This window comes from Palleniella intestinalis, assembly GCF_013166595.1.
GTDB classification, from domain to species: domain Bacteria; phylum Bacteroidota; class Bacteroidia; order Bacteroidales; family Bacteroidaceae; genus Prevotella; species Prevotella intestinalis.
The window spans coordinates 1-115,343 of record NZ_JABKKG010000011.1 but is presented as its reverse complement, the minus strand read 5'-3'; the positions used below and the strand labels follow the sequence as shown (position 1 = coordinate 115,343).

The window sequence follows — 115,343 nt, the reverse complement described above, 5'->3', positions numbered from 1 at the left end:
CGGGCATAAGCAAGCATGCTTGCGGCACGCTTAACGCTTTTGCAGGTGACAACGGGTCTCGTGACCTTATCCTCGCCCGTCTTGGTGAGACTTACCTCGTCCGCGCTGAGATAAAAGTGCGTCTCGGTGACTACACCGGTGCGAAAAATGACATTGACGCTCTCCGTAAGCGTGGCGCATGGCATGCAGGTGAAAACCGCAGCTACTATGTCGACGGATGCTATGAGGCTGCAAAGAACACTTCTTTTGTTGCAAAAAAAGCTGAGTATGTGGAGGCCAACGACGGCTGGAACCTTGGCATGAACACTTACTATCTGTCCAATCCGGGACTTGAGGTGTCTGATGCGGCAACAGAGGCAGAGATGACCAACTGGACTTGGGACAACCTCCCTGCAGAGGATGAGGCTATACTTGCAAAGATTGGTGCAACAAGCAAGTTTGAGCGTGCGCTCAACTTCATTCTCAACGAGCACACTCGTGAGCTTGTAGGCGAAATGGTGCGCTGGGAGCACATGGCACGCACAAAGACTATCCACACGCGTTGCAAGGCGTTGAACCCTGACATCATCTTCTTTGACGAAGCAAAGCACTACTATCGTCCTATCCCACAGTCATTCATTGACAATCTGCAGCATGAGGATGGCACAAACCTCTCTGATGCAGAGAAGAAGGCTTGGCAGAACCCCGGCTATTAAAATTGTTGTTGTCGTTTTGTGGACTAGCTTATTAAAATAATGTGAGTTCGGCGAATCTTGCTTGATTTGTAGTCTGATGTATAGCGAGATTTCGTCGGACTCATGTCAATCGGTATGTTACCGAATAAGAAAATTATTACTGTCCGGTAAAACTCCACAAGTTGTTGTGAAATCACATTTTCATAGGAAATGTTTCTCATAAAATGTGGCGGAGCCACACTTTACAGCGAAATCCTGTTGCTGTATGCGAGGATAGGGGCTTGTCACAACTGAAACAGATGAATGATAATGTGTTGTATATGTTTACCGGACAGCAATATAAGAAAATCTTCTGAATCCGCATAAATCCACATGCTCTTTGTCTCTGTGCTAAGAGGTTCTCATGTGGATTTATGCGGATTCAGAAGATTTTCTTGCTAATAGCCCGGAATGAGGATTGCGAATGTTGTGCAGGTTTTCTTGCGCCGCACTCCTCATTCCGGATGCTAAAAAAACGGTTTTCGTAAGGTAACCCTTTACCGTGCGAAAGGTTACATTTCACATGGTAAAGGGTTACGGTTTGGACAGTCAAAGGTTATCTTTCGTAAATCTTTGATTTTATGTCTGTTATGACAAGTCCGGCGAGGGTGAAGCCGAAGATTCCGGTGATGTGGTGGAGAGAGCCGTTTATGACCGCCTTATAGTCGCAGGTCTCGTCCGTAAAGCCGAGGTTCTCCATCGGCAGTTCCTCGCTGTAGACGCATTGGAATTTGCGTTTTGGCAGCATCTTCTTTTGGCGCATGCGCTTGCGGAGGAGGGCACCGAGTGTGTCGTTCCTCACTTTCCAGAATTCTGTGACCCTGACTTTCAGCGGGTCGATGCGCAAGGCAGCACCCATGGAAGAGAAGAAGACAGGATTGTTGTCATCCTTTTTGTCGCTGCATCCGGCAGGCGCATCCGTGCTGTCGGGCATGGTGGAGGCGGTGCGTTCGATGCTTGTGGCGTGGAGGATAAGCTGAATCTTGTCCTTCAGGGAGTCAATGCAGTCGATGATGTAGTCGTAATCCTCAAGGTGGAAGTCATGCATTGTCTCTTTGCTGTACACGGTCTGCAATGGCAGAATCTCGGCATTGGGGCTTATTTCGAGAAGCCTTTCTTTGAGCACCTCCACCTTCGCTTTGCCAACGGTCTTTGTGGTTGCCATGAGCTGTCGGTTAATGTTTGTGGTGGCGACACAGTCAGGGTCGACAATGGTCATGTGCTTTATGCCCGAGCGCACAAGGCTTTCGGCACACCATGAGCCAACGCCGCCCACACCGAAGATTATTACCTTCGCGCTTTGTATGCGTCCCATTGCCGTAGAGCCAAGCAGACGCTCCGCTCTGTGGAAAATCTCTTTTTCGGAATATTCCATTTCGCTGTTTTTTTCGTGGTGTTTTGACAAACAAATGCCTGTCCTTGGAGTAGGGCAGGCATATTGTTTATGAGGTTATTTTACAAGACACGCATCAAGCATGTCTGTTATCTCCTTGCGGTTCATGTGTTGTCCGATGAACACAAGTTTCTGCATGCGGTCGCCATACCTGTCGTCCCAGTCGCGCTTCACTCCCGGGTTGTCGGCGAGGAAAGTGCGCAGCTCGTCTGCCGGCATTGTGGCATACCACTGTCCGGCGTTGCGCAGCGATACCTGTTTTCCTGCCTGCTCAAACACATAGCATGTGTCCTGCTCGTCATTGAAATAGCAGATGCCCTTTGCGCGGATGACGGATTTTGGCCATTTGCGTGCCACGAACTGGTCGAATTCCGTGATAGAGAAAGGTTCGCGTGCATAGTAGACGAATGTGCCGATGCCGTATTCTTCAGCCTCGCCGGTCTCTTCATTGTGGTGGCAGTGGCCGCATGTGCATCCTTCACCGTGGTGATGATGGTGCTCATGGTCGTGGTCATGGTGGTGGCATTCGTGCTCTTCATCGTGGTGATGGTGGTGATGATGCTCCTCATTATGATGATGATGCTCGTGTTCTTCTTCGTGCTCCTCCATTTCGTCGAGATGCTTTTCAACCTCCTGCACCCATGTCGGGGATGCGGCGAGTGTGTTGAAGTCAAAGGAGTTTGTGTTGAGCAGCATGTCAAGGTCAACATCGCAGTAGTCGCAGTTGATGATTTGCGCCTTTGGCTGCAGTGTGTGGAGTATTTCGCTTATGCGTCCAAGCTCCTGAGGTGTCACCTCACTTGCCTTGTTAAGCAGGATGATGTTGCAGAACTCAATCTGCTGTATGACGAGGTTCTCGATGTCCTCTTCGGCGATGTTCTGCTTTGTTAGGTCAAGTCCTCCTCCGAACTCGTCGCGCAGGCGCAGTGCGTCAACCACACTTACTATGCTGTCAAGGCGCGCTTCGCCGTCGGTGGTGTATTCCTCGCCCATCATCGGGATTGAGCATATTGTCTGTGCGATAGGCTGCGGTTCGCAGATGCCTGAGGCTTCGATGACGATGTAGTCGAATTTCTTTGACTTCATGAGGTCGCGGAGCTGTTCGACAAGGTCCATTTTCAGTGTGCAGCAGATGCATCCGTTCTGCAGTGGCACGAGTGAGTCGTCCTGTTGTCCCACGACACCGCCTTTCTGTATGAGGTCGGCATCGATGTTCACTTCTCCTATGTCGTTGACGATTACTGCAAACTTTATGCCTTTCTTGTTTGAGAGAATCCTGTTGAGCAGGGTTGTCTTGCCGCTTCCGAGGTAGCCTGTAAGCAGCAGTACGGGAGTTATGTTCATGATTATAATGTTTTTTTGTTGGTGCTTTGTGGTTTATATCTGTATGTTTGCCTTATATCCTTATCAAGTTTCTTCCGGCATCTATCCTCAGGAAGATGAACAGGAGTATTGTGAATCCCCAAAGGGAAGAGCCTCCGTAGGAGAAGAATGGCAGCGGAATGCCGATGACAGGTGTCAGTCCCAAGACCATTCCCACGTTGATGAACAGGTGGAAAAGGAAGACGCTCATGACGCAATAGCCATAGATGCGCCCGAACTTGAACGGTTGCCGCTCAGCAACGTGGATAAGGCGGAGTATGAGGCATAGGAACAGCACCAGCACTCCTGCCGACCCGAGAAAGCCTTCCTCTTCGCCGACGGTGCAGAAGATGAAGTCCGTGTCCTGTTCAGGGACGTATTTCAGTTTTGTCTGTGTACCGTTGAGGAATCCTTTGCCTTGCAATCCTCCTGAGCCTATGGCGATTTCCGCCTGGTGGACGTTATATCCTGCGCCTGCGAGGTCTTCCTCGAGTCCGAGCAGGACATTGATGCGCACACGTTGGTGAGGCTCCATGACTTTGTTGAGAACAAAGCTCGACGAATAGAAGAATGTCACCGAACCGAGAGCGAACAGCAGTATGAGGAAGTAGCTCTTTATCCTGCTTTTCAGTCCTTCGTAGAGCAGTGCTCCGAAGACATAGGCGGTCAGTGCCAGTTGTACCCACACGATGTCAAACGGTATGACGAATTTCGAGAAAAGTGTGGCTATTATTGTCACTGTGCCGACGACTATTGAGAGGTTGGCTACAAGTGCCTTGTTCTTGCAATAGACGTGTACCATTATGATGGTGAACACGTGTACAAGCAGCAGGACAAAATATTTGCCTGCCGATGTCGGCATACCGAGGAGTTCTGTCTCTTCGTACCTTATGCCGATTACGAAGTACATGACCATCGCAACACCAGTAAACAGTATCGAGCCCGGCATGCCTTCGCGGTAGAGCATAAGGAAGAATGCCGAATAGACAAGGGCGGAGCCTGTCTCGCGCTGTCCGATGATGAGCAGCATCGGGGTGACTATTATGGCGCATGCGAGGAAGAAGTCCTTGCTGCGCTTTATGTTAAAGCCATATGTTGACATGAGTTTCGAGATCGCAAGTGCTGTGGCAAATTTCGCGAATTCGGCAGGTTGCAGTCGAAGAGGCCCGAGCACAAGCCACGAGTGTGAGCCTTTTATGTTGCGAGGGTTAAAGATTGTAGCGAAGAGCAGCAGTAACATCGCGCCGTAGACGATGAAGGCGAAGGTGTCAAAGCCGCGGTCGTCCATCATCAGGATTACGAAGCCGAGGCAGATAGATGTTGCAATCCATACTATCTGCATTCCTGAGCGTGAGCTGATGTCGAAGATGTCGGCATCGTCAAAGGAGTAGCTTGCTCCGCAGACGCTGAGCCATCCGAATGCCAGCAGTGCGAGGTAGATGCCTATTGTCCACCAGTCGAGTGATGCGATTATGCCTTTTCCGTTTCCTTCTTTCATGTTGAGAGTTTGCTGATATGTCTGTTGTCTTACTGTTTCTTTGGTTTTGTGGTGGTGTTGCTATCTGTTGCCCGAACCGTAGGCAATTCTTCTGCTTTGGAAGTCTCTTGCGCGTGCTTCGCTTGCTTCGGAAAGTTTGCCGTTCATGTATTGCTCTATCATGAGTGAGCCGATAGGCACGCCGTAGTCGGCGCCGAAGCCACCGTTCTCGACATAGACGCTGATGGCTATTTTCGGATTGTCCATGGGGGCGAAGCCCATGAAGATAGAGTGGTCGTGTCCGTGGTTCTGGGCAGTACCGGTCTTGCCGCATACAAGGTAGTCTGCTCTGTTTGCTGCGCGGCACGTGCCCCTCTCGACAGCCGAGCGCATTCCTGCAACGACATAGTCGTAGGCGGCACGGGATGCTTTCGTATAGTGGCGCGTGGTGTAGGCAGTGTCAAGAGGTTCTCCTTTGACACGCTTAACGACGTGCGGCGTGATGTAGTATCCTCGGTTGGCTATCGTAGCCCCAAGGTTTGCTATTTGGAGCGGTGTTAGGTTCACCTCGCCCTGTCCGATAGAGATAGAGATAATGGTGAGTCCGTTCCACGAGCCTTTGTAGGCGTTGTCATAATAGTCTGCGTTTGGGATAAGGCCTCTTTTCTCGCCCGGAAGGTCTATGCCGAGCTTGTAGCCGAAGCCCATGGAGACCATGTAGTCGCGCCAAGTGTTCATGGCGTTCTGTACAGACTTGTATTTCTTCTTGTTTCCTATCATGTAGTACAGTCCCCAGCAGAAGAATGCGTTGCATGAAGTGGAGATTGCCGGCACGAGAGGCAGAGGACTGCCATGGCCGTGACAGCCGACATGAAGACCTCTGAAAGAGAAGCCATGGTAGCATGGGAAACTTGTGCCAGGAGTTATGATGCCCTCCGTCAGGAAGGTAAGTGCCTGTGATGTCTTGAATGTCGAGCCAGGAGGGTATTGTCCCATTATGGAGCGGTTGAGCAATGGCTTCCATACGTTCCTTGACAGTGCAAGGTGGTTCTTGCCACGGTTGCGTCCAACCATCTGCCTTGGGTCGTAAGTCGGAGAAGACACCATGCAGAGGACTTCTCCTGTCGAAGGCTCTATGGCTACGATGCTTCCGATTTTTCCTTCCAGGAGCCTTTCGCCGAGTGCCTGCAGATTGATGTCAAGACTCAGTGTCAGGTCTTTGCCCGGTATCGGCCGTCGGTCGTATTCACCATTGTTGTATTTGCCTTTTATCCTTCCGTGGGCATCACGCAGGAGGATCTGGACTCCCTTCTCTCCGCGGAGTTGCTTTTCGTAATAACGCTCAATGCCGAGTTTGCCGATATAGTCGCCTGCCTGATAGTACTCATCACCCTCAATGTCTGCCGGTGACACTTCTGCCACATCCCCAAGGACATGGGCTGCATAAGGATAGTGGTATTGCCTTACAGAACGTTTCTGTACATAGAAGCCAGGGAAGCGGAACATCTTTTCTTGGAAGATGGCAAATTCCTGCTCCGAGATTTGGGACATGAACAATTGCTGTGTGAACCGTGAATATCCGGGATTCTTGTTGCGGTCCTTTATCTCCGCCATTCTGCGTTTGTAGAATTCCGGCGTTATGCCCAGTACATTGCAGAACTCCAGTGTGTCGATGTGCCCTTTCTGTTCGTTCATGACAACCATGAGGTCGTATGACGGTTCGTTGTAGACAAGCAGTTTGCCGTTACGGTCGGTGATTACGCCGCGTGACGGGTATTCTATTTTCTTGAAGAAGGCGTTTGAGTCCGCACTTTTGCGGTAGTCATCGCTCATGATTTGCAGGAAGAACAAGCGTATGATATATATGGTGACAATAGCTGTCGCTATGCCACCAATAACATATTTCCTGTTGTCAAGACTGTGGTCTGCCATTCTTGGTATATAGTGTAATCTCTACTATGTATGGTTCTTTTTCTATTCCCTTACCTTCTCTACGGCGATAAGCATGAGCAGTGTTATGGCCGTGCTTCCTCCGATAGCCTCTGCCCAAATGGTGATGTTGAAGAAAGAGAAGGCTTCCAGAGTGCAGAACAGAAGGCTGTAGATGAATGTCAGGATAAAGGTGTAGGAGACAAATTTCAGCCAGCCGAGTTCTTTCAATGAAGGGGAACACTCTTCTTCAATCTTTTCTTTTGACAGGAACATGCGGAGCACACTTGGCTGTATGAATCCTATGAAGGTCATTGAAGCCGCAGCAACACCGGGAGTGTTTGAGAAAATATCCATCAACAGTCCTGTGGTGAAGCTCCAAAGGAGTATGCTCCACCGTGGCTGTGCTGTGCTGAACTGCAGTACAATCAGGATGTATAATAGCGGTGTGGCGCAGCTGAATACATGTATATGGTTAAGCACCAACGCTTGCAGGAGCACCAGCAGTGACAGTAGTGCCAGTCTTTTGAAAAAATCAATACTCATCGCTATTCTTTTTTGTTCTTTATTGAATCCTCGGCAGCACGCTGCACCTCCAGTCTTTCCCGCATGATTTTGTCGTCTACGACACAGACATTGCGCAGATTGCCGAAATCTGTTGACAGCTCAACCATGCAACGGTATGACAGACCGTCAGGTGAGTTGTAGACATGTATGATTTTTCCTATAAGGATTCCCGGTGGGAATACTGAGCTGTAGCCTGAAGTGACAATCTTGTCATAGAGCCTGAAATGTGCATGGCGTGGTATATCGTCAACGTATGCGTGGCGTGGCGACTTGCCGTCCCAATGCAGATAGCCGAAATAGCCTCGTCCCTGAATCGTGCAGCTTATGCGTGAGTGGCTGGACAAGACAGGGATGACAATGCTGTAGTTCCTTGAGGTCTGATAGACAATGCCGACGATTCCCGTGCCACCGACAACGCCCATGTCAGGCTTTATGCCGTCGGCAGCACCTTTGTCGAGTGTTATGAAATTGTCCTGCTTGTCGATGGAATTGCTGATGACCCGTGCCGGAATAATCCGGTTGCCGGCAATGGCTGTCATTATGGGCTTTGATGCGATTGTGGTGTCACCTGTCGCTTTTTCCAGTTGTTCTGACAGTTGCTGTATTCGTTGTTCAAGGAATACATTGCGTTGTGTCAGCTGCTCGTTGACTTTTGCCAATGAGAAGAATTGGTTCACCGCAGCGTTTGCTTCGTACACTTTTCCGGATACGGCATTCGCTGAGGTGAACCATACACTGCCTTGATAACCATTGAATTGGAACAGCAGAACCATTGACACCACTTCCAGCAGCAGAAATATGAACCAATGGTGATATTTCTGCAGGAACTCTGATAAGTTGTGCATATATTAAAAACTTTTAGGCAATGTGCAAATGCCATTGGGCGCGCCATTAATGATTGTGGCTGTTCCCCATGGCATCTGCACGTATTGTCTTTGCCTGTTTGGCATGAGTTGTCTGTATGACTGTCTCGTTATGTATGACTATCGCATAAGGAATGAGAAGCGGTCAACATTCTTCAATGCTATGCCGGCGCCCTTTGCGACAGAGTGCAATGGGTCGTCAGCGATATGGAACGGAATCTTGAACTTGTCTTCCAGACGCTTGCTGAGACCAAGGAGCATGGCACCGCCACCGGTAAGCCAGATGCCGTTGGTCACGATGTCCGCATACAGTTCCGGTGGTGTGTTCTCCAGAGCGGTGAGGACTGCATTCTCGATTTTTGCGATGGTCTTGTCGATACATTCCGCAATCTCCTTGTAGCTTACCTTGACTTCAAGTGGCAGCGCTGTTATGCGGTCCGGTCCGTGGATAGTATAGTCCTCCGGAGCCTCGTCGCCAAGTTCGGTGAGGGCAGAGCCGACATGTATCTTGATGCGTTCAGCCATACGCTCGGAAACCTTGACATTATGCTTGCGCGCCATGTGCTCCTGAATGTCGGATGTCAGTTCGTCGCCGGCTGTTCGTATGGAACTGTTGGAAACGATGCCGCCAAGCGAGATTACGGCAATCTCCGTGGAGCCACCGCCGATGTCGACAATCATGTTTCCCTGTGGTGCCTCGACATCTATGCCGATACCGATTGCTGCCGCCATTGGCTCGAATATGAGGTAGACATCACGGCCGTCAGCATGTTCGGCAGAGTCGCGTACGGCACGCAGCTCTACTTCCGTGCTTCCCGACGGCACGCCGATAACCATGCGCAGTGAAGGCGAGAACAGCTTGCTTCCTGAATGAACCATCTTGATAAGACCACGCATCATCTGCTCGCAGGCAGAGAAGTCGGCAATGACACCGTCACGAAGCGGGCGGATAGTCTTGATGTTGTCGTGAGTCTTTTCGTACATCATCTTGGCTTGTTTGCCGACAGCTATCATCTTGTCTGTATGGCGGTCAAGCGCAACGACAGAAGGCTCATCAACAACAATCTTGTCATCGCTGATTATGATGGTGTTGGCTGTGCCAAGGTCCATTGCTATTTCTTGTACAAAAGAGAAAAATCCCATTGTGTTTCTGATAATTTTTTACATACAGCATGGCAAAACTTTTATTTGCCTGCTGTATTTTGTTTGTTTATTTTGTTGCTTCAAACCAACCGTTGATAGCTGTGTCGTAGTGTGAAGAAACACCGAAAGCGCGTGTGGCAAACATACGGCGCTGCTCAATGGTTGTCTCCGCTCCCTGCTCGTTGATGATGTCAAGAAGCACCTGATATTCAGCCTTTGAAGGTATGATGACAACATCCTTGAAGTTCTTCGCTCCAGCACGGATGAGTGATATGCCGCCGATGTCGATTTTCTCGATGATGTCTGCCTGTGATGCTCCGCTTGCCACAGTCTGCTCGAAAGGATAGAGGTCGACGATTACGAGGTCGATCTCAGGAATCTCATACTGCTCCATCTGCTTCAGGTCGCCCTCATTGTCACGGCGTCCGAGGATGCCTCCGAAAATTTTCGGGTGCAGTGTCTTCACACGGCCGCCAAGGATTGAAGGATAGGTTGTGACATCCTCCACTTTCTGGCACTCATATCCGAGTGATTCGATGAAAGTCTGTGTGCCACCTGTAGAGAGGAACTTCACTCCCTCTGCGTTAAGTTTTGCGAGCAACTGGTCAAGTCCATCCTTGTGGAATACGGATACCAGCGCGGTCTTGATTTTCTTTGTCTCTGCCATTTTTTGTTATAACGTTATGTTTTTTATTCTGAAAATTATTATATCGTGTATAAGATTAATGTGTATGCTTGTTTCATTGTCCGCGTTCGACGCATTGCAGCATGCTATTCCTTGTCCATTTTTATTCCTATGTCCACAATGCCCGGAAGGATTTCACGCTTCATGTTGTGGCGCACAGTGATATGCAGACTGTCGCCGCGCATGTGGAATTTCTTCCTTATCGGTATGGAATACTGGTAGAGTGTAATGCCATTGCCCAGCATTCTGCCGTTGTGGTTAGCGATGTCGCAGTTCACCACATCCACTGCCGTCTTTTTTGAAGGAAAGGATGTCTGCTCCACGACAAGACTGAGGTTCTGGAACGGATAGGCATCGTTTGTCCTTATGCCGAGCGATAAGGTGTACCTTCCGCTTTCCGCCAATGCCGGAATGTCGAACGCCAGCGCGTCATTCTTCTCCCAACCGCCCACAGTGGCATGCTCATAGTGGTCGTACACGCGGTTGTCTCCGCATGCCGAGAGAGTCATGAGGATGACAATCACGGCAATAAGGGCTGACAGTCGGCTATTCCTTTTTGTTGTCTTGGTGTTCATTCTTCTCGCCTCCATTGTCTTTTCTCTTTGGGCGGGCGGTTTTCTTTTTCTTTTTCTTCTTTGACTTGTCAAAGCGTGTTATGTCCTCACTCTCAACGAGGTCGGTGTGGACAGAGCGCCTTCTCTCTGTCGTAGTGTCCTTACTGTCGTCAAGGTCTATAGGCTTTTCGCCGCGTCTGTTCATGTCCATGACAGCCTTTGCGCGTTCAACAGTGATTGTCTGCAGGTTGGCTGCGAGACGCTTGTCGGTGGAGTAGGTGACAATGCCTGCGAGGATGTCCTGCTTGAAATGATAGTAGTCATTGTCCTGCGTCTGCAGCACGGCATCGCGCGGCGGCATTTTCCTGCCTGCTTCCATGTATGTGTCCACCTCATAGTTGAGGCAGCATTTGAGCTTTGCGCACATTCCCGCCAGTTTCTGAGGGTTCAGGGAGATGTCCTGGAAGCGTGCTGCGTTGGTGGAGACGCTTGAGAACGACTTCATCCATGTCGCGCAGCACAGCTCTCTGCCGCAAGGGCCTGTGCCACCGATGCGTCCAGCTTCCTGACGTGCGCCGATTTGCTTCATTTCGATGCGCACATGGAACACGTCGGCGAGGACTTTTATGAGCTGTCGGAAGTCCACACGCTCGTCGGCAATGTAGTAGAAGATGGCCTTGTTGCCGTCGCCTTGATATTCGACATCGCCGATTTTCATCTTCAGCCCGAGGTCTTTCGCTATCTGGCGGCTCTGAATCATGGTGCCATGCTCGCGCGCCTTGGCATCGTTCCATGTGGCGATGTCCTGGTCACGGGCAATGCGGTAGATGCGCTTGATGTCGTCCATGGACTTCAGGTTGGCTTTCTTCACCTGCAGATTGACAAGCTGTCCGGTGAGAGTCACCACGCCTATGTCATGTCCCGGATTCGACTCAACAGCCACAAGGTCGCCCTTATGCAGGTCAAGTCCGTTGACATTGTGGTAGTAGCCTTTCCTTGTGTTCTTGAACTGCACTTCCACAAGGTCCGTGCTCTCCGCGTTTCCCGGCACGTCCGCCAGCCAGTCGTAGGTGTTCAGCTGATGGTCCTGCCGTCCGACGCCTTTTGCCGAGAGTCCGCGGTCGCATTGTCCTGAGATATATTTCAAGTTGTCAAAATTCATTCTGTCTTATTTTCTTAGTAACAAGACCGTCAGTCTCAACGCTGTGTCGAAAAAGACAATCTTCTGGTTTGTGTTTTGCGAGATGTCGCGGATGGCAAGTTCCAGCAGGCTGTTGATGTCAATGACGTTCGCTTCGTTGATGAAACGCCCGAATTTGCTGACGAACATCTCCTCTTCGGCTGTCATGTAGGACAGTTCCGGGTTCCTGAAATTGGAGACGAACGCCTCCCTGACCATTCGCAGGAAATACGTCAGCAGCCTTTTCTGCTTCTCCCTGCCGAATCCGGCAACAGTCTCCGACCATTTCTTCATGCCACGGACATCCTTCGCATAGACTTGCCTCATGAGCATCTTGAACAAGTCGAGGAAAAGCATCTGCTCAGAGTCCGGTGACAGTTGCTCTATGGCTGCCAGCCAATTGCCGTCCGCTGCGCGTGAGAGTTTGTGCGCTACGCCCGCTTCCAGTCCGCGCTTTTCCATGAGAGCCTTCTCGAGTGACGCGCTGTCAATCTTTGGCACGTCAATCCTCTGCACACGGCTACGTATAGTCTCAAGCAGGCGCTCAGGACGTTCGACACAGAGAATGAACACCGTCTGTTCGGAAGGCTCTTCCAAAGTCTTCAGAATCTTGTTGGCACTCTCGTCGTTCATTCGTTCCGCCAGCCAGATTATGGCGACCTTGTAGCCGCCCTGACTGGATTTCAGCGACAGTTTCTTTGCCAGCTCATCGCTTTCCGCAGCAGTGATTATGGCCTGCTGTGTGGTGGCTTTCATGGCCTCCATCCATTGGTCGAGAGTTATGTAAGGCCCCTCGCGCTTTATGAGCTCATGCCAATCCCTGATGAAATCGTCGCTGACAGGCTTGTGCTCGCCACCCATCGACGGAGTCTTCACTGTCGGGAATGAGAAATGCAGGTCTGGATGGTAGTCTGTTGTCTTGTGCAGAAGTTCCGTAGCAAGTGCAGTGGCGAGTGCCAATGTACCGTAGCCGGTATCACCGCAGAGCATCAGAGCGTGAGGCATACGCCCGCCATGGACCAGCCCCATGAGCCGGTCTTTCACTTCTTGCTGCCCTATGACTTCGTTCCACTGCATGGTGATTATCCTCAAATGTCCATAAAACGCCCTACATATTTATATATACGCGTATGCAGACAGGTACATTTCGGTTACAAAGTTACATATTATTAATGAGTATCGGTGTACGCATGACAAATAATTATGTTTTGTTAACCCAAGTGTTGCGCAGAGGCTGCTAAAAGAAGGGGTTGCGAAGTGTTACCTTTCATGTGGTGAAAGGTAACACTTGACCATGTCAAAGGTAACCTTTTGCAGTGCGAAGTGTTACCTTTTGTTATGGTATCTTTTTGCTTGTGTTTTTGTGTTGTTTGTGTCCGGCAAAATTAAACACTACCTCATGATATGAAGCATTGATGCAAAGAAACGGTAGAAGGTGTGGCAGAGCCACAGCCTTTACGGTAACCACCGGCTTCAGCCGTGTGGATTGTGATGATGCTCTTTAAGCTGTGTGTGGTGGAACCACACTCCTTTATGCAACCTTCCCATATCAGATGTGCTATATATCAGGCATAAAGGAGTGTGGCGCTGCCACACATTTATGTATGGACTATTGACCGCCACACGGCTGAAGCCGGTGGTTACCGTAAAGGCTGTGGCTCTGCCACACCTTCTGCGCTTGACTTGTGTATGGGCTATCGTATGGCATTTTACCACTGATGTGTTTCACAAGACAAGCCATTTTGAAGGACAACCTCATAAAAATACTAATGTACAGGAGCATTATTGCTTGTTGTTGTTTTACTACATCAATATTTATTGGACGTTGCAATCAGGATGACGAACAGAATCAGCCTCAAAGCTATATTTTCCACATACGACCGCCACTTTTCGCGGCTTTTATTTTGTGGATTCACGGAAAAGTGTTACTTTTGCAGTGTGTTTGACGGGCATTGATGTCCCGAGGGCATAAGTCTCCGACTTGGCAGGAACTGCGGAAGGACAGCCTTAACAGTCGCCCAACCAAAGGAGGAGTACTTCATCTTATTGGTAAAAAATTAGCGTATAGCTATTTGTTCAAAACAAATTGAAACCTAGGAAATTTCAATAAAGGAATGATGAGCAGGTAATTATACGTTCACGATTACGTGGACGTGACTTGTCATTCCTTCTCGGCTTCCTAGGGCCGCAATTTGGGCAAAGTTACTGTCCACGTATTGCGTTCCGTAAACAGAAGCCGTTTTTTTGTAGAAGGACTTTTGGCATACGTTACAGTTTTAAACGTTTGCTGAAAGTCTATGGAAGACAACCTTTTGCAGGACTGTCATTCCGTTGATTTGTCAGAGGACATTCTTAATGCTGTGGATGGCGAGGTGCTTGCCATCCTGTTGCGCGACCATACCACGGGAAGGAATATCACGTGGGCTACGCGTGATTATGAGTATCTGGGTAAGGGCTATATGTACGGTGACGAGATTCTTCCCGAACGAATCACGGGGAAGAACAATCGAATCATCGTGCCGAGAGTACTTAAGCCGAGAAGTTCGCAGGCGCAACGCGCAAAGGAGATGGCGGAAGTGTTCACGCCGTCTTGGGTGTGCAATGCGCAGAACAACCTCATCGATGAGGCTTGGTTTGGCAGAAAGAATGTTTTCAATACGGAAATGACTACAGAAGCCGGAGTCCGCACATGGATTCCGACAGATTCCCCTGTCTCTGTTTTTCCCGAAGGCAAGACATGGAAAGCTTATGTGCGCGACACCCGTATGGAGATAACCTGCGGTGAAGCGCCGTATCTTGTGAGCCGTTACGATGCCACCACCGGCGAACCTATACCTATTAATAAAAGAATAGGCTTGCTTGACCGCAAGCTGCGCCTTGTCTCAGAGAACACCGAGACATCCGGTGAGTGGCTTTCTTTCGCCCAAGAGGCGTTCCAAAACATCTACGGCTACGAGTGGCAGGGCGACAATCTGCTGCTTGCCCGTGAAAACCTTCTTGTTAGTTTCATCGAATACTACGCAGCGAAATTCGGCAAACTCCCAATGACAAAATCAACAGCCTACATCGCCTACATCGTTTCATGGAATCTATGGCAGATGGACGGGCTGAAAGGTGTCGTGCCCGACTCCTGCCACGAACAAGTGACAACCGACCTCTTCGGTGGGGAGACAAGGACACCTTGCCTTGGATGTAAGGACGGAAACCTCCGCCGGCATAACGGCACATACTGCCTCATCAGGGACTGGCGGGCGAAGAAAGAGAAGCAGAAAATAAGATTTGTTGACCTGATAAAGTAGTTGCCTATGAAAACCAAGTATTTTGAAGAACTGAAACCTAAACTGATTTATGTGTTCCGCATAAATGACGCTGTGCATAGAGATTGCTTGAAGATTGGCGAAGCCACCATGGATGTTGACCCAGACGAGATGGACATCACCGCCATTGCGCCAAACAGCAAGGTGCTTAACAAGGCAGCCCGCAACCGCATTAACCAATATACCACCACTGCGGTAATAGCCTACGACTTGTTGTACACAGAAAGTGCTGCTTACCGCAAAGGCTCACGCATCATCGGATTCAATGACAAGGAGGTGCATGAGGTGCTGAAGCGCAGCGGTGTCCGGCGCAAGGAGTTCAAGAACATTGACAAAGGCGGCAGGGAATGGTTCGTCACCGACCTTGAAACGGTAAAGAAAGCCGTTGCCGCCGTAAAGGAAGGGCGTGAGTCGCTCAATCCTGGTGATGTCACCGTAGGGCGTTCTCCGATAGAGTTCCGCCCTGAACAGGCTGAGGCTATAAGCAAAACAGTGAAGCTGTTCAAGAAGTCGCAGGCAAAGTCGCGCCGTATGTTGTGGAACGCAAAGATGCGTTTCGGTAAGACATTGTCCGCTTTGCAAGTGGCTAAGGTTCTGCAATTCAGTCGCACTCTGATTCTGACCCACCGCCCTGTGGTTGATGACGGATGGTTTAAGGATTTCGACAAGATTTTCTATGACAGCCCGAATTATGCCTATGGCTCTAAGAATTATGGCTCGTCACATAAGAACCTTGAACACCGCCACACAAAAGAAGGCATCAGCTATGTCTATTTCGCATCAATGCAGGATTTGCGTGGCTCGGAAACTGTAGGCGGAAAGTTTAACAAGAATGATGAGATATTTTCCACACCGTGGGACTATATCATCATCGATGAGGCTCATGAGGGAACTCAGACAGCACTCGGAAAGGCTGTAATCAGCGAACTTACAAAGGAAACGACAAAGGTGCTGCAGCTCTCCGGCACACCGTTCAATCTTATGGACGATGTCAGTGAGGAGGAAATGTTCACATGGGACTACACCATGGAGCAGCGTGCCAAGCAGGAGTGGGACAGAAACCATTTCGGCGACCCTAACCCATACGCTGCATTGCCACGGATGAACATCTACACTTACGACCTTGGCAGGCTGATAGGCTCTGAGGATTTTGACGATAGTGAGGTGGCGTTTAATTTCCGTGAGTTCTTCCGCACAAACAATGGCGGTGAGTTCCTGCATCGTGCTGATGTGCTGCGCTTCCTTAACCTTCTTACCAAAGAAGACGCTGAAAGCATGTATCCATTTGCCAACCGGCGTTATCGCAGCATCTTCCGTCACACACTTTGGATGGTGCCGGGCGTAAAGGCGGCAAAGGCATTGTCGGCAATGCTGAGAGAACATCCTGTGTTCGGGCATTTTGACATTGTCAATGTTGCGGGCGAGGGTGACGAGGAAGAAGCTCATGAGGAGGCTCTGCGCAAGGTCAATAAGGCAATCGAATCAGCCCAATATGGCACAATCACCTTGTCATGCGGACGCCTTACGACAGGCGTGTCCGTGCCGCAATGGATGGGTGTGCTTATGCTCTCCGGCTCGTTCAACACAGCAGCCTCGGCATACATGCAGACAATATTCCGTGTGCAGACACCTTACTCTGTCAACGGCCTTGTGAAGGAGGACTGCTATGTATTTGACTTTGCGCCCGACCGCACATTGCAGGTGCTGGCTACCGTGCCGCGTGTGTCTCGTAAAGCGGGAAAGACAACCGACGCTCAGCGTCAGGCTCTTGGTGATTTCCTGAACTTCTGTCCCGTGATAGGAATGGAAGGAAGCGCAATGAAACCTTATGATGCCGGTCGGATGATGGAACAGTTGAAGAAGGCTTATGTTGAGCGTGTTGTGCGCAACGGTTTTGAGGATGGCTATCTTTATACTGACGAACTGCTGAAACTTGATGAGGTGGCTGTCAAGGAGTTCAAGGAACTTGACGGCATTATTGGCAAGACAAAAGCCATTGGCAAGACCAACGGCATCAATGTCAACGAACAGGGGCTTACCGCAGAGGAGTACGAGGAGAAGGAAAGAATAGAGAAGAAGAAAAAGAAAGACCTCACCGAGGAAGAGAAAGCCCGCTTGGAGAAACTGAAAGAGAAACAGAAACTGAAGCAGGATGCTGTCTCCATTCTCCGTGGCATATCCATCCGTATGCCATTGCTCATCTATGGTGCAAAGGTGGAGAATGAGGATGAGCAGCTGACCATTGACAACTTCACTTCTCTCGTTGACCCTCAATCGTGGGAAGAGTTCATGCCTCGCGGTGTGGATAAAGCAACGTTCAACAGGTTTAAGAAATACTACGACCCTGACATCTTTGCTGCTGCGGGCAAGCGCATACGTGCCATGGCTCGCGCTGCCGACCGACTGACAATAGAGGAGCGTATCGAACGTATCACGGATATTTTCAATACATTCCGCAATCCCGACAAAGAGACTGTGCTCACTCCATGGCGTGTGGTCAATATGCACATGAGTGACACGCTTGGTGGCTATACTTTTTATAACGAGGATTTCACGGAAACACTCAATGAGCCACGCTATGTGGAGCATCACAAAGTGACTGACGATGTGTTCGCTCCCGGTAGTCACCTGCTTGAAATAAACTCAAAGTCCGGACTTTATCCGCTGTACCTCGCCTATAACCTTTACCGCCGTGCATGCAAGGAAGAGATGTTCTCTCCCCAAACCCTTGAAGAGCATCTTCGCATTTGGGACAGAGTGGTAAGCGAAAGTATCTTCGTCATCTGCAAGACACCGATGGCAAAAGCCATTACTCGCCGCACCCTCCTTGGCTTCCGCCACGGCAAGGTGAACATGTGGGCACCGGATGACTTAATCAACAAAATCAAGAACCAACCCGAACTTTTCATCAAGAAAGTTCATGACTTAGTAGGAAAGAACGTGAAAATTAATGCGATAGTAGGAAACCCGCCGTATCAGGAAATTATCTCTCAAAAAGAATCAGCTAATGGACAGAAAGTTAGTATTAGTATATTCCAATATTTTCAAATGATAAGTGATAAACTGAGCAGATATACTTCCTTGATTTATCCTGGAGCACGATGGATTCACCGTTCTGGAAAAGGATTTGAGCAGTTTGGGTTATCTCAGATGAATGATTCTCACTTATGTTTGTTGAAGTTCTTCCCGAACTCAACAGATGTATTTAAGGATGTTGGTATAGCTGATGGTCTCTCTATTGTGATGAAAGACATGCAAAAGAAAAATAATGGCTTCAAATACATATACTCTAAAGGCGGCAAGGAAATTTCTGTTTATGCAGAAAATCCCAATGAAGAATTATTTTCCCTTAATCCCGTTGATAATGAAATATCCAATTCATTGAAATGTGCTATTGAAAAATATTCATGCTTACATGAGTCTATCTTACCACGTAGTTTGTTTTCGATAGAAAGCAACTTTGTAGAACGAAATCCTACACTTGTAAGAGAATATAACGATGGTGATAGTTTTAATCCTGAATCAGAAATCAAACTTTTCACCAATGACAAAGCTGGCAAGAGTGGAAGAGCGCGTTGGTATGTAGCGAATAAGGACGTTATTACAACCGGACTTGAACATTTGAACAGATGGAAAGTAATTGTATCAAGTGCCAACGCTGGTGGACAAAAACGTAGCAATCAAATTGCCATTGTGGATAATCACAGTGCATTTGGCCGTTCTCGTGTGGCACTAAAAACATTCGCAACAGAGCAAGAAGCCAAGAACTTCTTAAAATATGCCACAAGTGAGGTTATCCGCTTTGCATTTCTTCTCACAGACGAATCCCTAACATCATTGGCAAAGAAAGTTCCTGACTTGTTGGATTACTCCGATGCCAATGGCATAATTGATTATAGTGGTGATATGAATGCCCAACTGTACACGCTCTTCTGTATAAATGATAAACAACAACAGCACATAAAGGAAATCCTGATTTGAAGAAATATTGACAATTGACAGAATGTTGGATAGAAAAAATAAAGCCTAGACGATGTGAATCGTCTAGGCACATCCTAAATAACAAATTACTTCCTGTGTTTTATTGGGCCAACTTTGACCTTTTCTACTACAGTTGTGCTTGGGTGCTTTTGGGTATATTCGATAGATACAAATTGCCCAGTTATAGCACTTCTGCCTTTTTCTACAGTTCTTGCCATATTTTTGAGTTTGGAGATTAGTACTATGCGGTGACTTACCGTTTCCGCTACGGTACACTTAGGCGTTGTATACCATTCGTCTCATCCGGTGCTTACCTTGTATGTGATTCTGGACAACAGAAGAAACATCCGTCAACATTGCTATAGAGCTTCTTTGCCTCTCTTACCGCCTCTCTGCCATTTGCAAAGAAACCCAACAAAATCCTATTTTCTGCTGATGGCAAATACTTACAACTTGATGCATGGACTTCATGTTCACCCGTAGGTTGGGCAATTTTGTTCACATAGTAAATATTACTCATAATAAAGATTGTCAACTCTCTGGTCCATTAGCCAGGGTCTTAATTTCGAATTGACGATGCAAAGATACAAACTTTTTCTGAGATTTAATGGCTAAAATGTGAAAAAATCACATTTTGTGTATGATATTTTTGTACAAATGCCTAAAAATGGTTGCGCAAATGAGAAAATATCACTATCTTTGCACTGTTTAATAATTTACATAGTCAATACTTATGCTACAACAGTTCACAATAGAAAATTTTCTATCTTTTAAAGACAAAGAAATTTTACTCCTTCGGCCAAATAAAGGTTCTTTGAAAAAAGACCATAGAACGGAACCAACTAAAGGGCAGTGGGTGTTGAAATCTGCAGCAGTGTTTGGGGCAAATGCTGGCGGAAAGAGTAATTTTGTCAAGGCGATAGAGTTAGGTAAAAAACTTATTTTAAGGGGTACTCGTACAGATGATTTGATTGAATTCTACCCCTTTCGTTTGAGTTCGGAAAATAATAAAAAAGATACAACCATTATTTATCATATACTTTGTGGAAACAAAAAATATGAATATGGTTTTAGCTACAATGCAGAACAAATAAGTTTAGAATGGCTTAAACAAATAAACAAAAATAATGAATGTGTTATTTTTCAACGAAATACAGGAAAATCCGATTTCGACATTTCGTATCTTCTTAAGCTCAATCCAAAAGAAGAAGAGTCACAATTCTTGTCCTTTCTTGCAAAAGCGACACCGCCAAGACAGTTGTTTCTTCATGAGGTCATGAGCCGTAATATTCATGAGAACGTATCAAATATTAAAGATTTGGATTCTGTTATAGACTGGTTCGTAAATTCTCTTAAGATTATATTCCCTGATACCCCATATAAGCAAGGTGTATTACTTAAAGCTGCTGATGATAATGAATTAAAACGTGGTTTTGGGGCACTTTTAAGATATTTCAATACTGGCGTTGATGGTGTGAAATTAATAGAAGTGCAATTTGATAAACTAGGTATTCCGCAAAAATTACAACGTGCAATAAAAGCAGATTTGTCAAAATCCAATACAGATGAAGCATTTGGTGCATTAAGATTTGACGATAATTTGTATTTAATAAACTTGATTGATGGTGAAATTAAAGCTAAGAAACTGATGACAGTACATAAAAAGATGGATGAAGCTGGTATTGAACTTTTTTCGCTTGGCGATGAGAGTGATGGTACAAAACGTTTATTTGATTATATTCCACTTATATTGGACTTGATTCAAGGGGGGAAAGTCTTTGTTGTTGATGAAATGGAACGTAGCTTGCATCCATCACTTATTAAGCAAATAATTTTATTGTTTTATAAGTATTCAAAAGATGTCTCTAGCCAACTGATTTTCACCACTCACGAAAGTTCATTAATGGATCAAAAGATATTCAGGAGAGATGAAATATGGTTTATGAAAAAAGACAATAACGGTATCAGTTCATTTGGAAGAATGGATAATTTATATAATGTGCGTTTTGATAAAACGCTTCAAAACAGCTACCTCAATGGCGAGTACGGCGCAACTCCCATATTTGAGGCAGAAGAGGAGGTAAACAAATTATTTTCATCTTTAAAATAATGTTCTGATGGTAAGTTTTATTTCTAAATTTTTGTTCACCGCCACGGTAACAGCACCAACATTCTTGTCGCTAGGATTAATAGGTGTCATTAAGGACAGCACAAATTATTTTCATTTTTGGGATGAGGTGCTAGGAAATTTGGATAAAAAGCTAGAAAATATGATATTCCCTACTAGTTTTGAATGGTGGGGCATTAATATCAGTTTTGGATTTACGTTAATATGTCTTATCGGTATCAAAATTTTTCTTTGTAAAAAATCTAGCAAATACAAGGAAGGAAAAACTATTCAAGTGAAATCTTATTCAAATTTATCCCTGAACAATGCGGAGCAGGTAATTTCATCTATAATCCCTTGGTTGACAATATTTGCCGACAAACTTGATTTTATGGTATTATTTGTTTGCATAATACTTCAATGCTGCTTTATTGCGATTGCAAGTTATAATAACAACAACTATAATTTACTTTGTTCAATATGGGGATATCGCTATTATGAAGTACATACAGAAGAAAACACCTATATTCTAATTTCTGGGAAATGTATCCGAAATAAGAATGAGATTAAAAAGTTTGTTGAAGTGACAGATTATATGGGTTTAATCATTAATGAAAAATAATATGAGCCAATTTTATGCATTGATGTCTGATAATACAGTAAAACATATCTCTCTAAAAGAAGAGATAGTAACGGAGATTAAAAACCTATTTGTAAATGGTGGGACTGTATTCAAACCGGAAGGTATAGAAGAAGATATTTTCGATGGAAATATCGTTAGTCGGAATGGGGAAAATATAACGTACGTGCATTATGACTTACCTGAAGATTTTGCTCGTATACCATATAATCAGGCTGATATGTCCGAATACAATATAAATGTAGATATGCCTAAAAGTATCTTTTATTACGATAACGGAAAGTTCTATTTTCAGATCTTTAATAAGAAAAATATATTACAACGCAAAATGGTCTTGCAGTTTGAATATGGAAATGTATTTGCAAAAATGAATAATTCTGCTTTTATTGTTGAAGATAAGATTCATGCGTTATACGAAGAGGGAAAACTGTATTTCCAAAGTTATACAGTCGCAAATCAAATATTTTCACTAATAAATTTTGTTACCGAAGCAACAAATGCTGAAATTGAATCTTTTGGAGAAATAGATGGAATTAGTGTAAATACTGAAAGTATAAAGCATATTGCAAACATAAAGACGCGTCGGCTTATAAAGTTGTTATCGAATACGGATAATATTTCAACTTTTATGAGAAAAGCATCTCGAACGAAAACAAGCCTATTAACCAAATGCGGAGTTAATGCACAAATAAATGAAAATAAAGAATTGGTTTTACCAACAAATAATGTTGCGGATTTGAACCGTGTTTTAGAGTTTCTTAATGAGGATATATTTAGGGGTGTAATTACCGACAGTCTTTATCGTTCAAATTCAAAGAAAAAAGATAATCACTAATTATGAGCGAAGGATACAAAATAATATTATATCATGACGATAACTATAACTCGTGTGGCTGTACGTTTTGCAGATGAGGATTTGTGACAGATACAAAATCAGTTGAAGGAAATATATTGTACCACATAACAGAATATCAGCCAAGATGTGGACAACATTGTATTCCTTGGCGTGTGCAAATTTTGCACATACCAAGGATTCTTCAAGTTCGCCCTCCTTGAATATGTTGGATATATGACGTCCTATTACAGTCCTATCTTTTTGAAACAGTTCTGCCATCTGGGCCTGTGAAGGCCATACAGTCTCATCTTGAAATTTGACGTCTATGCATGTTTCGCCATCATTGGTCTGATAAATGACGATGCTATTTGAAAGTCCTTGGTTATTTTCCATATGCACATTAAGTGCTTTGTTTGTTACCGTCCGCCCCATATCATTAGTCGTTTAAGTTGATATACTGACTACCAAGGAACGGCAGCTTCACTAACTTGCCTTGCTTGTAAGCGTTGTATGGAGATAGGTTCTTATGCAGTCCCAAGTTGGAAAGTCGTACTACTTGGGTTTCGCCAAGCTCGTCCTTGTCAGTGAACCATATCGTGTCACGACGGACAAAATCCTCATTAAGAAGATTTATGTCGTGGGTTGTCAGCAACATTTGGGATGTTCCTTCACTGTTTGCCAGGAACACTTTCAGGAAATAAGCCAGCAGCTCATAATGTATACTTGTCTCTACCTCATCAATAGGTACAAAACGGTTGGACTTTAACAGGAAATTCAGAATCACAGCTAATCCCATAAACCGAATAGTGCCGTTGGATTCGTATTCTTCTGACAACTCATATAGATTATCGCCAGCCTTGTGCTTGAATGCCAATTCGGTGTTTGTGATTATGCCTTTTTTAAGCATTTCGGCTTTTGCCTCTTCGCCAATAGGGGCACTCTGAATCAGTTGTTCCAACTCCGGGGTAATCAGTTCTTCCTCCTTTTGTAAGGCAACATCTTCTATGTTGAAATCGGAGGCTTTCAGAAAGTCTAAGACAAATTTCTTCAAATCTCCTGTTTCGTCTTTGTCCAATTGAGCCTTTACATATCCGGACAGCAACATGCCGGGAGCTAACACATCCTTTATTTGCTTGGCAAAATAGTCGTACACATCATTCAGTCTTGTCCGCTCCACATTGCTTTTTCCAAAGGCGGCAAGCACGCTGCAGTTGTTGATGGTGTTGCCTGAAATCACATCCTGACTCCTCTTTGTCATTTTCAGGTTTGCTCCAAATTCTATGATTGAGGAGTCTGTCGCAGCGTCATAACTGCGGTTGTACAGTTTGGTGGGACGCTTGGAGTCATAGACAATCAGGGTTTCGGAATAAATGCATTTTGCGTCCAATTCAAAACTAAGAATATACTTTGACTGATCGATATAGAACACCATAGACATTTTCGTCTTTTCATTTCTTGATGTGTCGTCCAGCATGAAAGGGACAACCCTCGTTGTCTCGTTTCGGTCTTTGGGCATCCGTAGCACAAGCATCCTGAAAAACTCAACAGCATCCAATATGTTTGTTTTTCCAGAGGCATTAGCGCCATAAATGATTCCCACTTTCAGCAATCTTACACCATCTTTTACTTCATACGAATATTCATTAAACATAAAAGTGTCCGTTGAAGGCTCAAAACTGATTTTCTGAGCCGACTTGATGGAGAAGAAATTCTCTATATAGAACTCTGCTATCATAATCTCTGCTATTGTCTTATTGATATTGCAAAGATATGAATAAAATTCCATATTGCAAGGTTATGATTGTGGATATTGTAATAAAATTACGAAATATTAATATAAAATGTTATTGTTGGCGCCTGCTCAGCGTGGACACGCCAAGTTTCTCGCATTTAGAATAAGGCGAGTGTCGCTTGATATGGTGAGTGCGCTTGCTTCTTTGTCGTTCCAATAATGAAATGCTAATCCATAAAGGAATATGCACCAAAATCCGGCCTGAAGCACATGGCGTTTTTTTTAGCTTGCTTTCCAAGTCCCTGGCTTTGTCGTTTGGGGCATCAGGCATTTCGAGTGCAGGCTATATGCACTCTATATAATCTGCGTGAATCTGCGGTATCTGCGTGCCCTTTTATTCGTATGAGACTTTTTCACGCTGATTTCGCAGATTCGCGCAGATTGAAACATTGGGTTCTGGTTTACAAAAAAAAGCCGACGCTTGGAGGTGCTTTGTTTGCGTAGGTACGAGCAGCATCGTTACCGTCGTTGCTATTTATGGCATGATGTTTGTTGTATGCCTTATATGGCAGAATGAGTCGATGGTTGCTTGCGTGAGCCATTCAGGCTTGGGGTGAAGGTACTAAAAAACATGTGACGGTGGGGAAGAAATGCCAATGAGACTTTATCCTGCCGTACTCAGAAGAGTGGGTGATGATAGATAAGAAATAGCTGTTGTTTAGTTAATAATTCTAAATATGGAGCAATAAAAGGTGGAAATGTGAGTTATTTTGTATAATTTTGCAAGGTTTTAGTGCGAATATGTCCGCATACGCGTGTTTAATAATGTAAAAATTACAGGATGAGACAATTAAAGATTCAGAAAAGTATTACCAATCGTTCCAGTGAGGCACTTGACAAGTATCTTGTGGAAATTGGCAGAGCCCCACTTATCTCTATCGACGAGGAAATTGAACTGGCACAGAAAATCAGGAAGGGCGGTCCGGCAGGTGAGCGCGCAAAGGAGAAGCTGGTGACAGCGAACCTCCGCTTCGTGGTTTCTGTTGCAAAACAGTACCAGCATCAGGGACTTACTCTTACAGACCTTATCGATGAAGGCAACATAGGTCTGATAAAGGCAGCGCAGAAGTTTGACGAGACACGTGGATTCAAGTTCATCTCTTATGCAGTGTGGTGGATTCGCCAGTCTATCCTGCAGGCTATCGCAGAGCAGAGCCGTATCGTCCGTCTGCCATTGAATCAGGTGGGTTCGCTGAACAAGATAAACCACGAAATCAACAAGTTCGAGCAGGAGAACCAGCGTCATCCGTCTGTCTCCGAGCTTGCAGCTGCAACGAACATCGATGAGGAGAAGATTGGTCAGAGCCTTATGGCTGACGGTCATCATGTCAGCATCGACGCTCCTTTCCAGGACGGTGAGGACAACTGTATGCTTGATGTCATGGCGTCAGGCGATGATTCTCGTACCGACCGCAATGTCGACCATGAGTCCATGGCAATGGAGCTTAACAATGTGCTTTCAAAGGTTTTGAAGGACCGCGAGATAACTATCATCCGCGAGTGCTATGGTATCGGCTGCCATGAGAAGGGACTTGAGGAGATCGGTGACCAGCTTGGTCTCACTCGTGAGCGTGTCCGCCAGATTCGTGAGAAGTCTATTGCCAAGCTCCGTGAGAGTGGTAATGCAAAGATATTGATGAAATATTTAGGATAAAAGTTATGAAAAAGATTCTTTTTACAATGCTGATGATGCTTGCGTTCGTTGCGACAGCGTCAGCGCAGGCAAAGATAAAGTTTGACAAGACTGTGCACAACTTCGGCCAGTTCTCGGAGACTGACAGCAAGCAGAGCTGCGTTTTTATCTTTACGAATGTCGGTGACAAGCCATTGGTGGTCAACCAAGCGGTGGCAAGTTGCGGCTGTACGGCTCCGACTTACACAAAAACTCCGGTCATGCCGGGTGAGAAAGGCGAGCTGAAGGTTGCGTACAATGGCGCCGGAAGATTTCCCGGCCATTTCAAGAAGACAGTCACCGTCCGTACCAATGGTGTGCCGGAAGTTGTGCGCCTGTACATCGAAGGTGATATGACAGAGGCTAAAAAGTAAGCCGTCCGACGGGAAACATGACACAGAAGGTTTCCCGAAGAGATACAGACAAGAACAGAGTTCCGGCTTGTCGCTGGCGGCAACAGCCGCGAGAGGAAAGTCCGGGCAGCGCAGAGCGTCCCACTTGCGAAAGTACAAGCAGTCAGTGATGGCTGAGTAACGCAGAAGAAAACAACCGCCGGCTTGCCGGTAAGGGTGAGAAGGTGAGGTAAGAGCTCACCGGCACGATGGTGACACCGTGGCCGTGCGTCTTGGGAGCTGCAAGTTTATGTAAACTGCCGTCTGAGGGTTGCTCGTCCGAGGCAGAGGGTAAAACGCTATACCGCAATGGAAGACGTGTCGGGTGACCGGCATGATAGATAAATGACAAGCACTTGCCGGCGTGACTTCGGTTGCTGCCGGCAGGTACAGAACCCGGCTTACAGGAACTCTGTTCTTTTTTTTCTTTGTGTGCTTTATGTGCCTTGCATGCACATATCCATACCTTAAACTACACCTATGATAAACAAGGAAAGCATACTGCGAATATCCAAAGCCCTTTGGGAAGACTTTACCACCAAGCGTGTCATGAATTCCGCATCACTGCTGACATACTCCACATTGCTTGCCGTGGTGCCTGTTGTCGCTGTGATTTTTGCCGTTGCAAGAGGTTTCGGCTACAATAAGTATATTGAGTCGTGGTTCATCTCCACACTGGACAGCCAGCCACAAGTGGCGGAAGTGATAGTCGGCTTTGTCAATTCTTATCTTGTGAACACGAAGAGCGGTGTCGTTTTCGGTATCGGTCTGGTGTTCATGCTCTATACTCTCATCATGCTGACGATGAATATAGAGATTGTTTTCAACGACATTTGGGGCGTGAAGTCGCAGCGCTCTTTGGCGCGCACGGTCACAGACTATCTTGCGATGTTCTTCATCCTGCCGATAATGATAATAGTCATGTCGGGCGTGACGCTGTGGATAGGCTCTCTCTCCGAGATAGTCGATAAGATGTTTGTCATAGGAAGCCTTATGAAATTCGGCATGGACCTCCTGCCGCTTTTGCTGCTTTCCTGCATCATTTCCATTCTCTACATCTTTATGCCGAACACCCATGTGCGTTGGCGTTGTGCTATCCTGCCGGCGTTCATTGCGGCTTTGGCTATGGAACTGTTGCAGTATTTCTATGTCCACTCCCAGTTGTGGGTGACAAGCTATAACGCCATTTACGGCTCTTTTGCCGCCCTTCCGCTGTTCATGCTGTGGCTGCAGCTCACATGGACGATAATACTTGTCGGTGCGGAGTTGGCATACACAAACCAGAATCTTGAGGATTTCCGCACGCGTAATGACCGTGGTGAGTTGTCTCATAAGCACCACACAATGCTTTCCATTATGGTTATGGCAATCATCTGCCGCCGGTTCAAGGAAGGCAGGCGTCCGTATACCTTGCCGGAGATAAAGCAAGAGGTCAAGGTGCCTATGCGTGTGCTTGCCGAACTCACTTATGATTTGCAGCAGGCACGTGTGCTTCAGCAGATTGGGGATGGCAACGATGGCACTGATGTGGCATTTCTCCCTGCCGAATCAGTGGAGAATCTTACTGTCGGTCTGCTTATTTCGCGCCTTGAGAGCATGCATCCATACACTCTGGAAGCTATGCCTGATTTCTCTTCCCATGAATGGCGACACGTGCTTTCCGCACATCGTGACTATCTGCATGCGCAGGATTATGTGAAACTGTATGAACTTTAGCAGCCTTGGGCAGAGGTCATTTCCCGAACTTGTATATTGTTGTGCTACGGAAAGTCTCTCCGGGACGCAGCATTGTTGACGGCCATTGCGGCTTGTTTGGTGAGTCCGGGAAATGCATTGTCTCAAAGCTGATTGCGTTGCGACGCACATAAGGCTTGCCCTCTTTTCCTATGATGTTCCCTCGATGACCGTTGGCTGTGTAGATTTGCATGGCAGGCTCTGTCGTGTAAACCTCCATGTACATCCCTGTTTTCTTGTCATGGAGCTTTGCGACAGGCTTTGAAAGGTCGCCATTGTTGCGCAGTTGGTAGCAATGGTCGTATCCTCCTGTCACTTTGAGCTGCATGTCCTCTGTGTCTATACGTTTGCCTATGACGGTAGGTGTGCGGAAGTCAAACGGTGTTCCACTGACGCTTCCCATGCATCCCGTGACCCTTTTGTCTGCATTGTACAGTGCTATGCTGTCCGAATCTATCCATAAAGATTCGTCAAGAATGTCTTTCCCGAGGTCACCGGTGAGGTTAAAGAAGCTGTGGTTTGACGGATTGAGCACTGTCGGTGCTGTTGTTGTCGCCTGATAGTCAATCTTCAATGCGTCTCGGAGCAGGGTGTAGGTTACATCCAGTGTCAGTTCGCCCGGAAAACCGTTTTCACCGTCAGGAGAAATGTATCTCAATGTTATGGATTTCCAGTCCTTTTTTACTATATTCCACTGCCTTTGGGAGAAACTTGGCGTGCCTCCGTGCGAACAGTCGCCGTTTGTGCCGGTCTGCAATTTGTACTCTTTGCCGTCGATTTCAAGGTGTCCTCCGAGAATACGACCTATGTATCGTCCTACCACAGCACCGAAATTCTGCTTGATAGTCTTATAGTTGGCGAGTGTGTCAAACCCGAGTACAACGTCCGTTCCACAGAATTTCAGCGATTGTATGCGTGCTCCGTAGTCGATGACAGTCATCTCCATATCACCGTTACGCAGTGTGACGGACTTTATTCCTTTAGCATTCGCAATGGCAGTGATAGTCAGGAGCAGTGAAAGAGTAAACAATAGTCTTTTCATAGTAGGTTGTTTTTATAGCGGTGGTTTATATGTTAATTGCTCCACAGTGAGGACATTTGCCTTTACGGTGTATGGCTTTGCCACACTTCCCACAATAGTAGACGAGGCGCCTGTGGCCGTTGAATGTCCTTATAGCAAAGAAAAAGTAGGCAGCAAGTATGGGATACCCTATATAATATAATGTGGAAAGAGTGAATACGATGTAGTCAACCATGCAGACCGCTGCAAGTCCGCAGAGATAGAGCACCGCTTCCTCAAACGGGAGATGACGGCGCACATCATCGACTGTTGCGACACCGATTATCGGGAGCATCCATACCAATGCAAGGAACATGCCGAGGAGCGGCGGAACGGCAAAAGGATTGAGGGTGGGGTGATAATAAAAGTGCCGCCACATCTCCGGTTCAAACATTTGGATGGATGCATACATCGCCGCCGCCGAGGAAACAATAAGCACCAAGGCGGTAGGGTAGAACGACGGGATGTCATTGAAATGCACGATCTTTGCTCGCTTTCTGTTGACCACGCGGAGTGTGTAGACAACAGCCATTGTGCCGACAATGATAAGCATCCATAGAAGGTGAGTGTCAGAAAAGACGCTTATGAATTGTGAAATAGGGTCATCCGGTACAACCGCCGGCAGCAGTTTCGTTTCGCGAATCCACCCGAATGTCTGTTGGTCGCGTGCCAGCTGCACCCATACAGAGTCAACAGTGTCCTGTGGAAGAATACGGATGTTTGCCACGACAAGCCTTTCACCATGATAGACTATTATCGAGTCGGAAGGCTGTTGTACGACTGTCCATTCCGTAAAAGCAGACTCCTCACGTGACACAATCTCTTCCGGCTGTTGCGTGAAGAGCACGAGAGAGTCCTCGCTGACAATGAAATTATAGTTGTTTGTGTAGTGGTGCTGGCTTGTAAATGTCAGAGAATCCTGTCGTCGCGCCCATGCGGCAGAGTCTGTTTCAATGACAGTCGCGTCAGAGGCAAAAGCATCATGCACCTTGCTCTTGTCGTTGTAACAAGAGGAAAGTATGGAAATCAGTGCGCAAAGCACAAGAGTCAATATGGTTTCTGTTGCTTTTCTCATTGATGTTGCTGCCGGACAGGCTTTCCGGGTGTTTATTTCACAAGCACATTCATTTGGCAATTCTTGCAGTCAAACTCCAGTGTGAAGCTCCTGCCGTCGTCAAGACGGAGCGACAGAGGCTCTTTCCATTTGGGCGTTTTCCCGCCGTTCTTCACGCAATAGCCCAATGTGAAGCGTATGCAATGGCGGCATTGCATGAGTATTCCGCCTTCGTTGCCAAGTTCAAAGGCTTTACCGTGTATCTCCGTTCCCAGCCCGGCATAGAATTGCCGGGCTTTTTCGTTTGCCACATTATGCAGATATTCGAATCTTCTGTGATAAGAATCGGAAGGTGCAGGACTTTCCTCATTCCTTTCGGATGTCCTCTTTATGTGTTCAGGGATGACGATGTTTTTGACAGCCTCCCTCCTCAAACCGGCAAGAAGGCTTGAAGGGATGAAAATGTTCTCCAGTTCCGGTGCGACGGAAACATTCTCGCAACGGTATATGGTGTTGCCAAGTTTTTTCAGTTGGCGGTTGATGTTCTCCAGCTGCGGCTTTTGTGCCTGCTGCAGTTCGTCAAGAGTCACCGACGCAAAGCCATGTACAGGTGCGTCCGTGCCCTTTATGTCAAGGCACAGAGTGTTGCCGTCAAGTGACAGCTTCATGTCCGTTGCGATAGTCCGCTCTGCCGTTTTTCCTGCCAAAAGCTTGTCAAAAGCCTGATCCTGACTTCTGTATAGCGGTGTGCCCGGCTTCAGGTCATGCGGCATGGACTGAGGGAAAAGCCTGTTGCCCTCGGCACGGTTGACACGGAACCCCTTCATAACGCCCTCGCTGTCAAGGTAGCACAGCCCATCGCCATTGGCAAAAGAGCTCAGACTTGCCACATTGAACGACGGCTGTCTGCCATTCCTTATTTCCTTGACCTTGCCGACATACTCACCGATAGCCTTCGGTGTGCGCAACGATGCTATGTCCGCGTGCCTGCCGTTGAGGAAATAATCAGTGTACCCTCGGCAGAATGTCTTGTCCAAGTTAGGAGCGAAAGCCAACTCCGTCCTGCCCCATGAAGCGCGCCAGAGCGTCCCCTTACTCTTTTTTATGATACTGTCAAGCCGTTGGCTGTATGCCGCCACTACATTCTTCACATACGAAATGTCCTTCAGTCTGCCCTCTATCTTCAGTGAGCATGCACCGGCTTCGATGATTTTCTCCAAATTATCAATCTGGCACTGGTCTTTCAACGAAAGATAGTAAGCAGGCGGAGCCACCTCATTGCCGTCAGCATCCATGACAGAGTATCTCATGCGGCACATCTGTGCGCATTCGCCACGGTTGGCAGAGCGGTTGAAACAGTATTGCGAAGCATAGCATTGACCTGAAAAACTGACACATAGCGCACCATGGGCGAACACCTCCAGCTCAACATCCGGCACTTGCCGATGAATCCCTTCGATTTCCTTCGCCGTCAGTTCCCTTGCCAAAACGACACGTGAGAACCCTAATTTCCTGAGCCATTCCACCTTTTCAGCCGTGCGGTTGTCGGTCTGTGTCGATGCGTGCCACTCCATTCTTATCCCCCTCCGCCTTGCTTCGGCAAGCAGTCCCATATCCTGCACAAGCACGGCATCCACGCCGGCTTCCGCCAGCTCTGCCACAAGAGTGACGGCACTGTCAAGCTCATGGTCATAGACTATGGTGTTTACGGTGGCATACACTTTCACTCCGAACTTATGGGCATAAAGGCACAAGGTGCGAATGTCATCAACAGAGTTCCCTGCCGCATGCCTTGCGCCGAAGTTCCGTGCCCCGATATACACCGCATCGGCACCGTGGTCTATCGCCGCGATGCCGCATTCAAGGTTCTTTGCAGGTGCAAGAAGTTCTATTTCACGCATTTCTTGTCGTTTGTTATTCTGTTATTTCGTTGATGTTGAACGGAGTCTCCTGATATACATAGTAGTTCATCCAGTTCGTGTAAAGAAGGTTTGCGGCGGCGCGCCAGCGCACTATCGGTGCCTTTGACGGGTCATTATCCGGGTAATAGTTCTTCGGGATGTCCATCGCCATGCCTTTTGCGATGTCGCGCTTATACTCTCCGTCAAGTGTCAGCGGAGAATACTCGAAATGGCAGGTGATGAAGAACTCCCTTCCGTTCCTTGCATGGACAATCGTCACACCCGCTTCCTCGCTCTCAGCGATAATGTCCAGCCCCGGCACTTTCTCAATGTCCTCCCTCCGAAGACCGCAATGGCGGCTGTGGGGAGCGAAGAAAACATCATCGAACCCTCGGAAAATAGGCAGTTCCGGAGCATGCATCTCATGCTCAAACACACCGAATATCTTCTTCTCCGTGTTATGTTTCGGCACACCATAGAAATGGTACAGTCCGGCAAAAGCCGCCCAGCAGACATAGATTGTGCTCGTAACGTTGTGGTGAGCCCAGTCAAACACCTCCTGAAGCTCCTTCCAATAGGTCACATCCTCATAGTCCATGAACTCCAAAGGTGCTCCGGTGACGATAAGCCCGTCATACTTCTCCTTCCTCATGTCCTCGAAATTGCGGTAGAAGGCAAGCATGTGCTCGATGGGAGTGTTCTTGGAAGTGTGCGACTTTATCTTCATGAAGTCCACCTGAATCTGCAATGCAGAGTTTGAGAGTATGCGTATGAAGTCCGTCTCCGTCGTGATTTTTATGGGCATAAGGTTGAGCACAGCGAGTTTCAGAGGGCGAATCTGCTGCGAGTCCGCTCTCTTGTAGCCCATTGTGAATATGTTTTCCTGCTTCAATACGTCAATGGCAGGCAGTTCCTCCGGTAGAATTAAAGGCATGTTTCCTAAAGAGAATTATTTTTGAAATGAGTATAATGCGAGGGCTTTCCTCACGTTTGAAGTTGTTCCCAACGGCGTTTTTATGTGCTATGGCTTACGGCAAGAGTCACATTCTTTTGCCGTAAGCCATTGTTTTCTGCACGGAAAGGGCAGCCGACTGCCACTTTTTCCATGCCGGAATAGTCTGAAAACCGAAAGGAAATCAGTTCTGTTGGTATTCCTTAATATAGTTTACAATCCATGCACCGACCTCTTTCGTGCCATATTCCGCACCACCTTCGACCTGAATCTCCGGTGTGCGCACATTTTGGTCAAGGGAAGCATCGACAGCCTTGCGCACGAGTGCGCCCTCCTCCTTCAGTCCGAAATGCTCAAAGAGCATGGCAACGGACAGAATCTGTGCAAGAGGATTTGCGATGTTCAGTCCCTTTCCCTGCGGCCAAGAGCCGTGGATAGGCTCGAAGACAGGTGTGGATGAGCCTGTTGAGGCTGACGGGAGAAGTCCCATTGAGCCTGTTATGCATGAGCCTTCGTCGGTAAGGATGTCGCCGAAAGTGTTCTCTGTCACCATGACATCGAAGAATCTCGGGTCCTGAATCATGCGCATGGCAGCATTGTCCACGTACATGAAGTCCGTCTCCACGTCAGGGTACTGTGGTGCAAGCTCCTGCGCAATCTTTCTCCACAGGCGTGATGATGCAAGCACATTGGCCTTGTCGACGACGGTGAGGTGCTTGCGGCGCTGGCGTGCGTACTGGTAGCCGACTTTCAGGATGCGCTCCACCTCAGGGCGTGAGTAGTAGTTTGTGTCAAGAGCGTCCTCGATGCCGTCAGCGTTTACGGCAGGTTCCTGCTTCTTTCCGAAGTACATGCCGCCGGTAAGCTCACGGATGCAGATGAAGTCCGCTCCTTTCACGATGCTGTCCTTCAGCGGAGATTTGTGGACAAGGCAGTCGAAAGTAGTCACAGGGCGTATGTTTGCAAACAAGCCGAGCTTCTTTCTCATGGCGAGAAGCCCCTGTTCCGGGCGCACTTTGGCTGTCGGGTCATTATCAAACTTAGGGTCGCCGACGGACGCGAAGAGGACAGCATCCGCCTCTTCACACGTTTTGTAAGTCTCTTCAGGGAACGGGTCGCCCACCTCGTCGATGGCATGAGCACCGCAAAGGGCTTCCTTGTAAGACACGTTGTGACCGAATTTCTCGGCAACGGCAGAGAGCACTGCCACTCCTTGTTCCATGATTTCCGGACCGATACCGTCACCGGCCAGGACTGCAATCTTCAAATCCATAAAATGTGATATTTTGTTTGTTGAAATACCTTTTTACCTTTGTTGTTTTGCAAAATTACTAAAAAATACTGATAAATCGGAACTATTTTGTTGGAAATGATGCCAAAAACATCAAAAAAGTGAAGATGTAATGCTTTTCGGTGCTTTTAGCCATTGTTTTGCAGTTGAAATTTATCCGCATTTGTCTGCAAGAATCCGCATGAGGCTTATATGTGTGGAAGAGTTTTTTCTCATGCGGATTCTTGCGTATTGGTGCGGATTCTTGCGTGAGCCTCTCAATGGGGAAAATTAGAAAACTCACGCCTTTTTTCCCCTCTGAGAATCGCTTGTATGAAGAAAAAAGCAGTGGATGTGGAAAAAACGCAAGAATTCTGTGCTTTGTTATTGTATTGATAATCAATGCGGTAGGTTTTACTTGCGGTGGAAACATGCTAAAAAACACTGCCATTCGTTACCTTTCGGTGCGCTGTTCGTAACGAATGGCAGTGTGAAAGATAGCGTTTTGTCATGTAAAAGGCTACCTTTGGCACTCCGGCAAGCCACCTTTTGCGCCGTGGACAGCATCTTTTTTGTCACGGGAAGCCGTTTTCTTCTGATTATGATAAATAGAGCATTGGAAAACCCATGCGTTTTTTCGCGACAGCCGGCAATGTGTTTCACGCTTTAGGAATGTCCTTTTGTTTTCCCGGCTGCCGTTGCCGGGAAATTTATTCCTAACCAACTGCAAAAAAGGTTAAGATTGCTTGTTTTCAGTGGCGGTGTCTTGCAGGTGTTGGAATTTTGTCTTACTTTTGCATGCGCAAGCCACATGGCGATATGTTTTCGCGATGATGAGTGTGGGTGGCACCATTTCTCGTCGTGTATTTTAATCAACACATGTTTAACTTTTGACAAAGCTATTATTATGAAAAGACATCGGTTATTTTTCGTTGCATTAATGCTTCTCATGATGTTTGCAGGCATTTCCTGCAAAAACGACAAGGCTTCCGCCGTGCAAGAAGAAGTGTATCTTAAGTTTGACAGTGTGGAATGGCATGATTCAGCCACTGTCAGCCCTAACGGCATCACACGTGTGGATTACAAGTGTGTGTTCCCTGTCTCCGGCAGCAAAGCCTTGAAGGATAGTATGGTACGATGGATTTGCGAGCAATATGGCGATTCCATGTTCAATGTTTCTGTCAACATGAAAGCGCTTTTGGAAAAGATGGGGCGCAAGCAAATCACTGTTGACAAGGCTGAACTTGCGGAAATCGTAGCTCACCGCGGTGCTGACGACAAGTTCCCTTTGGAGTATGCGACAGACATACGTACAAATGTGGAGTATGAAGACAGCAATTTTGTCACACTTTCATGCCAGACTTACAAATATATGGGAGGTGCTCATGGCTCGACAGTAAGCAATGCCATAACATTCTCCAAGAAAGACGGCAGCCGTTGCGGGTGGGACCTTCTCCCGGATATGGACAAAAAGGAGCTCGCCGGCAAGATAAAGGCAGGACTGAAGGAGTATTTTAAGATAACAGAACCGAATTCCGACAGCAAACTTCGTGAAATGCTTATTGGCATAGACGATGCTGACTACAATGATGATTTCCCTCTGCCGGCGTATCCTCCATATCTCGTGAAAGACGGTGTGGCAGTGTTGTACCAGCAGTATGAGATTGCGCCATATTCCGCAGGCATGCCGAAATGCGTGATAAAGCCATGACCGGTTTCGCTTAATCCTCCTTCTGCAGCAATGCGGTGAGGTAGTGCGCATTCCGCACGCATGGCAGCCGGATGGACAGCTTTTGACAGTGCACCTTGGAAGATGAGACGTGTGTTCCGCTTCCAAGGTGCATTTCACGTTTTTAGGGCTGTTTTCGCGTTATTAGAGCGGCAATGCTCAAAAAAACTTAAAGAAACCCAATCTTTCGTGCGAGTTTTGTTTTTATAAGTATATTTTTTATATCTTTGCACTTGAAACATGAATGGCGGCTACGGTTGCTTGCAACAGGCAGTCGCCGCCGTGAGGTTGTAGAAAATGGTTTTATGCCAGATATGAAAAACAGACCGAACATCATTGATGTCGTTATAGGCACAGGATTTGGTGCAGGATTCTGGCCATGGGGCCCGGGAACAGCCGGTGCTGCCGTGGCAACCCTGATATGGTGCCTGTATTCTGGGGCGTTTGCCGGACTTGGAATGCCTGTGGTATGCTCGTCGTACCAAGAGGTGTTGTATGTCACGGCAATGCTTGCTGTTGTCTCTACGCTTGTCAGCATTGCGCCGATAAACCGTCTCGAGAAACATTGGGGCGCAGACCCTTCGAGGGTTGTCGTGGACGAAATGGCAGGTGTTTGGGTCACTCTCCTTGCCGTCCCTGCGACAATGGAATGGCAGTATGTCCTTGGGGCGTTCCTGCTTTTCCGTATTATGGACATAGTGAAGCCACTCGGCTGCCGTTGGTTGGATAAGAACCTCCACGGCGGCTGGGGTGTCATGCTTGATGATATACTTGCCGGAGTGTATGGCGCGGTGGCTCTTTGGGGCATCAGGATGGTGGTTGAAATATGGTGATGATGGGCAGGAACGGTGTGAAAGAGTTCAGCAAGGCTCAGGTTTCGTCATTGCTATCCACTTTCTGCGACTTTGTGGCGACGGCAGGAGTGTTCAGCCTGACGCATCATGTCGTGGCAAGCACGGCATTAGGCGCATTCACCGGCGGTGCAGTCAACTGCAGCATAAACTACTGCTGGACGTTCAAGGGTACATGCAGGACCAAGAGAGGCGTGCTGTGCCGATATGTGGCAGTTTGGCTTGGCAGTGTCATGTTTAACACGGCAGGCACGGAATGGGGCGTCAAGTTAGTGCGATGCTCAGGACTTTGGACAGACCAGAATCTCGGGCTTGTGATGACGGTGAAAGCGATTGTCGCCGTGGTGGTGGCTGTAGCATGGAATTTTACGACACAGAAATATTACGTTTATAAGAAATAATGAAACTTTACGACAGCATAAGGGACGGCATTCAGCACCTTATATATAAAGTCATAGACCCCGGAGTGAGGGCGGCAGTGAAGATAGGTATAACGCCAAACGTTGTGACAACGCTCGGCATGCTTGGCAATGCTGCCGGAGCGGCGATGCTTGTCTATGCCGCACTCTATGCGGAGAAAGGCGACTACTCATTGGTTGGGTGGGCCGGAGTAGTGATTATCGTGTCCTCGATAATGGACATGGTGGACGGTTACATGGCACGCACTGCAGACATGTGCACAGTGTTCGGTGCGTTCTACGACTCTGTCCTTGACCGCTACTGTGAACTGCTGACGCTTTCCGGACTGGCATTCTACTTCATGCAGACAGGGCATCCATGGGCTGCGGTGGTGACATTCTGCTCCCTGATAGGCAGCATCATGGTCAGCTATGTCCGTGCGCGTGCCGAAGGGCTTGATCTTGAGTGCAAGGTGGGACTTATGCAGAGGCCTGAACGTGTGGTGGTGACTATCCTTGGCATGATTCTCTGTGGTTTCTGCGGTTCGCTTGTAGGCTTTGACGCGCTGTGGTTCGTTGTGGTTACGCAGGCTGTTATCGCCATTCTTGCCAACTATACGGCGTTCTACCGCATACTGCATGTCAAGAACCAGCTGTGATTTTTGAAAAGAAAGAAATGTAATGGAACTGAATAAGACTGTAAAAGAAACGTCGCTGATTCTGTTGCCCGTCATCATCTTCATTGCCGTGTATTTCCTTCTCGGGCTCTTCCCGAACTACAAGTTCGGGACAGTGGACACGGAAGGGGTGTACAATCTGGAGAAAGCACTCTTCGGAATGACATTGGAGGATGGCACGAGGGTGATACCTTCGGAATATTTCCGCATCCACCATTGGGCTGTCTTTGACGTGCTGTCGGGACTGTTCTATCTGTGCTGGGTGCCGTTGCCGTTCATCTACGCGATAGTACTGTATTTCCAGGGCAGGCAGGACCTTGCGCGGAACATCACATGGGCATTCCTCATGGTCAATGTGGTGGGCTTCATCGGATACTACATATACCCTTCCGCACCGCCGTGGTATGTCATGGACCATGGATTCAATGTGATAACGGACACGAAAGGTTCGGCAGCAGGCTTCGCAAACTGTGATGCGATAACGGGAATACCGTTCTTCCATGATTTCTATGACAAGAACGCGAATGTCTTTGCGGCAATTCCGTCACTGCATTCCGCTTACAATCCGATAGCGTTCTACTACGCAATGAAGAAGCCTGATAACCGCATCTGGCAGACAATCCTTGCCGTTGTGTCGGTGGGAATATGGTTCTCCGCAGTTTACAGCGGACACCATTATATAATAGATGTGGTACTCGGCGTGCTGGCATCTGTAGCCGGAATAGCCATTTATGAGCGGTTCATCAAGAGAATGTGGGAAAAATGATTCCGCAAAAATGCTTTCCGGAGCAGGATGCGGACATGAATATAATCCTATAATAACACTAACATATTAACTTCAAAAGTAATTATGACAAAATCAAATGTAAAGCCGGCAACCGGCAAACTTGGCGTTATGGTTGTTGGCTGCGGAGCAGTCTCCACAACGTTTATGACAGGTGTGCTCATGGCTCGCAAGGGTCTGGCAAAGCCTGTTGGTTCAATGACGCAGTATGACAAAATCCGTGTGGGCAAGGGTGATGACAAGAAGTACCTGTCATACGGAGAAATCGTGCCACTCACAGACCTCAACGATATTGTATTCGGTACTTGGGACGTATATACTGCAAACGCTTTCGAGGCAGCAGTCAATGCTGATGTGCTCAAGGCAAAGGACATTCTCCCTGTCCAGGATGAGTTGGAGAAGATTGTCCCAATGAAGGCTTGCTTCGACAAGGATTTCGCTGCGCGCCTTGATGGCACACATGTGAAGGACTGCAAGACACGTTGGGAGATGGTTGAAGCTCTTCGTAACGACATCAAAGAGTTCAAGGCTGTCAACAATTGTGACCGCATCGTGATGCTGTGGGCTGCCTCTACAGAGGTTTATGTGCCAATCAACATGGCGGTGCATGACACACTTGAGCACCTTGAGGCTGCCATGAAGGCAAACGATACAAAGAACATCGCTCCTTCAATGTGCTACGCTTACGCTGCTCTTGCTGAGGGTGCACCATTCATCATGGGTGCTCCTAACACAACAGTTGACATCCCTGCAATGTGGGAGATGGCCGAGAAGACTCAGATGCCTATCTGCGGCAAGGACTTCAAGACAGGACAGACTCTCGTAAAGTCCGGTTTCGCTCCAATCATCGGTACACGCTGCCTCGGCCTGAACGGATGGTTCTCAACAAACATCCTCGGCAACCGCGACGGTCTTGTGCTCGATGAGCCTGCAAACTTCCGCACAAAGGAGGTTTCAAAGCTCTCAACTCTCGAGTCAATCCTCATGGCAGAGAAGCAGCCTGACCTCTATACAGACTATTACCATAAGGTGCGCATCAACTACTATCCACCTCGCAACGACGAGAAGGAGGCTTGGGACAACATCGACATCTTCGGATGGATGGGCTACCCAATGCAGATCAAGATCAACTTCCTGTGCCGCGACTCCATCCTCGCTGCTCCGGTATGCCTTGACCTCGTACTCCTCTCTGACCTCGCAGCACGTGCAGGCAAGGTTGGCAACCAGCGTTTCCTCTCATTCTTCCTGAAGTCTCCTATGCACGACTACACCAAGGGAGAGGTTCCTGTAAACCACCTCTACCAGCAGTACACTATCCTCAAGAACGCCATCCGTGAGATGGGCGGCTATGAGGCTGACGAGGAACTTGACTAAAAAACATTTGATGGTAAAAAGACTTTTCATATCATGCGTCCTGCTGCTAATGGTGGCAGCAGGCGCATTTTCTCAAAAGATAACAGGCGTTGTCATAGATGCTGCCACAGGAGACAGCATCCCGATGGCAGGCGTTGTCTACCGCACCCATCATGTCATGGCTGCGGCGGACTATAACGGACGTTTCTCCATTGCAAGGCACAATGGATGGAAACTTTATTTTACCGCTATGGGCTACAAGACGAAGGAAATCCTCGTCAATGAGAAGACCAAGAACCACATAGTGGTAAAGCTCAAACCGGACACAAAGCAACTCCAAGAGGTCGTTGTCAAGTCAAAACGCGGCAAGTATTCACGCAAGAACAATCCTGCCGTGGAACTCATGAAGCGGGTCATCGCTGCAAAGAAGAAGACCGACCTTGACAACAACAGCTATTATGAGTTCTACAAATACCAGAAACTTACGCTTGCCAAGAACAATGTCTCTCCTGAAGACATTCAGGAACAAAAGGAGAAAGGCAATAAAGATTGGCTTGTCGACCAGATAGAGGTTTGCCCTATGAACGGCAAACTGATATGCCCTGTGCAGATTTCCGAGACGGTTTCCCGAAAAGTGTACAGGAAAAGCCCGCGTGCAGAGAAGACCACTGTCCTTGGAGAAAGCTCTACCGGTGTGGCTAACCTTGTGGAAACGGCAGGAAACATCCTTGACGCATCAATGAAGGACATCTTTACCGACGTGGACATCTATGACGACCAGGTGCGCCTTCTGCAGTTCCCTTTCACCTCACCGATAGGCAAGGACGCAATAGGTTTCTACCGTTACTACATTGTAGACACCTGCCTTATTGACAAAGACCAGTGCATCCGCCTGACATTTGTCCCTAACAACCAGCAGGACTTCGGATTCCGTGGCGATATATGGGTGCTCAACGACTCCACGCTCCATGTACGCAAAGTGTCGCTGACCATACCAAAGAAGTCGGATGTCAACTTCGTGGACAACATGAAGATTGAACAGGAATATGTCAAACTCCCTGACGGACAGTGGGTGCTCGACACAGACAACATGCTTGTCGAACTGAAACTCAACCGCATGCTTAACAATGCGGTGGTGATAAGAACCACAAAACTCTCAAACTACAGTTTCACGGAACTTCCGAAACGTGACTTCCGTGGCACGGCAACGCATGTCGTCGACCAGGATGCACGTAACCGAGGAAAGGACTTCTGGAACCAGTTCCGCACGGTGAAGCTGACAAAATCCGAGGAGAGTGTGGGCGGATTCGCCAAGAGTGTGGCAAACATTCCTGGCATGAAGACCGTCCTCTTTGTGCTCAAAGCCTTCATGAATAACTATGTGGAATGCACCCTAAGTGACTCCATACCGTCAAAGTTTGACATCGGCCCTGTCAACACAATCATCAACAAGAACATTGTTGACGGATGGCGATTCAGGCTTTCAGGCCGCACCACTGCTGCATTGAACAACCATCTATTCTGGAACGGCTACGTGGCTTACGGTGCAGAGAGTGCGAAATGGTACTATTCGACGCAGTTCACATGGTCTCTGAACAAGAAGCACAGGGAACCTTGGGAGTTCCCGATACGCCAGTTCACTTTCCTTTCGGAATATGACATAATGTCACCGTCGGACAAATTCCTGCTGACAAACAAGGATAACATGTTCATGGCGTTCAAGACACGCGAAGTGGACAAGCTCTATTTCTACAACCGCCAGCAGCTTGAATTCAAGTACGAGACACTTGCAGGCTTCGCAACGACCATAGGATTGAAGGCCGAAGGCATCAAAGGTGCGGCTGAAATGCAATTCCGTGCGATTGACGGCTCACCATTTGACAAGGAAATCCGTACTACAGAGGCACACATAGGCTTCCGTTTCGCCCCGGGAGAGACCTTCATCAACACAAAGCAGCGCCGTTACCCAATCAACCTCGATGCGCCAATTTTCGCCATTGACCATACCGTTGCCGTTGACGGAGTGCTTGGCGGAAAGTACAAGATGAACTTCACGGAGGCGTCAATCTACAAGCGTTTCTGGCTCAATTCATGGGGAAAACTCGACATCTATGTAGCAGGAGGAGCACAGTGGGACGTTGTCCCGTTCCCATTGCTCATCATGCCGCGCGTCAACCTTGGCTGGCTTTCACAACCGGGAACATATACATTCCAGCTGATGAACAACATGGAGTTCCTCAATGACCGCTATGCCATGTGGCATGTCTCTTGGGATCTTAACGGAAAGCTCTTCAACCGCGTGCCGTTGCTTAAGAAACTGAAATGGCGTGAGTTCATCTCTTTCCGCGGAATGTACGGCAAACTGACCAACAAGAACAACCCTTACCTGCCGGAGAATGCAGGAAGTGATGTCTTGCTGCAGTTCCCTGTCGGATGTAACATCATGAGCAACAAGCCCTATGCGGAAGTGTGTGTGGGTGTACACAACATCTTCAAGTTCCTTGAAGTTGACTATATCCACCGCCTGTCATACAACGACCTTGACACAGCCATAAAGAATGGTGTGCGCTTCGCGGTCAACATGACGTTCTAAAGGGGGAGGGGAGGCAGACAATATTGACATAATTGACAGTACTGTCATTACTGACAATTTTGCCAGCCCCACAAAAAAACTAACACCTTAAAATAGCTAACCCCACAAAGGTGAGCAAACCATTAAGCATAAGTAGTTCGTAACCGAATTGGTATCCAAGGAGGTTACGGACTATTTCGTTTATGGCAAAGCATAAAACGGGAGCCATGACGCACACAACAGGCACAAACCTGTCCCTCACACCACACCTTGTGAACAGTCCGAAGGCAAACAGTCCCAGCAGCGGACCATAGGTGTAGCCGACAACAGTATAGACAAGATTGATGACACTTGACGAGCCTATGCTGCCAAAAAGCACCACGGCAAGCGCAAACACCACGGCAACTCCGATGTGAACCCTCTTGCGCAGCTGCTCATTATGCGTGTTCTCGCATATATCCACGCAGAAACTTGTTGTCAAAGAAGTAAGGGTTGAGTCGGCAGTGGAGAAGGATGTCGAGACAATACCTATAAAGAAAAGCACCGCAGCCCATGTCCCAAGCTCTCCCGTTGCAGCAAACATAGGCAACAACTCGTCGCCTTTATCCGGCACAGGGACACCATCCTGCCGGCACAGCATCAGCAACAGCACACCAAGAAACAGGAACATGGCATTTACAGGCACAAACGCCATGCCGTAGGAGCACATGTCCTTGCGCGCATCATGCAAGGTTCTGCACGTGAGATTCTTCTGCATGACATCCTGGTCAAGACCTGTCATCACAATCACAGTGAAGATTCCCGACAGAAACTGTTTCCAAAAGTTCTGTGTTGAGCCAAAGTCGTCAAAGACAAAGATGCGCGAATGGCTGTCGTCCCATACCGTCCGCAACAGTTCAGCGAAAGACATGCCGAGTTTGTCAGTGACGGCAACGATGATAAGCCCTGCCGAAACGAGCATGCATGCCGTCTGCAATGTGTCCGTCCACACCAATGTCTTTATGCCCCCACGCTGTGTGTAGAGCCATATCATTGCGACAAGTCCCGCCACGGTAGCCCAAAACGGTATGCCGTAAGCGTCAAGCACAAAACTCTGGAGCAGCATACATACGACATAGAACTTTATCGCCGAGCCTGACAGTTTCGACAGAAGGAAGAACCATGCACCGGTCTTGTAGCTACGTTTTCCAAGCCTTTTGCCGAGATAAGTGTAAATTGAAGTGAGGTTCAGGCGGTAATACAATGGCAGAAGGATGTACGCCACGGCAAAATATCCGACCACAAACCCCATGCACATCTGCAGATACGTCATCTGCTGTGTCATCACCATGCCGGGGACAGACACAAAAGTGACTCCAGACACACTTGCACCGACCATGCCGAACGCCACCATGTACCACCGTGACTTCCTTTCCGCACGGAAAAAAGCATCATTGCCCGCCTTTCCGGAAGTAAGTCTGCCGAAAAGGAAGAGCAATGCAAAATAGATTATAATTATAGTAAATATCATTCCGCTTGCAAATTTCGCAATATTTCTCCATATATGCAAGCAAATCAAAAGTTTTTTCCACCACTTCCTTTGGCGGTCTGCCACCTGTCAGGCGGTGGCAAAGAATGCGCCACAAAGCATTCATCCGAGCCATTGCCCTATGCGCTTCTTCACGAGCGATGTCTCGCAAAGGATGCGTATGAACTCCTTTGCACCCTCTTTCTTGTAACGTTCCTTGAGTGTCTGCACACAGCCTTCCATGCGGCAGCCCTCATGATTGATAGGAATCGCACGCAGTTCATCGCTGTCCTCCGTAGCGGATGCCGACAGGATTGTGCATATTCCGGTGTTCCTCACAAGGCGCAGCAGCGGTGTGACCTCGTCCATCTCCACCCTGACATTAAGCTCCGCCGTATCCGGCATGATAGAGTCAAGGATGTTGCGAGCCTGCAGTCCCTTCGCCGGCAGTGCCACAGGGAAGCCTGAGAGGTCGGCAATGGTGACATGACTCTTCCTTGTCAGCGGATGGTCGCGGCGCACAATGACCGACAGACTATCCTCAAAGAGTATGTGCGACTCTATCTTCGGATAATGTCCCTGTGGGCGGAACGACAGCACGAAGTCAAGTTCACGCAGGGAAAGGCGTTCGATAAGCTCCGTCATAGGCTTGTAGATGATGTTCAGGCGTATGTTCGGATAACGATGCATGAACTCTTTCAGCGTCTCGTGCATCACCATGTTGAACGAGTGGGTCACACCGATGTTCAGTGTGCCGCACCGCAATCCCCGGAGGTCCTCTATGCGTTGTGCGCAGTCGTCGGCAGCCTGCACCGTCCTTTCCGCAAACGGCAGCAGTTCCATGCCTGCCTCTGTCAGCGTCACTTCGTGGGAGTTGCGGAAGAAGAGTGTGCTGCCGAGAGTGTCCTCCAGCTGCTTTATTGTCTGTGAGAAAGTGCTCTGCGTCACGCACATCTTGCGCGCCGCCTCAGAGAAGTTCAGGCATTTTGCCAGTGCGATGAATGATTTCAGATGTCTAAGTTCCATGAATCTTCAAACGATTATTGTCTTGTTTGTTGGCGTCGTCCGGTAAAACTCCGCAAGTTGTTATGAAATCAAATTTTTATATGAAATGTTTCGCATGAGGATTGTGGCTCCGCCACACTTTACAGCGACATCCTGTTGCTGTATGTGAAGATAGGATATTGTCACAACTGAAACAGCTTAATGAACATGTGCTGTATATGTTTGGCGACACCAATAATTTTTTTGTTATGCAAAGATAATGCAAGCCGAGTGCAATAGAATTCATTCTGAATTGTCGAGGCGCAGATTATCTTATGCAAAGATAATGTATTTTTCTGGAAACAGCAAAAGTGTGGCGTTTTTTCAGCGTGTGGCAGAGAAGGAATACCGTTTGAAACAGAATATCGGCACTGTCACACCGAGGAACATCAGCAGCACTATTGTGCAGCAGACGAGCCCGTTATAGTTCAGCAGATACAGCTGGTGCATGAACTCACTCTCGGATGTGTGCTGCACGCAGGCGATGAGTGCCTGCATGGCGCGGTAGGCATACATTCCCGGAATCATGGGCAAGAGGGCAGGGAAGGACATGCTTTCCGCCGGTGCCTTCCAATGGGACGAGACGGGGATTGACAGCAGACCTATGACGATACTGCCGATGAAGCTGGCGGGGATGATGTCGATGCCAAACTGCCCTGTCAGCAGTGTCCTTGTCGCATGCCCCGCAGCGGCGAGGATGGCACATCCTGTGAAAGCCTTGACAGGCACGTTGCTTATGCTTCCGAAGCCGATTGCGGCTATTGCGGCAAAGAATGAATCTTCGATTATTGGTAGCATGTTGTGGTAGTCGTGATGTGTGGTGAATTGTGTGGAAATGTTTCTCTTGGCGAAAGGTAACGGTTTATGACGCAAAAGGTAACCTTTCGTATGGCAAAAGGTAACACTTTGCAGTGCGAAAGGTTATCTTTTGTTTTGTTACTTGTAAAATATTGATTATCAGTATATAATGTTTTGCTGTTGTTGCTCGTCAGAATCCTTGGAAACTCATCAATGCAAGTCCGAGGTAAAGCCCTATGGACAGGCACACGGTGATGGTTATGGCATGGACGAAGCGGCTCATGGCACAGATGTGATGCCCGTTGATGAGGTCGCTGACAGCGTTCAGGTAGGGAATGCCCGGTATGAGATAGAGCACACTTGTGCCTAACGCTATGTCGGGAGTGCTGCCTATGCCGAAGACATAGCATGAGCAGGAAAGCACCGAGGAGACGCAGGCGGCAAGAATTGTCGCTATGCGCATGTCGACGCCATGCCTCTTGCAGAGCACACTTCGCAGGTGGAAGCCGCAGACAGTGGCAAGGAAGACAATGCCCATCGCTTGCCGGTCGCCTTCGAAAAGACGGCAGAACGATGCGTTTGCGAGGGCGGCAAGCAAGGTCACCGCCCACAAGGGAATCCTTGTAGCATGGGTGATTCTTCGGTACTGCCTCATGGCGACAGGCAGCGGTGTGTGGCGGTCAAGGCAGTTCCAGCTGAGTTTGCTCAGTGCGCTGACGGTGGAATAGTTTATTACGCTGCCGCTGATGGCCTTGCTGCATACCTCCGTCGTTCCGCTCTCGTCGTCCTTCAGCACCACTTCCACATGCCGCGGATAGATGCTCACTTCGGCATCTCCGCCGTAAGCCTCCGCCATGCGACCGACATTCTTCTCTATCCTCACCGTCGCCGCCCCGCATTCCAGCAGTGTGGTGGCGTAGCTGCACAGGAATGTCCCGAGCATTCCTGCGCCTTTTTCCTTATTCGTCATCATCCTCCCAAGTGTAAACAGAACTGTCGTCCCACTCCACGATGTGGTGCTTGTGGTTGAAAATGGCAAGCCGGTGGCATATTGTGCTTCCGAAGACGATGAGCAGTACCAGTGCCGCGCATCCTATGATGAGCCATGCGGCGTAAGGGTTTTGGATTGTAGCTGTCATGATTGAATGTTGTTTTGTTTATGATTTCGGGTGCAAAGTTACTGCTTGCCGTCGGATTGTGGAAGCTCCTGTATGCGTTTGTTCGAATAGCGGCTATCGGAAAATATGATTATAGTGGAGATGAAAATGTCTTTTCTTGATTTCAATATGCCGTGTTAACATTTTAAAGTACACTTTTGTGTATACTTTGCAGAGCATCAATCAAAAAATCACTTTTATTCTATGTAAGTTTCAAAACCATTTGTAACTTTGCACTCGAACAAAACATAAAACCTATGGAAAGATACAGCAGGAATCGCATTTATGTCAATGCGGAAGAGCAGGAAAAAGTCAGAAATACCCATATCCTTTTAGGGGGTGCCGGTATTGGCAGTATCATAGCAGAATGCGCTTTGCGTTTCGGCTTTGAGAATATCACTATTGTCGATGGTGACAAAGTGGAGTTGAGCAACCTCAACCGTCAGAACTATACAGAGGGGGATATTGGCACATACAAGGCAGAAGCACTTGCCAAAAGGCTGTTGGGCATAAATCCTTCTGCCAGCATTGCTTTTGTGAATTCTTTCATTGACCATGAGAATGTGGAAGGCCTTGTCAAAGGACATGACATAGCCATCAATGCCTTGGATTTCAAGAGCGATATTCCTTTTGTTTTTGACGAAATATGCTCGCGGGAACATATTCCTGTGCTTCATCCTTATAATTTCGGTTGGGCAGGATTCCTTACAATAGTCAAGCCTGAAGGCTACAGACTGACGGAATTGTCAAAAGACTATCGTGGTTTTGAACTGAAGGTCGCCGAGTATGTATCGAATTATGAGGCCTTCTGGAATCTTCCAAACCAATGGCTGGCAGGCATTGTAGAGGAATACAAGCGTGAAGCTGCGGTGCTGCCACCTCCACAGTTATCTGTTGGTTCGTGGATTGCAGCCGGTCATTGTGTCAATGCTATGTATAACATTGTTGCAGGCAAGGAGGTGAAATATTTCCCAAAATTCTATTTGTCATCATTGATGTGCGAGACTGCACGTTGATAGAAAATACTTATATGAGTTTGTAGTTTGTGGCATAAGAAAGGGCTTCTGCGATGTTCCTGACTCCAAGTTTCACAAACAAAGTTCTTTTGCAGGCTTTTATTGTATCAATGGATTTGCATAGGTTGTCAGCAATTTCATTCATAGTGTAGCCTTGGGCGGAGAGTATCAGAACGTCACGTTCTATGCCGCTTAAGGTTACATTATTTTTTACAATCCATTTGTGTTTGTCGAGTGAGTACTCGTAGTATGTTTCAGAATCTGATTTTCTCATTACTATATGTCCCGGAGTGCTGCGTGAGGACATAGCCACAGTGCATAGTGCTAACCAAATTCTTCCGTCCTTTGTCAGTGTCATAGGGGTAAGGTTGTGGTTTATCAACTGTTTTTTTCGCCCTGTGATGAAGTGGAAATCATAAGAAATGGTATAGTCAAGACGTTCTTCCACCGGAATGGTCTCAAAGAGGTTGAACCCGCTTCTGTTTATTTCAATGAGCATCTTTTGCTCCTCTTCCGGTACATGGTCCACATAAATTTGGTAGCCGAATTCCCTGATTTTGTCAGCCGGCACACCGCACCAATTTGCAAGATTCTCCGATACATAAAGGAAATTCATTTTGAAATAGTCAATGATGTATACTCCTTGATGAGTGCTTCTTGCAAAAGCCTTAGCCGCATTCACAAGAAGGTCTGCCAGCTTATAATCTGCGTCTGTGATGCCGTGAACTGCATTTGATATAATGAAGAAATCTCTTGTTACCATGTATGTTTTTCCTTGATTGATGTTGCAAAAGTAATAATAAAATTGTAATTGGACAACATTTTAACACACAAAAGTGTAAAAAATCATACACTTGTTGTGGAAATACACTTTTGTGTAAAGGCAAAGTGCAATCCTTCTGCTAACTTTGCATGCACTGAGACTAATTTACACAAATGGTTCAGAAACCACAGTAACATTAATATAAAAAAACGGAACAATGGAAAAACAAGTGTATGCAAATGGAGTGTATGAAATCCTACAGCTGGGTAAGGAAAACCTGTATGAACTAGCAGAGTTTGTGGTTCGTGAAAACTACAAACATCATGCAGGAGTTGCAGATTCAGAAGAATTGGAAAAGGAAATCTCAAAAGTGTACAAGGAGGAACTGTCTTATTCGGGAAACTCTTATATATATGTTGTACGTAATGCAGAAGGCAAACTGATAGGCTCGATTCGTGTCTTTAAATGGGACAAAGATAAACCACTGCCAATAGAAAAAATCTTTGGTATAAATCCTCTGCAATCTATACATTCAGAATCCATTTATGAATATTGGCATGTTGGACGCTTTGCCATAGATTCATTCTCCGGAATGCCCACGCTGACACTATTCAAGCAATTGATGGTTTATGCTGTTTATCCTATAGTATGTGATGACAATAGTTATATGATAGCGGAAACGGATAGCAAACTTTTACGCGTTATGAATGCACTCGGAATACACACAAGACAACTTGGAGATTCCTTGGACTATCTTGCTTCGGAGACAGTGCCTATATGCTCAAGCAAAGAGGATATTATGCCTTTCTACAATCATTACAATAGGTTGGTTAATGCCTGTTAACACACTTTTGTGTATAAAACGAATCGTATATAACACAAATACACTTTTGTGTCAAAATAAAAAGTCAGAGTTTGTATAACTTTGAATCGTCGAAACCAAGATGGCCATCAGAAGTACGACGCTGAGCATAACAGTAAAAATGTCCAGACCTTTCTGGAAAAAGGAGCAAAGTCTGAAGCTGTAAGAGGACAATAATTAAAAAAAAATAATGAATAATTCAATTTTTGATAGCCTCAATAAAAGAGAACTAGATTTGGTTAAAGCTGGTGAAGCTGGTGTAACATCTGTTGTACAAGGATTGGCAGCCTCAGGGCATGGCTATGCATTAAAGTGTTGCAGTGATAATCAAGTTCCTGATACAGTTGTAGTCCAAAAACCTGTGGACAAACCAATACAGAGTGAAGGCTAGAAAGAAAATAGCGGACATGAAAACACACAACGTGTTGGAATTTTTTCCAACACGTTTCTAAAACTTTTAATATGAATTATATTCTTAATTATAACTATACACTTAGAAATGATAGTGAAGGGGTATATGTTCTTTATAATAAGAAATCTTTGAAAACTTATTATATTTCCTGTAAATTGTATTATATTCTAAAATATTTTTATAATCAGGCAATATCATTTTCGTTTATCAGGGATGAAGGAGCAAAACATGGCATCGATTTGACAGATTTCTTTGCATTTCTTGAGCAAAAGGATTTCTTGGATCTTTTGATTCCTGAGCCAGAATACAAGAAAAGAATAAATGTAAATTATAAAATATCAGACACGGAGCTGCCAACAGGAACTATGTCTTCTCCAGAGAGAGTGGAATTTTTTCTAACGAGGCATTGTAATTTGTCGTGCAAACATTGCTTTGAAGGCTCTGCGCCAAAATTCTCTATTAAAGATTTTACTGATGCTGAATTGGAAAGAGTTGTAGAACAGTTGGAAGTTGCTGGCATAAAGACTTTGAAAATTACAGGAGGAGAGCCATTCTCACATCCTAATATAAAGAAATTCTTGACTCTATTGGCTAATGTTCACTATGAGACAATGATTCTTACGAATGCACTTTTGCTGGACACTGATCATATTAAGATGATAAAAAAAGCAAATATTCAGTTGGGTATATCTTTGGATGGAATTAGTAATTTAACACATGACTATATTCGTGGGAAAGGAACATTCTTAATTCTTAAAGGTATTCTCGAGGAGTTGAAGAGAAATCACGTGACATTCAGTATAACTTGCACTGTAAATAAAAGGAATATTTTTGAAATAGAGAAGCTTATAGATTATGTCTTATTAGAATTAAATGCGGACTCTTTGTTTGTAAGTCGTCTGAGACCTGTAGGTAGAGCTGCTTATAATACAGATTTAATATTAGATGATAATGAAAATAAGTTTATTCAGCAGTTGTGCTTGGAAAAGAAGAAATATGGTGAACGATTAATTTTGGCTGATGATTCAACAATGAGGTTAACTTCTTCTATAAATAGAATTGCCTGCTCGGCAGGGAATTCATTGTTTGCATTGGATGAAAATTTTGATGTTTATCCATGTATATTTGGAGTTGGGCATAAAGAATATAAAATTGGAAATCTTTTATCTCAAGACATCTGTGATATTTGGAAGTCATCAAAATGGGATATTTATAGGGGAGGAACTACTCTTGATGTTTTGACTGATTGTAAAGATTGCAAGCTGAATACATATTGTATTATGAAGAATTGCAGACTAAGGCCTGTATTTGAAGGACAGACTTTCTATGATGCAGTTTCGTATTGTGAGATGAAGGTACATAATGATAGATGAGCCATTGAACTCAATTACAGAGATTTTTTTTATATGTATTTATGAGAAAGATAACATCCATATTATTCATGCTTGCCGGACTTGGCGCTTGGGCACAGAGTCTGATAGGTACAGTGACGGACTGTAGCAAGAGACCTGTAGGTTTTGCCAATATAGCTGTACTGGCCTCAAGTGATTCCATATTTCTTGGCGGGGCGGTGAGTGACAATGCAGGAAACTTCATTATTGACAATGTCCGTAATGGGAATATCCTTAGAGTTTCCTCCGTTGGATTCAGGACAGCATTTGTTGTGTATAGAGGTGAGGAGCGCATGAGCATAGAGCTGCATGAGGATGAGAGACTTCTTGGCGAGGTTGTGGTGAAGGCGCACCAGCCTAAAACCATCCTTCGTGGTGAGGGCATGACCACCATCGTTGCAGGCTCAGTGCTTGAGAAAGCCGGCTCCATGGAAAATATGCTGAACCTCATTCCTTATGTCTCTGCGCGCAACGGCTCCATAGAGGTGTTTGGCAGAGGGACGCCGGAAATTTACATCAACGGTAGGAAGATGCGCGACCGTATGGAGCTGGAGCGTCTTCAGCCTGACGAAATAAAGAATGTGGAGGTTATAACCAATCCCGGTGCACGCTACGATGCGCATGTGACGAGCGTGATACGCATCACCACAAAGAAGCCTGTGGGCGAGGGATTCAGTATTGACACCAAGACGAGTTTTGCCGTCAACGAGCATAAGCGGACAAGTGCATACGAGAATCTGAGCATGAACTACCGCACCGGAAAGCTGGATGTCAGCGCGCAACTTTATGGAGCATACACCCATTCCCGGGATGACAAGCAGCTGCGGCAGCAGACTTTCCTCAATGAGGTTTGGGAACAGACAAACGAGATCGCACAGGAGTACACAAACATCAACCCTTATGTGCGCCTGGCGGCAAACTACATGCCGGCAGAAAACCACTCTTTCGGTGCGAGTATAAGCTATGATCGCTATGCAAAGAACTCCGGTACCGGAGACATTCTTTCCATTGCCACGCGTGACGGCATGCCGGCAGAAAAGTCCATGGCACATTACCATTCCCCTGCACAGTCCACCTCGACACTTACCAATGTCTACTATGCAGGAAAAGTCGGGAAGGTGAATATCGACTTCAATGCCGATTATTTCCGGTACGGAAAGAACGAGAGGGTGAGCAATATCGAACGCTACGAGGAAAGCGGCAAGCCGGAGACTGCAATGGAGGTGAACTCCAACCGCCGTACCCGCAACAGCCTTGTTGCCACGAAGCTCGTGCTCTCTTTTCCGTTATGTTCGGGCAATCTGTCGGCAGGCGGAGAATATTCCAAGGCGAGACGCAAGTCCTTTTATGCCGTCCTTCCACAGGACATTGTGGATGACGATGACAGCAGGATAAAGGAGACGATGGCTTATGCATTCGCTTCATATGGCAGGACATTGGGAAAGCTCTATGTCCAGGCCGGGGTGAGATTCGAGCATGTGGATTTCAGCTACTATGACAGAGGGGTGCGCATTGACGGCCAGAGCAAGACATTTGATAATCTCTTTCCATCCATCGCTCTCTCCATGCCTGTAGGAAAGATTCAGATGCAATTAGCTTACGCATCGGACATATCACGTCCTTCCTACAATAACCTGCGTGCCGGAGTACAGTTTGACAACCGCTATACTTATGAGACAGGCAACCCGTTCCTTGTTCCCTCCATAAGCAGGAACCTGAGCTATGCACTGTCGTGGAAATGGCTGAGTTTCTCCGCCATGTATGCTCATGTGTCTGACGATATAAACACCCTCACACTGACTTACAAGGACAATCCTCTGACAGTGCTGGCACGGCCGGAAAACATGCCTTCCTATGACAAAGCCTATGCAGCCTTGTCACTGAATCCAGCATTCGGAATATGGCATCCGTCATTGGGACTGTCTGTCAGGAAGCAATGGTTCTATATGGACACACCTGACGGCAGAGGGCTCTGCAACCCGCAGGGAATGTTCAAGTTGACCAACACGTTTGATACAAAGTGGATTACAGTTTCACTCATAGCCTCCGCAAACACGGAAGGTCATAATGGCAACATGCTTATCAATAGGGGAGGGTTCAGTGCGGATATGTCCGTCTACAAATCATTCTTTCGTGACCGTCTTATTGTGCAGTTGTATGCCTCGGACATCTTCGGGACAGCAGACCAGCATGCTATCCTTTACTCAGGGCTGCAGCGCAAGACTTACTACACGACGCATTCGACAAGTTCCGTGAATCTGTCTGTTCGTTACCGGTTTAATACTGCAACCAACAGATACAAAGGAACAGGTGCAGGACAATCACAAAAGAGCAGAATGTAGAACTCAAAAACAATAAAAATAGAAAGAAACCAAACCATGAAACATACCTGTTTCCAACGTCAGCACGACTCGATGCAGTGCGGCATAGCGTGCCTTGCTATGATATGCCGGCATTACGGGAGGAGGTACTCCATGGCGGCACTCTCGCACTACTGCTTTGCCACCGCTGAGGGAGTCTCTATGCTCGGCATAAGCGAGGCGGCGCAGGAACTCGGCTTCCGCACCGTCAGTGGCAGGATGACCACCGTCAGTCTGGCGGAAGCCGTGCTGCCATGCATACTCCATTGGAACCAGAATCATTTTGTCGTATTGCACAAGGTCACAGGAAAGGGGCGCAAGTTCCATGTCGCAGACCCGGGGAAGGGGTTCATAAAATACACAAAAGAGGAGTTTGAGCAGCATTGGGCAGTCACCCAGCCCAACGGCACGAGGAAAGGCATCGCCATGTTCCTTGAACCCACAGAGGCATTCTACGAGAGTAAGAAAGGCATTAATGAGGAAGGGGAAGGACGCTCCTTCGGCTTCCTTTTGGGCTATTTCAAGGAATACCGGAAGATATTCTTCATTATCTTCCTTACCCTCCTCGTCGGCAGTCTCCTGCAACTTGTGCTCCCGTTCCTCACACAGGCAATTGTCGACCGTGGCATAAGGGACAAGGATGTGGGGCTTGTGTGGCTCATACTCCTTGGCGAACTCATGATAGTTCTCGGCAGGACTGTCGCCGACATCATCCGCCGCCGTCTCCTCCTGCATGCCTCCATGCGGATAAACATCTCGCTTGTGAGCGACTTCTTCATAAAGCTGCTGAAGCTGCCCATGCCGTTTTTCGACACAAAACTCATGGGCGACCTCCTGCAGAGAATGGGCGACCACTCACGCGTGCAGTCGTTCCTCACCGACCAGGTGCTCAACGTGATGTTCACCATGCTCAGCTTCTTTGTGTTCGGTATCGTACTCTTCATCTACAACAGCCTGATATTCGCTGTCTTCCTCCTCGGCAGCGTACTTTACGGAGTGTGGATAGCATTGTTTCTCGAGCGCAGGAAAGTCCTCGACTACGAGATTTTTGAGCAGCAGGCTATAAACCAGAACCGCACCTACCAGTTCATCACCTCCATGCAGGAGATAAAGCTGCAGAACTGCGAGCAGCGCCGCCGTCAGGAGTGGGAGGATACGCAGAAGGACCTCTTTCATGTCCAGATGAAATCCCTGAAGCTGCAGCAGACCCAGCAGGCAGGCTCAATATTCATCAACGAACTGAAGAACATCCTCATCACTGTGCTTGCCGCCACATCCGTCATTGACGGCAGCATAACCCTCGGCACGATGCTTGCCGTGCAGTACATCGTCGGGCAGCTCAACTCCCCTGTCGAGCAGCTCATGGGCTTCATCTATTCCCTGCAGGACGTGCGAATCTCCCTTGAGCGCATCAGCGAGATTCACCGTGCGGAGGACGAGGACGGCAGGGAAGGGCTGCTCACATCCTTCACGGACGGCAAGGGCATAGAGTTCTCCAATGTCAGCTTCAAGTATGACCTTCATGCACTGAAGAACACTTTGGAGGACATCACACTCTCTATCCCCGAAGGCAGGGTCACCGCCATAGTCGGAGCAAGCGGTAGCGGCAAGACCACCCTCATAAAGCTGATGCTCGGCTACTACAAGGTCACAGGCGGCACACTCAGCATTGCCGGCAAGGACATCAGCGGCTACAACCTCAAATGGTGGCGCAGCCATTGCGGAGTGGTGATGCAGGACGGTGTGATATTCTCCGAGTCCATAGCGAGGAACATAGCCGTCGACGACGGCGAGCCTGACACGGAGCGCATGGAGCAGGCAGCACGCATAGCCTGCATACACGACTACATCATGTCCCTGCCGTTGAAGTACGGCACGAAGATAGGGCGTGACGGTGTGGGACTCAGCCAAGGTCAGAAGCAGCGCATCCTCATTGCGCGTGCCGTCTACAAGAACCCGGACTTCATCTTCCTGGACGAGGCGACCAACGCCCTTGACGCAAGGAACGAGCGCGAGATTGTGGAGAACCTCGACAGGTTCTACGAAGGCAGGACAGTGGTCATTGTGGCACACCGCCTGAGTACGGTGAATAATGCCGACAAAATAATCGTCCTTGACAAAGGGCGCATAGTGGAAGAGGGCACGCACAGCACGCTCACCGCTGCAAAAGGAGCATACTATAATCTTGTAAAGAACCAGCTTGAATTAGGGAATTAATGGCTGTGGATGCGGATTTATGGCAGCAATGAAAATCAAAAGAACCCAAGAAAGAAGCTCAACACTTCCTACTTGGATTCTTTGTTTTTTTATGCAGGCTCTCCAAAGGTTCTTCAAAGTATTCTCTAAGGATTCATATCACAAAATTAGGTGGTTCTCTTGCCGAACTGAAAAGTAATACAGAGAAAAATAATCCGGTCAAAATGGCATTGACATTGTGAGTCTGATGCCTGTTTATTTGAACTTATCAGTATGGTCTCCTATGACGATGATGTGGTGGTTGCCTATTGTATTGTCGAAGAAATAGGCTGTATCGTCGGCATTGTTGAGCTTTACCAGTATCTGTGTGCGGCATTTGCGGCAGTCGTCCTGGTTCTCAATGATTGTGCCGGCGGCAACGAATGAGCGTTCAAGTCCTTTGCCTCCGCATTTCATCACAGTCACTCTGCCTGTCGGCATGATGCCCTGGATTGCCACGCCGGAGTCGCTTTCAAAGTGCGTGCGAATGATGTAGCCTTCGGTTTGGCATAATCCTATGGTGCAATGGGCGAAGATTATCTCGCCTGTCTCACGGTTTATGCGCGACGGGTTTGCCATGAAAGCCCCTTTGCCCGTAACACGGTTGGCGAGGAGCATTGTGAAAATGGAGGTCAAATCGCCTTCACATCCTGCGACGATACCGTCATCATTGAGCAGTGCGAGTGCCAGGCAACCTGTTGTTTTAGTTGTAGGGATGAGGCTGAAGCACTGCAATGTGAGTGCATCAAGCCGCTCTTCCTCGGCTATGCGTTGCAGGGCGGAGTACAGGCGCATGGCTTTCACGATCTCCGCACGGTCAGGCTCTATGCACGAGATGGCATTGCTGACAAACTTGTCGGTGGCTGCGGCTACGGCTTCCTCTGTCACCTCGTTGAAATAAGTGTTGACAGTGTCAAGACTTATGTCCACAAACTCCACGCCCCAACGCTCACGGGCGAGAGCGTAGTCGACATTGCTTGCCACAAGCCAGTCGGATGGTTCGCCGAGCACACCGATACGGCAGCCGCTGACAGGTGATGCCTTCAGGTTGATTGAGTTGTCCTTTTGCGACTGTCCGGTGGTGGTATTGTTGTCTTCGATCGCTGCTATTATGGCGTCCGTTTCTCCATGGAGTATCGTGCAAGTGTCCCCTTGCTGTCTTGCCCAACATGACAGTTCGAGTGATGCGGCAAGGGAGTTTGCCTTGCCGTCGGTGAGGAGAGTAAGCGGTTTTGGCAGCCGGTGGTAGTTCTTGACCACCATGCCTTCTGTTCCGCCTGTGGCAATAAAGACAAGAGTCTTGCCTTCGAGACTGTCAAGATTTTGGCTGTCAAGGTCTTTCTCGAATATGATGCTCACTTCAAAATTGTTTTCCAAAGCGTCAAACAGTTCTTCGTGGGCTTTGCGTACAGACTCGTATTCCTGCTTCTGGAATACAGATGCGAAGGTCAGAAGATTAAGTTTTTCCATGATAGATTCCTGTTTTTGCGTGTTTTAGGAAGATTAAGGCTTTATGAATTCTTTCTTGACAATCCCTTTCCATGTTGGGATTTCAAGTGTGATGATATCACCGGACTTAAGGTCTGCTGTTGGGATTGATGCGTATTGGCTTACGGTGTAGTAGGCAGGCACATTGTTCTGCGCATGGCACAGGCGGTAGTGGTATCTGTCGCCGCTTTCCGCCTTGTCAGTTCCCTCACAGATAATCCCAAGCGATTGGCGTGTGTCCTCACTGTCAGTGCTTCCGCTTTTGATGTCAAGGCAAAGGTTGAGGTACTTGCCGTTCTTGGCAAACCATGCTGTCGCAAGGCTTAGAGGGTCGCTGTTGTCATACCAGTCTTTCGCCTCTTCCGGTGTCTTGGGGATTAGGACAATTGCCATTTTTGCACTTATGGCTTGGGTGGTGGCGTGGACATTAGGGCTGTGCTCCACCTTGTTATAATATAATAAGGCGCGGTAGCATGTCTCTCTCTCCGTTGCCCATGGGGCATGCACATGATAGGAGAATGTGAGACGCTCGTCAGAGTCTGTCACGGCATAGCCGAGTTCCTTTGGCTCTGTAGTATAGACGTCGCATAATTCCGCCACCAGCTGTGGGTATTTGTAGCCGTCACCGTCATCATCCGATGCGGTGCATGACATGCACAGGCACGCCAAAGCAAGGCATAATGTTTTAAGCACCATCACCTTCATTTTCGCTTGCCATTTTGTTTCTCAACGGATTAGCATACATTGTCAGCATGCGTTCACGGAGGAAAGCCTCGTCCTTGTTCGGGATGTCAATCTTTGAAAGCTGTCCTTTCAGGTAGTCTTCAAAGCGTTTCTCATCCGCAGGCGTGTAGTTGCCGGCGTTGTCACGGTTGCCGTTGAGCAGGTCAAGGGCGATGTAGTTGTTGGGATAAATCCTGTAACCCTGGTGTATGGCATTGTCCATACGCCTTGCCACCTCCATGTAGAAGTCCGCCTTTGTCAGTCCGTCATATTCGCCAAGCCACTCGTTTATGCATGGCGCGCACTCATAATGCACACGTCCCTTGTAGCCCATGATGCCGACTTTCATGTTCTCAAGGTCGTCCTGCTTGGACTTCTTGTATGCAGGATTATCCCTTTTCAGCTGGAACTCCTTGGCTTTCAGATAATCGCAAGGGTCAAACTCGTAGGAGATTGTCAGCGGAACGATGTTCAGTTCGTCAAGAGAACCGCCATAGCCAAGCATCTTCAGCACAGACTCCTGAGTACGGTCGTCAGAGTCTTTCGCCCTGCCTTCACGCTGTGCGAGCCATATGTTCTCGCCTTTGTCCTTAATGGCGTGGTGGATGTACTTTGACATCAGCATGGAACTTTCCAACAGTTGGCGTGGTGAAAGCCCACGCTTCACGGTGAAAGCCTTGTTGAGCTTCACGAGAGTCCTTATCCATGGATAGATGAGAAGGTTGTCGCCGATACCTATTTCCACGGTGGTGTCGTAGCCGTTCTTGAACAGTTCGTAGGAGAGGATGGCAGAATCCAGCACGATGTCGCGGTGGTTTGATATGTAAGTGTGATGCCTGTCCTTCACAGGAAGCGGATGACCGCTGAATGTACAGCCGTCAGTGGATTTCTTCAGTGTGTAGTTTACGACGCGCCGCATGTATCTTCTCTGGAAGTCAAGTGTGGTGTTTACGCCGATGAACATTGTGCGCAGGATGAAGCGTATCATGCCTTTCGGCAGTGGGATGAAGCCACGCAGCATAGTCATGAACTGCCTGTCGTTGAGCAGGGATTCTACAGCAGGTCGCACTTCGCCTTTGCCAAACGGTCTTATCTCGTCAAACTCGTTATGCATAGAAGAGGGTTTCTTGTTGTGGTTGTGGAAGGCAGGCATGGCATGCTGAAGATGCCATGCCTGCTGTTTGTCTTATTTTAGAATTGGTTCTCTACGATTTCGGAGAGTACATCCTTCATTTCCATGCCGGCGGCACGCACCTGCTGCGGGATGAACGATGTCTCGGTCATTCCCGGAGTGGTGTTGATTTCAAGCATATTGATTTTGTCAGAGCCGTCAGCGTTCTTTGAAATGATGTAGTCAATGCGTATTATGCCGTTGCAGTGGAGTATGTCATAGATGGCAGAGGTTATCTTTGCCACACGCTCTGCTGTCTCCGGTGCAAGTCGGGCAGGAGTGATTTCCTCGACCATGCCGTTGTATTTCGCGTCATAGTCAAAGAATTCATTGTTTGTAACGACCTCTGTTGCAGGGAGCACCACGCTCTTTTCGCGGGTCTTGTAGCAGCCCTGGCTGATTTCCGTGCCTTCGAGATACCCCTCAATCATCACCTCGTTGCTTTCGAGGAAAGCCTTTCGGAGAGCCGGGGCAAGGTGGTCAGCGTCCTTCACCTTGCTGATTCCGAAGCTGGAACCGTCGGCAGCAGGTTTGACAAACAGTGGCAGACCGAGTTTTTCCACTATCTCTTTCTCGTCAAGTTTGTGCTCATCGCCGTGGCGTACAAGGATGCTATCGGCTACGGAGACACCGAATCCGCGCAGGTAGTTGTTGAGTGTGAACTTGTCAAAGGTAAGTGCCTCGACAAGCACGCTGCTTGTTGAATAAGGGATATGCAACAGTTCGAAGTAGCCCTGCAGGTAACCGTTCTCTCCCGGTGCTCCGTGAATGGTGATGTAGACATAATCAAACCGGCGCTTGGTGCCGTCTTCCATGAATGAAAAATCATTCTTGTCAATCTTTGCAGTGCCACCATTGTCAAGGTGGACTTTCCAGTCGGTCCCTTTGAATTCTACGATATAGACATTATAACGCTCCTTGTCGAAGAAGGAATAGATTCCCTGTCCGGAGCGCATTGATACGCCGTGCTCACTTGAGTCACCGCCACAAACAATAGCAATAGTACGTTTCATATTCTTTTTCTTGTTCTTTTCTTATGTTCCTGTGTGCTGATTTTGTTTATTCTCCGCTGCCACCGGTCTCCTTTAAGGTGTCGCGTGTTGTCCCTGCAATGAAGCCCTGCCATTTCCTGATGACAGCCCCAAGGTCTGCAGGCAGGTCGGATGTGAAGTCCATCTGTTGGTTGGTCACAGGGTGGACGAAGCCGAGCGTCTTTGCGTGCAAGGCTTGTCGCGGACAGAGCTTGAAGCAGTTCTTGATGAAAGCCTTGTAGGATGCCGACCGTTCCCCACGAAGGATTTCCATGCCTCCATATCTTTCGTCCGCAAACAGCGGATGTCCGATGTGCTTCATGTGGGCACGAATCTGGTGAGTGCGTCCCGTTTCAAGTATGCATTCCACAAGAGTCGTGTAGCCGTAGCGTTCGATGACCCTCCAATGGGTCACTGCCGGCTTGCCGATGCCTGAGTCCGGTGCTGTCACGGTCATGCGCAGACGGTCCTTCGGGTCACGTGTGATGTTGCCTTCGATAGTCCCCTCGTCCTCTTTCATGTGTCCCCAGACAAGCGCATGGTAAGAGCGGTGGGTTGTCTTGTTGAAGAACTGCTTGCCAAGGTTCTGCTTTGCCTCAGGAGTCTTTGCGATAAGGAGCAGTCCGCTGGTGTCCTTGTCGATGCGGTGGACAAGCCCAACCTCAGGCGAATTGGGGTCATATTCCGGCACATCCTTCATGTGCCATGCCATGGCATTCACCAATGTGCCAGTGAAATTGCCGGCTCCGGGGTGGACAACCATGCCTGCTTCCTTGTTGACAACCATCAGTTGGTCATCCTCATAGACAATGTTCAGCGGTATGTCCTCCGCCACAATGCTTGTGTCGTGTGGCGGACGGGTAAGCATAAGTGTCAGCACATCGCCCGGGCGCACCTTGTAGTTCGATTTTACAGGTTTCCCATTGGCATGTATGTAGCCGGCATCCGCAGCCTGCTGTATTCTGTTGCGTGACGAGTGTTGCATGTGTTCCGACAGGAATTTGTCAATGCGCAGAGGTTCCTGTCCGGCATCTGCCACTATACGGAAATGCTCATACAGCCCGTTTTCGTCAGCAGTGGTTTCTGCCGGTACGTCCAACAGTTCGTCGTCTTCCGGTGTTTCGTATTGTATCATCATTGTTTCTTTTTGTCCAGGGATAATCATTCCACAATCTCTTCAAACGGGTCTTCCTCCGTCATGATGACCTCTTCCTCCATAGTCTCTTCCGGTTCATGGTCTGTGACAAGGAGCTCCTCCTCATCGTTAATCTGTCCGTTGCCGACTTGCAGTGACACCATGACATCCAGGGGGACACTGTCGCCGGCGGAAAGGTTCTTGCCTCTTGCCACAATGCCATAGACCCAGTCTTTCTCTCCGGTGACATATTGTGGCGCACCGACCTTGAATCCGAGAGTCTTCAGCTTCGCGGTGGCCTCTCGCAACGAACTGTTGTCGACGAGGTCCGGTATTACCAGTGTCGGTTTTTGTGATGCGTTGACAGTGACGAAGATGCATCTCTTGCTTTTGACGAGTTCGCCAGCCTCCGGTGTCTGTTGTAGTATGCAGTCTGGCGGTAGCATGCGGTTGTAACCGGTGTCAGAGACCATGACGAGAAGTCCTGCATCCGTCATCAGTTTCTTTGCGTCTTCGAACTTTTTGCCTTCAAGGTTCGGCACTTTGATGGCTTCTCCATGGTGGGTGTATATGTCCGTTCCGATGCTTAAGGCGACAACGAATGCAATGGCGACTATTGCCATCAGTACAATGTTGAGCCAGATGTACTTGCTTCCGAGTTTATGGAAAAAGGTCTTTGTGGTCATTGCGTGATTGTTTGTTGAGAAATAAATCAGGAGCAAAATTACAAAAAATATTTTTAAATAAGGTATTAAGTGGGACTTTTTTTAGTGGAACGATATTTTTGTTGTGGTATTCTGTGGACTTTGAGGTCTGTACTTCCCAAGCGTGGTTTTGTGTTCGTTTGTGATGGGATGTATCTGCAATAGTCTTGCCATAGTCATGCAGAGAGACACAGAATTGTGACTTTTGCATGTGTTTTCGTTGGCTGCAATGATGATGAATCGGCGGAACAATAAGAAAACTCAGCCTGTTTTTATGCGTGAAAAGTTGCCTTGAAATTGTTTTTATGTGATGAATGAGCAAAAAACGTGAAAATTTTTCAAAGTTATAATATAAAGATATTCAACTTGTTAGGTGTAGGATGGATTGTGGCGATAGGTTGAACTATGCCCTAAAGGTTACCTTTGATCATGTAAAGCGTAACCTTTTGTGGTGTGAAAGGTTATCTCTTGCGTTGCGAAGAGTGACCTTTGGTTGGCAGAATGCTGTGCTTTTGTCTGCAAAACTGTAATAAATGGCTCCTGAAATGCTTCATTTTGGTATTGTTATGGTTGCTTTTCGCTATTATGATAAATAGAGCATAAGAAAACTCCGGAGACTTTTTGCATGGTGACGCGCTATGTCGGCTGTCGTTTTTCTATGGTTCGGGAACAACAAAAAAAGGCAACAGAAGTTTGTACCTCTGCTGCCTTTTCAGACAAGAATGTGTCTTGTGAGTGTCCCTGCAGTGACCATTCCGGCACTGAAGCGTAAGCCCCGTTGCCCTTATGGTTATGGAAACGCCGTTGTTTGCGACGATTATTTTCCGTGGTGCTCGTCAGAGACAGTGAGCTTCTTGCGGCCATGTGCGCGGCGGGAAGCGAGTACTCGGCGACCGTTCTTAGTCTTCATGCGCTCGCGGAAACCGTGCTTGTTCACGCGGCGGCGATTGTGTGGCTGGAATGTTCTTTTCATTTTATTGTAATTTTGTTGTTATTTTGCTTTATTGTCTATAATTCACAATTCGGGTTGCAAAAGTACGTAATTATTTTGAAATAAGCAAGAAATAATTGAATTTTCATTGAAAAATAAGCGATTTTTAAGAAAAAAGTAGTACCTTTGCAAACGGAAATAAGTGAAAAGCGCCTGTGTTGCGCCGTTATGCCACTGCCGTCGGTCTCACCGTCTGTGTGTTCCTTTTGCGGCGGTTGAAGGGCGGCTGGGTGCATGGAACTTGGAATAATTTACAAACATAATAATCAAAAAAATAAAAAATGGTTCAGTCACAAGACATCAAGAAAGGCACTACCATCCGTATGGATGGAGGCATTTGGGTTTGCATCGACTTTATGCACCGCAAGCCGGGTAAGGGAAACACTATCATGAACGTGAAGCTGAAGAACGTCAGCGACGGCCGTGTGCTGGAGCGCCGCTTCAACATCGGCGAGCGACTCGAGGATGTGCGCATCGAGCGCCGTCCGTTCCAGTTCCTCTATGTTGACGGTGAGGACTACATCTTCATGAATCAGGAGACTTACGACCAGGCTCCTATCGCTAAGGATCTCGTGATCGGCGTTGACTACATGAAGGAGAACGACATCGTGGAGGTTGTCTACGACACAACAGACGGTAACGTCCTCTACGCAGAAATGCCTGCCAAGACAACTCTCCGCATCACACACTCAGAGCCGGGAATCAAGGGCGACACTGCCACAAACGCAACAAAGCCTGCCACTCTCGAGACAGGTGTCGAGGTTCGTGTGCCTCTCTTCATCAACGAAGGCGAGCTTATCGTTGTCGACACACGCGACGGCAGCTACGTACAGCGCGTGAAGGAATAAGGCGGAGTTCTAAAAATTTGTCCCTGACAGAGCCTTCACGACAATAGGTGGAGGTATTGAAAACATAATTTTTAGAACACACCTGTGATATGAAATATTCGGTAATAGTTCCGGTCTATAACCGCCCTGACGAGGTGGAGGAACTCCTTGCGAGCCTTGCCCGACAGAGCATGAAGGACTTTGAGGTCATCATCGTTGAGGACGGTTCTGCTGTCCCCTGTGAGGATGTGTGCCGCAAGTATGCCGGCAGACTGGACATTCATTACTACAGCAAAAAGAACTCCGGACCGGGTCAGAGCCGCAACTACGGCGCTGACAGGGCTTCCGGAGCTTTTCTTTTGATACTTGACTCCGACGTTGTGCTGCCTGACGGATATATGGAGGCGGTGGACAACGAACTATATGGTGGTGCTTGTGGTGCTTCCTCTGTGCGGCAGTCTCCGTCATGTGACGCTTTCGGCGGGCCTGACGCTGCCCATGAATCGTTCACTCCGACGCAGAAAGCCATATCCTATTCCATGACCTCATTCTTCACTACAGGCGGAATACGCGGTGGAAAGACCAAGCTCGACAAGTTCTTCCCACGTTCTTTCAACATGGGCATACGCCGTGAAGTGTACCAAAAGTTAGGCGGTTTCTCAAAAATGCGCTTCGGTGAGGACATAGATTTCTCCTACCGCATAGTCGAGGCGGGCTATAAGACGCGCCTTTTCCCCACGGCATGGGTGTGGCACAAGCGCCGCACGGACTACAGGAAGTTCTGGCGACAGGTATATAATAGTGGTATCGCGCGCATAAACCTTGAAAAGCGTCATCCCGGAACGATGAAGCTCGTCCACATGCTCCCTATGGTGTTCACCGTCGGTGTGGTCATGTTGCTCTGCATATCGTTCACGGGCAGGATGCTGATGGTCTATGGTCCGGGACCTGACCCTCTGCACCGCTGGTATTGGCTGTGTGCCGCTCCGCTCATTCCGCTGCTGCTTTATTCGCTCCTTATTGCCGTAGATGCCGGTGTGCGGTACAAGTCTGTTGGAGTGGGAGTAAGAAGCATCGCCGCTGCCTTTGTCCAACTGATGGGCTACGGTTGCGGATTCCTTTACGCATGGTGGCAGCGGTGTGTGCTCGGAAAGGATGAGTTCCACGCGTTTGACAAGACATTCTATAAATAACCACAGACGCTGTCATGTGGAAAACAAACGGATTGTATGGCAGAATGGAAAGTCTCGGAGGTCTTCGGGCCTGACAAACTGAAGATAAACCAATGGAGTGAGGAGGACCGCCCAAGGGAAAAACTTGGACGGCTCGGTGCCGGTGCGCTGTCTTCCGCAGAGCTTCTCGCCATACTTATAGGCTCCGGCTCGGCGGACGAGAATGCTGTGGAGCTTATGCAAAAGGTGCTTCACGGTTGCGGAAACTCGCTGAAAGCCCTCGGGCGCATGACTGTTGAAGACCTGAAACGCTACAAAGGAATCGGTGAGGCGAAGGCCATAACCATCCTTGCCGCCTGTGAACTTGGCAAGCGCCGTCAGCAGGAGGGTGCTGCGGAAAGGCTTGACCTCTCCAGTGCTAAGTCCATCTACGAGTATCTTCACCCAAAGATGCAGGACCTTCCCACGGAGGAGGCATGGATATTGCTGTTGAACCACAACTTCAAGCTTATCGGCGATGCCATACGTCTCTCACAGGGCGGTCTGACGGAGACGGCTGTCGATGTGCGCCTTATTGTGCGCCATGCCATTATGAGCAATGCGACGGTTGTCGTATTGGCGCATAATCATCCGTCGAACAACGCCCGCCCTTCACATAATGACGACAACATAACAAGGCAGGTTGGGGATGCTCTGAGGCTGATGCGCCTTCATCTTGCCGACCATTTAATAATCACTGATGGTAACTACTACAGTTATCAGGAACACGGAAAACTATGACACAAGAAGAAAAGATACAGATAGAGGAACGCATCGTTGAGGTGCTTCAGACTGTTTATGACCCGGAGATACCTGTAAACATCTACGACCTCGGGCTGATTTACAAGATTGACCTTGCTGAGGACGGCAGCCTGGACATCGACATGACGTTCACCGCCCCTTCATGCCCTGCTGCGGACTTTATCCTTGAGGATGTCAGGACAAAGGTTGAGGCTGTTGCCGGAGTGACTTCCGCCACAATCAACATGGTCTTTGAGCCGGAGTGGGACAAGTCCATGATGACGGAAGAGGCAAGGGTGGAACTGGGTTTTGAGTGATGAATTCTATAGCAGGGATTCCGTCCCTGCAAGTTACTATGCCTTTTTGGCGACAGTTTGCCAACGGTGGCAATATACTTTAATGCAGATGGGATTATGAAAAAGGTGTATTTTATTTCTGATGCGCACCTCGGCAGTTGGGGGATTCCACATGCAAGGATGCAGGAGCGCAGGCTTGTCAGGTTCCTTGACTTGATAAAGAGTCAGGCAAAGGCGGTCTATCTCCTTGGGGACATGTTCGACTTCTGGTACGAATGGAAGTATGCAGTGCCAAAGGGCTACACACGTTTCCTTGGCAAGATTTCCGAACTGACGGACATGGGTGTGGAGGTGCATTACTTCACCGGCAACCATGACATTTGGATGTATGGTTATCTTGAAGAGGAATGCGGAGTCATCATCCACCGTGAGCCGGCAACACTGGAGATATATAATAAGGTGTTCTACCTTGCCCACGGCGACGGTTTGGGCGACCCGGACAAGGAATTCAAGCTCATCCGCGGTGTGTTTCATAACAAGTTGTGCCAGCGTCTGTTCTCATTGCTGCATCCGCGCATCTCCATGTGGTTCGGACTTTCATGGGCAAAGCATTCGCGCATGAAGCGCGAGTGTCAGGTGGCAGAATCCGGTGGGATGGCAGTCCAAGGTGCTGAAGGCACACGGTTCAATGGGAATGTGGGAGTACGCTACAACAGTTCCGGAGAACCGGAGTATCTCGGCGAGGACAGGGAGCACCTTGTGCTGTATTCCAAAGAATACCTTGCCACTCATCCTGATGTCGACTATTGCATCTATGGTCACCGCCATATAGAGCTTGACCTTATGCTTTCAGCCGACAAGCGTATGCTTATCCTTGGTGATTGGATAACGCAGTTCACTTATGCAGTGTTTGACGGAGAGCATCTCCTCATGTCAGAATATGAAGAAGGCGCGACACAGTTTTAAGCTGTGCCGCGCTTTCGTCGTATTCTATTAAAGATTGTTAGAATTACACATTTGTTTATTTATTTGGCCACATACATTGCATAGATGAGTATGGAATACCTGTGTATGCTGTTATTATGAAGCTATATTTCTTAAATTTGTAACGATTTGTAAAAGACATGCAATTGATACATGTCAACTAATGGCTGAAATATGCGTTTTATGTACTGTTTGTTTGAATTTAGTTGTATGTAATGGCTTGCGTTTTTGTGAAAATTGTTTACCTTTGTGGGTGTTTTAATGAATAAATGTTACAAAAGTGATGATATTTGTATTAAAATATAATCGCTTGTTCAATATCTGATAACAAAAAATACAAATGAGACTAATAAGAATTGCATTACTACTATCAGTTGTTTTCTCGTTCTCCATAGAACTTGTTGCTGTTCCTGCAAAGCCGGGACTTGTTACCGTGCGCCAGGCGGATGGGACAGAGATACAGGTGCGTATTATGGGTGATGAACATTCACACTATTATCTCAGTGAGGACGGTTACTTGCTTGTGAATACCGGTGACACCTATTTCTATGCTGACGCCGATGCTCAACAGAACATCGTGCGTTCAGACATACAGGCGCGTCCAAAGGCAGAACGTTCCGCGGAAGCTCGCGCTTTCCTTTCAAAAGTGGATATGGCGAATGTCATGAAGGCACTTGCGAAAAACAGTGAGAAGGTAAGGGCGGCACGCGCGCCGCAACGCAATGTGGGACTTTTTGATGTTGGATTCCCGTCCATGGGAAAGCAGAAAGGTCTTGTGGTGCTTGTGGAATATCAGGATGTGAAGTTCAATCTGAGTGACCCTTATGGCTATTTCAGCCGCATGCTCAACGAGGATGGCTTCTCTGATTATGGTGGGACAGGATGCGCGGCAGAGTATTTCCGCAAATCGTCAATGGGCAAGTTTGAACCCGAATTTGATGTTTACGGACCTGTGACCTTGTCCAAGAACATGAGCTACTATGGTGGCAATGACTACGCAGGCAATGATTCCAATCCTGAGAAAATGGCAATAGAGGCATGCCAGCTGCTTGACAGTTCTGTAGACTTTTCCGAGTATGACCGCGATGGCGACGGGTTCATCGACAATGTGTTCGTGTTTTATGCCGGACGCGGTGAGGCAAGCGGCGGAAGTGCCAATACAGTGTGGCCTCACGCTTGGAACATAACTGCTGCAACTTCCACGCCTTACGTGTTTGACGGTGTCCGCCTTGACCGTTATGCTTGTACTAATGAGTGGCAGGGGTCACGCCCTGACGGAGTGGGCACTTTCATTCATGAGTTCTCTCATGTCATGGGATTGCCGGATTTGTATGCCACAAGCTATACATCGGCATTCACTCCCGGCGCATGGTCGGCACTTGACTATGGTCCGTATAACAATGACGGATGCACGCCACCGTTATACTCTGTCTATGAACGCTACGCTTTAGGCTGGATTGAGCCTAAAGTGCTTGAGCAGCCTGAGACGGTCACTTTGCGCGACATATCATACAATGACGCATGTATCGTGAAGACAAAGAGCGAGAATGAGTTCTTCTTGTTCGAGAACAGGCAGCAACAGGGATGGGACAAATATATCCCCGGACATGGTATGCTTGTCTGGCATGTGGATTATAACAAGTTGGTATGGGACAGGAATACTGTGAATAATGACGCTTCCCACCAGTATGTTGACATAGAGGAAGCGGACGGCATAAGAAGCGAAAGCACACGTGCCGGCGATGCTTTCCCGGGTACGGCAGGTGTGACCTCATTCACCGATGACACCAATCCGTCCATGAAGACATGGAATGGCACAAAGTTGGGTAAGCCTATAACCGAAATCACCGAGACCGGAGGGATAATAAGGTTCAAGGTCTCCGGTGGTCTGATACCTCCGGAGCCTGTCAAGGCACAGCCTGCTACAGACATCACCGCCGGCACTTTCGTTGCCCATTGGGACGCATCGGACGAGGCGGAGTCTTATGTCATATCGGCTTATGCTAAGACAAAGACAAGTGATGGCCGTGAGATGCTCAGCTATGTCGAAGGTTTCTATAATCGTAATGTGGGCAATGCCACAAGTGTGAAGGTTGAAGGATTGAATCCTCTCACAGAGTATTTCTATATCGTCTATGTTGTCAACGGCAATGGCAAAAGCAAGGCTTCCAATGAGATGAAAGTCACGACAGGAGAGCCGACATTTGACTTCTACCGTCCTGTTGCAAAGGAGGCAGAGAATGTTTCTTCCACATCTTTTGTAGCAAATTGGGAGCTGGTGGATGAAGCCATTGAATACCACCTTGACGTTTACACAAAGACATGGAGCAACTTTGACCATGACATAAATGGGTTTGACAATGGAGTGAAAGACCAACCGGAAGGCTGGACAACCAACTCCTCACAGTCTTACGCCAATACAGCTTACTCCGGCATAGCAATCCCGGCGTTGCGTATGGCTTCTGACGGCAGCTATATAGAGTCGCCTGTATACAGTGCCGATATCCGCTCTGTCTCTTTCTGGCATCGTGGCTCCAAGGCAGCCGAAGAGAACAGCATACGTGTCAGTGCCCGCAATGTTTCAGGCGCATGGACGCTTGTCGGAGAAGAGGAAATCGAGAATGGCGCAGGAGGAAAGACTGTGAAAATAGACAATCTGCCGGAAGGAACGCGTGCCGTAAGAATCGAGTACAGCATGAGTGGGACAGGTTCGCTTGCCATTGATGACATAGACATAGAATGGGGCGGACGCGCAGAACTTAACGGGCAGACATTCTTGGTACAGGACAACAACCGCACTTCCCTGCTTATTGACAATCTGCAGCCGTCAACCGACTACTATTATAGAATCATGGCGACAAACGGCACTCTTAACTCTCTTGTCTCAAATGAGATAAAGGTGAGAACAAAAGCCGTGTCAACCGCTATCTCTGATGTTACAACAGAATCTCCGTCAGTGAAAGTGACAGGCAACAGCCTTGTCATAAGTGGTGCGGAAGGGCAAAGCATTGTGGTTACAGACATAGCAGGACGCGTTATATGCAAAACGCAACATGCTGCCGAAAGTAAAGTGGTACACCTGCCTTCAAAAGGGATATACCTTATAAGGATAGGCAAAACAAAGACAATAAAGATACAACAATAAGCATGTTGGCGGAATAAAAGGGGGCTTCTTCCGCTGCATGAGTATGAACAAATAGCCCCCACAATCGAGTACAATGAAAAGATTGTTTACTTTTGCAATCCTTGGAATGATTGCATCGTTGACTTTCGCTCAGGCTCCTCTGGCAAAAAGCAAGGCTGTCTTCAACAAGATAGAGCAACGCCTTGACTACACCACCATGAAGTCTCTTGCCACAGAGGCTAAGGAAGCGAAGGCAATGGAAAAAGCAAAGGCGGAGAAAGCCGCAGTTGCCAATGAGAATTCTTTCTCTAAGTTCCGCACTTCCACGTTCGCTATGCCGTGGACGCAGAGCGTGAAAGGACAAGTGCTGGCAGGCGTGAAGCTTGACACCAAGAGAACAGCGGCTGCCACAATGAGCAAGAGCCGTCACAAGACGACAACTCAGGAAGGTAATGTCACTGTGACTATCGACGAGCATGGTATCATCACTGATGTCACAGGTGTGGCACCAAAGATGTATCAGCGCGCAACAACCGGAATAGCTTGGTTTGCTCAGAATCAGCAGATGTCCATGGGGTATCAGTCCGGTGTCGTGGAAATCGTTGAGGATGGAAGCAACGTCTACATCAAGAACCCTATCACACGCTATACCACGGGTGCTTGGGTCAAGGGTGTGAAAGTGAACAACACCATCTCTGTTGCTACAAAGCAACCTCTGTCTTATGAAACATCATACGAAACAACAACAAGCCTTCGTTGGGGCAATGTTTCTGCAACAGGCAGCATTTCTGCAGCTGATGATATAGCAGATTCTTTCACATTCACTATCAATGGTGATGTACTCACTCTTGAAGGTACAGCAGTTTGGGACCAAACTGCAGACGCTCCATATATGGGTGCATTTTGGGATGATGACAATTCTCATACCGGTTATGGCGATGCAGCAACAGTGCTGACTTACGACCCAACTTACATGCCTCCTTCAACAGAACTTGTGACCCTGCCTGAAGGTGCTACTGTAACAGGATGGTTCCTTAACGGCAATTCCGTATCTTCTTCTTCCACAACCCCTGTCAAGAACTCAAAAATCAATGTCGCTTTCGTAGGCAACGATGTTTATGTTCAGGGACTTTCCGTGAACTTCCCAACAGCATGGGTTAAGGGTACTATTGACGGCACAACAGTGACATTCGGCAAATTCCAGTATCTTGGCATCATACAGAATCTGGACTGCTGGTTCGTCGGTTTGGGCACTGTCACAGAGGAACTGAAGGATGCTATCGCTACCTATGACGCTTTGACAAAGACCATCTCTTTCTCTGATGCAATCCTTATCAACGCTGCTTCTGACCGCATTTATTATGCAGAGTGGTACAACGATGCAGTCCTCACAGCAGAGAAGAAGGAGTTCACAGAGCCTGTAATCACAGACCTCACCACAACTCTGCCTTACCTTAACACTCTCGACACAGACAAGGAGCAGGCTGAGGCTGCCATTTACGACGCTAATGACGACAAGAGCACATTCTCGTTTGAAAAGAATCCTACCTCCGAAAGCATGGCTGCACGCTATCGTTACGGTTCTGTTGATGCAGACGACTATCTCGTGTTCCCGGGCATGACTCTTGAGGCAGGCAAGACCTATAAGATTACTGTCGATGCTGCTTCTTATAGCCCAAGTTATCCTGAGCGTGTCGAGGTTCTGGCAGGCAAGGAAGCAAAGGCTTCAAAGTTCGATATTCCTGTAATCGCTTCTACCGACATCGCTACAAAGGAGTTCAAGACTCTGAGCAATGGCGAATTCACTGTTAGCGAGGACGGTGTCTACTACTTTGCAGTACATGCCATTTCCGATGCAGATCAGTTCTATCTCTGGATTGACAACTTCTCAGTAAAGGAGAATGATGCAGCTGCTCCTGCTTCTGTCGCAGACCTTAAGGTTGTTGCTGACGCACAGGGTGCTAACAAGGCTGCTGTCACATTCACAATGCCTGCTACAACAATCGGAGGCACAGCATTGACAAGCGAACTGACCGCAGAGGTAAAGCGTGACGGCAAGACAATCGCTACAAAGACAGGTGCGGCAGGCTCTGCAGTCAGCTTCGATGACGAAGTTGCAGCAGCAGGCTTCTACACCTATTCCGTGACAACATCTTATGACGGACGTGTCAGTGACGCTGCCGAACTAAAGGCATACATCGGCTACGATACTCCTCACTACATTGAGAACATCACTATCGCCGACAAGAGCGGTGCTGTCGCACTCGCATGGGAAGCTCCTGCAACAGGTGCTAATGGCTATGTCATCAACCCTGCCGACTTCAAGTACAATGTCTATCCTGTGGAAATGATGGATTTCTTTGGCATGACATTCCCTGTCACTGACTATGCGAATCCTTATAAGACAGGTCTGACAGAGACTGCTGCGGACATCGAATTCGACACAAACTCCGGTGAGCACGGCTTTACATATTTCGCTGTGACAACAACCAACACAACAGGCGAGTCTGAGGACGCTTACGCTGCTGTCGTTACCGGTGCTCCTTACACAATGCCGTTCAAGGAGTCTGTTGCCGACGCTTCACTTTCTTACTGGTGGGGAACAGCAACCGATTCAGATAACAGGACTCTCGAAGGTGGTGTGTATATCGCAGAAGAAGACGCTTCTGACAACGATGGAGGTTGCTTCGCACTTGTCGGCAAGACAGCCGGCTGGGTAAGCCTTGAGTCCGGCAAAATCGCACTTGCCGGCACTGCAAACCCTGTAGTGACATTCGACCATAAGGCAACAGGCGCTATCTCTTTCGATGTCATTGCAATCACTCCTAAGGGTGAGACAAAGCTGGAGACAATAACTTCCGGCACAAGCTATGCTCCTGCAAAGGTTTCTCTCGTTCAGTTTGCTAACGAGGACTGGGTGCGCATTATCTTCAAAGCCAACTACACTGCTGCCGGCAATCTCTTCCTTGATAAGGTGAAGGTTTACAACTGTCTTGACCACAACCTTGTGGCAACAAAGATTTCCGCTACTCCAAGTGTTGAGGCAGGAAAGGACATCAGCATAAATGTGGAGGTAGAGAACCAAGGCGCTGTCAATGTTGAGGCAGGTGCTTACACCGTAGAGCTCTACTGCAATGGTGCTAAGGTGAAGACTGTTGACGGCCCTGCCGTTGCAAGCGATGCCAAGGCAACTGTTGCATTCACTGAGAAGACAACTATCATGACATCCGGCAAGCTCGCTTGGAACGCTGTTGTTGTCTACGCTGCCGACGAGGACAACACCAACAACGCAACTGCTACTGTCAGCACAACTATCAAGACTTTAAACTACCCTGCCGTGACCGACCTCACAGGCCGGCAGAACGGTGCAAATGTTGAGCTCTCATGGAGTGAGCCTGACCTTGAGGCTGTACAGCCTGTAACCGTTACTGACGACTTCGAGAGCTATGAGTCATTCTCCACGACAGCAGGCGATTGGACATTCGTCGATGTTGACCAGTCTCCTATCGGCGGCTTCCAGGGGTTGGACATTCCTAACATTCCACAGCAGTCCCTCCAGTCATTCTGGGTACACGATGTGACGGATGCCGCCATCTATAACCAGACATTCGCTTCCCATTCAGGAACAAAGTACCTTGGTTCAATGTTCCGCTATGATGGCGGACAGGTTGACGACTGGGCTATCTCTCCAATGCTCAGCGGCAACGCGCAGACAATCTCTTTCTATGCTCGCAGCTACTCTGCCGACTATCCTGAAACAATAGAGATTCTCTACTCCACAACAGGTAAGGACATCGCTGACTTCACCACAATAGAGACACATGTGGGTGTTTCTGCAGAATGGACAGAGTACACAGCCGAGCTTCCTGCCGGAGCGAAATATTTCGCTATCCGTTCAAAGGCGGCAGATGCATTCTTCCTGATGGTTGACGACGTTACTTATGAGACAACTGATGTTCCTGCCGACCTCTCTCTCGTGGGATACAATGTCTACCGCGATGGCGAGAAGCTCAACGCAGAGCCTGTCGCTGAGGCTGAGTACACAGACACCAACGTGGCAGAGGGTGAGCACTCTTATGTCGTGACTGTTGTCTACACTCAGGGCGAGTCAAAGGCATCAAATGTCTTCACTCTCGCAACTACCGGTATCGAGAATATCGAGGCAGGTGCAGCAGCCAAGAGCGGCAATGTCTACACTGTTGAGGGTGTTCTGGTGCGCAAGGCCGGTGAGAGCCTTGACGGACTGAAGAGCGGACTCTACATCGTCAATGGCAAGAAAGTCATCATAAAGAAGTAAAGTTCCGTTTCGGACGATAAAAGCAAACTATTCAAATACTGCCGTGGCATGAATGCTGCGGCAGTATTTTTTTGCCGATATATTATTAGTGTTAGTTGTGGCAAAGTTCCATAGTATCATGAGTTCGATGCATTTTGCGTATAGTGGGTATTCGTAGAACTCATGTGATAGAATGGCATTGGTTTACTGCGACGAAAATCCGAAGGTAATAAGTGACAGAATGAAAGGTAACCTTTTACATTGCGAAAGGTAACCTTTCGTTCTGCAAAGCCTTACCTTTTACCAAGTGAAGTGTTACCTTTCGCAAAACCAATGATGTTTTAACATCTGTTATTGTTTGAGTTTAGCGAAAACGCCAAGATACCTTACGTTATGGTAGTGTTTGTGCTGTTTCTGTTACATATTGAAAGTTTGTCAGGGAAACCTCATATAAATACCTGCATATATGGCGTGTAGACACAGCTTTTCCGCATACAACAAAGAGCCGTACCACATCCATAAAAGGCAATGTGATACGGCTCTTTACCGTCAAAAATGTGTCAAGGAAACGTTATAGCATGCTTGCCTTTAGCTACGATTGGCGTTCCGCTCTTTCACTATATAGAAGGCTATAATGGCGAAGAACACAGCAAGTATTATGGACATCTCCATGATATGCCCCATAGGATCTACCCATATTTCCTTGAAGAATCCGTTGCGTGCGGCTATCTCCACAAAGGTCCAGAAGATTATCACCGTCGCAAGGGCGAAACGTATGTTCCTGCCCCATGCGCCTATGCGCAGCTGTTTGCGCAGCATGAGCATGGAGGCTGTGAGCGCCACAGCACCTATGGCGTAGGTGACAGGGTGGGAACTGCCAAGGAACACAGGGTCGTAGCAGAACATAAGGAGGAGATACAACCCCCACATCATGATGTTCCATTCCATGAAGACCACGATGCTTGCATGATGTGCCATAGGGCGGAGCTCGATGTTGCCCTCTATGCCGCAGTGCTTCTGCACCCATTGCATGAAGTTGCACCCTGTACGTGAACAGAAAAGGTATAGCACCATGAACATCATCCACATGCCGAAGGTGGCAGGCATGATGAGATATTCCGGACGTGAGCCACGCAGTTCCTTGATTTCCGCACGGCTGAATCCCTCCAAAGGCTGTCCGTTGACGAGGAAATCGTGGCTTGCGGCAACGCCGTCGATGTAGTGGGATGTTGTCTGCACTATGCCTGAGCCGACAAGGTCGCAGTGTGTGCCGTAGCGCTGTGCATAGTAGGCAAGCAGGAACTCCACCCAGCCTGTCCAGAAGAGCATGGCTCCGCTTATTCCCCAAATGGTTTGTCGTGTGTCACCTTTCTGCAAAGCACCGCAGATTGTTATCACAAGTCCGGCGAATCCCATGAGGAATGCGCTGTAGTGCAAGGTCTCCGGAGACAGGAAATGCTCCATGAGAATCATCAATGCGTGGCCCAATGGCATGAGAAGGAGTACGACAAGGAAGCTGCCGAGAGTCTTTCCGTAGTGTCGTTTCGTGGTTGCCACGTTGTGGTTGGTTGTTCTTTCTGTGTTCATAATACTTGTTTTTGTTATGGCATAAGAATCCCCGAGCGGACATTTTTTACCATGTGGCATGCCCGCTTATGAGGGAAATTCAGTATGTGGTTTGGGATTTAGAAGATTTTGTCGATGTCCAGCGACAGTCCTACCATGGCGTTGAAGCCCGTGGTTAGCGGTGCGTTGTAGTAATAGTAGTCCGGACGGTAGTCGAAAAGGTTGTCGAGGGTCACGCAGACTTGCGCGAAAGGCATGATGCGTGCCGACATTTGCAGTTTCCAAAGGGAGTAGGTGGGGTAGTGTACGTTGACAGTGCCTTCCTCCGGGTGGGAAATGACGATGTATTCCGTGTTGTCAACGGATGACAGTGCGCGCCCTGACAGTGCAACGTTCAGTCCGAAATTCTTGCAGAACTGCTTGTCCCAATCCACTCGTGCGGTGAGGGAATGCGGTCTTGTCGGCATGTACTGGTTGACGCTTGTCTTGGTATCTTCATGGGAGAAGACATAGGATAGTTTGGCACTTATGCCGTTATGCCATCGTGCCTGTGCTGTGGCTTCGATGTTGTAGACATCCATTTTGCCGATGTTCACATAGTCGAGATAGAGCTGGCTGTCATCTCCGTCTGTATAGTATGGCACACCTGTCGTGATTTTGTTGCTCACTTTGTTGTAGTAACCGGCAACGGTGAAGTTGTAAGGCCCTTTGGCATAGTCGGCAGAGACAGTGAAATTATGGCTTGTTTCCGCCTTAAGGTCCTTGTTGCCAAGCACAATCCAGATGCTCGCCATGTCAAAGTCATAGTATTTCTCCTTTAATGTCGGTGCGCGGAAGCCCATGCCGTAGGAAGTGCGGAGTGTGAGATTGCGCAGCGGGTTGTAGCGTGCTGACAGCTTTGGTGTGGCGCGCGACATCCCTCCGTCGGAGAAATTGTCATAGCGCAGTGCGCCTACAAGTTCCCATTGTGTGCTGATGCGCCAGTCGTACTGTGCGAAAATGTCGAACGACTCCTGATGGCGGTTGCCGTCAAGGTTGCTGTTCATGAGGAAATCGTACATGTAATCGCCGCCGATTGTCAGCATGTCGCCCTCACGGAAACGGTGGTTGTATAGGATGCGTGTGGCGTTCTGCACGTTGGAGTAGTTGCGCACATCCGCTCCTTGCAGTCTCCTGTACTGTGATTTGTCATACTGGTCAAAGGAATATGACAGTTCGAGGTTGTCCCTTTCTGACATTTTCCACAGTCCTTTCATTCCGGCGGTGTATCCGCGGTAACGTTCCGGTGTGTCGGCAGTTCTTTCCACCGAGCGGAAGAAATAGCCTGCACGGCCAAGGATGCTTATGTTCTTGCAGGCATCGAAGGCGAAATTGTCCCTGAAGTTCCATGTGTTGTCACCGTAGACCTGTGAGAATGTCAGTGCAAGAGGGTTGTTGTCCTTGTTAAATACGGAATAATTGTCTGCCGAAGTGCGTGAAACGGTCAGTGAGTTTGAGAACTTCCCCTTGCTCAGTCCGAAGACCATGTTGTGGCGCTGACTGTCATGTTCGGCGAATCTTGTGTCAAGATGCAGAGACCATGGTGCCTTGTTGCGTCGTGTGATGATGTTCACCACACCGCCGGCGGCATTGGAGCCGTATAAGGCTGATGCCGCTCCCTTGACTATTTCGATGCGCTCCACGTTTGCCATCGACAGGCGTGTGAAGTCGATGTTGTCCATTGTCTCGCCTGCAATGCGCTCTCCGTCGATGAGGAACAGAACGCTCTGTCCGGCGAATCCTGACAGGTTCATGTTCACTTGCTGGTTCATGGCGTAGGAGAACTCTATGCCCGGCAGTTCCTGTTGCAGCAGTTCCTCAATGTTTGTTGCGTCTGTCTTGGCGATGTCTGCTGCGGAAATGACACGTGTCTGGATAGGAGTGTCTTTGAGAGTCTTGGGAGTTCTTGTGCCTGTCACTACAACCTGATCAAGGTCCATGTTGCGCCAGATACTGTCATTCTGTGCCATTGACGGCATGAAGTATGACGCCAAGATTAGTCCGAGATATGTTTTCTTGTTCATAATGGATACTTGTAGTTGATTGTGAGGCAGCACTTTGTGCCTTTAGGGCTTATGTAGTCGGCGAGTTGCAAGGCTGCAAACGTGCCGTCTTGCATCGAAAGGATGAAAACATGGTTGTTGTGGGCGAATACAGGTGGTATTGGTGGTATGCTCATTGTCAGCCATCCGCTGAGCACTTTGTTGGTGTTTATGCCTTGCGATGGGACGATGAGAGACATCATCGTTGACGCATCGCTCCACACCTCGTTCTCGCTCCATTCGTCAGCAGTAAACTTTGCATCTGTCAGAACTGTGGGATTTACATCGGAAATGTCTGTCAATGGTGATTCCCACACACCTTTTACGGCAGCGGGGTTTGTGCGAACATTGTCGCGGTGGATGGCGAATGTCCATGATTCCGGCTCCGGTTGTGCTGCTGTCGGTATGAATTCGCGGAACTCGTTCTTGCTCAACCCACCGCCAAAGATGTCATACCAATATTTGTACTGTCCCGGTTTCCTATGTCCGTTCACTGTTTCTGCATCTCCGGTGGCTTCCATTGGAATGTCCATGGTGACAAATGCGCTTGAAGCGTCATAGCTTTCATTGTCCTTGGTTTGCTCGCTTACTGCGACAAGGTCGAGGTAATGCCATTCCGTCCATGACGAAGCGTCAATGTAAACTTGCCATTTGGCTGGTTCTATCGTTGGCGGTTCGTCATAGACAAAGTCAAAACCACCTTCGCATCCGCTGAGAACCATGGCGGAAAGGATAAGACTCAAGATGTAAAATGATATTTTTTTCAGCATTGGTTTGTTAAAAAATGATTTTGCGGGTGCAAAGGTACTAATTTCCCAATGCACTCGCAATACCTAAAATTATGTATTTCCAGACTTTTGTTATTGGCAGCTGCCGACATAAAGCAGAAGCATCGACAGCAGCACAAGTGCAAGGTCAAGCACTTTCGCCTTGAGGTTCTTCTCTTTGAATATCATCGCTCCGAAGAGGAAACTTACAATGACACTGCCTCTGCGCACCATGGAGACGATGCTGATCATCGCGCCGTCAAGCCCGAGGGCATAGAAATAGGCGAAGTCCGCGGCAGAGAGGAAGATGGAGATGAGCGGTATGGACCAGCACCAGCGGAACGGAGTTGTCTTCTTTCTTGTAGGCAGCCACAGGAGGATGAGCATGGCAAGCATCATGAAGAACTGGTAAATGTTGTACCATGACTGCACCGCCATCTTGTCAAGCCCTATGCCGCCGTTCTCCGGGGATGCCATAAGGTACTTGTCATAGAGACCTGAGACTGCGCCAAGGACATTGGCGAGGATGACAAAGTAAATCCATTTGTTGTGCCACCAGTTTATTCCCTCCTTCTTGGAAGTCTTCTTCAGCATCTCTATGCCCACGAGTGCGATGATGACACCTGCCCACTGCCACAGGTTAAGGCGTTCGGCGAAGAATGTTGTCGCACCGACAAGCACCATGACAGGTCGTGTTGCGTTTATCGGACCGACAATGGTCAGCGGCAGATGCTTTAGTCCGAAGTAGGCAAGTAGCCAGCTGCTCAGGACTATACATGATTTCAGCAGTATGTACTTGTGACCTTCCCAGCCGTAGGAGTGGGTGAAAAAGAGTGAGTCCTCATTGATTATGCCTTCTGATGAACCAATGATGAAAGGTAGGAATATGAGGGATGAGAAGAGAGTGTTGAGCAGAAGGATAGGTATCACTGCATTATCCTTCAGGCTGTGTTTCTTGAAAACGTCATAAAAGCCTAACAGGCAGGCAGAGAGAAATGCGAGTATGAGCCACATAACTTTGATTTTAAAGAGTGGGCAAGACAATAGTTTGCCCTGCCTATGTTGCAAATTGTTATTTTCTTTTATGTAATTTCTTGCTACATGTCAGGGTAAGTCACGTTCTCAAGGAACAGGGCGTGTGCCGGCATTGACTCGCGTGCTTCGCTTCGGTGGTGAGCATCGACAGCCTTCTTGAAGTCCTCAAGCGAGAGTTTTCCTCTTCCCACATCGACGAGAGTGCCTACAACAGCACGCACCATGTTGCGGAGGAAGCGGTCGGCGGTAATCTCAAAGTACCATTCTCCGGGTGAAGTCTCCACCCATTTGGCTGTGCGGACATCGCAGAACGTTGTCTTCACATCAGAGCCGGCCTTGCAGAACGTTGCGAAATCCTTCACTGTCAGCAAGTATTCGCCTGCCTTGTTCATTGCCTCGAAGTCAAGATTGTAGTGCGTCTCAAGAGAGTATTTGCGGAGGAACGGTGACTTATGCGTATGTATATAATAATGATATGTGCGCGATGTGGCACTGAAACGCGCGTGCATGCCATCAGCCACCGGCACAATTCTGTGGATGGCGATGTCCTGCGGCACCATTCTGTTAAGCCGGAAGCCCACCTGCTCGTGGTCGATGGCAGTCTCGGTCTCGAAATGTGCTGCCATCATGCGTGCGTGGACACCGGTGTCTGTGCGTCCTGCACCTACTATCGGGGTAGGTTTTCGCAGTATGGTGGAGAGACAGCGCTCTATCTCACCCTGCACGGAGACGGCGTTCGGCTGAATCTGCCATCCGTGATAGTCTGTGCCATCGTATGAAAGAAAGATGAAATAACGCATTATCGGCATGTGTAGTTATCGATGTTCTTGAATCCGTTGAGGAAGTCACGCACAAGCATGCGCTTCTTTCCTGAAATCTGAAGCTCAAGAATCTCAAGCATGTTGTCGGCACATGCAACGAACAAATGCCCTTCCTTGGCCATTATCTCACCGGGATTTATGCCTACGGCAGCAATGTTTGTCTTTGCTGTCTTGAACACTTTCATTGTCAGCGGCTTGCCTTCTTTTGGGACAAGTGTGGTCCATGAACCAGGGTAAGGTGACAGACCGCGTACGAAATCATAGACATTCTTTGCGTTCTGTGCCCAGGCTATCTCGCACGTTTCCTTGAAAATCTTCGGTGCATGTTTGGTTGCTGCTGAGTCGTCCTGTGGCATGGACTCCACCTTTCCGTCACCCTCGATGACCTTGTCAAGTGTGGAAAGGGCTATCTCCGCGCCAAGATTCATCAGACCGTCATACACATATTCCACATCGGCATCATCAGGGATAGGGAACTTGCGCTGCTCAATCACCCTGCCGGTGTCTATGTCGTGGTCAAGGAAGAATGTGGTGACACCTGTCTCCACCTCACCATTGATTACCGCCCAGTTGATAGGCGCAGCTCCGCGGTATTGCGGAAGGAGGGCGGCATGGACATTGAACGTGCCGAAACGTGGCATGCCCCACACTACCTCGGGCAGCATCCTGAATGCCACAACCACCTGAATGTCGGCGTTATATGAGCGCAACTCCTCCACAAACTCCGGGTCTTTCATCTTCACAGGCTGGAGGACGGGGATGCCGTGCTCCATGGCAAACACCTTTACCTGTGACGGTTGCAGTGTGTCCTGATGGCGTCCCACCGGTTTGTCGGGTTGGGTTACGACTGCCACAACATTGTATCCACCTTTTATAAGTGCTTCGAGTGTGCCCACCGCAAACTCCGGTGTGCCCATGAATATTATGCGTAAATCTTCTTTTTTCATAAGTTTTGTTTCTTGTTTCTTTACTCTGTACTCATATCAGCCACCATTTTCCTGTAGAGAGAGTAGACATGTGAGCGTGAGACATAGCCTATAAGCACATTGTCGATGTCCACGACAGGCAGCTGCTGGGCATTGGTCTTGTCAAAAGCCTTCATTGTCTTCTCCATCGGGTCGTTGACGTTCAGCGTTGCCGGAGGGTCAGACATCAGCTGCCGCACCTGGAACCTGTGGTACAGTTCCGTGCGGAAAATGATGTGGCGGAGCTTCAGCATGTCGATTTCTCCTAACAGATGATTGCCGGCATCCACGACAGGCAGCACACTGACACGTGAGCGGCTGATTTTGTGAATCAGCTTTGACAGCGGCATGTCAGGGTCGACAGCCGAACAGTCACGCTCGATTACGGTGTCCAGGGACATCAGTGTGAGCACGGCATGGTCAGTATGGTGTGTGATTAGCTTGCCCTCTTTGGCAAGGCGCATGCCGTAAATGCTGTGCGGTTCGAAGATGTAGATTGTCAGATAGGATATGGTGCTGACAATGAGCAGTGGGATGAACATGTGGTAACCGCCGGTAAGTTCGGCGATGAGGAACACTCCCGTAAGCGGCGCGTGCATTACTCCCGACATCACTCCCGCCATTCCGAGCAGCGCGAAATTGTTCTCCGGCGCATAGACCCCTATGCCGTAATAGTTCCAGATGCGTGCAAAGAGGAATCCTCCGAACGCTCCGATGAACAGTGAAGGCGCAAACGTTCCGCCGCAGCCGCCACCGCCGTTTGTCGATGCGGTGGCAATGGCTTTCGTCATCACTACCAATGCGATGTAGACGATAAGCAGTTCATAATGCCCGGCAAACGGCGAGTGGGACATCACTTGGCTCCATTCCGCCTCTGTCTTGCCACTGAGCAGCACGTTGATGCTCGCATACCCCTCGCCATAGAGTGACGGGAAGAGGAATATCAGTGTGCTGAGGACAACGCCGCCGACAAGCCATTTCAGGTACGGATGACGTGCCATTCTGCCGTAGATGCCCTCGCAGAATGTCATAAGGCGTATGAAATACAGTGATATGAGTCCGCATGCCACGCCCAACATGGCATTTGCCGGCACACGGTTCACCGGCCATGCCTCGCTCTGTGGGAACTGGAACAGTGACGCATCGCCTGAAAGGACATAGGTGAAGCATGTCGCCGTCACGCACGAGATGAGCATAGGCAGGAGTGACGCCATGGTGAGGTCCACCATGAGAACCTCGATTGTGAACACCAGTCCTGCTATCGGAGCCTTGAAGATTCCAGCTATAGCCGCTGAAGCGCCGCAGCCTATGAGCATGAACACCGTCTTGCTGTCAAGGCGGAATATGCGGGCGAGGTTGCTGCCTATGGCAGAGCCTGTCAGGACGATAGGCGCTTCGGCTCCGACAGAGCCGCCGAAACCGATGGTTATTGCCGAGGCTGCCACGGAGCTCCACATGTTATGGGCAGCAAGCCTGCCTTGACGTGTGGAGATGGCATAGAGGATTCTTGTTATACCGTGGGAGATGTTGTCGCGCACGACATACTTGACGAAGAGCATTGTCAGCAGGATTCCAAGCACAGGGAACACAAGGTAGTACCAGTTGAAGTGGGTGTTGAGGAAATTGTCGCTGAGCAGTTCCTGGATGAAATGTATAAGACTGTGGAGCACAAAGGCGGCAATGGCGGCGAGCATGCCCACGACAAATGCGAGCAGGAGTGTCAGTTCCCGCTTTGAAATATGCTCCACACGCCATTCGGCAATGCGGTCCAGCCACGTTTTTTTCTGTAAATCGATATTGTCCACGAATATTATGGTATGAATTGCGGTGCCTTCCGGCAACCTTTGCCGCGGCATCCTCCCTAATCTGCAAGGCGGATGCGGACATGAATTTAGTAATATGCAAATTACGTGAAAAATATTTGAATATGCAAGTAAATCAATGAAAAATATTGCCGGTATGGCTTTATGATTGATATGTGTCATAAAAAACATGCTGCGCAATCCTTGTGTTGGGAAAAGAGCGGATAGGCATGTGTGGAACCGTTGGTCAAGTAATGGGCGGAAATGGTAAATTCGGGAAAAGAAAAAGGTAGCGATTCATTGTGCGAATCGTTACCTTTTGAATGGTGAAGTGTTACCTTTTGCATGGTCAACCGTAACCTTTTGCATTGCCATTCCTTGCGGATTGATTGACGATGTCTTGCACATCAAATACAATATGATTATAAGTCTTTGTCTTATAGGACGTTGTAAGTGTTATTTCCTTATGATGGTGACCTCGCCGTCATGGGTATGGTTTGACCTCGTTTGATGTAAATTAGCGTGAGTTCGACGAATTTGCAACCATCCGGCAGAATGAAGAAAACGCTACCAAAGCACCGTGAAACGGTGGCTCTTCGTTAACCGCCCATGGAGCATAGCGACATGGGCGGCAAAATCAGTGCGTCAGCCTGCACCGTAAGACGGTGCCTCATGGCATAAAAACACGCCAATAACAATCCCTTTCAGTGTGAGGCACCGTCTTACGGTGCAGACCACTTGTCTGAGATACCCCACATGCTGCCATAAGCAGCATGTGGGGTTAACGAAGAGTCACCGTTTTACGGTGCTTTTTATAGTATTTTGCTTTTTATCAGATACAGCAATTTCGTCGAACTCACGTTAAATTACAATGTAGATTAATGCAGATTGTCCGCATATATCCGCATGAGGAGTGAGAATATTGGTATCTTTATGGGCTATTCCACATTGACAAGATAGCTGATGTAGTTGTCCGGCGTGACCACAACTTGCTCCGCCACGTTGTAATTGTTCAGGAATAGCGCAGGCATCGAGGTGTGCCCTTTTTTAGGATTGGCTTTCATCTCGAAAACTCGAAAAAGTCCGTCCTCTTCCTCTATGTAGTCAATCTCTTGTTTGCCTGATGTGCGCCAAAAATACATCTTTGCGTAACAGCCGTTATAATGGTTGCGCTTTATGCGCTCGGAGATAAAGAAATTTTCCCACAACGCCCCTTTGTCTGTGCGTAGGTTTAGGGGAGAGAAATTTTGAATAAGTGCATTCCGTATGCCATTGTCATAGAAAAATATTTTCTTGCTTTTCTTTAGTTCTGTCCTGACGTTTCGTGACAGAGCGTTAAGTCGGAACACAACAAAACATTGTTCCAGCAAACCGATATATTTCTCGACAGTCTTGCTGTCGGTGCCAATGGTTTGTGCTATCTCATTGTATGACACCTCGCTTCCAACTTGAAGTGCCAGAGCCACCAGCAGTTTCTCCAGTAGCTCGGGTTTCCTTATGTTGTCTTTCTTCAGGATGTCTTTATACAGATAGCTGTTCGCCAGATTCATCAATAGTTCTTTTGCGTTGTCCTTATGTGTGATGACATCTGGATAAGAGCCGTAAATAAGTCTGGTTTCAAGCGACTGCCGTACTTTCAGCAGTCCTTCCGTATTCATTATTTCTTGTGTGGACAATGGGAATAGGTTGTATTCATATTTCCTGCCGGTGAGTGGCTCATTGATGGTGTCGGATAAATCCAACGCAGAGGAGCCTGTTACAAGTAATTGGCAATGTGGCATGTTGTCTGTGATGAGTTTCAGTGTCAGCCCGATGTTCTCCACTCGCTGTGCCTCGTCTATCACGACAAGTTCATGCTGACCGATAAGAATCTTCAAGTCTGTCATATTGGCGTTTGTCAACATACTTCTTGCCTCCGGGTCGTCGCAGTCAAGAAACAGAGTTTTTCTCTCTGTCTCGTTGGCAATAAATTTCAACAGGGTGCTTTTGCCAACCTGCCGTGCTCCTATGAGGATTATTGCTTTTCCTTGGAAGAGCCTGTCTTTTATTTTGTTTGAAAGGGTTCTCTCTATCATGATTGTATTATGTTTATGGTTGCAAAATTATACAAAATAACCGGCTAATCCAAAAAAAAAGCAATAATTTTGGATTATATTCCGAAAATATTGCAATAATTTTGGATTATTGGTTGGGAGGGCAGGCATGCTGTAATAGGTTGTTGCCTACATGAGGCATAAAAACGTTTAGCTTAAACCATAAGAAAACGGTGGCGGTTTCTTTTGTGAACCGTCACCGTTTTCAATGATGCTATTGGCAGGTTGTGATGCCAACGTTACCAAAAGTGTGTGTGGCATAATGCCGTGGACATTATTCTCGGATAATCTTGACCTCTCCGGCAGGCGATAGCTTGATGATGCTCGATGGTGCATGTGGCTTGTGTTCCTGCCGGCGTGCCCAGCATACATAGTCCACGGCATTGAGGATTTCCTCGGAAATGTCACGGTAGTTCTGTGCAGCCGGTTCGCCGCTGATGTTCGCGCTTGTGCTTACGAGTGCCTTCTGGAAGCGGTAGCAGAGCTGTTTCGAGAAGTCCTCTTGTGTCACGCGGAGTGCTATGCTGCCGTCCTCAGCGATGAGGTTGGGGGCAAGCCCTGCCGCACCGTCGAGGATTATTGTCGTCGGTTTTGTCGCAAGGTCAAATATGTCCCATGCCACTTCCGGCACGTTGCGTACATATCTCTGTATGCGGTTGGGAGAGTCGACAAGGCATATCATTGCCTTGGAGTCGTCCCTGCGCTTTATTTCGTAGACGCGCTTCACTGCCTCGGCGTTGGTGGCGTCGCATCCTATGCCCCAGACGGTGTCCGTAGGGTAGAGTATCACGCCGCCTTTGCGCAACACTTCAACGGCATTCTTTATGTCATCTTCGATTTTCATTTGTGTTATATCGTAGTTTTCTTTATATAGTTCTCACACAGTCCAGCCGAGTGCCGCCGCTCCGAGCACTGCCGCTCCTGCGCCGTCGAGGGTGGAGAAGAGGAATTTCGCCTTGCTCTTGTAGATAGGCATGGTGTTCTCATCATACGCCTTCTTGATAGGATTCATAAGCATGTCGCCTGACTTGCAGAGCCCTCCGAAGAAGATGAATGCTTCAGGGGAGGAGAACGCGGCAAAGTCGGCACACGCTTCGCCCAGCATCTTTCCTGTGAACTCGAATATCTCTTTTGCGATTTCGTCACCCGCTTCAGCCGCTTTGAACACTTGGTAGCTGTCAATCTCCTCAGGCTTCAGGTCGCGGAGGAGTGAAGGGCGGCTGTCTTTCTCAAGCATCTCCCTTGCCGTGCGTGCCACTCCGGTCGCCGAGCAGTATGCCTCGAGGCAGCCTTTCCTGCCGCATCCGCATGGTCTTCCGTTCTCGCGGACCATGATGACGTGGCCCAGTTCGCCGGCAAGGCCGTCATGTCCGCAGACAAGCTGTCCGTTGGCAACTATTCCGCTGCCGACGCCTGTTCCGAGAGTGATGACGATGAAATCCTTCATGCCTTTCGCGCAACCGTACTCCATCTCACCGAGAGCGGCAGCGTTAGCATCGTTTGTGATGTTCACCTTTATGCCGAGACGCTCGCTGAACATGCCGGCAAGTGGGACTTTCTTCTCCTTTGCCCAGACGAGGTTAGGAGCTTTCTCTATGCAGCCGGTGTGGTAGTTGGCGTTTGGCGCGCCGGCTCCCATGCCGTATATGCGCTCTATGCCTCCAACTTGCTCTATCAGGGGCTGCAATGCTTTGACGCATGCGTCGACAAAACTTTCTGCTGTGCTGTAGTCTTGTGTCTTCACCGATGTCTGTGTGACAATGTTCGCGTCTCTGTCGACAATGCCGAACACGGCGTTTGTGCCTCCAAGGTCAAGCCCTATGACGTAAGGGCGTTCTGTATCTGTAACCATGATGTATTATGTTTTTTATGTATTTCCATGCAAAAAATATTGCAGCATTTCCTTACGGTACACTTGCAATCTCTGAGCAAAGTTAATAATTAAATCTAATAAATCAAAGATTTCTGCCGCTAAATTTGCTTATCTCAGTATTTTTTTGCAATTTTGCATCAATGTTTTTGAATAAATGATGCCGTTTGGAATACATATAGACCTTATGGAGCTTGCTCTGAAAGGTATACTGATAGGGATAATCGCGTCCGCGCCGATGGGTCCGGTCGGTGTGCTTACTATCCAGCGTACGATGAATAAAGGACGTTGGTACGGCATGGTGACAGGGCTTGGTGCTGCGGTAAGTGATTTGATTTATGCATTGATAACGGGTCTCGGAATGAGTTTTGTAATGGATTTGATCACAAGTCCCCAGAACAAGTTCTGGCTTCAGCTGCTTGGCAGTCTCATGCTGCTTGCTTTTGGAGTGTGGTGCTTCCGTGCCGACCCTACGAAAAAGATTCATCGCAGCGGAAAGCAAAAGGGGACACTTGTGCAGAATGGCATAACGGGCTTTCTTGTCACGTTCTCCAACCCGTTGATAATCTTGCTGTTCATGGCATGCTTCGCCCAGTTTGCCTTCGTTGTCCCCAACCGTCCGGTGGAGATGACGTTTGGCTACATGTGCGTGTTTGTCGGTGCCTTACTGTGGTGGTATGGGCTTACGTGGCTCATTGACATGGTCAGGGAGAAATTCTCCGATAACAGCATACAGCTGATTAACCGTATTATCGGTTCGGTGGTGATAATCTTCTCGCTGGTGATGCTCCTCGGCACAGTGTTCAACCTTTACACTTTCTCTTATTGGTAATCAGGGCGGATGCCATGCCCTATAACAATTTTGCAAGCAGAATATGTTCATCTCACAGAAACTAAGACAAGAAAATATTGCGGAGTACCTGCTGTACATGTGGCAGGTGGAGGACATCATACGTGCATTCGACTGCTATATGCCGGCATTGCGCCGTGACTATATAAGCCGGTTTGACTGCTCGGACGAGGACCGCGAGGATCTTGAGGACTGGTATTCCAACCTTATCCGCATGATGACTGAGGAGGGGTGCCGCGAGTGTGGGCATCTGCAGATAAACAATGTGACGCTGCAGACCCTCGTGGAACTGCACCACCAACTGCTCGACTCCCCGAAGTTCCCTTTCTACAGTACGGAATACTATAAGGTGCTGCCTTTCATTGTGGAGCTCCGCAATAAGGGCGACAAGGACAAGAATGAGATAGAGACATGCCTTGATGCCTTGTATGGCGTGATGATGCTGCGCCTCCGGAAGCAGGAAATCTCAGAGGACACCATGCGCGCGGTGAAGGAAATAACCACGTTTATAGGAATGCTGTCCGATTATTATAAGAAAGACAAGGAGGAAGGGCTGGAATTTGATTGACAATGCAGTCTTCCGTAAATTGTAAAATAAGGTTGAAAAGCAAAAAAGAAAAGCTATGAATATACTTGTAACAGGTGCCAATGGCCAGCTTGGCAACGCAATACAGCTGGCCAGCAAAGAGTCAAAGGATAATTATGTGTTCACGGATGTCTGTGAGGGTTATGAGAAACTGGACATCACTGACCTGGAGGCTGTGCGCGCTGCCGTGAAGGAAAAGGATATAAAGTGTGTCATAAACTGTGCCGCATGGACTAATGTCGATGCGGCAGAGACCGCCGGCGACATCGTGGAGACTCTCAATGCCACTGCTCCGGAGAATCTTGCCAAGGCAATGAAGGAGGTGGACGGCTTGCTTGTGCATGTCTCCACGGACTATGTTTTTGGAAAAGAACCGTACAACACTCCTTGCCGTGAGGACAGGGAAGGCACTCCGACAGGTGTCTACGGACTGACAAAGCTCCATGGGGAGCAGAAGATACAGGCGGCAGGGTGTGACCATGTCATCATACGCACGGCATGGCTCTATTCCGAGTTTGGCAAGAATTTCTGCAAGACAATGCTCAATCTGACTGCGACAAAGCCACAGTTGAAGGTCGTTTTTGACCAGTGTGGCACACCGACTTACGCCGGTGACCTTGCCAAAGCAATCTTTGAGATTGTGGAAAACCGCAAGTTTGAGGGGAATTCCGGTGTCTATCATTATTCCAACGAGGGAGTATGCTCTTGGTTTGACTTCACGAAGATGATAGCGGAGTATGCCGGACATACGGATTGTGACATACAGCCATGCCACTCAGACGAGTTCCCTTCCCCTGTGACACGCCCTTCTTACAGTGTCCTTGACAAGACAAAGATTAAGGATACTTTCGGCGTTGCAGTGCCGTACTGGACGGACTCACTGAAGAAATGTATAGAAAACCTGAAGCAAGCATAAAGAAAACAAGGTGCTCCGCGACACGAAACGCTTTCTCGCGTTTGCCGGCGGAGACGGAAAAAAGACATAAACCGGAAAACAACATTACCATACATGAATCCTGAAATAGAACGACGCAGAACCTTTGCCATAATCTCTCACCCGGATGCGGGTAAGACAACGCTCACCGAGAAGTTCCTTCTCTTCGGTGGACAGATACAGGTGGCGGGTGCCGTCAAGAGCAACAAGATACGCAAAACAGCAACGTCCGACTGGATGGAGATAGAGAAGCAGCGTGGTATCTCTGTTTCAACCTCTGTCATGGAGTTTGACTATAAAGACTATAAGGTGAACATCCTTGACACTCCGGGTCACCAGGATTTCGCCGAGGACACGTTCCGCACGCTGACTGCTGTGGACTCATGTATCATTGTTGTCGACAGTGCAAAGGGTGTGGAGACACAGACACGCAAGCTGATGGAGGTCTGCCGCATGCGCAATACTCCGGTTATCATCTTTGTAAACAAGATGGACCGTGAGGGACGTGATCCGTTTGACCTCCTTGACGAATTGGAGCAGGAACTGCAGATTGGTGTGCGTCCGTTGTCATGGCCTATAAACCAGGGCGTGAAGTTCAAGGGCGTGTATAATATATATGAGAATGAGCTGAATCTTTTCACACCTGACAAGCAGCGTGTGACGGAGAAAGTTTCGGTGGATGTCAACAGTGGCGACCTTGACGAGTGCATCGGAGCGCAGGATGCAAAGCAGTTGCGCGACGATCTGGAGCTTGTTGCCGGCGTGTACCCTGAGTTTGACGTCGAGACTTACCGTGCAGCTGAGGTGGCTCCTGTGTTCTTCGGTTCGGCATTGAACAATTTCGGTGTGCAGGAACTCCTTGACTGTTTTGTCAAGATAGCACCGTCGCCACGCCCGACAAAGGCGGAGGAGCGCGATGTGAACCCTGATGAACCGAAGTTCTCAGGCTTTATCTTTAAGATAACTGCCAACATCGACCCTAACCACCGCTCCTGTATAGCATTCTGCAAGGTATGCTCCGGCAAGTTCGTGCGTAACCAGCCGTATCTGCATGTGCGCAATGGCAAGACCATACGCTTCTCTTCACCGACGCAGTTCATGGCACAGCGCAAGTCCACAATTGATGAGGCGTGGGCAGGAGACATAGTAGGTCTGCCGGACAACGGTGTGTTCAAGATTGGCGACACACTCACCGAGGGCGAGAAAATCCATTTCCGCGGACTCCCGTCTTTCTCTCCTGAACTCTTCAAGTATATTGAAAACGACGACCCTATGAAGGCGAAACAGCTTGAAAAGGGCATCAACCAGCTCATGGACGAGGGTGTGGCACAGCTGTTTGTCAACCAGTTCAACGGCAGAAAGATTATCGGCACCGTCGGACAACTGCAGTTTGAGGTCATCCAGTATCGTCTTGAGAATGAGTATAATGCCAAGTGTCGTTGGGAGCCTATCCATCTTTACAAGGCTTGCTGGATAGAAAGCGAAGATGAGGCAGAACTTGAAAACTTCAAGAAACGCAAGTATCAGTACATGGCGAAGGACCGTGAAGGACGCGATGTGTTCCTTGCCGACTCCGGCTATGTGCTCCAGATGGCACAGGAGGATTTCAAAAACATAAAGTTCCATTTCACTTCCGAGTTCTGATTCCTTCCTATTCACATAGGGAGGAAAGGCAGACAGCAGCCTTGAAGGCTTTGATTCAGTAACTGTAAAAAAACATATAGCCTATGCAACGCATAAAGAACAGTCCTACATACAAAGAGAATGTTGAGTTTTCCAAAGTGGAATACTTTCTCGGTTCAGACCTGCAGCCATTGGCGGACGATGCCATTGCCCGCGCACAGCTGCACGTGGAGTTGAGTGATGCGATAAGTCTGCTTGCCGAGCGCGAGCAGCTTGTCCTCCGTGCCTTCTATGGCATAGGCGCGCCTCAGATGACTTTTGCCGAGATAGGCAAGACCTATGGCATGTCACGCGAAAGGGCAAGGCAGATACGCAACAAGGCTCTCCGCCATTTGCGCTCAAAGACAAAGTCCATTGCAACAGAGTAGCTGCTGCTGTTCCGTCAGGAGAGACGCTTGACTGCTTTGCTGCAGCATGTACTGTTAAACAAATATTATTATATAATAGGTAATGAGAAAAATTATTGTCCTGTCACTACTGTGCACCGTAGCCTTGTGCATCCATGCCAAGAAGCAAAAGGGTGGGAGCAAAAGTGCTAATTCTGTGGCAACGGTTTATATGTTCGGTGTCTCTGCATCGTTCAATGATAGTATTGTCTATTTCACTGATTTGCAGGAGGTGGGCAATGCTTATTATGAAAAGAAGGTGTATCTTGGAGGATTCAAGGAATATTCGGACCAGATGAACCGCCATTTCATGAGCAAGACCGGCGAACGCCGTACCAACGCTGTCTTTTTCAAGAAAAAGCGCGCCAAGGCAGAGAAGACATTGGCAAAGTTGCGCAAGCGTTATGCAAATTCCGGTGTGGTGATGAAGACTGTCCCGGCAGCGGAGTTCTCATTTGAGGGAGTGCGCCCAAACGAAGAATAATGTTTTGAGACATATTTTCGACATAGCCGGACATCTCTGTGTCATTGACTTCCTTCACGAGGATGAGATGACAGGCATACATCTTCTGCCGTCTTTGGAACCGTTTCGTGTGAACGAGGATGTGGAAATTCTGTGCCATAGTGGGCATTGTGGACTTTCTGCAGAAAGAAAGCCCTTGCTGGTCCTTACTGTAGACATGGCTCTCGTCCCTTTGCCAAAGGAGCAACGCCAACGCATCCGTGAGTTTGACACTGGTAATGGCATTACGGTTGTTGACCGGATGTGTGACGGCGGATACCAGTATGTCGTCCGTGACATAGGCGGTCATGACTGTGCCTTGCTGATTTCCAATGCCGACTTCTCACAGTGCAGGTGTAACCTTGTGGGGACATATAATGCGAGGCGGTTCGGACTGAACAATTTGATGATGTTTGCCTATGCCTTTGCCGGCAGTTTTCACCAAACTTTGATGGTTCATGCATCATTGGTGCGCCACAAAGGGGTGGGGTATGCGTTCACGGCTAAGAGCGGGACAGGCAAGAGCACGCAGGTAGCCAACTGGCTTAGGATGATTCCTGATTGTGACCTGATGAACGATGATAATCCTATAGTCCGCATCATTGACGGGAAAGCAATCATCTATGGCAGCCCATGGAGTGGCAAGACACCATGCTACCGAAACATCAGCGCACCGCTTGGTGCTATAACGAAAATCAGCCGTGCTGAGGAAAACAGGGTGGAACGCTTGCGTGCAATCTATGCTTTCGGGATAGTTCTCCCTTCATGTTCTGCAATGAAATGGGACAATACTGTCTATGCCAATATCTGCGACACGGTGACGGCACTCGTGGCATGCGTCCCAGCCTATGTCTTTCATTGCACAGCTTCACCAGAATCCGCTGTCGTTTGTAAAAAAGCTATAACTTAATGAGAATGCCTAACGCTAAACTGATACCTGCTGTGGCGGAACTTCTGAAAGAGGGGCATACTGTGTCATTGCCGCTTAGAGGAAACAGTATGCGCCCGTTCCTTGTGCACAAGCGTGACAAGGCGTTGCTAATCCTTCCAAAAGCAATAAAGACAGGTGACCCGGTACTTGCGGAAGTGTCCCCAAAGCATTATGTTCTCCACCGTATAGTGAAGATAGAGGGTGACACAATCACTCTTTGTGGTGACGGCAACTGTGCTACAGAAAGTTGCCATAGGGACAATGTTGTGGCACTTGCCGTGGAGTTCTATCGCAAAGGACGTACGAGACCTGACAGCATTTACTCCTTGAAATGGAGGGTGTACAGTGCTTTGTGGACAAGGCTCTTTCCATTGCGCCGTTATTTGCTGAAGCTCCATGACGTGCTTTTCAACTCGCGCAGGCCTTTGGATGATTGACCTTGTCCCCGTCTGTCCTTAATTGCCGGTGGGAGTGGAGGCATAAATATGAAATGTAAAATTATTGATAAATATGAGAAAGCGACAAGGTTTTGTGCTCCGTTCCGTGTGTGGCGAGCAGTTCTTGATAGCAGAAGGAGAGGAGAATATAGATTTCGGTAATCTTGTGTCCATGAATGAATCGTCGGTGTTACTGTGGAATTCCATTGCCGATGGGCAAGAGTTCACAGTTGACACTCTTGCCGATATACTGCTTTCTGAATATGAAGTTCCTTACGACAAAGCACGTGAGGATGCCGAAGAGCTCTGCAATGACATGCTTAGGGGAGGAGTAATAGTAGAGTGAGCACGCAAAGTTTGCCCTTTTCCATAAGCCATTCAGCGAATTACAATCCAAGTGATGAAGCTCCGTCTCATGTGCGCTAATCCAAGGAATATTATTCGCAGTATAGTTATTCCTATCTGTATGACTGTTAAATATTGATAATCTTTTCTCGTAACATTCGTTTTTCCACCATTTTCTTTGTAACTTTGCATCTTGAATGGTGAAATGTGTTGGACCGGTAGCTCAGCTGGATAGAGCAACAGCCTTCTAAGCTGTGGGTCAGGGGTTCGAATCCCCTCCGGTTCACTCCATACAGCCCAAAACCGCTTAAAACCACGTTTTAGGCGGTTTTTTTATGTGAAAAGCGATGTTTTCTTCGTTATTTCTAATTGTTTTTGCCCTTTTGCTGTACCACTGTTGCACCCGATGTTGCACCAAATAATAATAAAATCCTGATTAGTTGCCATTTTGCTGTTTTCTGTAATGTACGTTTTGTTTTCCTTTTTCGGAACAAATTTGTTGGTGGTCAGGGATATTTGAATAACTTTGCATAGAAATTCGGTTGACTTTGGTTTTGCCGGAAGAATGTGATAATTATAATAGATTTAGGAAAATGGATAAAAGATTACTTACCATTCAGGATATTTCTTGCGTGGGGCAGTGCTCTCTGACAGTGGCATTGCCTGTCATCTCTGCCTGTGGTGTTGAGACAGCGATATTGCCAAGTTCGGTGCTTTCTAACCATACAGCCGGCTTCTCGGCATGGACGTTCTGTGATTTGACAGACGAGATGCCGTCGATTCTTGCGCAGTGGAAGAAAGAGAACATTGATTTTGATGCGTTCTATACAGGATATGTGTCAAAGGCGCAGATACCTTATATCATGCAGATTATGGACGAGGTGGCACGTCCCGGTGCATTGCGCATCATTGACCCGGTGATGGGAGACAACGGAAAGCTCTATACAGGCTTTGATGAGGATTTCCCGATGGAGATGCGCAAGCTGATTAAGGGTGCTGATGTCATTCTTCCAAACATGACGGAAGCACTCCTGCTTTTGGGCAGACCGTATGTTGAGGGTGTCTGCACCAAGGAGTTTGTGGAGGATGTCTTGAAGGAACTCTATGCGCTTGGCGTGAAGAATGTGGTGCTTACCGGTGTCTGTCTTGAGGAGGGCAAGCTCGGGGTGGCTTGCTACGATGGTGAGAAAGTGGAGTACTATTTCACTGAGCGTATCAATGTGTCTATGCACGGTACCGGCGATGTATACTCATCATCGTTTGCCGGAGCCATGATGCGTGGCAAGAGTGTGCTGGAGGCTGCATCTATAGCTGCTGACTATGTCGTGGAAACAATACGCCAAACCATTGACGACAAGAGCCATTGGTATGGAGTGAAGTTCGAGAAGGCATTGCCATACCTTATTGAAAGACTGTCATAAGTTGCAGCCAAGTGTCTGTTGGGAATTGTTCAAAACAGTTGTTTGTGCATTGATTCCCAACAGATACTTGTTTTTTAATTCTAAGATTCTGAATACAGTCAATACTTTTTTCATGTGGCGCAAGTCGAAGGATTTGCAGGGTACTAATGATTTTTAACAGCTGTGTGACTTGGTTTTCCTGATTTTCTTTGTACCTTTACAACCGTTTCGGTGATTTCAACCAAACGATTGTCCGCCATGTGTAGAAAAGGAATAGTCATATACGTAATAATGTCATGCCTCGTGGTAGCCTCGGCGTATGGATGCAAGACCGTGCACGATGTGTCTCAGCAGAAGGTGCATGGCGATTCCACGGAAATTGCGATAGGACAGGTTCCGGCGGTCGATTCGGTACAGGTTGCTGTGGGTAAGGGTTCCATGATGTTTACGGAGGAGACCATGAGAAATGCCATTATGGAATGCCGCTTGGGAATGTCTCGCAGCCATGCCTATGAGAAGGTCACACGTTACGAAAAGCTGGAGATTGCTGTCAATGATGTCAATCCGTTGGACACTCGGAAGCGTTTTTTCAAGAGCAACAAGTGGATAAAGCATTTTGTGGAACATTGCGGTCTCAATGGGAAATTCGTACTGCCTATACTTACCGAAGAGCGTGTTGAGGATTTGCTGCTCCGCAGAAATCCGGCACGGAAGTTGGCATACGTCCGTGGCATCCGCAGGGAAGGTGCCAATGAGATGCTTTACACGGATGCGGTGGTCAACGTCCTTGTCGGTGAGAAATATGCCGATGTGAATGTCATGGACAGTCTGGTGAAGATTGACGGCAAGCGTCTGGTGTCCCCTTTGTCGAGTGACGCCACAAGCCATTATTGCTATGAGCCGGTGAGTTGCAATGACAGTGTCCTGCATTTGTTCTTTGCGCCGAAGGAAGGCGAACTTGGTTTCTCCGGTGAGATGATTATGGAGAAGGACAGCCTGTTCAGGTTGCGTCACATAAAGCTGATGCTGCCGAAGCCCGGCGGCTCACGCTCGATAGACAATCTTTATGTCGTGCAGGAGTTTGGCACACATCCCGACGGGAAGAGTGCACTGATGCAGAATGATGTCCTTGTGGAGATGAAGGCGAAGAGCATTATAGGAAGGCTGTGTTACATAAAGTCACAAAGATATTCGGACTATTCCACCGACTCCATAGACAGCAAAAAACTGAAAGGCAGGATGACAGAGAAATATGATGCCAAGGCAGAATACCGTCCTGACAGTTTCTGGGCACGTTATGACGGACGTAGTACAGAGGTGACGGACACCGTGGCAGGTGAAGAGAGGCATCATGAGACCTATGCACAGCGTATGCTGCGTTATGCCGACGACATCAAGAGCATACGCTGGCTTGTCAGGACACTGAGGGCTTTTGTCGACAACAAGATTCCGGTAGGAGTGCCGAGCGTCTTCAATATTGGGCCTACGAACAGCCTTGTCTCATTCAATGACCTTGACAACCTGCGCCTGAGGATAGGCGGGCACACCACGTCGCGCTTCAGCAGGCATCTTTTCCTTGAAGGCTACTATGCCCATGGATTCCGTTTCCATGACAATTACTATCAGGGGCGTGTGACATACTCCTTTATTCCCAAGACACATACGCCTTATGACTATCCTTGCTATAACATAAGTCTTGAGGCAAGGAAAGACATCGGTTATATCGGTGAGCGCAGCCAGCATCCAGACAGGGATGATCTTTTCTCATCATATCATTGGGACAAGAACACCCACCTGATGTACTATGATTTCCGGAAGATAGAGATTGAGCGTGACGCTAAGAACGGCATGAGGTTCAGGGTCGGCGTGAAGACAGAGCATGACATCGCTACGGGCGGTCTGTTGTTCAAGAACCTTTCGGAATATGGTGATGGCGTGTACAAAGGAGGACCATGGACGGACTACGACACTTACAGTCCGGATTATGTTTCCCGGAACAACGGCTCCCTGCGCACTTCTGAGGTGAGTGTCGGCATAGAGTATGCCCCGAGGAATGGCAGGCAGGATGCCTTGCGCGGACAGTTGCCGATAAACAGCGACCCTCCGGCGGTAGGTCTGTCGCACACTTGGGGCATCAAGGGATTCCTTGGCGGACAGTACGACTATCATATTACAGAACTTAAAGCACGCAAGCGCTTTTTCATGGGCGACTGGGGTTTTGCAAGTGCTTTCCTGAAAGGTAGTGTGGTTTGGAGCAAAGTGCCTTATCCGCTACTGCTTGCTCCTCAGGCGAACATGTCATACGTCAATGACGAGGAGTCTTTCAGCCTTATCACGCCTTCCGAACTTATCAACGACAGGTATGTGCAGTTGTTTTTTACATGGGAGATGAACAGTAACCTTATCGGTGTCGTGGATTTCATACGCCGGTGGCGGTGGAAGGAATATTTCAGTCTGAGAATGTTGTGGGGAGGTCTTTCTGCAAAGAACAATCCTCAGAGACCTGAAAACTGGAATGACAATGTATTGATGGCTTTTCCTGAGGGACATAGTCTGCTGTCGTCGACACCTTATGTGGAAGGCGTGGTGGGTATACACAACATCCTGAACGTCTTCAACATTGATTATGTCCACCGTTTCTCGTATCGCCGTTTGCCCAATTCAAGGCATGGTGGCATACGCTTCTCGTGCCGTTTCAATTTTTGAGCATGCAGGGTGGATTCGTTCTGTCCATGCTTCGGACTTTCGGTTATTGTTCTTATGTTTCCGCTATACCGGTGGATGCTTCCTGACCCGTTGTTTCATGCAGTTTCCCTGCTCCGGAAAGTATATGAGTTTTCTAATTCCCTGTTTATCATAATAGTGAAAAACGAGGTTTCAAAAGGTGAAAGATGACACTTCATATAGTCCAACGTAACCTTTCACAGCATGAAAGGTGACCTTTCGCAATGCCAAATGTAACCTTTTTAGGTGCAGAAAGATAAAAAAAGCACTGAAATTCGTTACCTTTCGACCGTTTTTGGTAATGAATTACAGTGCTTTTTTATGCCTATGATTTTGTTTTGTGATACTAATGTATTGATAGACAAAGGTATAGCAGAAAAGAGAAAATGGTGAAATATTTTACCGCTTGCTACCTCGTGAGTGTTTATGCGTGAAACATGGAGGGCAAAAATGCCATGAGTTTTCTAATTTTTCCCTGTCCTGAAGTCCGAAGGCGATTTCCCGCTATGCGTCTTGAAGAACTTTGCGAGTGACGCTTGTGAAGGAAACCCATATTCGATGGATATTTCCTGTATTGTCTTGTCGGAGGTCAGGAGGTCAGCCTCCATTTCTTTCAGCAAGTAATCCGCTATGAGGCTCTTAGGGCTGTTTCCTGTTATATAGCGTGTTATCTCCGCAAGATAGCGTGGAGTGATGTTCAGCTGTGAGGCGTAGAACGAAGTGTCGCGTGACTCTTTGCAGTGTGTGGTAACCTGCTCCATGAACCGGTTGTAGAGTTCCATACGCCTTAGGCTGTGGCTTGTGGAACTGACGGAGTAGACCACTTGGCAACGTATGTACTTGTGGGCAGAGGAGAGGGCAGAGGGAATGCTGTCCCCCATTGCCAGTCTTGTAGCTATTGCAGCAGACAGTGTTCCTCCGACACCATGCAACTGCCAGCCTTCCCGGTTTGGGGAAGTGAAGAACCGTGGAGGCTCTTTGCTTCCGGCAATGGCAAGCAGACCTGTCACCAGTCCTTCCGTGCAATGCCCTCCACGCAGGAATACTGCCTGTGGACCCATGTCAAGCAGGCGCGATGCTGTCTCGGACATTGCAGCGTTGGTGTTGATGCTTCTGCCGAAAAGCAGTTCTGCTTCGCTGCATTTAAGGATTAGTGTGTTTGTTATGGGAAACAGCAGCCGTACATATTCGCTGACGGCATCAGCCGTCATGAGTTGCTCGCCACGGGAGGACAGGATGCCCGGTGCACTGACGATATGCCGGCAGCCGACAATCTCGTCCCTTATGTCATGTATGGCGTTTGCCTGGCGTATCAGTCCTACCTTCACCGCTTTGGGTCTGACGTCCCTCAGCAAGGCCTTCAATTGGCTGATGACAATGTCTTCCGGCAGGTCGTGGATGCTGTGGATGCCTTGTGAGTCCTGCGAAGTTATGGAGGTGATAGTTGAGAATGCCATCCCGCCCATGGCAGATATTGTTCTTATATCAGCCTGTATGCCGGCTCCGCTTGTGCTGTCGGAACCGTTGATGGTCAGTATGGGGGTAAGATGTTTCGGCAATAGTCTGTTTTTATGATGCAGGTGGACAATGCCTTGCCCACCTGCTGTGAATTGAAATTTCTGTTATGGTTTGGGAACCACCCTTATGCTGTCCGCTTTACCACACGGTAGCCGTATGTCGCAACCACGCAGAAGCAAATGAATGGCAGGATGAATGAAATGTTTACAGCCGGCATTCCGAAGATTTCTCCCTTGTCTATGATAGACGCCTGTACCGGAGGAAGCACAGAACCGCCGAGGATGGCCATGATAAGTCCTGCCGCTCCGAACTTAGCGTCTTCACCCATCTTGTCAAGTGCGATACCGTAGATTGTAGGGAACATCACGCACATTGTGAACGATGTTGCCACAAGGCAATAGAGACCGCCACGGCCGGTGTTTGTGATTGCTCCGATGATGAGCAATGCCGACAGCGTGCCGAGGATGCGCAGGAGATTGCCCGGTTTGATGTATTTGAGCAGGTAAGTGCCTACGAAACGCCCGATGCAGTGGCTTCCCATGGCAATGATGTTGTAGCCCTGGCTCAGAACCTCAGCGTTCTTCTCTGTCATGGCTCCGGAAGTGTCGATGCCGAGAAGTCCGCCGATGGTGTGCTCAAGGGCTGTGTAATCGCCTTCTGCCATCAACAGGCGTGTACCATACTGGATGATGAATGTCCAGCACATAATCTGTGCACCGACATAGCAGAACTGTGCCAGCACACCTTCACGGTAATGGTGTGTGTGCCACAGGCGGCGCATGGTAGGCCCGAAATTGATGTCATGGCTTTGGTCGCCGTTCTTCGGCATCTTGACACAAGCGAAGACAATGAGCATGCAGACGATAACAAGTCCTATGGCGAGGTATGGCCCGATGAGGATGGAGAGGTCGCTGTCACGCAATGCTGCGAACTCCTCATCGGAGAGTGTGGAACGCTCTGCCGTGGACAGAGGGCTGAGACGGTTCTGTATGAATGTCATTGCCACGAACATTCCGCAAAGCGAGCCTACAGGGTTGAATGCCTGCGCCATGTTGAGGCGTCGTGTGGCGTTCTCCTCAGGTCCCATGGTGAGGATGTACGGGTTGCAGGATGTCTCAAGGAATGACAGTCCACAGGTCAGGATGAAATATGCAAGAAGGAACGGTGGGAACATTCCTATCATCTTGGCAGGGAAGAACAGCAGTGCTCCGAGAGCGTACAGTCCCAGTCCGAGCATGATACCGGCCTTGTAGGAATATTTGCGTATGAACATGGCGGCAGGGAATGCCATGCAGAAATATCCGCCATAGAATGCAACCTGCACCATAGAGCCTTCCGTGACGCTCATTCTGAAGATTTTGGAGAAGGCTTTTACCATAGGGTTGGTGATGTCATTGGCAAAGCCCCACAATGCAAAACAGCTTGTGACAAGAATGAATGGCACAAGCATGCTGACTCCGTTGGATGTCAAGAGTCCTGTCTTTTTCTTTTCCATAGTTTCGAGACGGTATGCGCTGCATAGAAGAGGACATACCTTTTAAGTTAGTTTATTTGTTGTTTTGATTTTTTGTTCGACTGCAAAGATAATGCAAGCTGAGAGCAGACAGAACTTGTTCATGTTTGCCGAGGCGCAGATTATCTTCTGCAAAGATAATAAATAATAATGAAAAACGGAAAATGAAAAACGGAAAATGATGATTCACAGAGTAAAGTTTTGCGTTTTTCCTTTGTTTTTCCAAGAATTATTACTAATTTTGCGTGAAAATATCAACTAATATAACGGTCAATGAAGAAAATGCTTTCTCTGCCACCAAATTTGGTGGGATGTTTCCATGATATTACCGGATTGTCAACTGACGAGTGGTTCTGTACAAATGATCCTGTCGACCAGAAACTTGGTTCGGGAGGCGGAACAACATGGGTGCTGGACAGCTGTCCGGAGTCTTTCCGCAATGAGAAGAAGATTATTTTGCACGCCGGCGGACAGAGCCGTCGTTTGCCGGCTTATGCTCCTTCCGGAAAGATACTTACTCCGATTCCTGTGTTCCGTTGGGAGAGAGGACAGAGACTTTCCCAAGACCTTCTGTCGCTGCAGTTGCCGTTGTATGAGAGTATAATGGCAAAGGCTCCGTCATCATTGAAGACTATGATTGTCAGTGGAGACGTGTTCATCCGTGCGACAAAGCCGCTTCAGGAAATACCGGAGGCAGACGTTGTCTGCTATGGCTTGTGGCTTAATGACGATATTGCCAAAGACCATGGAGTGTTTATTTCTGACAGGAATACACCGAATGTCTTGGAATACATGCTTCAGAAGCCTTCATTGCAGACATTGCATGATGTGCAGAAAGACCATTATTCGCTTGTTGACATAGGGATATGGATTCTTTCGGACAGGGCTGTGGAGGTGCTGAAAGCTAAGAGCCGTGCTGAGAAAGGTGCAGGATTCTGTATCAGGGAATACGACCTTTACAGTGAGTTCGGATGTGCTTTGGGAACAAATCCGTCAGAGCCTGACGAGGAGGTGGGAAGACTTTCCGTCGCGATACTTCCTCTTCCTGGTGGAGAGTTCTATCACTATGGCACAACACCGGAACTGTTGTCCTCCACATTGGCAATTCAGAACATAGTGGTAGACCAGCGTGAGATTATGCACCGTGACCGTAAGCCTCATCCGTCGATGTTTGTTCAGAATGCAGACATAAGGTTGAGACTGAACGAGGAGAACACCAATGTATGGATAGAGAATTCCTTTGTAGGAGAGAAATGGACATTGACAAACTGCAATGTCATTACCGGTGTCCCGGAGAATGATTGGGAGATACACCTGAAGCCGGAACAATGCGTTGACATTGTTCCTATGGGAGAGACCGAATGGGCGGTGCGTCCATACGGCTACAAGGATAAGTTTGCAGGGAAGATGCAGCAGGAGCCGTTGTTCCCGATTGTGGACAACACAGACAACATGGGCAAGGTTTTGCGCTTTATGCTCGGTCTGTCCGAGGAGGGCAAGGCTGTGTTCGAGTTTTCAAAGAAGATAAGTGCGGAAGGAATCTCTGCCACTGCCAATCTCCTCAGACTTGCAGAACAAAGGAAGCAACTGAGAGCAAAGAACTGGGCGGCAATAGCGAAGAACCATGAGCATTCTGTATTCTATCAGACTAACCTTTTTGATGCTGCACGTGAGTTTGCAGAGTGTGGTATACCTTTGCCTAAAGAAATAGATGAGAAGAATCCTCTTCTTACACGTATCCATGATGCTATGTTCCGTTCCGAGGTCGAGCGGCTTAGAGCCAACGGCAATGTTGCTTGTACGGAGGATCTTATCTGTAAGGCAAAAGAATGGGATTCGCATGCATTCAAGCTTTTGCAGCAGGGACTTACAGAACCGATGCTTGTTGACAAGCAGTCACCAAAGATGTCTGTTTATGGTGACCAGATAGTATGGGGACGTTCACCGGTGCGCATAGACCTTGCCGGCGGATGGACAGATACTCCTCCTTACTGCCTTATGGAAGGCGGTGCGGTAGTGAATATCGCCATAGACCTTAACGGTCAGCAGCCTATCCAGGCGTATGTCCGCCCTTGTAAGGAAAAGCATATTGTGATGAGGAGCATCGACCTCGGTGCGTCGGAGACGATAACGACATACGAGGAACTGAAGGATTTTCATCATGTGGGCAGCCCGTTCTCCATTCCAAAGGCAGCACTCGTACTGTGTGGTTTCCAGCCGGGATTCTCTGTTGAGTCTTATACTTCTCTGGAACAGCAACTGGAGGCTTTCGGTTGTGGTATAGAGGTGACATTGCTTTCTGCCATTCCTGCCGGTAGCGGATTGGGAACAAGCAGTGTGCTCGCATCCACAGTGCTCGGTGCGCTGAATGATTTCTGCGGACTGAACTGGGACAAGAATGAAATTGGCAGGCGAACACTTGTTTTGGAGCAGTTGCTTACAACCGGTGGCGGTTGGCAGGACCAGTTCGGCGGTATTCTGCACGGAGCCAAACTCCTTACCACTGAGCGTGGCTTTGAGCAGAATCCTCAGGTGCGTTGGATGCCTACGACTATCTTCACACAGCCGGAGTACAAGGCTTGTCATCTGCTTTACTATACAGGCATTACCCGTACGGCAAAGACACTGTTGGCAGAGATTGTCAGAAGAATGTTCCTCAACCATGGCGAGGAACTGCGCCTGCTGCGTGGAATGAAGCAGCATGCCAACGACATGTACGAGGCTATTCAGGCAGGCAATTTCAATCTTATGGGTGAACTTGTTGCTAAGACTTGGCAGCAGAACCAGTTGATTGATGCCGGTACTAACCCTGACGGAGTCCGTGTGCTGACGGACATGGTGGACGACCTTTGCCTCGGCTACAAGCTCCCCGGTGCCGGTGGAGGAGGCTATCTGTACATGGTAGCGAAAGACCCTGAGGCTGCTGCGCTTATCAAGCAGCGTCTGCAGCAGAATCCACAGAACAAGAATGCTCGTTTTGTCGATATGACAATAAGCGAGACAGGACTTCAAGTAAGCAGATCATAATGTATGCAATTTCTCAGATAACGACCCTGATAGGGGCGCATAGGTATGGAACGGCAGAGACAAACATCGGATTTGTCCTTACCGATTCCCGTTCCCTCTCATTTCCGGAGGAGACACTGTTCTTTGCAATAAAGACACAGAGGAGTGACGGACACAAGTATATTCCTGATTTGTACAATAGGGGAGTGCGTAATTTCGTAGTCAACAGGGAGTATGATGTTCCAAAGGACTTGCCAAAGTCCAATTTCCTTGTAGTGACCGACACTGTTGAGGCGTTGCAACGGCTTGCCGAGCGACATAGGGAAGAATACGACATTCCCGTTATCGGCATAACCGGCTCCAATGGTAAGACTACCGTAAAGGAATGGCTCTATCAGCTGCTGTTCAAGGACAAGCGCATCACACGCTCCCCACGTTCGTACAATTCGCAGATTGGTGTGCCACAGTCCGTATGGATGATTAACAACCAAACGGAACTGGGAATCTTTGAGGCGGGCATCAGTCAGGTTGGTGAGATGCAGGCTCTGCAAGAGATAATACAGCCTACGATAGCAGTGCTGACAAATATCGGACAGGCACATCAGGAGAATTTCCGCTCTGTAAGAGAGAAGTGCGAGGAGAAGCTCCATCTGATGAAAGATGCGAAGGTTGTTGTCTACAATGCTGACGATGCTACAGTCTCACACTGTATGCGTAAGAGCAATTTCAAAGGATTCCGACTCGGTTGGTCTATGGAAAACCCTGACGCTCCCTTATATATAAATAATGTGGAGACTGATGATGAGAACCATGAGACAAGAATCTCATACATATATAATGATTCTGCCGGTGATTACTGTATCAAGAATATCAACGAGGGCGGGATAGAGAATTCCATAACGTGTGCTGCCGTATGCCTTTACCTTGGTATGTCCCAAAAGACTTTGGCAGAGCGTATGCCGCAACTGGAGGCTATCGCCATGCGACTGGAAGTCAAGCAGGGGCAGAGAGGTTGCATACTGATAAATGATTCCTACAACAATGATGTAAAGTCACTTGATATAGCTCTTGACTTTATGTCTCGCCGGCCTGACAGCAAGGGACGGAGCCGTACACTGATATTGTCGGACATATACCAGACAGGTCTTTCGGATGAAGAACTGTCGGCAGAATTGCTCTCTCTGATAAAGAGCAGGGGAGTGAACAAGTTCATCGGAATAGGCAAGGTGCTGAAAGACAGTTTTGCTCCAGTGCTTTGTGGCGCAAGCAATGACATTCTGCGTGCATTCTTCAACACCACCGATGAGTTCCTTAAGTCAGAGACATTCGGCAATCTTCATGATGAGGTGATTCTCATAAAAGGTGCACGCATCTTTGAGTTTGACCGTATCACGGACAGATTGGAACTGAAGGTTCATGAGACAGTGCTGGAAGTGAACCTCAATGCTGTCGTTGAGAATTACAACCGTTACCGCTCATTCATGCACCCTGAGACAAAACTCGTCTGTATGGTAAAGGCTGATGCCTATGGTGCCGGTGCCGTTGAGGTCGCAAAGACTTTGCAGGATCACCGTGTGGACTATCTTGCCGTTGCCGTTGCCGATGAGGGAGTGACACTGAGGAATGCCGGCATAACGTGTAACATCATGATTATGAATCCGGAGATGTCTGCATTCAAGACAATGTTCGACTATAACCTTGAACCGGAAGTCTATTCTTTCCGAATGCTTGACGCCCTTGTCCATGCCGCACAGCGTGAGGGGATAACCAACTGGCCCGTGCATATAAAGTTTGATACAGGTATGTGCCGTCTTGGTTTTCATCCGGAGAAAGACATTGACGAACTCATTGACCGCCTGCAGCATCAGAAAGCGGTCATTCCACGCTCTGTGTTCTCGCATTTCGTTGGCTCGGACAATGATGACTTTGACGCTTTCTCCGCAGAACAGTTTGCGCTGTATGATGCCGGAAGCCGTAAGTTGCAGGCAGCATTCCCTCACAAGATATTACGGCATATCTGCAACTCTGCCGGAATAGAGCATTTCCCTGAACGTCAGATGGATATGTGCCGTCTCGGTTTGGGACTGTATGGTGTCAATCCGCGTGACAACTCCATCTTGTCGACAGTATCTACTTTGAAGACGACAATCCTGCAGATTCGTCAGGTTCCTGCCGGTCATTCCGTAGGCTACAGCCGTCGAACAATACTTGACCGCGACAGTCTTATAGCTGCAATCCCTATAGGCTATGCTGACGGACTGAACCGTCATTTGGGCAACAGGCATTGCTACTGTCTCGTGAACGGAAAGAAGGCTGACTATGTAGGCAATATATGCATGGATGTGGCAATGATAGATGTCACGGACATTGATTGCCGGGAGGGTGACAGTGTGGAGATTTTCGGTGACAGTCTCCCTGTGACAGTTCTTTCTGACGTTATAGGGACAATCCCTTATGAAATCCTTACGGGTGTAAGCAACAGGGTGAAACGCGTATATTTTGAGGAATAGGCTGTTTACATTTCTTTTCACAATATGTATGCATTGGAAACAAAAGTCAACGAGCGTTCGTTTGCGAACCAAAGCTATGTTATTCACAACATGATTTCTTGCAAAAAAATAAACCTATACAAACTAACAACAATGAGAAATTTGAAACAAGTGCTTCTTGCGCTGATTATGATGTGCTGCGGCATTTCATCCGCCATAGCCGGCGGCTATGAGTATGAAGACCTGTATCGTGGCTTGCCGTTTGACATGCCACGCATTGAGAAACCAGTCTTCCCCGATGCCACGGTGTCGGTTGTAAAATATGGAGCTGTAGGCGACGGACAGCACAAATGCACTGCTGCCATACAGCGCGCCATTGACGAAATGGCTGCTAAAGGTGGCGGCAAAGTCATTATTCCAAGCGGATTGTGGCTCACAGGCCCTATTGTGTTGAAAGATAATATCAACCTCCATTTGGAGAAAGGTGCCACACTCTTGTTCTCACCTGACATCAACGACTATCCTATTGTCAACACAACCTATGAAGGAATCCCGGCAAAAAGAGCGCAGAGCCCTATCTCTGCCACCGGCGTGAAGAACATCGCCATCACCGGTCGTGGAGTAATCGACGGCAACGGTGAGGTATGGCGTCCGCTAAAGCAGGAGAAAACCACTCCGGCACAATGGAAGCGCATAACCTCGCAGGGCGGATTCTATCGCCGTGCTACCATGTGGGTACCTGCCAAGGAAGACTTGCCGCGCCCGATTATGGTCAATCTCTACGAGTGCAAGAATGTGCTGCTTGAGGGTGTTGTCTTCCAAAACTCACCGGCATGGAACGTTCATCCTGAGTGCTGCGAGAATGTCATCATTGACGGTGTGGACATCCGTAACCCAAGTTATGCGCAGAATGGCGACGGACTTGACCTTGACGCTTGCAAGAACTGCATTGTCGTGAACACAACCTTCGATGTCGGCGATGATGGCATCTGCATCAAGTCAGGTAAGGACGAGCATGGCAGAAAACGTGGCCGTGCGTGCGAGAACGTGATAATAAGCGGTTGCACGGTATATGCCGGTCATGGCGGGTTTGTCATTGGCTCAGAGATGAGTGGCGGCGTGAAGAACATCAAGTGCTCTGACTGCCAATTCTTGGGAACAGACATAGGACTGCGCTTCAAGAGCTGTCGCGGACGAGGCGGTGTGGTAGAGAACATCTGGATAGAGGATATTTCCATGGTGAACATCCTCGGTGACGCCATCCGTTTCAACCTTTATTATGGTGCGAAAACAGTGATGGTGGATAATCCTGACGGCACAAAGCGTCCAGCAGAGATAGCCGCCGAGCCTGTCACAGAGAAAACTCCTTCGTTCCGCAACCTGCATATAAAGAACATCATGTGTAGCGGTGCTCAGCGTGCCATCTATTTCAACGGTCTGCCAGAGATGCCTGTGAAGGATGTGACAATGGAAAATGTTGTCATCACCGCCAACGAAGCAGGCTACATGACTTACTGCAAGAACATCAAGCAGAAGAATGTCACGGTAAAGGCAAAGGACAACAAGCCTGTGGGCGAGTATTACTGCAAGTAGAATCAGGAAGCGCGGTAATATAAAATTCACTTGTGCGGCATATTGGCAATCATGGGCATATCTCTCATGGACGAATCATGAGCAAGTGCTTCAAAATAACCCCTATATCGTTGGTCTTTGGTTAAAAAACTCTAAACGGGCAACGATATAGGGCTTATTTTTCGCTATTATTAATTTAAATCATTAATTTTGCATAAAATGTGTGCGTAAAAGCAATTTAAACTAACTGAATAAAACAAACAAGCATAATCAAAAAACAACTAAATAATCAAAAATGAGTCAAATTCAAACTTCTAAGATGACCAACTGGCGTTGGGTCATGTGTGCGATGCTCTTTTTCGCAACAACAGTCAATTACATGGACCGTCAGGTTCTTTCGCTTACTTGGAAAGACTTTATCTCACCGGAGTTCCACTGGAATGACGAGATTTATGGCAACATTACAGCCGTCTTCTCTATCTTCTATGCAATATCCAACCTCTTTGCCGGCAAGTTTGTCGACTGGATGGGTACAAAGAAAGGATACTTCTGGGCTATCACAATATGGTCTCTCGGTGCTGTTCTCCACGCCGGTTGCGGTCTGTTCACAGAAGGTTGGTTGGGTCATGGGCTCGAAAGCAAGGCTGACCTCATTCAGGCAACAGGCGACCTTGCCGTGACAATCGCTACAGTCAGCATGTATGCTTTCCTTGCATGCCGCTGCGTGCTTGCCCTTGGTGAGGCAGGCAACTTCCCTGCTGCCATCAAGGTGACAGCGGAGTATTTCCCAAAGAAAGACCGTGCGTTCGCAACATCTATCTTTAACTCAGGCGCATCCGTAGGCGCTCTTGCCGCTCCTGCCACTATTCCACTCCTTGCGAAGGCAATGGGCTGGGAGATGGCATTCGTAATCATTGGTGCTATCGGTTTCGTTTGGGCAGGCGTTTGGCTGTTTGTATATGACAAGCCGGCAAAGTCAAAGTTCGTCAATGAGGCAGAGCTCCTCTATGTCAACCAGGATGAGGCAGAGGGTGCAGCACCTGCCGCAGAGACAGAAGAAAAACAGATGGGCTACCTTGAGGCATTCAGCCACAAGCAGACATGGTCTTTCGCATTCGGCAAGTTCATGACTGACGGTGTATGGTGGTTCTTCCTCTTCTGGGCTCCTGCATACTTCTCTGACCAGTACGGCTACAAGTCCGATTCCTCAATGGGTATCGCACTCATTTTCACATTGTATGCTATCGTTACCGTGCTATCAATGTTTGGTGGCTATCTGCCAAAACTCTTCGTCGAGAAGAAGGGCATGAACCCATATCAGGGCCGTATGCTCGCCATGCTTATCTTCGCATTCTTCCCAGTGCTGGCACTCTTCGCACAGCCGATGGGACAGTACAGCGCATGGTGGCCGGCAGTGATTATCGGTTTCGTAGGCGCAGGTCATCAGGCTTGGTCAGCAAACATCTTCTCTACCGTGGGTGACATGTTCCCTAAGTCAGCTATCGCCACAATCACAGGCATCGGCTCAATGGCGGGCGGTATCGGCTCAATGCTCATCAACTGGGCGTCAGGCCATCTCTTCGTTTACGCTGAGGAGCAGGGCGCAGCATTCCAGTTCATGGGCTTTGAGGGCAAGCCTGCCGGCTACATGATAATCTTCAGCATCTGTGCTGTCGCTTACCTTATCGGCTGGGTGGTAATGAAGGCTCTCGTGCCAAAGTACAAGCCTGTGGTTATGAAGTAAACAACTAATTGTAATTTTCCATATATGCCGACAAGCAAGGATTCCTTGCTTGTCGGTGTTTTTTTTGTTTATACGCCAAATGTATCAAAATAAAATATTTTAATTGCTTGCCATTCTCGGAAAATATAGCTAACTTTGCACAACGAAACAAATAACCATTAAATTAAAAAGCATATAAGAATAAAATAACATTCATATAACATATTAACAATAGCGTTTACTATTATTCGTATACTCTGAAAATTTGGCGATTAGAAGATGTATAATTACGGATAGGTTCAGTGAACGCCTGCGCTTAAGCGTGGGTGGAACTTATCTTTTATACGGGTCACGCCAAATACCTCAGAGTTAGATAAGGGAAGCTCACGCTTCTTGTATGTCTGCTTCTGAGGTGTTTGTGTTTGACACCCGTATTATCGAATTTTAGTCCGCGCGCAAAAAAAAGCGTAGATGAGAAATCATTATTCCATGAAAGTGGGGCTGCTGTCGATGGCTCTGCTTTTGAACTGTCCTGCTTTTTCACAAGAGCAAGATGTGGACAGTCTGTGCATGGTGGTGAAGTCAGACACAGTTGCAGACACCACCCATTCTTTGAAACTCAAGGATGTGCTAATTCCGACTGCCGTTGTCGGTGCGACCTCCGCGTTTGTCGGCAGCCCATGGCTGACGCGCCAGCGCGAGCATGTCCAGGATGCTTTGTCAGCACGGGGAAAGCACAAGTTCAAGGTCGACGAATACAGCCAGTATGCTCCGATGGTGGCTGTCTATGGTCTGGACTTGTGTGGTGTAAAAGCCAAGCATAGGTTTGTTGACAGGACAGTCCTTCTTGCCATGTCTTATGCGACAATGGGAATACTTGTCAACACGATGAAATATACTTTCAAGGAAAAGCGTCCAGACAGTAATGCCCGCAATTCCTATCCCTCCGGACATACCGCAACAGCATTCATGGGTGCGGAGTTTCTTTGGAAGGAATATAAGGATGTCTCCCCATGGATAGGATATGCTGGATATGCCGTGGCTGCTGCCACAGGTTATCTGAGAATATACAACGACAGGCATTATATAAATGATGTGGTCGCCGGTGCATGTATTGGCATGCTAAGTGTAAAGATGTCCTATTGGCTATATCCCAAATTCTTCAAAAGGTCAAGGTGCTCCAAGTCAATGGATGTTGTTGCCTTGCCTTACTATTCTGCCGAAGGATGTGGAGTGAACATGTGCCTGCAATTTTAGGATGAATCTTCGAAATAGTCTTTCAGATGTATAGACTAAACATTCGATACTCATATTCTCCTCATGCGGATTTGTACAGACTATCCACATAAATCTTCTGAATCCGCATGAGAAGAATCTGTGGTATCCCTTTCGGTTGGCATTCCTGCAATATTTGCAAATTGGTTGCATGAAAAAATATGTAACTTTGCACCGATAAAACAAAATGACAACCAAGATGAAAGCAAAATTACCCGTTTCGATAGCATTTTCTTTATTGCTCGCCGGAAGCGCGTATGCTGACGGCAACATAACAGGCTCGGTGGTCGAGAAAAGCACTGCCGGGTCGCTCAGCTATGCAACAGTCCTCCTTGTCAATCCGGAGACAGGGGCAACTCTTCCATTTGGCGCATTGACTGATGAAAACGGCAGGTTCGTAATCAAGAACGCACCTTCCGGCAAGTATATACTCCGTGTCAGCAGCATAGGCAATGTTCCGCAGGAGCGTGAGATTACCGTGGGTGATTCGGAAATAAACATTGGCAAGATAGAGCTTGCCGAGGATTCAAAACTGCTTCAGGAAGTGGTGGTGAAAGGGCAGAGAAGCCAGATGTCGGTAAATGCCGAGCGCCGAGTGTTCAATGTCAGCAGCAACATCGCTGCAACAGGAGCATCTGCCAATGAGCTTCTCGCGTCAGTCCCTTCGGTCGATGTCAACAGTGACGGCGAAATCTCCTTGCGTGGTAATGACGATGTCCTTGTCTGGATTAACGGCAAGGAGATGGGCATGAACGCGGACAACCGCGCACAGATACTCGGCCAGATTCCTGCCGAGACCATCGAGAGCATAGAGGTGATGACCAACCCATCATCAAAGCACAGTTCCGCAGGTACAGCCGGCATCATCAATATCCGATTGAAGAAGGACCACCGCCACGGATATTTCGGAAGTGCAGAGGCAAACGTTGACACACGTGGCACGGCAAACGTTAACTTCAACATCAACTACAACGAAGGCAAGTTCGAATCTTTCGCAGGACTCGGACTGAAGACACAGCATGTCCCGGGAGGCACCACATCGCGCCGCAATTATGCCGACGGCTCTTTCCTTGATTCTGACGGCGACACCAAGCAGCATGAGAACAGCATGTTCCTGCGCCTTGGCACCAATTTCAACCCGAATGACAAGAACACATTCTATCTGAGTGCGATAGGCACGCTTGGACACAAGTGGGGCAACACGACAACTGTCCATTCAAGCAACTTTCCGAACCAATGGATTAGCAATGTCAACCGGATGCATGAGACCGGCGACACACGCGGTGCAAACATCCTCCTCGGATACAAGCATTCCTTTGGCAAAGACCATTCCTTGGACATGAATGTGAGCTACAACGTATGGCAGGGACCAAACGACAATAATTCCCACGAGTTGGCCGGATGGGCTGACGGTACAGAAGAATCCGTTTGGCATGGGCAGCATCAGGATTTGAAAATCAGCAACTGGGAAGCTGCCGTCGATTATTCAAACGTTGTGCTCCCTTGGCTGCGATTGGAGGCCGGCTACAAAGGTAACTACAACCATGAAAACAGTCCTGCTTCCTATGCAAAAGGAGAGGCAGAGGACAATCTGCAGCCGTTGGACAATCTCTATAACAGGTTCCGGTATGACACAGATATTTCTGCCCTGTACCTCAATGTCGCAGGAAATCATGAGCAGCTGACATTCTCCGCCGGACTTCGCGGCGAATGGTGGCAGATACGCACACGGTCGCTTGGCTACGGTCAGAACGACGCTGATGTGCCACCGTTCAAGAAAAATGATTTCGCATTGTTCCCGACAGCGTCAATCGGATGGGCGTTCCATGGCAGCAATGAACTGAAACTGAATTATTCCCGCCGCATACGCCGTCCTTTCGGACCGCAGCTAAACACGTTCGTGAACCTCGCCGACCCTTCGGAAGTGCATCTCGGCAATCCTCTCATACTCCCGGAGTTCAGCCGTGCTTTGGAACTTTCCTACATAAAGAATTGGGATGAGCACATGCTCTCTGTTTCGGGCTACATGCGTTCCAACCCTGACAGGATAAGCCATATCAGTTTCCTTGCTCCCATGGTGGGCAATTCCGGCATTAACACAATGTACTACGGTCATGCCAATGTCGGGAGCATGAGGAACATCGGCATGGAGATAATCTCACGCAACACACTCTTCAGGCGTCTCACGCTCACCACGACCCTCAATCTCTACAACAGCCACTTGGGTGCATGGGATACGGAATACCCTCTGAACGGGGATTTCTACACGGTGCATGGCGACAAGCAGAACCGCTTTGTGTGGGACATTCGCTGCATGGCATCCGTGCGCCTGCCATGGGACTTGGCATTCCAGGCTACAGGTCGCTACAACTCACGCAGGGTGACGGCTCAGGGCACAATGGAGCCTGACTGGGATGTTGAGGTCGGTTTGCGAAAGACAGTCGGTGCATGGAACTTCTCGCTCGTGTGCAAAGACATCTTCAACTCCAAGGAGAGCAAGGAGATCCTTTACGGAAACGGCTACACACAGTCCATAAGCAAATGGTCAGGAGGCCGCACCCTCCGTCTGGCAGTGACTTACAGTTTCGGCAAGACAAGCACCCACAGCCATGACCGTCATCAGCATATCAATACCGGCGGCTATGGTGAAGAGCATCATCATTAATGGCGGACAGCCGGCAAAATATTTTTTATATAGACCGAGTGCCACCTTTCACATAGCGGAAGGTGGCACTCGGTCTATATGTTTTAGTATTTCAGTTCAGGAATAAGCTTAAAGGCAATCTATTGCAGGCTGTGAATGACAAAATGAAAGGTAACGATTTGCATTGTAAAGGGTTACCTTTGACTTAGTGAACGGTAACACTTTGGGCGGTCAAGTGTTACCGTTCACCAAACCAATGGTGTTTTAACACTTGTTTTCTTTTTGGTTTATCAAAAACGATAAATTCCCAGCAATATGTAAGTTATTCCCTTGTTTCGCTTACATATTTGCAATACTGTGAAATGGACAGTTCTGAAATGGACTTGGTTGCCCAGGGCTTGCGTACACATATAAACGTATAATAGCAGATATGTTGCACAATGAATGGGAAAAACACGTCAGGTGGAGATTTCAGATGTGACCTCTTGGAAAGCAATCAAGGGCGACATCCTCTGTGAAGGATGCCGCCCTTGGTAGTTTTTTCTCAGCGTTGTTTGTGCGCCGAGATTGTTATGCCTTACTTGAAATAACGGTTGAAGAGACCGCGGAAGCCTGAGCCGTGGCGCGCCTCGTCCTTTGCC

Annotated in this window: 90 protein-coding genes, 1 tRNA gene and 1 other RNA gene (1 of these 92 running past the window's edge); 49 read left to right on the top strand and 43 right to left on the bottom strand. The window is 48.1% G+C overall.

Features of this window, described 5'->3' with window-relative positions; all coding sequences use genetic code 11:
* On the top strand, nt 1-695 hold the final stretch of the coding sequence (locus HPS57_RS13120) for a RagB/SusD family nutrient uptake outer membrane protein (RefSeq protein WP_172183847.1). 1,438 nt of this gene lie to the left of the window's left edge; only the last 695 of its 2,133 coding nucleotides appear in the window; the start codon falls outside the window, past its left edge; the stop codon is at nt 693-695.
* A 574-nt stretch (nt 696-1,269) separates the two neighbouring features.
* Here HPS57_RS13120 and HPS57_RS13115 read toward each other — a convergent pair.
* The 11 genes from HPS57_RS13115 to HPS57_RS13065 form a co-directional block, all read right to left on the bottom strand.
* Nucleotides 1,270-2,088 carry a tRNA threonylcarbamoyladenosine dehydratase gene (locus HPS57_RS13115; RefSeq protein ID WP_172183845.1) on the bottom strand — a complete coding sequence of 273 codons (819 nt, stop codon included), beginning with the start codon at nt 2,086-2,088 and terminating at the stop codon, nt 1,270-1,272.
* A 75-nt stretch (nt 2,089-2,163) separates the two neighbouring features.
* Nucleotides 2,164-3,450, bottom strand: coding sequence for a CobW family GTP-binding protein (locus HPS57_RS13110; RefSeq protein WP_172183843.1), 1,287 nt, complete (start codon nt 3,448-3,450; stop codon nt 2,164-2,166).
* A gap of 52 nt (nt 3,451-3,502) precedes the next feature.
* A complete protein-coding gene (gene rodA / locus HPS57_RS13105; RefSeq protein ID WP_172183841.1) occupies nt 3,503-4,966 on the bottom strand; it encodes a rod shape-determining protein RodA in 1,464 nt (487 codons plus the stop codon).
* Nucleotides 4,967-5,026: 60 nt separating this feature from the next.
* Nucleotides 5,027-6,877 (bottom strand): penicillin-binding protein 2, encoded by a 1,851-nt coding sequence (gene mrdA, locus HPS57_RS13100; RefSeq protein ID WP_172183839.1) that lies wholly within the window; start codon nt 6,875-6,877, stop codon nt 5,027-5,029.
* Between the two features lie 42 nt (nt 6,878-6,919).
* A complete protein-coding gene (mreD, locus tag HPS57_RS13095) occupies nt 6,920-7,420 on the bottom strand; it encodes a rod shape-determining protein MreD (RefSeq protein ID WP_172183837.1) in 501 nt (166 codons plus the stop codon).
* 2 nt (nt 7,421-7,422) lie between these two features.
* Entirely contained in the window at nt 7,423-8,286 is an 864-nt protein-coding gene (mreC, locus tag HPS57_RS13090; RefSeq protein ID WP_172183835.1) for a rod shape-determining protein MreC, read from the bottom strand.
* A gap of 138 nt (nt 8,287-8,424) precedes the next feature.
* Nucleotides 8,425-9,447: a rod shape-determining protein gene (locus HPS57_RS13085; RefSeq protein WP_135940602.1), complete on the bottom strand. Its 1,023-nt coding sequence runs from the start codon at nt 9,445-9,447 to the stop codon at nt 8,425-8,427.
* 67 nt (nt 9,448-9,514) lie between these two features.
* Nucleotides 9,515-10,114 (bottom strand): IMP cyclohydrolase, encoded by a 600-nt coding sequence (locus HPS57_RS13080; protein WP_172183833.1) that lies wholly within the window; start codon nt 10,112-10,114, stop codon nt 9,515-9,517.
* Between the two features lie 104 nt (nt 10,115-10,218).
* Nucleotides 10,219-10,722, bottom strand: a complete 504-nt coding sequence (locus HPS57_RS13075) for a gliding motility lipoprotein GldH (RefSeq protein WP_253946566.1) — start codon at nt 10,720-10,722, stop codon at nt 10,219-10,221.
* Complete coding sequence (locus tag HPS57_RS13070) at nt 10,679-11,848, bottom strand: PSP1 domain-containing protein (protein ID WP_172183831.1); 1,170 nt, start codon at nt 11,846-11,848, stop codon at nt 10,679-10,681. The genes HPS57_RS13075 and HPS57_RS13070 overlap by 44 nt, the downstream gene beginning before the upstream one ends.
* Before the next feature lie 6 nt (nt 11,849-11,854).
* Entirely contained in the window at nt 11,855-12,943 is a 1,089-nt protein-coding gene (locus tag HPS57_RS13065; RefSeq protein ID WP_172183829.1) for a DNA polymerase III subunit, read from the bottom strand.
* 504 nt (nt 12,944-13,447) lie between these two features.
* Between HPS57_RS13065 and HPS57_RS13060 the strand changes: the two genes are divergently transcribed.
* The 3 genes from HPS57_RS13060 (at nt 13,448) to HPS57_RS13050 (ending at nt 19,164) form a co-directional block, all read left to right on the top strand.
* Nucleotides 13,448-13,585 carry a hypothetical protein gene (locus HPS57_RS13060; RefSeq protein ID WP_172183826.1) on the top strand — a complete coding sequence of 46 codons (138 nt, stop codon included), beginning with the start codon at nt 13,448-13,450 and terminating at the stop codon, nt 13,583-13,585.
* 578 nt (nt 13,586-14,163) lie between these two features.
* Nucleotides 14,164-15,165, top strand: coding sequence for a restriction endonuclease subunit M (locus HPS57_RS13055; protein ID WP_172183823.1), 1,002 nt, complete (start codon nt 14,164-14,166; stop codon nt 15,163-15,165).
* Nucleotides 15,166-15,171: 6 nt separating this feature from the next.
* On the top strand, nt 15,172-19,164 hold the full coding sequence (locus tag HPS57_RS13050) for an Eco57I restriction-modification methylase domain-containing protein (protein ID WP_172183820.1): 3,993 nt from the start codon (nt 15,172-15,174) through the stop codon (nt 19,162-19,164).
* Between the two features lie 86 nt (nt 19,165-19,250).
* Here the strand turns inward: HPS57_RS13050 and HPS57_RS14475 are convergent, their stop codons facing one another.
* Nucleotides 19,251-19,382 carry a hypothetical protein gene (locus tag HPS57_RS14475; RefSeq protein ID WP_256378302.1) on the bottom strand — a complete coding sequence of 44 codons (132 nt, stop codon included), beginning with the start codon at nt 19,380-19,382 and terminating at the stop codon, nt 19,251-19,253.
* Nucleotides 19,383-19,897: 515 nt separating this feature from the next.
* Between HPS57_RS14475 and HPS57_RS13045 the strand changes: the two genes are divergently transcribed.
* The 3 genes from HPS57_RS13045 to HPS57_RS13035 are packed head-to-tail and all read left to right on the top strand — an operon-like array spanning nt 19,898 to nt 22,746.
* Nucleotides 19,898-21,274, top strand: a complete 1,377-nt coding sequence (locus HPS57_RS13045) for an AAA family ATPase (RefSeq protein WP_172183816.1) — start codon at nt 19,898-19,900, stop codon at nt 21,272-21,274.
* A gap of 7 nt (nt 21,275-21,281) precedes the next feature.
* The gene (locus HPS57_RS13040; protein WP_172183813.1) at nt 21,282-21,893 is read left to right on the top strand and encodes a KwaA family protein; all 612 of its coding nucleotides are present in this window, start codon (nt 21,282-21,284) and stop codon (nt 21,891-21,893) included.
* 1 nt (nt 21,894) lies between these two features.
* The gene (locus tag HPS57_RS13035; RefSeq protein ID WP_172183810.1) at nt 21,895-22,746 is read left to right on the top strand and encodes a hypothetical protein; all 852 of its coding nucleotides are present in this window, start codon (nt 21,895-21,897) and stop codon (nt 22,744-22,746) included.
* A 436-nt stretch (nt 22,747-23,182) separates the two neighbouring features.
* Here the strand turns inward: HPS57_RS13035 and HPS57_RS13030 are convergent, their stop codons facing one another.
* Complete coding sequence (locus tag HPS57_RS13030) at nt 23,183-24,481, bottom strand: AAA family ATPase (protein WP_172183874.1); 1,299 nt, start codon at nt 24,479-24,481, stop codon at nt 23,183-23,185.
* Between the two features lie 838 nt (nt 24,482-25,319).
* Here HPS57_RS13030 and HPS57_RS13025 point away from each other — a divergent pair.
* The 4 genes from HPS57_RS13025 (at nt 25,320) to HPS57_RS13010 (ending at nt 28,318) form a co-directional block, all read left to right on the top strand.
* Complete coding sequence (locus HPS57_RS13025) at nt 25,320-26,192, top strand: sigma-70 family RNA polymerase sigma factor (protein WP_135940606.1); 873 nt, start codon at nt 25,320-25,322, stop codon at nt 26,190-26,192.
* Between the two features lie 5 nt (nt 26,193-26,197).
* Nucleotides 26,198-26,584, top strand: a complete 387-nt coding sequence (locus HPS57_RS13020; protein ID WP_172183808.1) for a DUF1573 domain-containing protein — start codon at nt 26,198-26,200, stop codon at nt 26,582-26,584.
* Between the two features lie 54 nt (nt 26,585-26,638).
* An RNA gene (gene rnpB / locus HPS57_RS13015) (RNase P RNA component class A) lies at nt 26,639-27,022 on the top strand.
* Between the two features lie 60 nt (nt 27,023-27,082).
* Nucleotides 27,083-28,318 carry a YihY/virulence factor BrkB family protein gene (locus tag HPS57_RS13010; RefSeq protein WP_172183806.1) on the top strand — a complete coding sequence of 412 codons (1,236 nt, stop codon included), beginning with the start codon at nt 27,083-27,085 and terminating at the stop codon, nt 28,316-28,318.
* Between the two features lie 16 nt (nt 28,319-28,334).
* On the opposite strand, the gene HPS57_RS13005 is transcribed toward HPS57_RS13010, so the two are convergent.
* The 5 genes from HPS57_RS13005 to leuB form a co-directional block, all read right to left on the bottom strand.
* Entirely contained in the window at nt 28,335-29,378 is a 1,044-nt protein-coding gene (locus HPS57_RS13005) for an aldose epimerase family protein (protein WP_172183804.1), read from the bottom strand.
* A 25-nt stretch (nt 29,379-29,403) separates the two neighbouring features.
* Nucleotides 29,404-30,471: a zinc ribbon domain-containing protein gene (locus tag HPS57_RS13000; RefSeq protein WP_172183802.1), complete on the bottom strand. Its 1,068-nt coding sequence runs from the start codon at nt 30,469-30,471 to the stop codon at nt 29,404-29,406.
* A 32-nt stretch (nt 30,472-30,503) separates the two neighbouring features.
* The gene (locus HPS57_RS12995) at nt 30,504-32,351 is read right to left on the bottom strand and encodes a peptidase U32 family protein (RefSeq protein WP_172183800.1); all 1,848 of its coding nucleotides are present in this window, start codon (nt 32,349-32,351) and stop codon (nt 30,504-30,506) included.
* Nucleotides 32,352-32,364: 13 nt separating this feature from the next.
* On the bottom strand, nt 32,365-33,285 hold the full coding sequence (locus tag HPS57_RS12990) for a homoserine O-succinyltransferase (protein WP_172183798.1): 921 nt from the start codon (nt 33,283-33,285) through the stop codon (nt 32,365-32,367).
* Between the two features lie 202 nt (nt 33,286-33,487).
* Nucleotides 33,488-34,576 carry a 3-isopropylmalate dehydrogenase gene (leuB, locus tag HPS57_RS12985; protein WP_172183796.1) on the bottom strand — a complete coding sequence of 363 codons (1,089 nt, stop codon included), beginning with the start codon at nt 34,574-34,576 and terminating at the stop codon, nt 33,488-33,490.
* Nucleotides 34,577-35,480: 904 nt separating this feature from the next.
* Between leuB and HPS57_RS12980 the strand changes: the two genes are divergently transcribed.
* From HPS57_RS12980 to HPS57_RS12950, 7 genes are all read left to right on the top strand, one after another.
* A complete protein-coding gene (locus tag HPS57_RS12980; RefSeq protein WP_172183794.1) occupies nt 35,481-36,284 on the top strand; it encodes a DUF3298 and DUF4163 domain-containing protein in 804 nt (267 codons plus the stop codon).
* A 332-nt stretch (nt 36,285-36,616) separates the two neighbouring features.
* Nucleotides 36,617-37,135 carry a phosphatidylglycerophosphatase A family protein gene (locus HPS57_RS12975; protein WP_172183872.1) on the top strand — a complete coding sequence of 173 codons (519 nt, stop codon included), beginning with the start codon at nt 36,617-36,619 and terminating at the stop codon, nt 37,133-37,135.
* On the top strand, nt 37,129-37,554 hold the full coding sequence (locus tag HPS57_RS12970) for a GtrA family protein (protein WP_172183792.1): 426 nt from the start codon (nt 37,129-37,131) through the stop codon (nt 37,552-37,554). Before HPS57_RS12975 ends, HPS57_RS12970 begins: the two co-directional genes overlap by 7 nt.
* Nucleotides 37,554-38,210: a CDP-alcohol phosphatidyltransferase family protein gene (locus tag HPS57_RS12965; RefSeq protein WP_172183790.1), complete on the top strand. Its 657-nt coding sequence runs from the start codon at nt 37,554-37,556 to the stop codon at nt 38,208-38,210. Before HPS57_RS12970 ends, HPS57_RS12965 begins: the two co-directional genes overlap by 1 nt.
* 22 nt (nt 38,211-38,232) lie before the next feature.
* Nucleotides 38,233-38,994 (top strand): phosphatase PAP2 family protein, encoded by a 762-nt coding sequence (locus tag HPS57_RS12960; protein ID WP_172183788.1) that lies wholly within the window; start codon nt 38,233-38,235, stop codon nt 38,992-38,994.
* A gap of 84 nt (nt 38,995-39,078) precedes the next feature.
* Nucleotides 39,079-40,386 (top strand): inositol-3-phosphate synthase, encoded by a 1,308-nt coding sequence (locus tag HPS57_RS12955; protein ID WP_172183786.1) that lies wholly within the window; start codon nt 39,079-39,081, stop codon nt 40,384-40,386.
* Nucleotides 40,387-40,396: 10 nt separating this feature from the next.
* The gene (locus tag HPS57_RS12950; protein WP_172183784.1) at nt 40,397-42,958 is read left to right on the top strand and encodes a DUF5686 family protein; all 2,562 of its coding nucleotides are present in this window, start codon (nt 40,397-40,399) and stop codon (nt 42,956-42,958) included.
* A gap of 79 nt (nt 42,959-43,037) precedes the next feature.
* Here HPS57_RS12950 and HPS57_RS12945 read toward each other — a convergent pair whose 3' ends face one another.
* The 5 genes from HPS57_RS12945 to HPS57_RS12925 all read right to left on the bottom strand — a co-directional run bounded on the left by HPS57_RS12945 (nt 43,038) and on the right by HPS57_RS12925 (nt 47,425).
* Nucleotides 43,038-44,447 carry a sodium:solute symporter gene (locus tag HPS57_RS12945; protein ID WP_172183782.1) on the bottom strand — a complete coding sequence of 470 codons (1,410 nt, stop codon included), beginning with the start codon at nt 44,445-44,447 and terminating at the stop codon, nt 43,038-43,040.
* Between the two features lie 120 nt (nt 44,448-44,567).
* Entirely contained in the window at nt 44,568-45,470 is a 903-nt protein-coding gene (locus HPS57_RS12940) for a LysR family transcriptional regulator (protein WP_172183780.1), read from the bottom strand.
* A gap of 342 nt (nt 45,471-45,812) precedes the next feature.
* Entirely contained in the window at nt 45,813-46,286 is a 474-nt protein-coding gene (locus HPS57_RS12935) for a threonine/serine exporter family protein (RefSeq protein ID WP_172183778.1), read from the bottom strand.
* A gap of 190 nt (nt 46,287-46,476) precedes the next feature.
* On the bottom strand, nt 46,477-47,259 hold the full coding sequence (locus tag HPS57_RS12930) for a threonine/serine exporter family protein (RefSeq protein ID WP_172183776.1): 783 nt from the start codon (nt 47,257-47,259) through the stop codon (nt 46,477-46,479).
* Nucleotides 47,246-47,425 (bottom strand): hypothetical protein, encoded by a 180-nt coding sequence (locus tag HPS57_RS12925; protein WP_172183774.1) that lies wholly within the window; start codon nt 47,423-47,425, stop codon nt 47,246-47,248. Before HPS57_RS12925 ends, HPS57_RS12930 begins: the two co-directional genes overlap by 14 nt.
* 275 nt (nt 47,426-47,700) lie before the next feature.
* Between HPS57_RS12925 and HPS57_RS12920 the strand changes: the two genes are divergently transcribed.
* A complete protein-coding gene (locus tag HPS57_RS12920) occupies nt 47,701-48,459 on the top strand; it encodes a ThiF family adenylyltransferase (protein WP_172183772.1) in 759 nt (252 codons plus the stop codon).
* 10 nt (nt 48,460-48,469) lie between these two features.
* On the opposite strand, the gene HPS57_RS12915 is transcribed toward HPS57_RS12920, so the two are convergent.
* Nucleotides 48,470-49,222: a helix-turn-helix domain-containing protein gene (locus tag HPS57_RS12915; protein WP_172183770.1), complete on the bottom strand. Its 753-nt coding sequence runs from the start codon at nt 49,220-49,222 to the stop codon at nt 48,470-48,472.
* 217 nt (nt 49,223-49,439) lie between these two features.
* Between HPS57_RS12915 and HPS57_RS12910 the strand changes: the two genes are divergently transcribed.
* From HPS57_RS12910 to HPS57_RS12890, 5 genes are all read left to right on the top strand, one after another.
* Nucleotides 49,440-50,066, top strand: a complete 627-nt coding sequence (locus tag HPS57_RS12910) for a hypothetical protein (RefSeq protein ID WP_172183768.1) — start codon at nt 49,440-49,442, stop codon at nt 50,064-50,066.
* 208 nt (nt 50,067-50,274) lie between these two features.
* Nucleotides 50,275-50,475, top strand: a complete 201-nt coding sequence (locus HPS57_RS12905) for a hypothetical protein (RefSeq protein ID WP_172183766.1) — start codon at nt 50,275-50,277, stop codon at nt 50,473-50,475.
* Between the two features lie 71 nt (nt 50,476-50,546).
* On the top strand, nt 50,547-51,869 hold the full coding sequence (locus HPS57_RS12900) for a radical SAM/SPASM domain-containing protein (protein WP_172183764.1): 1,323 nt from the start codon (nt 50,547-50,549) through the stop codon (nt 51,867-51,869).
* Nucleotides 51,870-51,910: 41 nt separating this feature from the next.
* Entirely contained in the window at nt 51,911-54,229 is a 2,319-nt protein-coding gene (locus HPS57_RS12895; protein ID WP_172183762.1) for an outer membrane beta-barrel family protein, read from the top strand.
* 36 nt (nt 54,230-54,265) lie between these two features.
* Nucleotides 54,266-56,464: a peptidase domain-containing ABC transporter gene (locus tag HPS57_RS12890; protein WP_172183760.1), complete on the top strand. Its 2,199-nt coding sequence runs from the start codon at nt 54,266-54,268 to the stop codon at nt 56,462-56,464.
* 234 nt (nt 56,465-56,698) lie between these two features.
* Here HPS57_RS12890 and HPS57_RS12885 read toward each other — a convergent pair whose 3' ends face one another.
* From HPS57_RS12885 to rpmH, 7 genes are all read right to left on the bottom strand, one after another.
* Nucleotides 56,699-57,952 (bottom strand): fucose isomerase, encoded by a 1,254-nt coding sequence (locus tag HPS57_RS12885; RefSeq protein ID WP_172183758.1) that lies wholly within the window; start codon nt 57,950-57,952, stop codon nt 56,699-56,701.
* A 33-nt stretch (nt 57,953-57,985) separates the two neighbouring features.
* Nucleotides 57,986-58,675 (bottom strand): NigD1/NigD2 family lipoprotein, encoded by a 690-nt coding sequence (locus HPS57_RS12880; RefSeq protein WP_172183756.1) that lies wholly within the window; start codon nt 58,673-58,675, stop codon nt 57,986-57,988.
* Nucleotides 58,656-59,807: an acyltransferase gene (locus tag HPS57_RS12875; RefSeq protein WP_172183754.1), complete on the bottom strand. Its 1,152-nt coding sequence runs from the start codon at nt 59,805-59,807 to the stop codon at nt 58,656-58,658. The genes HPS57_RS12880 and HPS57_RS12875 overlap by 20 nt, the downstream gene beginning before the upstream one ends.
* Before the next feature lie 77 nt (nt 59,808-59,884).
* Entirely contained in the window at nt 59,885-60,877 is a 993-nt protein-coding gene (locus tag HPS57_RS12870; protein WP_172183752.1) for a D-alanine--D-alanine ligase, read from the bottom strand.
* Between the two features lie 46 nt (nt 60,878-60,923).
* Nucleotides 60,924-62,033 (bottom strand): RluA family pseudouridine synthase, encoded by a 1,110-nt coding sequence (locus tag HPS57_RS12865; protein ID WP_172183750.1) that lies wholly within the window; start codon nt 62,031-62,033, stop codon nt 60,924-60,926.
* 23 nt (nt 62,034-62,056) lie between these two features.
* Nucleotides 62,057-62,716, bottom strand: coding sequence for a PASTA domain-containing protein (locus tag HPS57_RS12860; protein ID WP_172183748.1), 660 nt, complete (start codon nt 62,714-62,716; stop codon nt 62,057-62,059).
* A gap of 835 nt (nt 62,717-63,551) precedes the next feature.
* Nucleotides 63,552-63,707, bottom strand: coding sequence for a 50S ribosomal protein L34 (gene rpmH, locus HPS57_RS12855; RefSeq protein WP_135940436.1), 156 nt, complete (start codon nt 63,705-63,707; stop codon nt 63,552-63,554).
* A 299-nt stretch (nt 63,708-64,006) separates the two neighbouring features.
* Here rpmH and efp point away from each other — a divergent pair, with 299 nt between their 5' ends.
* The 7 genes from efp (at nt 64,007) to HPS57_RS12820 (ending at nt 75,205) form a co-directional block, all read left to right on the top strand.
* Nucleotides 64,007-64,573, top strand: coding sequence for an elongation factor P (efp, locus tag HPS57_RS12850; protein WP_135940435.1), 567 nt, complete (start codon nt 64,007-64,009; stop codon nt 64,571-64,573).
* 89 nt (nt 64,574-64,662) lie between these two features.
* On the top strand, nt 64,663-65,745 hold the full coding sequence (locus tag HPS57_RS12845; protein WP_172183746.1) for a glycosyltransferase: 1,083 nt from the start codon (nt 64,663-64,665) through the stop codon (nt 65,743-65,745).
* 36 nt (nt 65,746-65,781) lie between these two features.
* A complete protein-coding gene (gene radC / locus HPS57_RS12840; RefSeq protein WP_172183744.1) occupies nt 65,782-66,504 on the top strand; it encodes a RadC family protein in 723 nt (240 codons plus the stop codon).
* Entirely contained in the window at nt 66,501-66,821 is a 321-nt protein-coding gene (locus HPS57_RS12835) for a metal-sulfur cluster assembly factor (protein ID WP_172183742.1), read from the top strand. Before radC ends, HPS57_RS12835 begins: the two co-directional genes overlap by 4 nt.
* A gap of 96 nt (nt 66,822-66,917) precedes the next feature.
* Nucleotides 66,918-67,766, top strand: coding sequence for a UDP-2,3-diacylglucosamine diphosphatase (locus HPS57_RS12830; protein WP_172183740.1), 849 nt, complete (start codon nt 66,918-66,920; stop codon nt 67,764-67,766).
* Nucleotides 67,767-68,124: 358 nt separating this feature from the next.
* Nucleotides 68,125-70,929: a M6 family metalloprotease domain-containing protein gene (locus HPS57_RS12825; RefSeq protein WP_172183738.1), complete on the top strand. Its 2,805-nt coding sequence runs from the start codon at nt 68,125-68,127 to the stop codon at nt 70,927-70,929.
* A gap of 73 nt (nt 70,930-71,002) precedes the next feature.
* A complete protein-coding gene (locus HPS57_RS12820) occupies nt 71,003-75,205 on the top strand; it encodes a CARDB domain-containing protein (protein WP_172183736.1) in 4,203 nt (1,400 codons plus the stop codon).
* A 567-nt stretch (nt 75,206-75,772) separates the two neighbouring features.
* Here HPS57_RS12820 and HPS57_RS12815 read toward each other — a convergent pair.
* The 10 genes from HPS57_RS12815 to HPS57_RS12770 all read right to left on the bottom strand — a co-directional run bounded on the left by HPS57_RS12815 (nt 75,773) and on the right by HPS57_RS12770 (nt 88,166).
* Nucleotides 75,773-76,771, bottom strand: coding sequence for a hypothetical protein (locus tag HPS57_RS12815; protein ID WP_172183734.1), 999 nt, complete (start codon nt 76,769-76,771; stop codon nt 75,773-75,775).
* Nucleotides 76,772-76,869: 98 nt separating this feature from the next.
* Nucleotides 76,870-78,813, bottom strand: coding sequence for a TonB-dependent receptor plug domain-containing protein (locus HPS57_RS12810; RefSeq protein WP_172183732.1), 1,944 nt, complete (start codon nt 78,811-78,813; stop codon nt 76,870-76,872).
* Nucleotides 78,810-79,574: an HmuY family protein gene (locus tag HPS57_RS12805; RefSeq protein WP_253946564.1), complete on the bottom strand. Its 765-nt coding sequence runs from the start codon at nt 79,572-79,574 to the stop codon at nt 78,810-78,812. The genes HPS57_RS12810 and HPS57_RS12805 overlap by 4 nt, the downstream gene beginning before the upstream one ends.
* Before the next feature lie 117 nt (nt 79,575-79,691).
* The gene (locus HPS57_RS12800; RefSeq protein ID WP_172183728.1) at nt 79,692-80,612 is read right to left on the bottom strand and encodes a DMT family transporter; all 921 of its coding nucleotides are present in this window, start codon (nt 80,610-80,612) and stop codon (nt 79,692-79,694) included.
* A gap of 83 nt (nt 80,613-80,695) precedes the next feature.
* Nucleotides 80,696-81,436 (bottom strand): tRNA pseudouridine(38-40) synthase TruA, encoded by a 741-nt coding sequence (truA, locus tag HPS57_RS12795; protein WP_172183870.1) that lies wholly within the window; start codon nt 81,434-81,436, stop codon nt 80,696-80,698.
* Nucleotides 81,433-82,401 carry a methionyl-tRNA formyltransferase gene (gene fmt / locus HPS57_RS12790; RefSeq protein WP_172183726.1) on the bottom strand — a complete coding sequence of 323 codons (969 nt, stop codon included), beginning with the start codon at nt 82,399-82,401 and terminating at the stop codon, nt 81,433-81,435. Before fmt ends, truA begins: the two co-directional genes overlap by 4 nt.
* 20 nt (nt 82,402-82,421) lie before the next feature.
* On the bottom strand, nt 82,422-84,275 hold the full coding sequence (locus HPS57_RS12785; protein ID WP_172183724.1) for a chloride channel protein: 1,854 nt from the start codon (nt 84,273-84,275) through the stop codon (nt 82,422-82,424).
* Nucleotides 84,276-85,159: 884 nt separating this feature from the next.
* Nucleotides 85,160-86,296, bottom strand: coding sequence for an ATP-binding protein (locus HPS57_RS12780; protein ID WP_172183722.1), 1,137 nt, complete (start codon nt 86,294-86,296; stop codon nt 85,160-85,162).
* Nucleotides 86,297-86,588: 292 nt separating this feature from the next.
* Nucleotides 86,589-87,158 carry an L-threonylcarbamoyladenylate synthase gene (locus HPS57_RS12775; RefSeq protein WP_172183720.1) on the bottom strand — a complete coding sequence of 190 codons (570 nt, stop codon included), beginning with the start codon at nt 87,156-87,158 and terminating at the stop codon, nt 86,589-86,591.
* Between the two features lie 33 nt (nt 87,159-87,191).
* Nucleotides 87,192-88,166, bottom strand: coding sequence for an ROK family protein (locus tag HPS57_RS12770; RefSeq protein WP_172183718.1), 975 nt, complete (start codon nt 88,164-88,166; stop codon nt 87,192-87,194).
* A 178-nt stretch (nt 88,167-88,344) separates the two neighbouring features.
* Here HPS57_RS12770 and HPS57_RS12765 point away from each other — a divergent pair, with 178 nt between their 5' ends.
* The 12 genes from HPS57_RS12765 to HPS57_RS12710 all read left to right on the top strand — a co-directional run bounded on the left by HPS57_RS12765 (nt 88,345) and on the right by HPS57_RS12710 (nt 98,944).
* On the top strand, nt 88,345-89,016 hold the full coding sequence (locus HPS57_RS12765) for a LysE family translocator (protein ID WP_172183868.1): 672 nt from the start codon (nt 88,345-88,347) through the stop codon (nt 89,014-89,016).
* A gap of 43 nt (nt 89,017-89,059) precedes the next feature.
* On the top strand, nt 89,060-89,602 hold the full coding sequence (locus HPS57_RS12760; protein ID WP_172183715.1) for a DUF4924 family protein: 543 nt from the start codon (nt 89,060-89,062) through the stop codon (nt 89,600-89,602).
* 55 nt (nt 89,603-89,657) lie between these two features.
* Nucleotides 89,658-90,536, top strand: a complete 879-nt coding sequence (gene rfbD / locus HPS57_RS12755; RefSeq protein ID WP_172183712.1) for a dTDP-4-dehydrorhamnose reductase — start codon at nt 89,658-89,660, stop codon at nt 90,534-90,536.
* A gap of 93 nt (nt 90,537-90,629) precedes the next feature.
* The gene (locus HPS57_RS12750; RefSeq protein WP_172183709.1) at nt 90,630-92,198 is read left to right on the top strand and encodes a peptide chain release factor 3; all 1,569 of its coding nucleotides are present in this window, start codon (nt 90,630-90,632) and stop codon (nt 92,196-92,198) included.
* An 83-nt stretch (nt 92,199-92,281) separates the two neighbouring features.
* The gene (locus HPS57_RS12745) at nt 92,282-92,605 is read left to right on the top strand and encodes a sigma factor-like helix-turn-helix DNA-binding protein (protein ID WP_172183706.1); all 324 of its coding nucleotides are present in this window, start codon (nt 92,282-92,284) and stop codon (nt 92,603-92,605) included.
* An 82-nt stretch (nt 92,606-92,687) separates the two neighbouring features.
* Nucleotides 92,688-93,107, top strand: a complete 420-nt coding sequence (locus HPS57_RS12740) for a hypothetical protein (RefSeq protein WP_172183703.1) — start codon at nt 92,688-92,690, stop codon at nt 93,105-93,107.
* A gap of 4 nt (nt 93,108-93,111) precedes the next feature.
* A complete protein-coding gene (locus HPS57_RS12735) occupies nt 93,112-94,035 on the top strand; it encodes a hypothetical protein (protein ID WP_172183701.1) in 924 nt (307 codons plus the stop codon).
* Nucleotides 94,035-94,493, top strand: a complete 459-nt coding sequence (locus HPS57_RS12730) for a peptidase S41 (protein ID WP_172183697.1) — start codon at nt 94,035-94,037, stop codon at nt 94,491-94,493. Before HPS57_RS12735 ends, HPS57_RS12730 begins: the two co-directional genes overlap by 1 nt.
* A gap of 73 nt (nt 94,494-94,566) precedes the next feature.
* Nucleotides 94,567-94,839 carry a PqqD family protein gene (locus HPS57_RS12725; protein ID WP_172183695.1) on the top strand — a complete coding sequence of 91 codons (273 nt, stop codon included), beginning with the start codon at nt 94,567-94,569 and terminating at the stop codon, nt 94,837-94,839.
* A 211-nt stretch (nt 94,840-95,050) separates the two neighbouring features.
* Nucleotides 95,051-95,124 (top strand) — tRNA-Arg (locus HPS57_RS12720).
* Between the two features lie 307 nt (nt 95,125-95,431).
* On the top strand, nt 95,432-96,259 hold the full coding sequence (locus HPS57_RS12715; RefSeq protein ID WP_172183691.1) for a pyridoxamine kinase: 828 nt from the start codon (nt 95,432-95,434) through the stop codon (nt 96,257-96,259).
* A 237-nt stretch (nt 96,260-96,496) separates the two neighbouring features.
* Nucleotides 96,497-98,944 carry a DUF5686 family C-terminal domain-containing protein gene (locus HPS57_RS12710; RefSeq protein ID WP_172183687.1) on the top strand — a complete coding sequence of 816 codons (2,448 nt, stop codon included), beginning with the start codon at nt 96,497-96,499 and terminating at the stop codon, nt 98,942-98,944.
* A gap of 482 nt (nt 98,945-99,426) precedes the next feature.
* Here HPS57_RS12710 and HPS57_RS12705 read toward each other — a convergent pair whose 3' ends face one another.
* Nucleotides 99,427-100,521: a bifunctional hydroxymethylpyrimidine kinase/phosphomethylpyrimidine kinase gene (locus tag HPS57_RS12705; RefSeq protein ID WP_172183685.1), complete on the bottom strand. Its 1,095-nt coding sequence runs from the start codon at nt 100,519-100,521 to the stop codon at nt 99,427-99,429.
* An 83-nt stretch (nt 100,522-100,604) separates the two neighbouring features.
* Entirely contained in the window at nt 100,605-101,975 is a 1,371-nt protein-coding gene (fucP, locus tag HPS57_RS12700) for an L-fucose:H+ symporter permease (protein WP_172183683.1), read from the bottom strand.
* A gap of 291 nt (nt 101,976-102,266) precedes the next feature.
* Between fucP and HPS57_RS12695 the strand changes: the two genes are divergently transcribed.
* From HPS57_RS12695 to HPS57_RS12670, 6 genes are all read left to right on the top strand, one after another.
* On the top strand, nt 102,267-105,020 hold the full coding sequence (locus HPS57_RS12695; RefSeq protein WP_172183681.1) for a bifunctional fucokinase/fucose-1-phosphate guanylyltransferase: 2,754 nt from the start codon (nt 102,267-102,269) through the stop codon (nt 105,018-105,020).
* Nucleotides 105,020-107,509 (top strand): bifunctional UDP-N-acetylmuramoyl-tripeptide:D-alanyl-D-alanine ligase/alanine racemase, encoded by a 2,490-nt coding sequence (locus HPS57_RS12690; RefSeq protein WP_216653413.1) that lies wholly within the window; start codon nt 105,020-105,022, stop codon nt 107,507-107,509. The genes HPS57_RS12695 and HPS57_RS12690 overlap by 1 nt, the downstream gene beginning before the upstream one ends.
* Nucleotides 107,510-107,650: 141 nt before the next feature.
* The gene (locus HPS57_RS12685; RefSeq protein WP_369811545.1) at nt 107,651-109,081 is read left to right on the top strand and encodes a glycoside hydrolase family 28 protein; all 1,431 of its coding nucleotides are present in this window, start codon (nt 107,651-107,653) and stop codon (nt 109,079-109,081) included.
* A gap of 274 nt (nt 109,082-109,355) precedes the next feature.
* A complete protein-coding gene (locus HPS57_RS12680; RefSeq protein ID WP_172183679.1) occupies nt 109,356-110,804 on the top strand; it encodes an MFS transporter in 1,449 nt (482 codons plus the stop codon).
* Nucleotides 110,805-111,254: 450 nt separating this feature from the next.
* Nucleotides 111,255-112,040: a phosphatase PAP2 family protein gene (locus HPS57_RS12675; RefSeq protein ID WP_253946562.1), complete on the top strand. Its 786-nt coding sequence runs from the start codon at nt 111,255-111,257 to the stop codon at nt 112,038-112,040.
* A 217-nt stretch (nt 112,041-112,257) separates the two neighbouring features.
* Nucleotides 112,258-114,723: a TonB-dependent receptor gene (locus HPS57_RS12670; protein ID WP_172183677.1), complete on the top strand. Its 2,466-nt coding sequence runs from the start codon at nt 112,258-112,260 to the stop codon at nt 114,721-114,723.
* Nucleotides 114,724-115,343: the final 620 nt, after the last annotated feature.

Coding starts and splice junctions, on each gene's coding strand:
- HPS57_RS13115 (WP_172183845.1), bottom strand. CDS start 2,088: ATGGAATATTCCGAAAAAGAGATTTTCCACAGAGCGGAGCGTCTGCTT.
- HPS57_RS13110 (WP_172183843.1), bottom strand. CDS start 3,450: ATGAACATAACTCCCGTACTGCTGCTTACAGGCTACCTCGGAAGCGGC.
- rodA (WP_172183841.1), bottom strand. CDS start 4,966: ATGAAAGAAGGAAACGGAAAAGGCATAATCGCATCACTCGACTGGTGG.
- mrdA (WP_172183839.1), bottom strand. CDS start 6,877: ATGGCAGACCACAGTCTTGACAACAGGAAATATGTTATTGGTGGCATA.
- mreD (WP_172183837.1), bottom strand. CDS start 7,420: ATGAGTATTGATTTTTTCAAAAGACTGGCACTACTGTCACTGCTGGTG.
- mreC (WP_172183835.1), bottom strand. CDS start 8,286: ATGCACAACTTATCAGAGTTCCTGCAGAAATATCACCATTGGTTCATA.
- HPS57_RS13085 (WP_135940602.1), bottom strand. CDS start 9,447: ATGGGATTTTTCTCTTTTGTACAAGAAATAGCAATGGACCTTGGCACA.
- HPS57_RS13080 (WP_172183833.1), bottom strand. CDS start 10,114: ATGGCAGAGACAAAGAAAATCAAGACCGCGCTGGTATCCGTATTCCAC.
- HPS57_RS13075 (WP_253946566.1), bottom strand. CDS start 10,722: ATGGAGGCGAGAAGAATGAACACCAAGACAACAAAAAGGAATAGCCGA.
- HPS57_RS13070 (WP_172183831.1), bottom strand. CDS start 11,848: ATGAATTTTGACAACTTGAAATATATCTCAGGACAATGCGACCGCGGA.
- HPS57_RS13065 (WP_172183829.1), bottom strand. CDS start 12,943: ATGCAGTGGAACGAAGTCATAGGGCAGCAAGAAGTGAAAGACCGGCTC.
- HPS57_RS13055 (WP_172183823.1), top strand. CDS start 14,164: ATGGAAGACAACCTTTTGCAGGACTGTCATTCCGTTGATTTGTCAGAG.
- HPS57_RS13050 (WP_172183820.1), top strand. CDS start 15,172: ATGAAAACCAAGTATTTTGAAGAACTGAAACCTAAACTGATTTATGTG.
- HPS57_RS14475 (WP_256378302.1), bottom strand. CDS start 19,382: ATGGCAAGAACTGTAGAAAAAGGCAGAAGTGCTATAACTGGGCAATTT.
- HPS57_RS13045 (WP_172183816.1), top strand. CDS start 19,898: ATGCTACAACAGTTCACAATAGAAAATTTTCTATCTTTTAAAGACAAA.
- HPS57_RS13040 (WP_172183813.1), top strand. CDS start 21,282: ATGGTAAGTTTTATTTCTAAATTTTTGTTCACCGCCACGGTAACAGCA.
- HPS57_RS13035 (WP_172183810.1), top strand. CDS start 21,895: ATGAGCCAATTTTATGCATTGATGTCTGATAATACAGTAAAACATATC.
- HPS57_RS13030 (WP_172183874.1), bottom strand. CDS start 24,481: ATGATAGCAGAGTTCTATATAGAGAATTTCTTCTCCATCAAGTCGGCT.
- HPS57_RS13025 (WP_135940606.1), top strand. CDS start 25,320: ATGAGACAATTAAAGATTCAGAAAAGTATTACCAATCGTTCCAGTGAG.
- HPS57_RS13020 (WP_172183808.1), top strand. CDS start 26,198: ATGAAAAAGATTCTTTTTACAATGCTGATGATGCTTGCGTTCGTTGCG.
- HPS57_RS13010 (WP_172183806.1), top strand. CDS start 27,083: ATGATAAACAAGGAAAGCATACTGCGAATATCCAAAGCCCTTTGGGAA.
- HPS57_RS13005 (WP_172183804.1), bottom strand. CDS start 29,378: ATGAAAAGACTATTGTTTACTCTTTCACTGCTCCTGACTATCACTGCC.
- HPS57_RS13000 (WP_172183802.1), bottom strand. CDS start 30,471: ATGAGAAAAGCAACAGAAACCATATTGACTCTTGTGCTTTGCGCACTG.
- HPS57_RS12995 (WP_172183800.1), bottom strand. CDS start 32,351: ATGCGTGAAATAGAACTTCTTGCACCTGCAAAGAACCTTGAATGCGGC.
- HPS57_RS12990 (WP_172183798.1), bottom strand. CDS start 33,285: ATGCCTTTAATTCTACCGGAGGAACTGCCTGCCATTGACGTATTGAAG.
- leuB (WP_172183796.1), bottom strand. CDS start 34,576: ATGGATTTGAAGATTGCAGTCCTGGCCGGTGACGGTATCGGTCCGGAA.
- HPS57_RS12980 (WP_172183794.1), top strand. CDS start 35,481: ATGAAAAGACATCGGTTATTTTTCGTTGCATTAATGCTTCTCATGATG.
- HPS57_RS12975 (WP_172183872.1), top strand. CDS start 36,617: ATGAAAAACAGACCGAACATCATTGATGTCGTTATAGGCACAGGATTT.
- HPS57_RS12970 (WP_172183792.1), top strand. CDS start 37,129: ATGGTGATGATGGGCAGGAACGGTGTGAAAGAGTTCAGCAAGGCTCAG.
- HPS57_RS12965 (WP_172183790.1), top strand. CDS start 37,554: ATGAAACTTTACGACAGCATAAGGGACGGCATTCAGCACCTTATATAT.
- HPS57_RS12960 (WP_172183788.1), top strand. CDS start 38,233: ATGGAACTGAATAAGACTGTAAAAGAAACGTCGCTGATTCTGTTGCCC.
- HPS57_RS12955 (WP_172183786.1), top strand. CDS start 39,079: ATGACAAAATCAAATGTAAAGCCGGCAACCGGCAAACTTGGCGTTATG.
- HPS57_RS12950 (WP_172183784.1), top strand. CDS start 40,397: ATGGTAAAAAGACTTTTCATATCATGCGTCCTGCTGCTAATGGTGGCA.
- HPS57_RS12945 (WP_172183782.1), bottom strand. CDS start 44,447: ATGATATTTACTATAATTATAATCTATTTTGCATTGCTCTTCCTTTTC.
- HPS57_RS12940 (WP_172183780.1), bottom strand. CDS start 45,470: ATGGAACTTAGACATCTGAAATCATTCATCGCACTGGCAAAATGCCTG.
- HPS57_RS12935 (WP_172183778.1), bottom strand. CDS start 46,286: ATGCTACCAATAATCGAAGATTCATTCTTTGCCGCAATAGCCGCAATC.
- HPS57_RS12930 (WP_172183776.1), bottom strand. CDS start 47,259: ATGATGACGAATAAGGAAAAAGGCGCAGGAATGCTCGGGACATTCCTG.
- HPS57_RS12925 (WP_172183774.1), bottom strand. CDS start 47,425: ATGACAGCTACAATCCAAAACCCTTACGCCGCATGGCTCATCATAGGA.
- HPS57_RS12920 (WP_172183772.1), top strand. CDS start 47,701: ATGGAAAGATACAGCAGGAATCGCATTTATGTCAATGCGGAAGAGCAG.
- HPS57_RS12915 (WP_172183770.1), bottom strand. CDS start 49,222: ATGGTAACAAGAGATTTCTTCATTATATCAAATGCAGTTCACGGCATC.
- HPS57_RS12910 (WP_172183768.1), top strand. CDS start 49,440: ATGGAAAAACAAGTGTATGCAAATGGAGTGTATGAAATCCTACAGCTG.
- HPS57_RS12905 (WP_172183766.1), top strand. CDS start 50,275: ATGAATAATTCAATTTTTGATAGCCTCAATAAAAGAGAACTAGATTTG.
- HPS57_RS12900 (WP_172183764.1), top strand. CDS start 50,547: ATGAATTATATTCTTAATTATAACTATACACTTAGAAATGATAGTGAA.
- HPS57_RS12895 (WP_172183762.1), top strand. CDS start 51,911: ATGAGAAAGATAACATCCATATTATTCATGCTTGCCGGACTTGGCGCT.
- HPS57_RS12890 (WP_172183760.1), top strand. CDS start 54,266: ATGAAACATACCTGTTTCCAACGTCAGCACGACTCGATGCAGTGCGGC.
- HPS57_RS12885 (WP_172183758.1), bottom strand. CDS start 57,952: ATGGAAAAACTTAATCTTCTGACCTTCGCATCTGTATTCCAGAAGCAG.
- HPS57_RS12880 (WP_172183756.1), bottom strand. CDS start 58,675: ATGAAGGTGATGGTGCTTAAAACATTATGCCTTGCTTTGGCGTGCCTG.
- HPS57_RS12875 (WP_172183754.1), bottom strand. CDS start 59,807: ATGCATAACGAGTTTGACGAGATAAGACCGTTTGGCAAAGGCGAAGTG.
- HPS57_RS12870 (WP_172183752.1), bottom strand. CDS start 60,877: ATGAAACGTACTATTGCTATTGTTTGTGGCGGTGACTCAAGTGAGCAC.
- HPS57_RS12865 (WP_172183750.1), bottom strand. CDS start 62,033: ATGATGATACAATACGAAACACCGGAAGACGACGAACTGTTGGACGTA.
- HPS57_RS12860 (WP_172183748.1), bottom strand. CDS start 62,716: ATGACCACAAAGACCTTTTTCCATAAACTCGGAAGCAAGTACATCTGG.
- rpmH (WP_135940436.1), bottom strand. CDS start 63,707: ATGAAAAGAACATTCCAGCCACACAATCGCCGCCGCGTGAACAAGCAC.
- efp (WP_135940435.1), top strand. CDS start 64,007: ATGGTTCAGTCACAAGACATCAAGAAAGGCACTACCATCCGTATGGAT.
- HPS57_RS12845 (WP_172183746.1), top strand. CDS start 64,663: ATGAAATATTCGGTAATAGTTCCGGTCTATAACCGCCCTGACGAGGTG.
- radC (WP_172183744.1), top strand. CDS start 65,782: ATGGCAGAATGGAAAGTCTCGGAGGTCTTCGGGCCTGACAAACTGAAG.
- HPS57_RS12835 (WP_172183742.1), top strand. CDS start 66,501: ATGACACAAGAAGAAAAGATACAGATAGAGGAACGCATCGTTGAGGTG.
- HPS57_RS12830 (WP_172183740.1), top strand. CDS start 66,918: ATGAAAAAGGTGTATTTTATTTCTGATGCGCACCTCGGCAGTTGGGGG.
- HPS57_RS12825 (WP_172183738.1), top strand. CDS start 68,125: ATGAGACTAATAAGAATTGCATTACTACTATCAGTTGTTTTCTCGTTC.
- HPS57_RS12820 (WP_172183736.1), top strand. CDS start 71,003: ATGAAAAGATTGTTTACTTTTGCAATCCTTGGAATGATTGCATCGTTG.
- HPS57_RS12815 (WP_172183734.1), bottom strand. CDS start 76,771: ATGAACACAGAAAGAACAACCAACCACAACGTGGCAACCACGAAACGA.
- HPS57_RS12810 (WP_172183732.1), bottom strand. CDS start 78,813: ATGAACAAGAAAACATATCTCGGACTAATCTTGGCGTCATACTTCATG.
- HPS57_RS12800 (WP_172183728.1), bottom strand. CDS start 80,612: ATGTGGCTCATACTCGCATTTCTCTCTGCCTGCCTGTTAGGCTTTTAT.
- fmt (WP_172183726.1), bottom strand. CDS start 82,401: ATGAAAAAAGAAGATTTACGCATAATATTCATGGGCACACCGGAGTTT.
- HPS57_RS12785 (WP_172183724.1), bottom strand. CDS start 84,275: ATGCCGCGGCAAAGGTTGCCGGAAGGCACCGCAATTCATACCATAATA.
- HPS57_RS12780 (WP_172183722.1), bottom strand. CDS start 86,296: ATGATAGAGAGAACCCTTTCAAACAAAATAAAAGACAGGCTCTTCCAA.
- HPS57_RS12775 (WP_172183720.1), bottom strand. CDS start 87,158: ATGAAAATCGAAGATGACATAAAGAATGCCGTTGAAGTGTTGCGCAAA.
- HPS57_RS12770 (WP_172183718.1), bottom strand. CDS start 88,166: ATGGTTACAGATACAGAACGCCCTTACGTCATAGGGCTTGACCTTGGA.
- HPS57_RS12765 (WP_172183868.1), top strand. CDS start 88,345: ATGCCGTTTGGAATACATATAGACCTTATGGAGCTTGCTCTGAAAGGT.
- HPS57_RS12760 (WP_172183715.1), top strand. CDS start 89,060: ATGTTCATCTCACAGAAACTAAGACAAGAAAATATTGCGGAGTACCTG.
- rfbD (WP_172183712.1), top strand. CDS start 89,658: ATGAATATACTTGTAACAGGTGCCAATGGCCAGCTTGGCAACGCAATA.
- HPS57_RS12750 (WP_172183709.1), top strand. CDS start 90,630: ATGAATCCTGAAATAGAACGACGCAGAACCTTTGCCATAATCTCTCAC.
- HPS57_RS12745 (WP_172183706.1), top strand. CDS start 92,282: ATGCAACGCATAAAGAACAGTCCTACATACAAAGAGAATGTTGAGTTT.
- HPS57_RS12740 (WP_172183703.1), top strand. CDS start 92,688: ATGAGAAAAATTATTGTCCTGTCACTACTGTGCACCGTAGCCTTGTGC.
- HPS57_RS12730 (WP_172183697.1), top strand. CDS start 94,035: ATGAGAATGCCTAACGCTAAACTGATACCTGCTGTGGCGGAACTTCTG.
- HPS57_RS12725 (WP_172183695.1), top strand. CDS start 94,567: ATGAGAAAGCGACAAGGTTTTGTGCTCCGTTCCGTGTGTGGCGAGCAG.
- HPS57_RS12715 (WP_172183691.1), top strand. CDS start 95,432: ATGGATAAAAGATTACTTACCATTCAGGATATTTCTTGCGTGGGGCAG.
- HPS57_RS12710 (WP_172183687.1), top strand. CDS start 96,497: ATGTGTAGAAAAGGAATAGTCATATACGTAATAATGTCATGCCTCGTG.
- fucP (WP_172183683.1), bottom strand. CDS start 101,975: ATGGAAAAGAAAAAGACAGGACTCTTGACATCCAACGGAGTCAGCATG.
- HPS57_RS12695 (WP_172183681.1), top strand. CDS start 102,267: ATGAAGAAAATGCTTTCTCTGCCACCAAATTTGGTGGGATGTTTCCAT.
- HPS57_RS12690 (WP_216653413.1), top strand. CDS start 105,020: ATGTATGCAATTTCTCAGATAACGACCCTGATAGGGGCGCATAGGTAT.
- HPS57_RS12680 (WP_172183679.1), top strand. CDS start 109,356: ATGAGTCAAATTCAAACTTCTAAGATGACCAACTGGCGTTGGGTCATG.
- HPS57_RS12675 (WP_253946562.1), top strand. CDS start 111,255: ATGAGAAATCATTATTCCATGAAAGTGGGGCTGCTGTCGATGGCTCTG.
- HPS57_RS12670 (WP_172183677.1), top strand. CDS start 112,258: ATGAAAGCAAAATTACCCGTTTCGATAGCATTTTCTTTATTGCTCGCC.